The sequence below is a fragment of the Bradyrhizobium sp. Cp5.3 genome, from assembly GCF_000426265.1.
Lineage (GTDB): Bacteria > Pseudomonadota > Alphaproteobacteria > Rhizobiales > Xanthobacteraceae > Bradyrhizobium > Bradyrhizobium neotropicale.
Genome location: NZ_AUFA01000018.1, coordinates 52,837 through 148,118, shown reverse-complemented (window position 1 = coordinate 148,118; position 95,282 = coordinate 52,837). Strand labels below are relative to the sequence as shown.

Here is a 95,282-nt window from a genome sequence, read left to right as displayed (position 1 = left end):
GAGACGGTCGAGCATCCCTTTGGCACGATCAAGGCCCGTATGGGTGCAACCCACTTCTTGATGAAGCGCCTACGGAACGTCGCCGCCGAGATGGCTTTGCACGTCCTGGCCTATAACCTCACTCGGGTGATGAACATCGTCGGCAAACCGAGCCTGATTGCAGCAATCCGCGCCACCTGAACGCGCGGAAGTGCGTCCAAAAGCGCCACCGCGCGTCGCTATAACCACCTCAGCCGGCTATTGGACGATCCGACGCGAAAACATCGGCGGCCTGCAACGATTGTCGACTACGGCCGCTTCCGAGCTATCCATTTCCACACAACCAAGACCCTTCCGCGACATCCAGCGATGTCCGCTATTGCGCCGCTATTGGCAGAGAAACGGACATCGACGCGCCGGAGCCGGGCACCCCGATCCAAGTAGGATGCGGTCTTGCCTATTCGTCGTCTTCGTCCTCGTCGTCATCCTCGTCTTCGTCGTCCTCTTCCTCGTCGGGGTCTTCTTCCACCTGCACGAGCGTGGCCAGCGGCAATGTCTCGCGGAACAGATCGCCTTCCATGCCCATCCAGAGGCAGAGCACTTCGTCCTCCTTGATCTCCGCAACGGTCAGCGGCTGGCCGCCGGATTTCAGCATCACGACATCGCCGGCTTTCAATTCCATGGATTGTCCTTTCGAGTTGAACCGGACGCGAGGCTAGCAATTTGTCATGACACCCGGAAAACGGGCGAGCGGCAGCGCCATCACATGAGACATGTGGGACTGCCGATCGTGCTCGGCCTGCATGGTTCGAGACGCCCGCTGTGCGGGCTCCTCACCATGAGGTTATTGCCGCAAAACGCAAAACCTCATCCTGAGGGCCCGCCAAAGGCGGGTGTCTCGAAGGATGGGCCGCAGGTGAGCTGACTACTAAGGCCTTCCATCGCAGCCACCGCGAGGATGCCATCATCTTCCTGTTTTGCCCGACGTGTCAAAGCCGTTTCGTAAAATCCGCAGCCCCTTGAATTTGCAGCAGCCACCTACTGTGCATGGGGTTGTTTTCGCTATTTTGTCTTCGCCCCGGGCTACGCCGGGTCCGGCAACAGCTCGCTCAGCGAGCGGATGATGCGGTCGGGCTTGACGGTCGAGCCTTCCGGCAGGCCGTCGCCGTGCACGTCCATCCAGATCCCGTAGATGCCGAGGCGCTGCGGCGTCACGACTTCCCATTCCAGGTTGTCGCCGATCATCCATGTATCCTTGGCGGTGACGCCGAGCGCGTCCATTGCGTGCAGATAGGCGCGCTCCTCGGGCTTGCCGAAACCGTGCTCGCCCTCGATCTGGATGTGATGGAAACGGTGCGCCAGCTCGAAGCGTTCGACCTTGGCGCGCTGCATGTCGGCGGCGCCGTTGGTCACCAGCGCGAGCTTGATGCCGAATGCCTTCAGCCGGTCGATGGCCTCATGCGCGCCGGGGAAGACGAACATCTCCTCCTCGCGATAGGCGGTGAAACGGTCGGCAATGCGAATTGCTAGATCGTCGGGCAGGGCGCGGTGACCGGCGGCCGCCAGCGCGGCAAAGCCGCCCTTGACCGTCAGATGTCGGGCCTCGGCGAGCTTGAGCCGCCAGGCGGCTTCCGCATTGGCCCAGAAGTTTCGCGCGAAGGACAAGACGGCGGCCGCGACCTCTTGCGGCGGAAGCGGCGCAAGCTCCGCGGCGAACTCGGCGGCGATCGTGTTCCAGGCGATCTCGGGCCGGCCATAGGCCGACAGGATGGTGTCATCCATGTCGATCAGCATGGCGCGGGGCAGCGGCTTCATCGCGGTCATGGCCACTTCACCTCCGGCGGCAGCGACGACAGGATCGAATCCACGTTGCCGCCGGTCTTGAGCCCGAAGATGGTGCCGCGGTCGTAGAGCAGATTGAACTCGACATAGCGCCCGCGGCGGATCAGCTGCTCCTCGCGATCTGCAGCGGTCCAGCTGGTCGCGAAATTGCGCCGCACGATGTCAGGATAGATTTTCAGGAAAGCGCGACCGACGTCCTGGGTGAAGGCGAGGTCGGCGTCCCAGTCGCCGCTGTCGTGCCAGTCGTAGAAGATGCCGCCGATGCCGCGCGCTTCCTTCCGGTGCGGCAGATAGAAATACTCGTCGCACCACTTCTTGTACTTGTCGTAGTCGGCGACGCCGTTCGGTCCGCTGCAGGCGTCCTTCATCGCGGCGTGGAAGGCGATGGTGTCCGCATCGTCCTGCGTGCGCCGGCGGTCGAGCACGGGCGTGAGGTCGGCGCCGCCGCCGAACCAGGCCTTGGTGGTGACGACGAAGCGCGTGTTCATGTGTACCGCCGGCACGTGCGGATTGCGCATGTGCGCGATCAGGGAGATGCCGGAGGCCCAGAAGCGCGGATCCTCGGCCGCGCCCGGGATCTGCGCGCGGAGTTCGGGGGCGAACTCGCCGTGGACGGTCGAGCAGTGCACGCCGACCTTCTCGAACAGACGGCCGTACATCATCGACATCACGCCGCCGCCGCCGGGCGCGCCGCTGTGGTCGGTGCGCTGCCACGGCGTGCGTTCGAAGTGGCCGGCGTTGCCGGGATAGAGCGCCTTGGGCGCATCGTCTTCCAATCGCTCGAAGCTTTCGCAGATGTCGTCGCGCAAGCGTTCGAACCAGTTGCGCGCGCGGGCCTTGCGATCCTCAATCGAGTTCGGGTCAATCGCAGATGTCATGTCGTCAGCCTTGCGGACCGTAATAGGTGCAGCTCTCGTTGCAGCTGTCACGGTGAATGCTGACGCGGGTCAGCCCCTCGATGTGCTGGAGGCGCTCCCAGACGAAGCGCGAGAGGTTTTCCAGCGTCGGCACGCCAATCGCATCGATCTTGTTGAGGAACTTGTGGTCCAGCGTCAGCCGCACGTCCTCGATCGCGCGCTGGACGAGGCCGAGATCGACTACCATGCCGGTCACCGGATCGGGCGTGCCGCGCAGGCTCACCTCGGCACGGAAGGAGTGGCCGTGGATTTCTTCGCTTGCCGCACCGAAGGTCGTTCCCGACAGCGAATGCGCTGCCTCGAAGCGGAAGGATTTCGTCAATTCCCACATCTGTTCGCAGACCAATCCTATCTGATGCCGAGTGACTTGTGCGTCTGTACGCTGAGGCGCCATTGCGGATGACGCAGGCAATAGTCGATGGCGCGTGCCGTGTTCTCGGCGACCTCGGGCCCATCCATCGGCTGCAGCGAGAAGCGCTCGAAGGCGAGGCCTTCGAAGGCTTCCGGCGCTGCGAGCGGCTGGGGATAGACCAGCTTCAATTCGTGACCCTGCCGCAGCACCAGCTCGCTGCCGCCCTTGGGGCTGACGCAGATCCAGTCGAGCCCCTCGGGCGGTGCGATCGTGCCGTTGGTCTCCACGCCGATCTCGAAGCCGCGGGCATGGAGCGCCTCGATCAGGGCGTCATCCAGCTGCAGCAGCGGCTCGCCTCCGGTCAGCACCACGTAGCGGTTGTGGCCTGCGCCGGTCCACTGCGCGGCGATGGTGTCGGCGAGTTCCGCTGATGTCGCGTAGCGTCCGCCGAGCGTGCCGTCGGTGCCGACGAAATCCGTGTCGCAGAATTTACACACGGCGTCCGCGCGATCGGCCTCGCGGCCGCTCCAGAGGTTGCAGCCGGCAAAGCGGCAGAACACGGAGGCGCGTCCCGCATGGGCGCCTTCGCCTTGCAGGGTCAGGAAGATCTCCTTGACCGCGTAACTCAACTTAACTCTCCTCAAAATATCAAACCTGCGGGTTCCGCACCTGCCGCAGCGCTTCGCCTGCGGCCATCGCCGCGGTCATCGCCACATTGAGCGACCGCAGCCCGGGCGTGATCGGGATCACCAGCCGCGCATCCGCGGCCTCGACCACTGCGTCGGTGACGCCGGCGCTCTCGCGCCCGAATAGCAGGATGTCCGACGTCTGGTAACGGAAATCGAGATAGTTCGTGGCGCCCTTGGTGGTGAAGAGCAAGAGGCGGTAGCCCTGTGCCGCGCGCCAGGCCGAGAATTTCGACCAGGAGTCGTGCCGGGTCACGCTGACATGATCGAGATAGTCCATTCCCGCCCGGCGGAACAAGCGGTCCGAGACAGGAAAACCGGCGGGCTCGATGATGTGGGCCGCCATCCCCAGGCAGGCGCAGAGCCTGAGAATCGTACCCGTGTTCTGGGCGATGTCGGGTTGGAAAAGCGCTATCTGCATGGGGTCCAGCGGGTCGGTTGCGGGCCGGAAATGTCTCAATAAAACATCGCTCGCCCGGGAATTCGTGCATTGCACGCTTCCGCGCCGATAGCGGGCTTGCGCTCGCCCGGCAAGGGTGCCAATAGAACGATTCTGGACTGCTGTTTCACCCGTTTCGGCGTGGGCAAGCAATGTTCTGCCGCCGCGGGGGGCCGCGGGCGCCGGCAGCCTGTTCTGGGGACCTTTGGGCGCCCCCTGGAGCGGTTCCACCGGTCGCATAAGAAGAAAGGGTTGGAATCGTGACGACAGCGTCTTCGGCGGACCATCCGACACGCCGTGATTTCTTATTCGTTGCAACGGGGGCATTCGCAGCGGTAGGGGGCGCGGCAGCGCTTTGGCCGTTCATTTCCCAGATGAATCCGGACGCCTCGACGATCGCCGCCGGCGCGCCGATCGAGGTCGATCTCAGCCCGATCGCCGAGGGCCAGGACATCAAGGTGTTCTGGCGCGGCAAGCCGATCTACATCAGCCACCGCACCAAGAAGCAGATTGAGGAAGCGCGCGCCGTACCCGTGGCGAGCCTGCCCGATCCGCAGAGCGACGAGGCCCGGGTCAAGGCCGGCCACGACCAGTGGCTGGTCGTGATCGGCATCTGCACTCATCTCGGCTGTATCCCGATCGCCCATGAGGGCAATTACGACGGCTTCTTCTGCCCGTGCCACGGTTCGCAGTACGACACGTCCGGCCGTATCCGCCAAGGGCCCGCGCCCGCCAACCTTGCGGTGCCGCCCTACCAGTTCGTCTCCGACACCAAAATTCAGATCGGCTGAGCTTTGGGCCATCGCCCGAAGCTTCGCGCCGTCACGTCGTTTTATTTCCTCAGGATCGCATCATGAGCGGACCATCCGACTACCAGCCGAGCAATCCGGCACTGCAGTGGATCGAGCGGCGCCTGCCGATCTTTGGTCTCATGCACTCGTCATTCGTCGCCTATCCCACCCCGCGTAACCTGAACTACTGGTGGACCTTCGGCGCCATCCTCTCCTTCATGCTCGGGATGCAGATCCTCACCGGCGTGATCCTGGCGATGCACTACACGCCGTACGCCGATCTGGCCTTCAAGTCGGTCGAGCTGATCGTGCGCGACGTCAATTACGGCTGGCTGCTGCGCAACATGCATGCCGTCGGCGCGTCGATGTTCTTCTTTGCCGTCTATGTCCACATGTTCCGCGGCCTTTACTACGGGTCGTACAAGGAGCCGCGTGAGGTGCTGTGGATCCTCGGCGTCATCATCTACCTCCTGATGATGGCGACCGGCTTCATGGGCTACGTGCTGCCGTGGGGCCAGATGAGCTTCTGGGGCGCCACCGTCATCACCAACCTGTTCTCGGCCATTCCCTATGTCGGCGAGAGCATCGTGACGTTGCTGTGGGGCGGCTACTCGGTCGGCAACCCGACGCTGAACCGCTTCTTCTCGCTGCACTATCTGCTGCCGTTCCTGATCGCGGGCGTCGTCGTGCTCCACGTCTGGGCACTGCATGTCGCCGGTCAGAACAATCCTGACGGCGTCGAGCCGAAGTCGGAAAAGGACACGGTGCCGTTCACGCCGCATGCGACCATCAAGGACATGTTCGGCGTGTCCTGCTTCCTGATCCTCTATGCCTGGTTCATCTTCTACATGCCGAACTATCTCGGCGACGCCGACAACTACATCCCGGCGAACCCGGGCGTGACGCCGCCGCACATCGTGCCGGAATGGTATTACCTGCCGTTCTACGCGATCCTGCGCTCGATCCCGAACAAGCTGGCGGGCGTGATCGCGATGTTCTCGGCGATCCTCATCCTGTGCTTCCTGCCCTGGCTCGACAGCGCCAGGACCAGGTCCTCGAAGTACCGTCCGCTCGCCAAGCAGTTCTTCTGGATCTTCGTCGTGGTCTGCGTGCTGCTCGGCTATCTCGGTGCGCAGCCGCCGGAGGGCATCTACGTGATCGCCGGCCGGGTCCTGACGGTCTGCTACTTCGCCTACTTCCTGATCGTGCTGCCGCTGCTCTCGCGCATCGAGACGCCGCGGCCGGTGCCGAACTCGATCTCGGAGTCGGTGCTTGCGAGGGGCGGCAAGGTCGCGGCCTCCGTCGCGGTCGCGCTCGTCGCCGCCGGCGCGCTGTTCCTCGGCACCCTGCAGGACGCCCGGGCCAACGAAGGCAGCAACAAGCCGCCGGGTAACAAGTGGTCGTTCGCCGGTCCCTTCGGCACGTTCGACCGCGGCGCGCTGCAGCGCGGGCTGAAGGTCTACAAGGAGGTCTGCGCCAACTGCCACGGCCTGTCCTACATCGCCTTCCGCAACCTCTCGGAAGCCGGTGGTCCAGGGTACTCGGTCGCCCAGGCGGCGGCGTTTGCCTCGGAGTACAAGATCAAGGACGGTCCGAACGATGCCGGCGACATGTTCGAGCGCCCCGGTCGTCCCGCCGACTACTTCCCCTCGCCATTCCCGAACGAGCAGGCCGCTCGTGTGGCGAACGGCGGTGCGGCGCCGCCGGATCTGTCGCTGATCACCAAGGCGCGCTCCTATGAGCGCGGCTTCCCCTGGTTCATCTTCGACTTCTTCACCCAGTACCAGGAGCAGGGTCCGGACTACGTCGCCGCGGTGCTTCAGGGCTTCGAGGAGAAGGTCCCGGAGGGTGTGACCATCCCGGAGGGGTCCTACTACAACAAGTACTTCCCCGGCCACGCCATCAAGATGCCGAAGCCGCTCAGCGACGGGCAGGTGACCTATGACGACGGCTCGCCGACCACGGTCGCGCAGTACGCCAAGGACGTCACCACCTTCCTGATGTGGGCTGCCGAGCCGCACATGGAGGCGCGCAAGCGCCTCGGCCTCCAGGTGTTCGTGTTCCTGATCCTGTTCGCGGGCCTGATGTACTTCACCAAGAAGAAGGTCTGGGCCGACTCGCACTGAGCGGCGGAGACGAGAAATGAAAAGGCCCCCGCGAGGGGGCTTTTTTTTGGCTCAGTTCACCATCATTCCGGGGCGATGCGTCAGCATCGAGCCCGGAATCCATTCGTCCGCCAACGCAGCGGCCCGATGGATTCTCCGATGCGCAATTTCGCATCATAGCTCGCGCGATCGCGCGCCCCGGAATGACGGGAGTGTGGATTGCGTCGCGCCCGCCCACCAGCCAAAATACCGCCAACCGCCCCCAGAACATCGTCGGAGGACAACATGGGAACCGTCATCACCTTCAAGCGCCCGGACGGCAAGGACGCATCGGGGTATCTCGCCAACGCGGCGCGCGGCAATGCGCCGGGCGTGGTCGTGATCCAGGAGTGGTGGGGGCTGTCGGACCAGATCAAGGGCCTGTGCGACCGCTTCGCGCTGGCCGGCTTCGACGCGCTGGCGCCCGATCTCTACAAGGGCAAGGTCGTGCCGTATCACGATACGGAGAGCGCCAACAAGGAGATGAACTCGCTCGACTTCATGGACGCCACCACGCAGACCGTGCGCGGCGCCACGCAATATCTGTCCCGCAACGGCGCCAAGGTCGGCCTGACCGGCTTCTGCCTCGGCGGCGCGGTGACCATCATCGGTGCCACCAAGATCCCGGAGCTTGCGGCCGGCGTCGTGTTCTACGGCATTCCGCCGGAGCAGGCGGCCAAGCCCGCCGACGTCAAGATCCCGCTCCAGGCCCACTTCGCCAACAAGGACGACTGGTGCACGCCGCAGGTGGTGGATGCCTTCGAAAAGGGCATGAAGTCCGCCGGCAAGTCGCTGGAGCTGTTTCGCTATGACGCCGAGCACGCCTTCGTCAACGAGCAGCGCCAGGCCGTGCACGACCGCGAAGCCGCCGAGCTCGCCTGGGGCCGCGCCACGGAGTTTTTCCGCAAGCATCTGGGGTGAGCGCAGCTGCGATCGGACCAGGCACCGAGAGGGCATGTCGATCTCGTCTTTCACGCACCGCGTGCTCGGCCTGCTCGTTCGGTCGATGGCCGCTGCCGGCGGGGCCCTTGTGCTGACGACGGCTCAGGCGCCGGCAGAGCAAGCGTTTGTGACGCTGGACGGCGATCTCAAGAAAGAGGCCTGGTGGGCCATCGCCGATTTTCACCCGTTCACGACCGAGGTTCGCGGCATACCCGCGAACCAGATTCGAAAGAGTTGGTGCAAGGCCACTGAATTTCGCAAGGACCTGATCCCGAAGGAACTGCGGCTCGAGGGCAGTGCCGATGTGATGAAGGCGGCCAGGATGTCGTTTGCGATCGAAGGCCGTTTCGACGGCACGGCCAAGCAAGTTGCCGTGGTCGGCGTCTTTCAGGAATGCGCCGGTCCAAAAGGCAGGTTCTTCCTGATCCTCGATCAACCCGCCGGTGGGACGCCCAGGATCCGCTTTGTCGATACCGTGCGGACAAACCGTCAGTTCGGCGCGCTTCAGAAAGGGCAGGGCGGCAGCATCGTCGCCTGGGAGTGCATGGATTGTGACGGGAGTTCTGTCCTGAAATGGGATCGGAAGAAGCGCAAATTCGGCTGGGTGCCTCAGCCCGAAGAACAGTAGCAACGGGCGGCTTTTGGGCGCTTCAGTCCGAAATGGTCCGGCCCTCCGGCCCTTGACGCCGCTCCCGCACCATGATGTTAGTTCCCCCATGAGCACCGCCGTCCGCCCATCCCGTCGTTGGTGGCGCACCTCCTAAGAGGTGGCCGGTGCGATTTCTTTTCCCAAAATCGTCGAAGGTCGCCAACGCAGTGCGGCGGCCTGATCGTTTGTCCTGTGTGGCGTTCCCCCGGCAAGTCTCGTAAGAGGAGCCCAAGAGGATCACATGAACAGGACAGTCTTTGCCCTCCCGGCCAGAAGCGAATACGCGACCCGCGCCGGTCTCGCGGTCACGCGCGTGGTGGAGCAGTTCACCGGCGGCGCGAGCAAGCTCGACGATCTCATCAACCTGCTCGACCGCCGCCGTGGCGTCGTGCTGTCCTCGGGCACGACCGTGCCGGGCCGCTACGAGAGCTTTGACCTCGGCTTCTCCGACCCGCCGCTCAAGCTCGAGACGGTCGGCTTCAACTTCACGCTGGAGGCGCTGAATGCGCGCGGGCAGGTGCTGATCGCCTTCCTCGGCGACGTCCTGCGCGAACCCTGCGTGGTGATCTCCGAGAAAAGCGCTTCGCGCCTGTCCGGCCACATCATCCGCGGCGATGCGCCGGTCGAGGAAGACCAGCGCACGCGGCGTGCCAGCGTGATGTCGCTGGTGCGGGATCTCATCGCTGCCTTCTCCGCCAATGAAGATGGCCTGCTCGGCCTGTTCGGCGCCTTCGCCTACGACCTCGTCTTCCAGATCGAGGACCTCGTGCAGAAGCGCGCGCGCGAGCAGGACCAGCGCGACATCGTGCTCTATGTTCCGGATCGCCTGCTCGCCTATGACCGCGCCACTGGCCGCGGCGTCGTCCTGACCTATGATTTCGCGTGGAAGGGCAAGTCCACCGAAGGCCTGCCGCGGGAGACCGCCGAGAGCCCTTACCTGAAGACGCCGCGCCAGGGCTTCGCCGATCATGCGCCCGGCGAATATCAGGCGACGGTCGAGACCGCGCGCGCGGCCTTTGCGCGCGGCGATCTGTTCGAGGCGGTGCCGGGACAGCTCTTCGCCGAGCCCTGCGAGCGTTCGCCGGCCGAAGTCTTCCAGCGCCTCTGCGTCATCAACCCGTCGCCCTACGGCGCGCTGATGAATCTCGGCGACGGCGAATTCCTGGTGTCGGCCTCGCCGGAAATGTTCGTGCGCTCCGACGGGCGCCGCGTCGAGACCTGCCCGATCTCGGGCACGATCGCGCGCGGCACCGATGCGATCGGCGACGCCGAGCAGATCCGCCAGCTCCTGAACTCGGAAAAGGACGAGTTCGAGCTCAACATGTGCACCGACGTCGACCGCAACGACAAGGCGCGCGTCTGCGTCCCCGGCACGATCAAGGTGTTGGCGCGCCGCCAGATCGAGACCTATTCAAAGCTGTTCCACACCGTCGATCATGTCGAGGGCATGCTGCGCCCCGGCTTCGATGCGCTGGATGCGTTCCTCACCCACGCCTGGGCCGTGACGGTGACCGGCGCGCCAAAGCTCTGGGCTATGCAGTTCGTCGAGGATCACGAGCGCTCGCCGCGGCGCTGGTATGCCGGCGCGATCGGCGCGGTGAATTTCGACGGCAGCATCAACACCGGCCTCACCATCCGCACCATCCGCATGAAGGATGGTCTCGCCGAGGTGCGCGTCGGCGCCACCTGCCTGTTCGACTCCGATCCGGCCGCGGAAGATCGCGAATGCCAGGTCAAGGCGGCGGCGCTGTTCCAGGCGCTGCGCGGTGATCCGCCAAAGCCGCTGTCGAGCTTCGCGCCCGACGCGACCGGCTCGGGCAAGCAGGTGCTGCTGATCGACCATGACGACAGTTTCGTGCACATGCTCGCCGACTATTTCCGCCAGGTCGGCGCCAGCGTCACCGTCGTGCGCTATGTGCACGCGCTCGACATGCTCAAGCAGAAGAAATGGGATCTGCTGGTGCTGTCGCCGGGACCGGGACGGCCCGAGGATTTCGGGATCAAGAAGACGATCGACGCGGCGCTGGAGAAGAAGCTGCCGGTGTTCGGCGTCTGCCTCGGCGTGCAGGCAATTGGCGAATATTTTGGCGGGGAGCTTGGGCAACTGGCGCATCCCGCCCATGGCCGGCCCTCGCGGGTGCAGGTGCGCGGCGGCAGGTTGATGCGCAATCTGCCGAACGAAATCGTCATCGGCCGCTATCATTCGCTCTTTGTCGAGCGCGACAGCATGCCGGACGTCCTGAACGTGACCGCGAGCACCGAGGACGGCGTCGCCATGGCGCTGGAGCACAAGACGCTGCCGGTCGCCGGCGTGCAATTCCACCCGGAATCGCTGATGTCGCTGGGCGGCGAGGTGGGCTTGCGCATCGTCGAGAACGCATTCCGGCTGGATGCGGGGACGAATTGAGTGCAGTCATTGCGAGGAGCGGAGCAACGAAGCAATCCAGCCTGTCTCAGCGGGGAAGGTCTGGATTGCTTCGCTTCGCTCGCAATGACAGAATAAAGCCTAAAGCGAGACATCAATGACTTTTGACCACGATCTGAAGGCCAGCGTCCGCACGATCCCCGACTATCCCAAGCCCGGGATCATGTTCCGCGACATCACCACGCTGCTCGCCGACGCGCGCGCCTTCCGCCGCGCAGTCGACCAGCTCGTGCACCCCTGGGCCGGCAACAAGATCGACAAGGTCGCCGGCATGGAGGCGCGCGGCTTCATCCTCGGCGGCGCGGTAGCGCACCAGCTTTCCGCCGGCTTCGTGCCGATCCGGAAAAAAGGCAAGCTGCCGCACACCACCGTGCGCATCGCCTATTCGCTGGAGTACGGCATCGACGAGATGGAGATGCATGTCGATGCGGTCGCGCCCGGCGAGCGCGTGATCCTGGTCGACGATCTCATTGCCACCGGCGGCACCGCAGAGGGCGCGGTGAAGCTGCTGCGGCAGATCGGCGCCAACGTGATCGCCGCCTGCTTCATCATCGACCTGCCCGAGCTCGGCGGCGCCGCCAAGCTGCGCGCCATGGACGTCCCGGTCCGCACCCTGATGACGTTCGAGGGGCACTAAGCGACCTCGGTTCGGTTGGCTAGTATTGCCCGGGTAAAATAATCCTAGGACTGCTGCAGGATCAGGCTGAGCTCGAGCTCGCGGAAGGCGAGGTAGTTCCGCCGGATCCACTGGTGCAGCTCGGTCGATGTGTCCTTCTCCTGGCGCAAATAGCCGGTGAAGGAGAAGTTCAGCCGGTCGATATAGGTCTTCAGGAAGCCGGGCAGGGCGGCCAGGCGGAACAGCCGGCCGCCTTCCATCGCAGGCGGCAGCTCGCCGCGCACGACGTATTCGTTGTCCACCGTGATCAGGTTTATCCGCGGGATCTGTCCGCGCAGCATGTCGTGCGCGCGGGCCGAGACGCGGTCGGTGTCGGCGACGAACAGGATCATGGGCGCGACGTGCCGGCGCGCGGCCTCCTTCAACAGGCCGATCTCGTCGGTCATCTTGAAGAACTCGTCGAAGGCGTGGAAGCCGAGGTCGATCACCTTGGCGAGGCCGTCATCGACGATGACGCGGTCCATGAGCTGCATCTTGCCGTAGGTGTCGACCACGTCGGCGGTCTCGGTGACCCGCGGCAGATAGTCGAGCAGCGACGGTTCCTTCAGATTGACGTCGAAGGCTGCGACGTCGCCGTTCTTGAGCAGCAGGAATTCGGTCAGCAGACGTGCCAACAGCGTCTTGCCGACCTGCGGGCGGGGCGAGCAGATGATGTAGACGGGCGTGGCGGACATCGACAGCTATATCAGGCTAGACTGGCGCCCAATCCAGCCGCATCCGCAGCTCGCCCGCAACTATTTTTCGCTGCTGCGGGCCGCGGGCTTGGAGCCGACGATGTCGGTCAGCCGGATGCGGTCGAACTCGCTCCAGACGTTCGCCAGCCAGTGCCGGACATAGCCGCGCAGCACGAAGGAATAGTTCGCGGCCTCGTCGTTCATCCCCTTGTTGGCAACGAATTTCAGGAACGGAACGGACGAAACTTCGACCTGCTCATAGGCCATTTCGTTGAGCTTGGGGATGGTCAGCTCGGTCGCGTCCTTGATGCGGTGGAAGTAGGAATTGTAGGTCGACTGGTCCCACTGGAAGAACTGGGTGTCGTTGATGAAGTTCTTGACCAGGAAATATTTTGCGCCGGTCATGAAGCCCGCGGTCTCGGCGATTTCGTCCAGCGAGGCGATCGAGGGGCCGAGGATGTGGAACACGGCGAAGGTGATCTGGCCGGCCTTGGCGGCGTCCAGGAAACCGATGTCGCGCAGCGAGGCCAGTGCCGGCGAAAGCAGGCCGGCGCGGACGTCGATCACGGTCACCGACGGGCTCGCCGCATTGAGCGTGTCGAAGATCTTCATCTGATCGGCCGTCGTCATCATGTCGACGATCTCGGTAATCTCCGGGTGGAAGCGCTTCAGCGTTCCGCGCGGCGACTCCGTGTCGAACGCGCGCGTCGGCACGTTGTTGGCGGAAAAATAATCGAGCAAGGTGCGCGATACCGTGGTCTTGCCGACCCCGCCCTTGTCCGCGCCCACCACAACCACTGCCGGCTTTGCCATTGCTGTCCCCTAACGCGCGCCCGCCGATCGCTGGTTGCGATCGGCCGGGTCCCAAATCGACTTTCCAAAGTCTGCTGTTGGGCGCGAACATGGCAGAAACAAGGGAGAATTCAATTCCTTGCCGCTCCAATGCGGCAATTCCCGGGGGTTTTTCCCAATTGCCATGAAACCCGCGGCGCTCCCGCAGCAAGTCACGCGCTCAATGACGGCCCCAGGGACCCATGGGAGTCCCCACCGGATTGCCGAGCACGGTTCCGAAGGGGCTCCGCGCGGGGCCGGGAGGATCGGCCGGCTGGCCGGGTTCGTTCCATGGGCCTGTGGGGACGGGCGGCGGGGTGCCCTGCTGGTCGGCTTGGGTCTCGGGGTCTTGGGTCTCGGGGTTTTGGGCCTCGGGCTCTTCGGCCTCGCCGGCGGGCGTCGGCAGCGGGCCGGGATCATGGCCGCCGGCAAACTTGACCAGGGCGTCGACCCGGGACTTGACCGAGGGGTGGGTCGCGAACAGGTCGGCAAACCCCTCGCGGGGATTGTCGACGCAGAGCTCCATCACGGCCGAGGTCGCGCCCGGCAATTCGCCGCGGCCCTCGATCTTCCGCAGCGCCGAGATCATGGCGTCGGGATTTTTCGTCAGCTCCACCGAGCCGGCGTCGGCAAGAAACTCGCGCGAGCGCGACAGCGCGAGCTTGACCACCTGCGACATCAGCCACGCCACCACGATCAGCACCACCGCGATGACGATGACGATCACCGCGCCGCCGCCGGAGCTCTTGCTGTCGCTGCTCGAGGAGGATGAGCGCGACGAGGAGGACGACGAGCCCGACGACCACGAGCCGCCCGAGCCGGAACTCCAGTTGAAGCTCGTGAACAGGCGGAAGAACAACTCGCCGAAGAAGCCGACCACGCCGGCGATGATGACAGCGACGACCATGAGCTGCACGTCGCCGTTCTTGATGTGGGTCAGCTCGTGCCCCAGCACGGCCTCGATCTCCTGATCGTCCAGCGCTTTCAAGAGGCCCGTGGTGACGGTGACCGCATATTGCCGCGGGTTGAGGCCGGTCGCGAATGCGTTCAATGCCGGGCTCTCCATGATCTTCAGCTTCGGCATGGTGATGCCGCGCGAGATGCAGAGATTTTCGAGGAGATTGTAGAGCCGCGGTTCCTCCTGCCGGGTGACGTCGTGGCCGCCAGTCACCGCATCGATCATCGACTGGTGGAAGAAATAGGCGATCACGATCCAGACGATCACCGCGATGGTTGCGACGGGCGAGGCGACGATCAGATCGTGGAAGGCGCGGCTCAGATAGTAAGCGACGGTTTCGTTACTGTCGATGACGACTTCAGCGACCAGCGCGCCGGCATAGACCAGCACGTAGACCAGCATGAACAGGCCGGCGAGCAGCACCATCGAACGAAACTTGTTCGAGGCGATATGCGTGTAGAGACCATACGCGGCCATGGCTGTTTCCGTTAGCTCCTGTCATTCCAGGGTACGCGAACGACGCGAACCCGGAACCTGGAGCTTAGTGTCTCGGTCGTCATTCCGGGTTCGCGTCTTCGACGCGCCCACATTGCGCACTTGCGCAATGTGGAATGATGAAGGTGAGAAAACTCCAGTCGCGCGCGCCAATCAGAACTTCACCTGCGGCGTCGCCTCGACCTCGGTGCGGCTCGCGCCGAGATCGAAGAAATCCTTGCGCGTGAAGCCGAACATGCCGGCGAACAGCGCGGCGGGCATCTGCTGGATGCCGGTGTTGTATTCCTGGACCGCATTGTTGAAGAAGCGGCGGCTCGCCGCGATCTTGTTCTCGAGGTCGGAGAGCTCGCTGGCGAGCTGCTGGAAATTGGCATTGGCCTTGAGGTCGGGATAGGCCTCCGACAGCGCGATCAGCCGGCCGAGCGCGCCGGAGAGCTGGTTCTCGGCCGCGGAGACTTGCGCCGGGCCCTGCGCCGACATCGCCGAGTTGCGCGCCTTGATGACGTCGTCGAGCGTGCCGCGCTCATGCGCGGCGTAGCCCTTCACCGTCTCGACCAGATTCGGGATCAAATCGTGGCGCTGCTTGAGCTGCACGTCGATGTCGGCAAAGGCCTGGCTGACGCGCTGGCTCAGCGCCACCAGCCGGTTGTAGGCGCCGAAGGCGAACAGCACGAGGACGACGATAACGCCGAGAACGATCCAGCCGGTCGACATGGAGAACTCCTGAAGGGGATTGAAGGCGGGCAGGGTAAACCAAAATGGCGCCGGACGGCAGGCCGGCGCGCAAGGGAGGCAAAGGGAGGTAAGACTTGGTCGGATGTGGACCCATCCGAGTTCAAGGCAAAAGCGCCGAACGGGGTTAACTTTCGGACATGACGGCGTCGCCCCAGCGCCAACGCCGGGCGTCCGCATAGGCGGCCTTGTCGCGCCGCGGGACCTTTGTCAGTGCGACACCGCCCTCGGTGCAGAGCTTTGCCGTGATCTCGGCCTTGCCGACATCAGGCGGCGCCAGTATGCGCGAGGCGCGCGCCACGGGCGGTGTGCGGGTCAGGGCGACGTAGATGAACCGCTCGTCCTCGAACGGCACCTCGGCGCCCTTGATCTGCCGGTGTGCCTGGGAGCGCGGCAGGCGCTGGGAGAAATGGCACCAGTCGGGCGCTGTCAGTGGACACGGCTTCTCGTGCGGGCAGGGAGCCGCGACAGAGCCGCCGGCCGCGATCAGCTGCTGGCGCAACGCGAGGATGCGCGCATAGCCCGCCGGCGTGCCGGGCTCGATCACGATCAGCGCATGGCGCGCTTTCGCCCACATCGCCTCGGTGAGCGCGCGCTGGTCGCTCTCACCGAGCTCGCCCACGATGTAGCTCGCAATCACGATGTCGGCGGATGAGACCTCGGCGAGGTTGGTGCCGGCATCGCCGGGCAGATAGCGGCAATCCGCCAGTCGTACGCTGTCGCGGGCGAGCTCGAGCGCGAGCCGGCTCAGCGTCGCGTTGGCATCGAGCAGGGTGAAGGCTTGCAGTGATGGAAAGGCCTCCGCGGCGGCCCAGCTCGCGGTGCCCGGGCCTGCGCCAACGTCGAGCAGGGTTTCCGGAGCCAAGTCCGGCGCGATCTCGGTCAGCGCGTTCAGGCTCGCAGCTACGGCAGCATAGGTGGCCGGCATCCGCGCCAGGGCATAGGCGAGCGCATCGGCTTCGGACTTGATCGTGCCCGAGCCGCCGCCGGCGCGATAGGTGCTGGAGATCTGCGACGACCGCCGCGCCGCATCGGTGCGGGAAAAGCCCTGGAGCTTGCCGTCGAGCGCGGCCTTGAGTTCGGGGGGAAGCGTCGGTGAAATCATCTTCCATCGTCACGCCCCGCGCAGGCGGGGCATCCAGTACTCCGAGAGAGCGGACGTCGATCGAGGAGCCGCGGCGTACTGGATCATCCGCCTTCGCGGATGATGACGTCAATCCGTGTGGCGCGAGATTCTCAGGTGCGCAATTGCGCACCATAGTTCTCGCGGAGCCTGTCATCGGGCCGCGCTTCGCGCGGGCCCGGTGGCGAGCCCGGAATGACCGTCAATATCCTCACGCCACGTTCTGGTCAAGGATCTCCACCGCCTCTTGCAGGCTCACAGACACGAGCTGCGAGACGCCGCGCTCGGCCATGGTGACGCCGAACAGCCGGTTCATCCGCGCCATCGTGATCGGATTGTGCGTGATGATGATGAAGCGCGTATCGGTCGAGCCGGTCATCTCGTGCAGGAGGTTGCAGTAGCGCTCGACGTTGTGGTCGTCGAGCGGTGCGTCGACTTCGTCCAGCACGCAGATCGGCGAGGGGTTGGTGAGGAACACGGCGAAGATCAGCGCCATGGCGGTCAGCGCCTGCTCGCCGCCCGAGAGCAGCGACAGCGTCTGCGGCTTCTTGCCCGGCGGCTTTGCGATGATCTCGAGGCCGGCCTCCAGCGGGTCGTCGCTCTCGATCAGGTGCAGCGCCGCCTCGCCGCCGCCGAACAGCTCGACGAAGAGGCGCTTGAAGTGGTTGTTGACGACCTCGAACGAGGTCAGCAGCCGCTCGCGCGCTTCCTTGTTGAGGCTCTGGATGCCCTGGCGGAGACGTTTGATGGCTTCGACGAGGTCGTCGCGCTCGGTGACGAGGCCGGTGTGCTGGCCCTCGACTTCGCGCAGCTCTTCCTCGGCGCGCAGGTTCACCGCACCCAGGCGCTCGCGGTCGCGGCGCATCTTTTCGAGATCCTCCTCGATCTCGTGCAGCGGCGGCAGTTCGGCGCCGGGCTCGATCTCGGCAAGGCCCGCGACCGCCTGCGGCTCGACCTCGAGCATGTCGCGGATTTCGCGCTCGATGTCCTCAAGCCGGCGCCGCGCGCCTTCCATGCGCTCCTCGGCGCGCGCGGTCGCCTCGCGTGAGCTCGACAGCGCCTCGAGCGTCAATTTCGCGACACGATCGGTCTCCGCCATCGCGGTTTCCGCGCTGGCGAGCGCGTCGGCGGCGATGCGACGATCGCTCTCGGCGTATTCGATCTCGGTGATCAGCGCGCTGCGCTTCTCCGCGAACACGGCCGGCGCGTTTTCGAGCTCGCTGCGCTCGATCGAGACCTCGGTGATGCGGGCCTGGATGGTGTCGATGTGGGAGGCCGCGCCCTCCTTGCGGTTCTGCCACTCGGTGCGCTCGGCGAGGATCGCCTGCACGCGGCGGTCGGCGAGCTCGGCCTCGCGCGCCAGCGCCTGCGCCTCGGCGCGGACCTGGGCCGCCATGCGGCGATGGCCTTCGATGTCGCTGCGGACCGCGGCGAGCTGGGTCTCGGTGTCCTCGCTCGACGGCAGCTCGGTGATCGCGGCCGCGGCATATTCATGCGCGGCCTCGGCCTCGGCGCGGTCGGCGGCGAGACGGCTGTGTGCTTCCGACAGCGTCGCCTTGCGCGCGGCGTGACGGCTGATCTCGCGCTCGGCCGTGGCATGGCGCTCGCGTGCGGCGTTCAGCTCGCGCTGCGCGGCGCGCCAGGCTTCGCGCGAAGCACCTTCGGTGCTGGCGGCCATCTGCAGTTCGGCCTCGGCATTCTCGAGCGCCTGACGCTTGATCTGGGCGTCGATGCGGGCTTGCTCGAGCTCGTTCTCGATGTCGACGAGACGCGCGCGCTCGGCGAGACGCCGCGCGGCCCCGGTCGGCGCGTGAGCTGCTGCGACAAAGCCGTCCCAACGCCAGACGTCGCCTTCGGGCGAGACCAGCCGCTGGCCGGTCTTGAGCTGCGAGACCAGCTCGGCGCCGCGCTCGCGCGGCACCACGCCGATCTGCGCCAGACGGCGCGCCAGCTCGGCCGGCGCCTGCACGTGGTCGGCGAGCGGAACGACGCCGTCGGGCAGCGCCGGATCGCCTTCGGTGACGCCGGCATTGGTCCAGCGCATCGGCGCCGACGGATCGACCGGCGCGTCGAGATCATCGCCGAGCGCGGCGCCGATCGCCTTTTCAAAACCCTTGTCGACGGTGATGCCGTCGATGATCGGCGGCCACAGATTCTTGGTCTCGCCGTTGACGATCTTGGAGATCGTGCGCGCCTCGGTCTCGAGCCGTTGCACGCGCTTGTCGGCCTCATTCAGCGGCGAGCGCGAGGATTCCAGCGTCTGGCGCGCCGCGACGTGTGAAGCTTCGCTCGCCTGCGCCGCGGCTTCCGAAGCCGCAAGCGTCTGTTCCGCGTTCTCGACCGCTGCGGTCAGCTCGTCGAGATCGCCGAACCCGCCGGTCTCCGCCGCGAGCTTCTGCTCTTCCGCCGCGACATTCGCGATCTCCTGGTCGAGCCGGGCGAGCTTGTCGCGGTGGGTGCGGACGTTGGCCTCGAGCTGGTTGCGCTTGGCAGTGAGGTCGGCGAGCGAGGTGGTGAGCTCGGAGAAGCGCTGCTCGACTTCGGCGAGCGTCGCCTCGGCTTCGGAGACGCGCTCATCGACGCCGGAGCGCTTCTCGACGCGCGATTTGATCTCTTCCTTCAGCTCGGCATCTTCGGTGTCGAGCCGCTGCAGCGCGACGTCGGCGTCCATGGTCTGCTGCTGGGCGCGGGAGATGTCGCCTTCGAATTGCGCGAGGCGCCGCTCGAGCTCGGCGACGCGCTCCTTGGCGCGCTCTTCCTCGCGGTCGAGCAGTTCGCGGGCATTGGTCAGCCGCTGCAGCCCGGCTGCGGCGCGCGCTTCCGCGTCGCGCAGCGCCGGCATCTCGGCGGCGCGGATCGCCTGGATGCGGGCGGCTTCCGCCTGATGCTGGGTGCGCTCCGCCATCTCGCGGACCGCGAGATCATGGGTATGGCCGGAATCGTTGACCTCGGCATGGGCGCCGATCCAGCGCAGATGGAACAGCGTGGCCTCGGACTTGCGGACCTTCGCGGCGACCTCGCGATAGCGCACGGCCTGGCGGGCCTGCTTCTTCAGGCCTTCCATCTGGCCGGAGAGCTGGCCGATCACGTCCTCGACGCGGGTGAGGTTGGTTTCGGCCGCCTTCAGCCGCAGCTCGGCCTCGTGGCGGCGGGCGTGCAGGCCGGCGACGCCGGCGGCGTCTTCCAGCACGCGGCGGCGCTGCTCGGGCTTGGCCTGGATGATCTCGCCGATCTTGCCCTGGTGGACGAGGGCGGGCGAGCGCGCGCCGGTGGCGGCGTCTGCAAACAGGATCTGCACGTCGCGGGCGCGCACGTCGCGGCCGTTGATGCGATAGACCGAACCCGCCTCGCGCTCGATGCGGCGGGAGATTTCCAGAAGCTGGCTGTCGTTCATCGCCGCCGGTGCGGTGCGATCGGCATTGTCGATCGTCATCGTCACTTCGGCGTGGTTGCGCGCCGGGCGGTTGCCGGAGCCTGCGAAGATCACCGCGTCCATGTCGGCGGCGCGCAGCGATTTGTGCGAGGTCTCGCCCATCGCCCAGCGCAGCGCTTCGACGAGGTTCGACTTGCCGCAGCCGTTGGGTCCGACCACGCCGGTCAGGCCGGCCTCGATCACGAAGTCGGTGGGCTCAACGAAGGACTTGAAGCCATGAAGGCGCAGGCGGGTGATCTTCATAAACACGCATCTCTGTTGACAGGGTGCGAATCTCCCTGCCGGGACAATACCATAGAAGGCAATGTCGCTGTCTGAACGAGTCGCTCAAGGCGGCTCATGCGGCTGGACAATGGCCGTGCCGCGTCGCGAGGGCAACCTGCGAAACCCGCTTTTCCCAAGGGATTTGTGACGGGAATGATAGGGCTAGCGGCGCGCGAATCAGGCTTCGCGCGCGCGAATCAGCTTTCAAATCAGCTCTTGAGCAGCGAGTTGATCTTCTTCGCGAATTCCTCGAACGAGGCTTCGCCCTTGATCTTCTCACCGTTGATGAAGAACGTCGGCGTGGAATCGACCTTCAGCACATCGCTCGCATATTTCTGGTCGGCGGCGATCTTGTCGAGCAACGCCTGGTCCTTCAGGCAGGCCTCGACCTGCTGCTGGGTGAGGCCGGCCTGCTTGCCGATCCGGGCCAAGGTCTCCGTGGTGTTCTTCATCACCCAGTCGCTCTGCTGGCGGAACAGCATGTCGGTCACCGCGAAATATTTCGACGCGTCGCCGTTGGCGATGCAGCGCGACAGCATCGAGCCGGCGGCGGCTTTGATGTCGAGCGGGAACTCGCGGAAGATGTAACGAACCTTGCCGGTGTCGATGTATTCCTTCTTGATCTTCGGAAACACCTGCTCGTTGAAGGCGGCGCAGTGCGGGCAGGTCATCGAGGCGAATTCGGTGATGGTGACGGCGGCGTCCGCCGGGCCCAGCGCCATGTCGGGCAGCGACACCGGCTTGGCCACATCGGCGGCGGTCTGCGCCATTGCTTCAGGGATCATGGCCTCTGAGATGAACCGCAGCGGCGAGAGCCCGGCGAGCGCGGCAAGCCCGGTCAGCGACAGCATCGTGGTGAAGGCGCGGCGGGTGATGATCAAGGTCGGCTCCCGGATTGGCGTGGTCTCGCCCGAGGTTCCTTATCTCAGGCGGCCTGTCGCTAGCTTGAAACGTCGTTTGAGGCAATGGCGAGCCGCAAGGACGGGTCCAGATTGCACGCGCAATAAGGCTCAATTTCGCTTGATTGCGGCCCCCAGGCGCGCCAGCGCTGTCTTCAATTGTTCATCTTCGATGTCGGCGAGGCTTTCCGCCACCTTGGCCACGGCTTTCGGGTCCGGCGGGCCGGGCCGCACCGGGCGCCGGGCCCGCGACAGGGGAGCCTGGCGGAAGGCGAGCTTGCCGACCGCGCTCCAGCCGAAGAAGCGGTTGACCCGTTCCAGGATGACGTCGGCGGAGTGTTGGATTTCCAGCGCCATCGGTCCCTCGACCCGCAGCACCAGCGTCGCCGGCTCCTGCGGCTGGCCCTCAACGGGCCGCGGCCATTGCATCTTGAGCGGCTCGGCATGGGCCGCGATCTCCGCCCCGGCAATCTGCGCCCAGCGCGTCACCAGCTCGCGCGCGGCAAAGCCCTGCTTGGCATAGGCCTCGGCAAAGACGTCGTTGAGGAGGATCGAGAGCGGCTTTGCGCTGATGGGGCCGGGCTTGGACATGAGGGCCTTATAGCACTCCGGAGCGCAGGCCACAGGCTTCGCGAAGAAAGACGTGGATGCCCGCGACAAGCGCGGGCATGACGTGGAGAGATCGGCGCGAGCCGGTTACAGTGACAGCATGAGCCCCAAAGTTGCCCTGAAGGCGAAGTCGGAACCGGTTGAACCGGAACGTTTGGCGCGCCCGCTGGCGCTGCTCGCCTGGTACGACCGCCACCGCCGCAGGCTCCCTTGGCGCGCGGCGCCCGGCGAGACGGCGGATCCCTATCGCGTCTGGCTGTCGGAGATCATGCTGCAGCAGACCACGGTGAAGGCCGTCGGGCCCTATTTCGAAAAATTCGTCGTGCGCTGGCCGGACGTCACGGCGCTCGGGCGGGCTTCGCTCGACGACGTGCTGCGGATGTGGGCGGGGCTCGGCTATTATTCACGCGCACGCAATCTCTACGCCTGCGCGGTCGAGGTGACGCGCGAGCATGGCGGCGTGTTTCCCGACACCGAGGACGGCCTGCGCGCGCTGCCGGGGATCGGGCCCTACACGGCGGCCGCGATTGCCGCGATCGCCTTCGATCGCCGCACCATGCCGGTCGACGGCAATATCGAGCGGGTGGTGTCGCGGCTCTTTGCAGTTGAAGAAGAGCTCCCGCAGGCAAAGCCAAAGATCCAGCAATTGGCGGCGATGTTGCTCGCCGACTCACGCGCCGGCGACGAGAAGTCTCGCGCCGGCGACAGCGCGCAGGCGCTGATGGATCTCGGCGCTTCGATCTGCACGCCGAAGAAGCCGGCCTGCTCGTTATGTCCGTTCACCGACGGCTGCGTGGCGCGCACGCAAGGCACGCAGGACACATTCCCGCGCAAGGCGCCGAAGAAAAGCGGGACGCTGCGGCGGGGCGCCGCCTTCGTCGTCAGGCGCGGCGACGAGCTCCTCGTCCGCACCCGGCCTGAGAAGGGATTGCTCGGCGGGATGACCGAGGTGCCGGGTTCGGATTGGCGCGCCGGCCAGGACGACAAGCTGGCGAAAGAGCAGGCGCCGGAGCTGAAGGGGCTTTCGCGCTGGCAGCGCAGGCTGGGCGTCGTCACCCACGTCTTCACGCATTTTCCGCTGGAGCTCGTGGTCTACACCGCCCGGGTCGACGCCCGCACGCGCGCGCCAGACGGCATGCGCTGGGTGCCGGTCGCCACCCTCGCCGACGAAGCGCTGCCCAACGTCATGCGCAAGGTGATCGCGCACGCATTGGACGGCTAGCTATCCTGCTGACACCAGGCTGTCAGCAGGCCTGCGTTATTAGCGAGCGGCACCGGAGGCTTCGCATGGTCAAGACCGCGCTCGATAATTTTCCCAGACCGCCCTGCGCCGACCTGTTGGGTTGGCGTCTGCTCGATGCTCGTCCGCAAGACGGCTGGATCAGGCTTGCCTTCGAGGGCAGACCTGAGTTCTGCAATCCTGCCGGCTTCATCCAGGGCGGCATGCTCTCGGCCATGCTCGACGACACCATGGGCCCGGCGGTGCTCGTGATGAGCGAGGGCCGGCTCTACACCGCCACCGTCAGCATGACCGTGAACTTCCTCAGCCCGGCCAAGCCCGGGACGATCATCGGCGAGGCGACCGTGACGCAGCTCGGCAAGACCATCGCCTTCGTCGAGGCCAAGCTGATGGCCGAGGACGGCACCGTGCTCGCGACGGCAACCGCAAGCGAGCGGCTGCTCGAGGCGGCAAGGGTGGTGCTGTAGGTCTCGCCCTACACTCCACCTTCCTTTGAGGGGGACGAGACGAATGACCGAGCAGCAATTCAGAGAGCACGAAGTGCGGCTCGCGCGCTATCGGCTCTTGGAGCGAGAAGTTACTGATCCGCTGGCGCTTGGTCGCGAGTATCGGTCGGTCGCGGGCCTTGCGGACTGGAGATCCTGGCACGCCATCGCGCTTCAAAGGTGTCAAAGTCCCTCAGTGCCAGCGCTTGTGCATCCAATGGATTGCCGGGTTTGCTAGGCGCTATGACCGCGCCTGCAGCGTCTCCACGAGATTCGGTTTCGGGGGACTCTGAAGGCCACTCCAGCAATGATTTCGAAAGCATGGGCTTGCCCACGTACCAGCATTTTCGTCCGTCGATGAGACGATAGGACCACCACTCCCCTTGCGGATTTTGCGGCATTGCAGCGCGGCATTGTTGCTTGGCATGCACGCTCGTCATTTCGAGCAACGAGAGCGCAGCAGTGCAAATGATCAAAGCAAACGATGGAAGCGGTTTGCTCATGGGCGCGCTCAACTGCCGTGTTGCTGCAATCGACTTACAGCAACGATCAAGGCGGGGCGTTCGAGAACTTCCACCAACTTCTCAAGGATATGCGCATTATCCTTGGGCCAGGGCTGAAGGTATTCTTCCAATATGAGTTGCGCTTCGCTTATCGCTTGCAGGGCCAATTGCTGATCAGTCATCGCTGCTTACTCATCAATCAAATGTGGCGAAGAGATTAGAAGAAAGTAATCAAGTCAGCTTTTAGGAATATCCCCGCTGTTCTCTTTCACTTTTTGTTTCAAGTTCGGGGCCGCGGTGGCACGCTGCCTCGATCAGTGTGTGCAGACAGCCAAGCGCAGGCCGCCGCCTCGATCTTCCTTATCCTGGCCAAGCATTACGATCTTGAGCACGTCATCCGGCAATGGCCGTTGCAGCGCTTTCGCGTCATCCCGTGGTGCGCGCATCCGGCGTCAGTGCCTCTCCAGAAGCCTCAGACACCCGCGCGCTTCGCGTCTGCGCTGACGATCGGCGGCTTGGCGTTCAGCGCCTCGACCTGGAAGCCGGCAACGCGCTTGTAGTTCGCGGCGATGTCCTCCAGCTCCTGCTGCGACAGCACATCAGTGACGACGCTGTAGCCCTCCGGCGCGCGCTCCTCGACGAGCTGCATCACCTGCTCGGGGCCGTTCTTGCGGTTGAGCAGGACGAGGTCGGTGGTCGCCGGCCGGCGCTCGGCTTCATAGGCAAGCAGCGCAGCCTGCGTCGGCCCATGCGCCAAAATCTCGCGGGTGATGACGCGGGCATCGAGGATCGCCTGCGAGGCGCCGTTCGATCCGATCGGATACATCGGATGGGCGGCATCGCCCATCAGCGTGACGCGGCCAAATGTCCATTGCGACACCGGATCGCGATCGACCAGCGGATATTCGTAGGCGTGCGGGCAGTTTCGGATCAGGCCGGGCACGTCGAGCCAGTCGAACTGCCAGCTCTCGAACCAGGGCAAGAACTCTTCCAGTCGCGCGGTGCGGTTATAGTCCTCGCGCCGCCACTGATAGGTCGGCGGCATGTGGCGCTCGGCGACCCAGTTGATCTGATGGTTGCCGGACGCGTCCGGCTGCTTGCTGATGGGGTAGCAGACGAATTTCAGGATCTCATGGCCCGCCATGATCATGGTGCGGCCGGTGAGGAAGGCCTTGGCCGGTGTCACGCCGCGCCAGAGGATGCGGCCGTTCCAGATCGGCGGTCCTTCCTGTGGGTAGAGCTTTTCTCGCACGGCGGAATGGATGCCGTCGGCGGCGATCAGGATCGCGCCTTCGTAAGTGCCTGCGGCCTTGCCGGTCGCCTTGTCGATGAAGTCGGCACGCACGCCAGCGGCGGTCTCGCTCCAGCCGGTCAGATGATGGCTGGTGAGGATGTTGTCGCGGCCGAGCCGTTCGACTGCGGTGTCGAGCAGGAGTTGCTGCAGGATGCCGCGATGGATCGAGAATTGCGGCCATCTGTAGCCGGCCTCCAATCCGCGCGGCTCGCTCCAGATCGGCTTGCCGTGCTTGGAGAAGTAGGCGAGCTCGCGGGTGCGCACGCCGCTGGCATCGAGCTTGTCCATAAGCCCGAGCTCGATCAGCTCGCGCACGGCATGCGGCAGCACGTTGATGCCGACGCCGAGCGGGCGCAGCTCGGCCACGCTCTCGAACACTTTTGCGGGAACGCCGATCTGGTGCAGGCTGAGCGCAAGCGTCAGCCCGCCGATGCCGCCACCGGCGATGAGTACGGTCATGACAAAACCCCTCCGATTGGCGGCGTCTTCGCACGGTGAGGCGGCCGTGGGCAACTGCGAAGAGAGCCCTATGGACGGCGCTGCATGCGGCCGTTAACGTCCGGCTTTCCCCCACGAGGTCCGACATGTTCAAGCTCTACTACGCCCCCGGCACCTGCGCGCTCGCCACCTATATCGCCCTGGAAGAGGCCGGGGCCGACTACACGGCCGAACGGCTGAACTTCAAGGCCAACCAGCAGAACAGCCCGGACTATCTCGCGATCAACCCGAAGGCCCGCGTGCCGGCGCTGGTGACCGATCGCGGCGTGCTGACCGAGACGCCGGCGATGCTCGCCTACATCGCGCAAAGCTTTCCTAAGGCCAGGCTCGCACCGTTCGACGATCCCTTCGCATTCGCGCAGGCGCAGTCGTTCAACTCCTATCTCTGCTCCACCGTGCACGTGGCCCACGCCCACAAGATGCGCGGCGCGCGCTGGGCGACGGAAGAGAGCTCGTTCGTCGATATGAAGCAGATGATCCCGAAGACCATGGGCGCCTGCTTCTCGCTGATTGAGCAGAAGATGTTCAAAGGGCCGTGGGTGATGGGCGAGCAGTACACGATCTGCGATCCCTATCTCTACACGCTCTCGCTCTGGCTCGAAGGCGACAGCGTCGACATCAACGCGACGCCGAAGGTCGCGGATCATTTCAAGCGCATGTCCGACCGCCCCGCGGTACGCAAGGTGATGGACGCGCAGAAGGCGTGAAGTGCTGGATCGTAGGGTGGGTTAGCGAAGCGTAACCCACCAGCTTTCGTTTCCGCAGCGATAGACAGTGGACTTGTAGGGTGGGCAAAGGCGCGGAGCGCCGTGCCCACCACCTTTTCCTTGTCGCTTCGGCGTAGGAGCACGGTGGGCACGCTTCGCTTTGCCCACCCTACGAGCTCTTTCGATCCAACTCCCGTCCCGTCTCCAGCATCAGCCGTCTCAGCCAGATCGAGCCGGGGTCCATCTGCGCGCGGGTCGGATAGAACATGAACTGCTCGTCGATGCCGGGATCGAGCGGCGGCGTCACGCTGACGAGGCCGAGCTGCTTCGACAGCGCCGCGATCAGCCGGCGCGGGACGAAGGCGACGAGATCGGTGCGGGCGGCGACGTGCAGCGCCTCGAGATAGCCCGAGACGACGAGCGCGATGTGCCGCTCGATGCCCTTGGCGCGCAGCCAGGTGTCGATCAGGTCCTCAGCCTGGCCGCGGATGATCACGCCGACATGGCGCGCGGCGAGGAAGGCCTCCCGCCGTTTCAGCTTCGCAGCCATGGGATGGCCGCGCCGCACCGCCAGCGCATCGCTGTCGGTGTAGAGCAATTGCCGGTGGAAGCCCTTGAAGGCGTTGCCGATCGAGATCACGAGATCGATGGTGCGGGCGAATTCGGCGTGGAAGATCGCCGGGCCCCGCCACGGCACGACGTCGATGCGGACGTTGGGCGCAAGCCGCGTGACCTTCTCCATCAGAGGCGGCATCAGCAGCTCGACTGCGAGATCCGGCATCATCAGGCGGAACTGCCGCTCGCTGCGGGCGGCGTCGAAGTCGTCGGGCACAAAGAGCCCGCGCACCTGGTCGAGCGCCTGCGCCAGCGGCGCGCGCAGCGCCTGGGCTCGCGGTGTCAGCTCCATGCGCGCACCGGTGCGCACCAGCAGCGGATCGCCAAAAATGTCGCGCAGCCGCTGCAGCGCGTGGCTGGTCGCCGGCTGCGACAGGCCAATCCGTAACGCGGCGCGGCTGACATTGGCCTCGCGCAGCAGCGCGTCGAGCGCGATCAGGAGATTGAGGTCAAGCGAATTAAAATTCATAATGTGAATAGATATCATATTCGCTATCGATTTGAAGAATTTCGATATCGCGCCGATGATCTCCGTGTTCTTACCAACGGAGATGCCGCCATGAGCGCCGCAACCAACAAGAAACTGATGCAGGACATTTTCGCCGCCGCCGCGAACCCCGATCCGGCCGCGCGCGACCGTGCGCTGTTCACCGCCAGCCTCGCCGACGACGCCCGATGGGTCGTGACCGGACAATATTCCTGGTCGCGCGCCTTCGCAGGGAAAGAGTCGATCCTGAACGACCTGCACGGCCACGTCCGCTCGCGCCTCGCCGACCGGACGCGCACGATCGCCCATCGCTTCATCGCCGAGGGCGATGTCGTGGTGGTGGAGGCCAAGGGCGACAACGTCACCCGCGAGGGTGCGCGCTACGACAACGACTACTGCCTCGTGTTCCGGCTGGAGGACGGTAAGATCAAGGAGATCCGAGAGTATTGCGACTCGGTCCTGACCGAGAAGGCGCTGGGCCCGTTTCCGCAAGCCGCCGTGAGGACGCCGAACTGAGCCGCTTGAGGCGCTTGCCGAACAGACTGCGAAAGCCACCGGCGAGATCGCCCAGCAGGTCTCGGGCATCCAGGCGGCGACGGAAGAATCGGTCGGCTCGATCAGGGAGATCAGCGGCACCATCGAGCGGCTGTCGGAGATCTCGTCGACGGTTGCCGCCGCGGTGGAAGAGCAGGGCGCCGCCACGCAGGAAATCTCCCGCAACGTCCAGCAGGCCGCTCACGGCACGCAGCGGGTCTCGACCAACATCGGTGACGTGCAGCGCGGCGCCTCCGAGACCGGCTCGGCCTCCTCGCAAGTGCTGTCGGCGGCGCGCTCGCTGTCGGCCGACAGCAGTCGTTTGAAGCTCGAGGTCAGCAAGTTCCTGAACTCGGTGCACGCGGCCTGATCGGCCTGACATCTCGAAAGCGGACACCTCAAAAGCAAAGGTCCACGCGCGTGCGCGTGGACCTGAAACGATCGGCGTGGCGTAATCAGGCCACCTTGGTCGTCATGTGCTTGAACATGTTGCGGCGGGCTTCGTCGTCCATCTCGGCCTTGAAGGTGAACTTGTCCTTCAGCGCGATCGCGCGCGCAGCAGCGGGGCGCGCCGAAATCTCGTCGACCAGCCGTTTGACGTTCGGATACTTCGTCGGCGCGTCCTCGCCGAGCACGAAGGCGGCCATGCGCGCCCAGCCCCAGAGCGCCATGTCGACGACGGAGTAGGCATCGCCGACCATGTACCGGTTCCTGGCGAGATGATCGTCCAGGATCTGGTAGTGGCGGTGACCTTCGAACTGGTAGCGGTTATGCGCGTAGTCCTGGCCCTTGGGCGAGAAGTGCTTGAAGTGCACCGCCTGACCCGAATAAGGCCCGAGGCCGGTGGCAACGAACATCAGCCATGACAGCGTCTGGCCGCGGACGGCGGGGGCCGGCAGGAACTTGCCGGTCTTCTCGGCGAGATAGAGCAGGATGGCGTTGCTATCGAACACGATCGTGCCGTTGTCGTCGATCGCCGGCACCTTGGCGTTCGGGTTGATCTTCAGATAGTCCGGCGTGAACTGCTCGCCCTTGCGGGTGTCGACGGCGACCGGCTCGAACGGCAGCCCGGACTCCTCCAGAAACAGCGCGACCTTGGTCGGGTTCGGTGATCCGTTGAAATAGAACTTGAGCATCAGCATCTCCCTGTCTCTGTTGCCGAGAGCGAACGCAGCGTCATTGCCGCTAGGCGGCCCTCTCTTGCCCGAACCCTGAGCGGAAGCACAACCGGCGAGTTTGCCGGGCGGCGTCTGCGCCGTGCGCAGATCAGCCGGCGTAGAGGAAGCCGATCACCGCCGCGATGATGAGGATGAGCCCCATGGCCTCCACCTGCAGCGCCAGCCGCGTCGCCTCATGCATGCTGGAGGCTTGCGCGGCGCGCTCCGGTCCCCGCGCATAGCCGTGTACGACGACGTCGTGTTGAAAAGTGTCATGGGCCTCATTGCCGCAGGCGAGCCCGGCGCAGATCAGCAGCACGCCGAACAAAGCGAGCCCGAAAAATCCCAACAGCCCGATCAGCAGCATCGGAAACATGCCGGCGAGGAAGATCGGCAGCAATGGCAGAAGCAGCAAACTCTCGGACTGACGTCGCATGGGGATCGACCGATCGAGACGAGAACTGATCGGGTGATCCTAGTCCTGTGCGCGTCGACCTTCAACGGCTTCGTCATTCCGGGGCGCGCCTCTTGGCGCGAGCCCGGAATGACGAACGAGAGGGAATCTATTCCGCCGCCATGCCGGCGCGGATCTCGGCGCGCAGTTCGTCGATCAGCTTGAGGCCCTTCTTGGTCTCGACGTGCCAATAGGTCCAGCCATTGCAGGCGGCCGAGCCCTGCGCCACGGCGCCGATGCGGTGGATCGAGCCGACCTTGTCCCCGAGCATGATGGCGCCGTCGGCGCGCACGAGTGCGCCGAGCTTCTTCTTGGCGTCGAACAGTTTCGTGCCGGGCATGATCATGCCGCGCTCGATCAGCTCGGAGAACGCGACCCGCGGCGCCTCGCGCGCGGTCATGAACGGAGCGAGGCTCTCTTCGGGGAGCGGTTCGACCGCAGCGATGCGGGCTTCCGCAGCCTTGGCGTAGACCTTGTCGCGCTCGAAGCCGATATAGGAGCGGCCAAGGCGCTTGGCGACCGCCCCCGTGGTGCCGGTGCCGTTGAAGGGATCGATCACGAGATCGCCGGGTTTTGACGACGACAGCAGCACGCGCGCGAGCAGGCCTTCCGGCTTCTGCGTCGGGTGCACCTTCTTGCCGTCGGCGCCCTTGAGGCGCTCCTCGCCGGTGCAGAGCGGGATCAGCCAGTCGGAACGCGCCTGCACGTCCTCGTTCGCCGCCTTCAGCGCTTCGTAGTTGAACGTGTAGCCCTTGGCCTTCTCGTCGCGCGCGGCCCAGATCATGGTCTCATGCGCGTTGGTGAAACGGCGGCCGCGGAAATTCGGCATCGGGTTCGACTTGCGCCAGACGATGTCGTTCAGGAGCCAGAAGCCGAGGTCCTGCATGATAGCGCCGACGCGGAAGATGTTGTGATAGGAGCCGATCACCCAGATCGTCGCCGACGGCTTCATCGCGCGGCGGGCGGCAAGCAGCCATGCGCGAGTGAAATCGTCGTAGGCGGAAAACGAATCGAACTTGTCCCAGTCGTCGTTGACGGCGTCGACGTGGGACTCGTCGGGACGCTTGAGATCGCCCTTGAGCTGGAGATTGTAGGGCGGATCGGCGAACACGAGGTCGACCGAACCAGCCTGAAGCTTCGACATCTCGGCGACGCAATCACCGACGATGATGCTGTGCGAAGCGGACTCAAAATTTGTGCGGGGCGCCCTTGCAGACGCCCCGCGACGCGACTCTACCATGACTCAAGAACTCTGACTCAGGCGACGCTGTCGGCGACGCGGGACCAAACAACCGACTGGCCGTTACATTGACGGCGCAAAGTAAAAATCGACTTAATCCGCTACTTTTCTGAGCAGGTGCCGCATCGCAGCTCGCGCGCTGCGTGTTGTGCGCAATCGCTGTGTTTTACGGTATATTTCGCATATGCCGCCGCGCGGCGGCCGCGGCACCTGCAAATTTCTCTCGGAAAAAATTGCGCGCGGGCAGGAAAAAATTGCTGGCGCCGGCACGCTGTCGCACTAGGCAATTTTTGCCGACCGGGATATTGATTAACGCAACGGAAATTTTACCTGTGTGGCGCGTTGAGCTTTCGCACCTTTGCGTGCACACGAAATGCCATCAGGGACCCTCAAGGGAAGGCCGCCATGCGTTACGATGACTTCCGCCGCAGCGACGACATCGAGGATCGTCGCGACGAGGGTGGTGGTGGATTTGGCGGCGGCGGAGGCGGCGGGTTCGGCCTGCCCATGGGCGGCGGCGGGCTCGGCATCGGCACCATCATCGTGCTTGGCCTGATCGGCTATGCCTTCGGCATCGATCCCCGCATCCTGATCGGCGGCGCCGAGATACTCACCGGCGGCAATCAGGCGCCGACCTACCAGACCGATCGCCAGTCGACCTCCGCCAAGCGCGGCGCGCCGACCGACGAGATGGGCAGCATGATCTCCGGCATCCTCGGCGAGATCGACGACCGCTGGAGCGAGATCTTCCAGGCCAGCGGCCAGTCCTACACCGGTCCGAAGATCGTGCTGTTCCGCAACGCCACCAATGGCGGGCGCTGCGGCATGGCGCAGTCGGCGATGGGCCCGTTCTATTGCCCGCCGGATCGCACCATTTTTCTCGACACCGGCTTCTTCCGCGAGGTCGAGACACGCTTCCGCGGCTGCTCGGGCAAGTCGGCGTGCAATTTCACCACCGCCTACATCATCGCTCATGAGGCCGGCCATCACATCCAGAACCTGCTCGGCATCATTCCGCGCGTGACGCGGCTGCAGCAGCAGGCCGGCTCCAAGGCCGAGGCCAACGCGCTCCAGGTCAAGGTGGAGCTGCAGGCCGACTGTCTGTCTGGCGTCTGGGTCAACCGCGAGGCCAAGAAGCGTCCGAACTTCCTGGAACCCGGCGACATCGACGCCGCGCTGACCACGGCGAGCGCGATCGGCGACGACACGCTGCAACGCCAGGCGACGGGCCGCGTCGTGCCCGATTCCTTCACCCACGGCTCGGCCGAGCAGCGCAAGCGCTGGTTCATGACCGGCTATCAGCGCGGCACGGTGGACGCCTGCAACACGTTCGGCAGCGGGTCGCTGTAACCGGTTGTGGCGTCATCCTGAGGCGCTCGCCCCTTCGGCGAGCCGTAGAGGATGACGAAACCCCGGCCCATCCTTCGAGGCGCGCTTGCGCGCGCACCTCAGGATGACGTCGGAGGATGGGCAAGGAGGTATGAAGTCGTGGCTTCCATCGACGAGTCAAAGCAATTCATCGCGCTCAACATCGCGGTGCTCACCGTCTCCGACACGCGCTCGCTCGCCGACGACAAATCCGGCCAGACGCTCGCTGACCGGATCCTTGGGGCCGGCCATCATCTCGCCGCGCGCGAGATCGTCACCGACGACGTCGAGTCGATCCGAGCCGTGATCCGGCGCTGGATCGCGGATGCCGGCGTCGACGTCGTCATTACCACCGGCGGCACCGGTTTCACGGGACGCGACGTGACGCCGGAGGCGGTCGAGCCCTTGTTCGAGAAGCGCATGGACGGCTTCTCGATCGCGTTCCACATGATGAGCCACGCCAAGATCGGCACGTCGACGATCCAGAGCCGCGCCACCGCGGGCGTTGCAGGCGCGACCTACATCTTCTGCCTGCCCGGCTCGCCCGGCGCCTGCCGCGACGGCTGGGACGGCATCCTCGCCGCCCAGCTCGACTACCGCACGCGCCCCTGCAACTTCGTCGAGATCATGCCACGGCTGGATGAGCACTTGCGAAGGCCGAAGGCGCAAGGCGCGACGGTTTAATCGCGATCACAGCTGCGACTTTACCCTCTCCCCTTCTTGTGGGAGAGGGTGGCTCGCCGCGTAGCGGCGAGACGGGTGAGGGGTCTCTCTCCATACGGAGCAATGTGGAGAGAGACCCCTCACCCCATTGAATTCGTGTCTTCCAGCGTCGCTGCCCTCTCCCACAAGAGAGGGCACAATAATGCGCAGCGTACGCTGTTGCGCGTCGTGGATTATCTGTCGTCGCTCCGTGCGAAGCGACACCACATCGCGCGCCAGAGGTCGCGCCACGCATCGCGCTGCAGCCGGCAGCCGCGGCGCTTGTAGAGGTCGACCAACTCGGCGGTGACGCGGCGCGAGGCTTCGTGCCGCCCGTGCATCAGAGGTCGCGCTCCCAGGTCTCGCCGATCAAATTCTGGCCGAAGCTGCGATGCGGCTCGGTTCCGACCAGCTTGAAGCCGGCGTCCTGATAGATTTTGCGCGCGGCAACCAGAATGCTCTGCGTCCACAGCGTCATCCGCCGATAGCCGCAGGCGCGTGCGAAGGAGATGCATTCGGCCACCAGCCGCTGGCCGAGGCCCTGTCCGCGCGCGGCGGGATCGAGCAGCAGCAGGCGCAGCTTGGCGACGTCGTCGCTTGCCTTCACCAGAAACACCGAGCCCACGGGACGGCCCTCGATGTCGGCGATCCAGCAGCGCTCGCGCGAGGCGTCGTAGGTGGTCATGTACTTGGCGACGATCTCGGCCACCAACGCCTCGAAGCCGGAATCGAAGCCGTATTCGCCGGCATAGAACGCGCCATGGCTCTGCACCACCCAGCCCATGTCGCCGGGGCGTGGTTCGCGCAGGGTGGCGCGCGGCGCCGGCGTGCGGGGCATCGCGAGCAGCTGCTCGATCATCTCCATCGAGCCGGTCAGCCGTCGGCGGTCCTCGCCGGAGAGGGGCCGCAGCATCGCGGCAACATCCTCCTGCGACATGCGCTCGAGTCTGGCGAAGGCCTGTCGGCCCTTCGCGGTCAGGCTCAGCTGGTACTGCCGGCGGTCGGTGGGAAGCGGCTTGCGCGCGATCAGGCCGCTCTCGTCAAAATTCTGTACGATGCGGCTGAGATAGCCGGCATCGAGCCCGAGCGCGGTGCCGATCTCCTTGGCCGGTTGCTCGCCGCCATGGGCGAGCTCGTAGAGCACACGCGCTTCGCTCAGCGAGAACGGGCTCTTCAGGAGCTGCTGGTCGAGCACGCCGAGCTTGTGGGTGTAGAAGCGGTTGAACGCGCGAACCGCCTGAACCTGGTTGTCGGAGACCTCGATGGTCGAATGCGTCGGGCTTGCGGTCATGGGGCACCTCGATACTTGCCATTGTCAATTAATTATTTGACTTTAGCAAGTATCTTCGTGGCTCACCCCACCATGACGATCCGGCTGCGTAGCAGCGTCCGGGAGGAGCGGCCAAGCCGCCGCAACAGGCGCGCCTCGGAACGGCGGGCCTCGGGCGGATAGCCGCCGAGCCGGTCGTAATGATCGCGCGCGATCAAAAGCCCCTGGTCGCCGAACGGGCCGATGAACTTTCGCGCCACCGCGCGAAGCATGTCGCGCGGTCTGGTATCGGAGTAGGGCGAGCGGGAATGGCGGAACACGGCGGCCCGGTCGCGGCCGCTGGCTGAAACGGTCTGGATGAACTGGGTGGTCTCCTCGATCCAGCCGGTTTCCAGCACGGCGCCCGCGTGCAGGAACATCAGCCAGGGCGAGCGGGCCTGGCGCGCGCCGGCGGCAAGCGCCGCCCCTTGCGAGGATCCCTCGAAACCGATGAAGCGGCAGCCTGCGACGTCAGCCACGCGCTCGATGACACCATTACGGGTGCCGTCGACCAGCAGAACTTCGCGGATGATGCCGGCGGCGGCACCGGGCACCAGCGCGGCCAGCGTAGCGACCGCCGTCTGTTCGACACCTTCGGTCGGAATGATGACGCTCAGCATGATTGAGGCTTCGTTGGCTCAAATTTCGGAAGAAACTTGCCTTGTTATGATGGTGTCATAAACATGCTGCGCTGCCGAGCGCAACTTTTTGAAGGGGCGTCGGCGTTCGATGGTAAACTCGAATGGCCCATCGCATCCCAATGTTTCGCATCCAGGCCGACAGCTTTGCCGAATGTTTCGGCAAATGCGCGCCATGACGGGAGGAAACCGGACATCGCTGCAGTGATTGTCGAGCGTGGGCCGATCGGAGGCGCCGATGCCGGATCGGCCGTTCAGCCGGGAAAGCGTGCAACCATGGAAAAAGGTGACATCATCTGTCCGAAATGTGGAGCCGGTTTTCGCCGGATTACGCTATCATCCCTGACCGGAGAAGCCGGTGAATTCCGCTGCTCCATCTGCGATCATCTGCTCGAGGTTTTCGATGGATCCCGGGCCGTCGTGTATCGCCTCACCGTGGCCCCAAGCAGGACACTTGCGTGAACGCTGATCAACTCACTGTTGGCCCGACGGCGGTATCGCCGAAGCAGGACGCCGCGCCCGCGCCGAACTTGCGGATCCGCGCGGTGATGCTGGGTGACCGCATCAATGCCGCGGGCCTCGAGCTTGGGCCGCTGGTCTCCTCGATGCCCGCCGCCTTCCGCGTCCATGCGGGTCTTGCCGTGATCTTCCGCTACGGTGTCGTCGTGCTGATCGGATTGCTCCCGTCGGAGGAGAAGGTTCTCATCGACAATCTGAAGCCGCGCGTGATCGGCGAGCTCAGCCCCTATGAGGAAGAGACCGCGCAGGCGCAGCTCTGCCACGACGAAGAGGCGATCCAGCCCGGCGGGCCGATCTGTCTCGCAAAATTCTCCGACGACCGCCTGCTCCTGATTGCGGACGCGCTCGCCAAGAGCACGTCGCTGGCCCGCGACGAGCGGCGCGTCGCTGCGGTCTTCGACGTGATCGAGCCCCTCGCGCGGAAGCTCGCCGAGCAGGGCCGCACGCCGCCCGAGCGCAAGGGTATCCTGCAGCTGATCGGCAATGCGCTCCTGGTCCAGCAGCGCGTCGCCGGCCGTGTTGCCGTTGCCGAGAAGCCCGACGTGCTCTGGGAGAAGCCGGAGCTCGACCGGCTCTATTCCCGTCTCGAAGACGAGTACGAGCTGAAGGAGCGCCTCGATACGCTCGAGCGCAAGCTCACGGCGGTGTCGGCGACGGCCAACGCGCTGACCGACATCATCGACACGCAGCGTTCGCTGCGCCTCGAGGTGGCGGTGGTGGTGCTGATCGTGATCGAGGTCGTGATCGGCTGCATCCAGATCCTGTCCGGAACTCACTGAGTCTTGGCGACGCGCGGGCGCCGGTCGTGTCGGCCGGCCTGCGATTGCCACCTGGCGATCTCGGCAAGCTGGGCTTCGGGCCGTGTCTCGACCGTCTCACAGCGCCCGAGATAAAGCTGTCCGGTGTCGCCTTCGATCGTGACCCATTCGCCTTCGGAGAGCACAGCGTCGGCGAGCTGCGCGCGCCTCGCGATCGGATCGATACTCAACTCACGGCAACCCACCAGGCAGGGCTTGCCCATCTGCCGGGCCACCAGCGCGGCATGGGAGGTGCGTGCGCCGACCGCCGTGACGATGCCGGCCGCCAGGGCGAAGCCCGCGACGTCGGCGGTGCTGGTATCGGGACGCAGCAGGATGACAGGCTCCCCCGCTGCCGACAGGCGCTGGGCGCTTTCGGAATCGAAGGCCGCGCGTCCGATACCTATGCCGCCGGAGGCTCCGATGGCGGTTGCCGCAGGTTTGCCGGCGGACACGAGCCTGGTTTCGGCGAGCGCAGCCAGATCGATCTCCGCGATCCGTTCCGCGGCATCGCCCTCGCTGATCAGGCCTTCATGCACGAGGTCGATCGCGATCCTGACCGCGGCGCGCGGCGTGCGCTTGGCCGTCCGCGTCTGGAGGATCCAGAGCCTGCCGTCCTCGACCGTGAATTCGACATCCTGGACGTCGGTGAACTCGCGCTCGAGCCGTTTCAGAACATCGCCAAGCTCGACTTCGATCGTCGGCAGCTCGCGCGCAATCGCATCGGCCGTGTCGGGCACGCGGCGCCCGGAGACGACATCTTCGCCCTGCGCATCGAGCACGAGGTCGATCATCGGACGTTGCGCTCCCGTCGAGGGATCGCGTGAGAAGGCCACGCCGGCACCGGACGCAAGCCCGCCATTGCCGAAGACCATCGTCTGCACGGTCACGGCGGTGCCTTCGAGTGCTTCGAGATTCTGCAGGCTTCGATAGGTCTGCGCGCGCTCGCTCATCCAGGACCGATAGACGGCCTCGGCCGCGGCCTCGAGCTGCGCGAAGGCGTCATCGAGCCAGCCGTCGGCGCGGTCCTCGACCAGCGTCTGTTCGTCGGTGGCAAGCCGCTCCAGCGCTTCACTGTCGAGCTCGCGATCGTTGCCGGCGCATTCGGCTGCAACGAGTTCGGAGATGCGTGCAGCAAATGCAGCCTGATCGAGCTCGAGCACGGTCTCGCCAAAGCTTTCCAGGAAACGGCGCCGGCAATCCCACGCAAGCCGCGGCCGGCCGGTCGCACGGATCAGGCCGTGCACGGCGTTCGAAGTACAGCCGACATTGAGAACGGTGTCGAGCATGCCGGGCATCGACCGCGCCGCACCCGAACGCACGGACACCAGGAGCGGCTGCCTGCGGTCGCCGAAGCGCTTTCCGGTGGCACCCTCCAGGAATGCGATTCCTTCCTTGAGGCCGTCGCGCAGATGCTGCTTGGCCTGGGCACGGCCGGCGATGATGTCGGCGCAGAGCTTGACCGGCAACACGAAGGCGGGCGGTACGGGCAGGCCCAGCGCCGCCATCCGGGCGAGGTTCGCGGCCTTGGCGCCGATCTCGTCGGCGGGCCGCAATTCGGTGGCCTCAGCGCCGATACGCACGATATGCATGGTGGCCCCCTAAGCAGCGAGATCGATCATGATGTGACGGCGCAACAGATGGCCGAAGGCGGCGAAGCGGTCGGTGGCGCGCTCGACGGCGCGCGCGAGCTCGATCACCGAAAGGGACGTCGCGACGTCGAAGCCGCCGCAAAAGACCAGCGCGGTCGTCGCACGCTCGCGGCTGTCGGCGGCGTGTTCGGCATCGATCAGGCGGGTCACGGCGGAGAGCGCATCCTCGGAATCGACCCGGCGTCCCTCCGGCACGTCTATTGCGGCGGCGACGCCTCTGGCGGCCATCTCGGTCGCGGTCCTGGCCACCGCGCAAAGCCCGGCCAACGACGCCAGCAGGGACGGATCCGTCCGGTCCGGCATCAGCGAGGCAATGAAGGCGGCCTGCTCGAGCTCGTCGATCGCCTCCTCGGCACGGTCGATCAATTGTCCGATCAAGGGGCGGGCATTGAGGCGGTCGACCTCCTTGCGGCTCTCGAGCGCGATACGGTCGGCCTTCTGCTCGATCGTGCTACAGCGTTGCGCCAGCAGCTTGCTGTCGGCAGGCTGGCCGGCCCGGAGGGCGGCGATATGGCGCGCGATTGCCGCGACGAGATCATGGGCGAGGCCAATCTGTCGCAGCACCGCCGCAAGGAGGGCTCCGTCCACGCGGTCCAGGTGCCGCACCAGGTCGGCTTCGATCTGGTCGCGTACCGTCCGGACCGAGCGGCCGGCAAGCAGCGCCTCGGTGGAGACGCGAAGCGCCACCTTGAGGAAATCGATCGCGGCGGCGCGACCCAGCGCCTGGTCGAGGCGCTCGCCGAAGCCGATCCTGGAAGGGGCGGCATTGCGGACCGCAGAGCCCAGAAGCTCGTTGCCGCCGAGTTCGAGGAAGCCGCGATGGCCGATGCGGTGACGCGCAGCCCATTCCAGGATCCGCGTCGCATCGTCTTTGGCGACCCAGGTCCGCAACAGTTTGCGTGCCTTGTTCCAATCGATCAGGAAAACCAGCGCGGCGCCGACGGCCGCGAGGAATTCGTTGCGTTCGGTAACGTGCGCGGCGCGGTACTGGCCGGTGACGAGATAGAAGGAATTGTCTTCGCCCAGACCCGCGGCGCTGTGACGATCGAGCCCGCTCCATGTCGCGTCGAACTTGTCGAAGAGCGAGATGAAGAACTTCGCCCGCGCCAGATGCACGTCGGTGTAGGTAACCGTCACGGCGTCCCTCTTCACCGTGATCACGACCACATGCGCGTCCGTGGTCCCGATGTCGTTCTGGATCAGCAGCCGGCCGCCGGCGCGCGTCGCCATGGTGTCGAGGCCGGGATGATTGAATTTGAGACCGCGTGTTGCGTTCAGGCCTTTCATGAAGGCCGCAACCGCGCCACGGTCTTCGCTGTGCAGGCCGAAGGCATGGGCGCCGTCGAGTACTTCCTCCGAGCAGCTCGCCGCAAGTCTGTTGAGCTGCTTGTGCAGATCCATGACCAGCCGGTGCAGGCTGTCGCCGGTTTCGGCCACCCCGGTCAGACGCGCGATGCGGGAGATCTCGATCTCGCTGGCGGCCTCGAGCAGGCCCGCGGTCCGGATCGCGTCGAGCCGTGCATTCGCCTTTTCGCCTTCACCGCTTGCGCCGGCCTCGACGGCACGGATCATTGTGACCGCGTCGTCCTGAATTTCCTTCATCAGCTTCGAAAGGTTCGGGGCCGCGAGCCGGCCCTGTCCGATCAGATGGGCGCCGCCGATCAGCGTCGCGATGGCGGCAGGCGCAACGCCTGCATTCTGGCTTTCGAGAGCCAGGTCGCCGGCGGGCTGTCCGGGCTCCTGCGCATGACGGGTTGCCGCTTGTAGCGCGCTCATCCGCACCTTGATGCGGTCGTTGGCGGCCAGCCCTTCCGCCACCAGCGACGGCAGCAGAATGGCGCCCTGTCCGAGCTCTTCAATGATATGGGTTTTCATGGTCGGTCCGCACAGCGTTCGATGCGCTCTTATGCGCCGAACCGGCGCTGGCATTGTTGCGCTAGATCATTCATGAAATCGTCACATGATCGCGAGCTCGTGCAGCACCGCCGCGCAATGCCGCGCGATGGTCAGTTCTTCGCTGGTCGGGATGACGAAGATGTCGACGATGCTGTCGCGGCTGTTGATGCGCTCATGGGCCTCGCCATTCGCACGCGGGTCGATGCGTGCGCCGAGCCAGGCGAGCCGCGCAGAGATCTCGCTGCGTATCTCGCTGCTGTGCTCGCCGATGCCGCCGGTGAAGACCAGGCGATCCAGCCCCTGGAGCGTGCTCGCCATCATCGCAACCTGCTGCGCAACGCGGAAGGTGAAGAGATCGATCGCCTCACTTGCGGCGGCCTCGCCGCTTGCGAGCAGCGTGCGCATGTCCGCGGAGATCCCGGAGACGCCGAGCAGGCCGGACTCCTGGTAGAGCAGGCGCTGCGCGGCATCGCTCGGCATCTTCTCGTGATCGAGCAGATAGAGCAGGACACCGGGATCGATCGTGCCGCAGCGCGTGCCCATCATCAGCCCGTCGAGCGGCGTCAATCCCATCGTGGTGTCGACGCTACGGCCATCACGGAGCGCGCAAAGGCTCGCGCCGTTGCCGAGATGCGCGATGACGGTGCGCCCTGCCGCGGGCTGTGGTGCGATCTCGGCAAGGCGGCCTGCGACGTATTCGAACGAGAGGCCGTGAAAGCCGTAGCGCCGCAGGCCGCGCTCTTCATAGCGTCTCGGAATGGCGAAGCGGCTCGCCGGTGGTGCGAGGCCGTGGTGAAAGGCGGTATCGAAGCAGGCGATCTGCGTCAGGTCGGGTCGTATCGTCCTGACGATACGGACCGGCGCGAGGCAGCGCGGCTGATGCAGTGGCGCAAGGGGCGTCAGCGCCTCCAGCCTCGCGTAGACGTCTTCCGTCAGTTCGACGGGGCCGGAGTAATCCGGCCCGCCATGAACGATGCGGTGCCCTATCGCGCGCACGTGGCGTTCGCCGAAATGGTCGTCGATGAAGGCGAGCACGTCTGCGAGCAAACGATCGCCATCGGTATCCGATGTCGCCCTCTGCTGTTCCAATAGGTTCTGGCCCGATGGGCTCTTCACCACGAGCCGCGGCTTGGCTTCGTGCTCATCGAGCAAGCCCTTGCAGAGCAGGGCAGGTTCGGCCGCCGAGATGTCGAACAGGCCGAACTTGATGCTCGACGAGCCGGCGTTGAGAACGAGGACGGCGTCGAACGACGACATGATGTCAGTCCGTCTTGCCCGGCCAGACCCAGTCGCAGATCTCCGGCATGTCCTCGCCATGCTCGCGCACATAACGCGAATGCCTGATCAGCGCGTCGCGGAATTGCTGTTTTACCTGCGCGGCTTTGGTCGCAAAGCCCGGCGCGCGCTCGATCGCCTCGATCGCGAGGTGATAGCGATCGAGCTGGTTGAGCACGACCATGTCGAACGGCGTCGTCGTGGTGCCTTCCTCGGCGAAGCCGCGCACATGCATTCCGGCATGATTGGTGCGGTTATAGGTCAGGCGATGGATCAGATAGGGATAGCCGTGATAGGCGAAGATCACCGGCTTGTCGCGGGTGAACAGGCTGTCGAAGTCGCGGTCGGACAGGCCGTGCGGATGCTGCCCCTTCGGTTGCAGCGTCATCAGGTCGACGACGTTGACGACGCGGATTTTCAAGTCCGGCAGCGCCTTGCGCAGCAGGTCCACGGCGGCGAGCGTCTCCAGCGTCGGCACGTCGCCGGCGCAGGCCATCACCACGTCGGGCTCCTCGCCCGCGTCTTCCGTCCCCGCCCATGTCCAGATGCCGATGCCGGCGTCGCAGTGAGTGGCGGCTTCCTGCATCGAGAGCCATTGCGGCGCTGGCTGCTTGCCGGCGACGATCACGTTGATGCGATCATAAGTGCGCAGGCAGTGATCGGCGATCCACAGAAGCGTGTTGGCGTCCGGCGGGAAATAGACGCGGACGATGTCGGCCTTCTTGTTGGTGACGAGATCGACGAAGCCGGGATCCTGGTGGCTGAAGCCGTTATGGTCCTGCCGCCAGACATGCGAGGTCAGGAGGTAGTTGAGGGAGGCGATCGGGCGCCGCCACGGCAGCTCGCGCGAGACCTTCAGCCATTTGGCGTGCTGGTTGAACATGGAATCCACGATGTGGATGAAGGCCTCATAGCAGGAGAAGAAGCCGTGGCGTCCGGTGAGCAAATAGCCTTCGAGCCAGCCCTGACAGAGATGCTCGCTCAGGACCTCCATGACGCGGCCGTCCTGCGCGAGATTGACGTCGTAGGGCTCGATTGTTTCCATCCACACCCGTTCCGTGGCCTCGAACACCGCATCGAGCCGGTTTGACGCGGTCTCGTCCGGTCCCATGATGCGGAAGTTGCGCGCGTCCGCATTGAGGCGGATGACGTCGCGCAGGAATTTTCCGAGCTCGCGCGTCGCTTCCGCGGTGATGCCGCCGGGTTGCGTCACCTCGACCGCGAAGCCGCGATAGTCCGGCAGCTTCAGCTCTTTCTTCAGCAGCCCGCCATTGGCGTGCGGATTGGCGCCCATGCGGCGGTCGCTTTCAGGCGCAAGCGCCTGAAGCTCGCCGATCAGCTTGCCGTTCGCATCGAACAGTTTTTCGGGCTCGTAGCTGCGCATCCAGTCTTCGAGCACCTTCAGATGCGCGGGATTTTCCCGGCAACTCGCGACCGGCACCTGATGCGCGCGCCAAAAGCCTTCGACCTTCTTGCCATCGACCTCCTTGGGGCCGGTCCAGCCCTTCGGGCTGCGCAGCACGATCATCGGCCAGCGCGGCCGCTCAATCGCCTTCCGCCCGTCGCGGGCGTGCTGCTGGATCGAGCGGATGCTGGCGAGCGCGACGTCGAGCGCATCCGCCATGATCCGGTGCATGAGCTTGGGATCGTCGCCCTCGACGAACAGGGGCTCGTGGCCAAACCCGCGGAACAGCTCGCGGATTTCCTCGTCGCGCATCCGCCCGAGCACAGTCGGGTTGGCGATCTTGTAGCCGTTGAGATGGAGGATCGGCAGCACCGCGCCGTCATGGACCGGGTTCAGGAACTTGTTCGAATGCCAGGACGCCGCGAGCGGGCCGGTCTCGGCTTCGCCGTCACCGACGACGCAGGCAACGATCAGGTCGGGATTGTCGAGCGCGGCGCCATAGGCGTGCACCAGCGCGTAGCCCAGTTCGCCGCCCTCATGGATCGAGCCCGGCGTTTCCGGCGCCGCGTGGCTCGGGATGCCGCCGGGAAAGGAGAACTGCCGGAAAAGCCTGCGCAATCCGTCCGCGTTGCGCCCGATGTTTGGATAGATTTCGCTGTATGTGCCTTCGAGATAGGTGTTGGCCACCATGCCCGGCCCGCCATGGCCGGGACCGCAGACATAGAGGACGTTGAGGTCCAGCGCGCGGATGACGCGATTGAGATGGGCGTAGATGAAGTTCAGCCCTGGCGTCGTGCCCCAATGGCCGAGCAGGCGCGGCTTGATGTGCTCGGGCCGCAAGGGCTCGCGCAGCAGCGGATTGTCCAGAAGGTAGATTTGCCCGACGGATAAATAGTTTGCGGCGCGCCAGTAACGGTCGAGGAGGTCGAGGTCGCCGGTGGCGGCGCCTCTTTGTTGTCTGTCTGTCATGTTTGCCGACCCTTCACGCAGCGATCGTCACCAACCTCGTTGGCGCGTGATCGATCCCTGGTTGTTATCAAACGGGATCGCACCGGCAGCCCCTTGCGCGATGTCAAAATCCGGCGCGCAAAGTTTGGGCGGCTACTTTGCATGGGGTTGTTTTGCGGATTTTTGCTCTTGTTCTTGATTTGTTCCTTTTGCGTGCTATCTTGGCTCCATGAGTCGAGCATCCCTTCATGCCCTCAGGCACCCGCCGGTCACGGCGCCCTCCGAGCCGGCGGGTGCGCCTTCCGATTTCCCCGAGCTTTCGGTCGCCATCGACCGCGAGCGGAGGCGAGGGCGGGGCGCGCAATCCAACGCCAGTGGCCGCTACGAGGCCGAGGCGCGCGTCGCCTTTGACGACGGCTGGCAGAGCCTGGACGACCTGCCGCCGTTCAAGACCACGGTTGCGGTCGACACCTCACGCAAGGTGATTACCCGCAACGACTCCCCCGATATCGGTTTCGACCGTTCGATCAATCCCTATCGCGGCTGTGAGCATGGCTGCGTCTACTGCTTCGCGCGGCCGACGCACGCCTATCTCGGCCTGTCGCCGGGGCTCGACTTCGAGTCCAAGTTGTTCGCCAAGCCCGAGGCGCCGGCGCTGCTGGAGAAGGAGCTCGCCGCACCCGGTTACGAGCCGCGGATGATCGCGATCGGCACCAACACCGATCCCTATCAGCCGATCGAGCGCGAGCGCAAAATCATGCGTGGCATTTTGGAGGTGCTGGAGCGCGCCGGGCATCCCGTCGGCATCGTCACCAAGTCGGCGCTGGTCGCCCGCGACATCGACATTCTCGCGCGGATGGCAAAGCGCAACCTCGCCAAGGTCGCGATCTCGGTCACGACGCTCGATCCCAAGCTCGCGCGCACCATGGAGCCGCGGGCGTCCACGCCGCCGAAGCGGCTGGAGGCGCTGAAGCAGCTCTCGGATGCCGGCATTCCGACCACCGTCATGGTCGCGCCCGTGATCCCCGCGCTGAACGATTCGGAGATCGAGCGCATTCTGGATGCCGCCGCGCATGCCGGCGTCAAGGAAGCATCCTACGTGCTGCTCCGGCTGCCGCTCGAGGTGCGCGATCTCTTCCGCGAATGGCTGATGGCGAACTATCCGGACCGCTATCGCCATGTCTTCACCCTGATCCGCGACATGCGCGGCGGTCGCGACTACGACGCGAAATGGGGCGAGCGGATGAAGGGCACCGGCCCGATGGCCTGGACCATCGGCCGCCGCTTCGAGATCGCCTGCGACAAGCTCGGGCTCAACAAGCGGCGCTCGAAGCTGACGACGGATCACTTTGCGAGGCCGAAGCAGAACGGCGAGCAGCTGAGCTTGTTCTGAGTGGCGAAAGCCAACGAGGCGTGTCATGAGTAAGGAATTACCTGCCCCGGTGTCGCGGCTCACCGTCATCACGCTCGGCGTGAGCGACATCCGCGCCAGCATCGCGTTCTACGAAGCGCTCGGCTTTGCTCGCCGGCTGAAGGCGACCGGCGAGGCAGTCGCCTTCTTCGACACCGGCGGCCCGGTGCTTGGCCTGTTTCCCTGGGATCAGCTCGCGGCGGACGCCACATTGCCGGACAGGCCGAGGCCACTTGCCTTTCGCGGCATGACGCTCGCCTGGAACTGCCGGACGCGCGAGGAGGTCGATGCCGTGCTGGCATTTGCCGCCAGCAAGGGAGCGGCTCTGCTGAAGGCCGCGCATGAGACCGACTATGGCGGCTATTCCGGCTACTTCGCCGATCCCGACGGCCATCCCTGGGAAGTGGTGGTCGCGCCCGGGATTGAGGTCGGCGACGATCGGCGGGTGCATCTGGCCGAGTGAACCGGCGCACCTGAATAACGGGAATTGTCTGGGGTTCCCTGTTGCGCAGGCCGGACCGCTTGCGCACGATCCCGGCCATGATTCGGGACAAATCCGCCAAGCCGGCCAAGGACGCGCCAAAGAAGGACGCCGCCAGGAAGGCTGCGGCGAAGACGACAAAAGCTTCGGCCGGCAAGGCCGAGCCCGCCAAGAGCGCAGGAAAGAAGGGCATCATCGCGATCGCGCCGCCGAGCTTTCGCCGCGAGCGGGCGCTGATCAAGCGCGGTGTCTGGCCGGTGGCGGGCTGCGACGAGGCCGGCCGCGGGCCGCTTGCTGGCCCGGTGGTGGCGGCGGCCGTGATCCTCGATCCCGACCGCATCCCGCGCGGCATCGACGATTCCAAGCGGCTGACCGCGGAAGAGCGCGAAAGACTGTTCGACAAGATCTGCGCGACCGCGCAGGTCTCGGTCGCCGTCGCTTCGCCCTCGCGGATCGACCGCGACAACATCCTGCGCGCCTCGCTGTGGGCGCTGAAGCGCGCGGTGGTGGCGTTGCCTGAGGCGCCCCGCCATGTCTTCGTCGACGGCCGCGATCGGCTCGATACGACTTGCGACTGCGAGGCTGTGATCGGCGGCGACGGCAGTGTCCTGTCGATCGCCGCGGCCTCGATCGTCGCCAAGGTGACGCGGGACCGGCTGATGTGCGCGCTGGCGCAGGACTGCCCGGGCTACGGTTTCGAGCAGCACAAGGGCTACGCCGTGCCGGAGCATCTCGAGGCGCTCGACCGCCTCGGCCCCTCCGTCCACCATCGCACCTTCTTCGCCCCCGTCGTCGCCGCCCGCGCCAAGCACATGCCCTGGACGGTCGAGCCGGTGCCGGACCTGTTCTCTGTGACGGAGGTTGAGGTGCAGGTGGAAACTCAAATCGACATCGAGGCGTCAGCGAACCTCTAGAACGCCGGGGCGCACTTTCTTCGCCTCTTCCCGCTTGCGGGGAGAGGCCGGAAATCAAGCGCAACTTGAATTCCGGGTGAGGGGGAGCATCCGCGAGTCTCTTTGTCACCGTCCTTGCGGACGCAGCCCCTCACCCCAGCCCTCTCCCCGTAAGAACGGGGAGAGGGAGAAGAGACTCAGTTGCCACGACGCACAGCGCGCTTTATCAAATCAGGTGAGAGCGAATAGGGCCGGCTTGGACGGGTTGGCTGCACCTTCGGACGTTGCATGCGGTTTACCTCCCTCGTCATCGAGCTCATTCGCGCCCGGCCGCGGCTGATCGTGTGGATCGTGGTGCTGTTGCAGGCCGCGATGTGGCTGGTCGTGGCGCTCGTGTTCTACCGCAGCCCGCCCGGCAGCCTCGCAACCCTGCTGGCCTTCGGCCGCGAGTACCAGGTCGGTACTGATCTCGGCCCGCCCTTGCCGATCTGGCTCGCCGACATCGCCTATCGCATGGCCGGCAACCACATGTTCGGCGTCTACGTCCTGGGCGAGCTCTGCGAGATCGCGACCTTCATCGCGCTTTATCACCTCGCACGAGCCGTGGTCGGCAGTCAGCAGGCGGTGCTCGCCGTGCTGCTGACCATGACGGTGCTGGCCTTCTCCTCGCCCGCGCTCGATTTCGGTCCGCTGGTGCTGGCGCGGCCGCTCTGGACGCTGCTGCTGCTGCATTCCTGGCAGATCATCGGCCAGCGCCGCGGCAATGCCTGGTTCGCCTGGTCGATCGAGGCTGGGCTGTTGCTGCTGACGACGCCCGCAGCGATCTTTCTGCTCGCGCTGCTCGTCGTCTTCGCGGTCGCGACCGTCGGCGGCCGCAGGACGCTGCGCGCGCTCGACCCTCTGTTTGCGATCGTGGTCGTCGCCGTGCTGGCGCTGCCCTATGCCGTCTGGCTGATGCGCGCCGAGACCCTGGCCCTGCCGCCTATGCCGCAAGCCTCGGAGCTGAACGCCCGCGCGCTCAATGCAGCCTGGCTGCTCGGTGGGCTCGTGCTCGGAGCGGCCGCGATTCCGGCGCTGGCCTTCCTGAACACCGGCTGGTTCGCGGGAAAGACCGAAGAGCCGCCGATCATCTACCGGCCGCCGGTCCCGCCGCTGGCGCGCAACTTCGTCTACTTCTTCGCGCTCGCGCCCGCGCTCGGCGCGGTGCTGATCGCCGGCCTGTTCGGCCTCGACGGTGTCGTCGGCGGCGCCGGTGTCGTGCTGGTAATGGCGGGACTTGCCGTGGTCGTGGCGGCCGGCGACCTGATTGCGATGCGGCGCGCGCGGATGCTGCGTAGGGTTTGGGCCGCGGCCGTCGTGGCGCCGGCGGCGGGCGTCGTGCTCGCCGTGCTGGCCATGCCCTGGACCGGCACCGGTGAGATCGCGACCTCGATGCCGGCGCGCGCGATCTCCGACTTCTTCGACGACAGCTTTGCCCGGCGCACCAATCATCGCCTGCGTGCGGTCGCCGGCGAGACGCAGCTTGCGAGCCTGATCGCGCTGCATTCCGGCCGGCCGCATCTCTTCATCGATGCCGATCCTGCGCGCACGCCGTGGATGAATTCAGCGAAATTCAGCGAGACCGGCGGCGTCGTGGTCTGGCGCGCTTCCGACACCGCCGGCACGCCGCCGCCCGACATCCTCAAGCGCTTTCCCGGCATCGTGCCCGAGGTGCCGCGCGCCTTCGAGTGGCTCGTGACCGGACGCCAGCAGCTCCTGCGCATCGGCTGGGCCATCGTGCGGCCGAAGGGAATGTAAGTCATTCCGGGGCTCGCGAAGCGAAAGCCCGGAATCCATCGAGCGGCAGAGTTGGTGATGAATGGATTCCGGGTTCGCGGCTTCGCCGCGCCCCGGAATGACGACGTATGTGGTTACGCCGAACCGTTCCCCAGCACCTTCGCGATCGCGCGCAGATCCTGCCAGGCCAGCCGCTTGTAAGACGGCGAGCGGAGCAGATAGGCCGGGTGGAAGGTCGGCAGCGCGCGGATGGTGCGCGCGCCCGTGTCGTAGTCGAACCAGCGCCCGCGGGTGCGCATGATGCCCTCGCGCGTTGACAGCAGCGTCTGTGTCGAAGGATTGCCGAGCGTCACCAGCACGTCGGGATTCACCAGCTCGATCTGGCGCTGGATGAAGGGCAGGCAGATCTGCGTCTCCTGCGGCGTCGGCGTGCGGTTGCCGGGCGGCCGCCATGGAATCACGTTGGCGATATAGGCCTTGCTGCGGTCGAGCCCGATCGCGCCGATCATGCGGTCGAGCAGTTTTCCGCTTCGGCCGACGAAGGGCAGGCCTTCGATGTCCTCGTCGCGCCCCGGCGCTTCGCCGACGAACATGATACGCGCCTGCGGATTGCCGTCGGCGAACACCAGCCGCGTCGCGGTGTGTTTGAGCGCGCAGCCCTCGAAGCTCTGCATCAGCTCGCGCAGCGCTTCCAGCGTCGGCGCTGTGCGCGCGGCCTCGCGCGCCGAGGCAATTGCAACGTCGGGGGCAGGCGCCACCTCGCCGCGCATGACGGCCGGCGCCGCGACCGGCCGCGGCGCCTCTGCCAGCGGGGCCACGCGCGGGGCCGGCGGCGGGGCGTCCACTTCCGCCAGACGGTCAATTGGCTCCTCCGCGAGCGCACAGTCGACACCGGCCTCCAGATAGAAGGCTAGTAGCTCGCGGACGGTGGGGGTAGGTTCGGGGATCATCTGGAAGGTCTGACTTTTATATCAGTTTGGAGCGCCTTGCATCCCAGCGGAACGCATTTCCGCTGTTGTCCTACCCGGAAAAATCGGAAACAAGGGGGCGCAAATGACAAGGAACCGTCTCAAGGGCTGAGATCAGATGAGCACCGAAGAACTTCCCCCGCGCGAATCCATGGAATTCGACGTCGTCATCGTCGGCGCCGGCCCCTCGGGCCTGGCGGCCGCGATCCGGCTGAAGCAGCTCAACGCCGATCTCAACGTCGTCGTGGTGGAGAAGGGCTCCGAGGTCGGCGCGCACATCCTCTCCGGCGCCGTGATCGATCCCGAGGGCCTCGACAAGCTAATTCCCGACTGGCGGAATGATCCCGATTGCCCGCTGAAGACGCAGGTCAAGGACGACCGCTTCTACTGGATGACCGGCGGCGGCGCGATCAAGCTGCCGAACTTCATCATGCCGCCGCTGATGGACAACCATCATTGCTATATCGGCTCGCTCGGCAATGTCTGCCGCTGGCTGGCGCGGAAAGCGGAAGCGCTCGGCGTCGAGATCTATCCGGGCTTTGCGGCTGCCGAAGTGCTCTATGACGACGAGGGCAAGGTGCGCGGCATCGCCACCGGCGACATGGGCATCGGCCGGGACGGAAAGCCGAAGGACTCCTTTACCCGTGGCATGGAATTGCTCGGCAAATACACGCTGTTCGCGGAAGGCGCGCGCGGCAGCCTGACCAAGCAGCTGATCGCGAAGTTCGCGCTCGATGCCAAGAGCGAGCCGCCGAAATTCGGCATTGGTCTGAAAGAAGTCTGGCAGATCGACCCTGCCAAGCACCAGAAGGGGATGATCCAGCATTCCTTCGGCTGGCCGCTCGACATGAAGACCGGCGGCGGCTCGTTCCTCTATCACTACGACGACAACCTCGTCGCCGTCGGCTTCGTCGTGCACCTGAACTACGACGATCCGTATCTGTCGCCGTTCGACGAGTTCCAACGCTTCAAGACTCATCCCGCGATCCGCGGCACCTTCGAAGGCGCCAAGCGGCTCGCCTATGGCGCGCGCGCCATCACCGAGGGCGGTTACCAGTCGGTACCGAAGCTCAGCTTCCCCGGCGGCGCGCTGATCGGCTGCGCGGCCGGCTTCGTCAACGTTCCCCGCATCAAGGGCGTGCACAATGCGATGGGCACCGGCATGCTCGCCGCCGAGCATGTCGCGGCCGCGCTCGCTGCGGACCGCGCCAATGACGAACTCGTCGAATACGAGAACGCCTGGCGTTCCTCGTCGGTCGGCAAGGACCTGTTCCTGGTCCGCAACGTCAAGCCGCTGTGGTCGAAGTTCGGCACCGTGCTCGGCGTCGCGCTCGGCGGCTTCGACATGTGGTGCAACACGCTGTTCGGCGGCTCGCTGTTCGGCACGCAGTCTCATTCGAAGCCCGATCGTTCGACGCTCGATCCGGCCAAGCAGCATGTGCCCAAGAACTACCCGAAGCCGGACGGCAAGATCTCCTTCGACAAGCTGTCCTCGGTGTTCCTGTCCAACACCAACCATGAGGAGGACCAGCCGGTCCATCTGAAGGTCGCCGACATGAACCTCCAGAAGACGTCCGAGCACGACGTCTTCGCAGGGCCCTCAAATCGCTATTGCCCGGCCGGCGTCTATGAGTGGGTGGAGGAGGGCGCGAGCCCGCGCTTCGTCATCAACGCCCAGAACTGCGTCCACTGCAAAACCTGCGACGTGAAGGACCCCAACGGCAACATCACCTGGGTTCCCCCGGAGGGCGGCGGCGGCCCGAACTACGAGGCCATGTAAGACAAGGCCGAAACGTCAATCTGACGCACGTTCGCGTGAGAACGGGCTGCGGACCATCGTCCGCGGCCACGATAAGGCCATACTAGGAGCGTCTTGGGGCGCACTTGGCCGATTTGGGGCGTGCGGAGGGGATCGCCGGTCCGAATCCTTGCGGTGAGACGCCAAAAGCGGCATTGTCCGGCCTGACGGTTCCGGATCTCGATGCCGCCGGTCGCGTTCGCATGCGAGACGGCTTTCTGCTGCAAATCCAGGCACTACCAACTCAAGGCGAGCCCTGATGCTTTCAAATCGTTTCAACCGCTGGACTGTTGCTGCCATCGCCCTTGCGGGCTCTGCACTTGTGGCGGTCCCGGGCGCGGTCCTGGCGCAGACGCCGGATCATCCGTCCGACACGGCGGCACAGTTTCCGACCCGGAACGATCTGAAGGCGCTGACCACCTCCGGCAGCTATCTCGCCGCCCGCCACGCCAGCGTCGAGCGCGATGCGGCCTCCGCCGCCGCCTTCTACCGTTCGGCGCTACGCACCGATCCCAAGAACAACGAGCTGCTCGACCGCGCCTTCATCTCCTCGGTCGCCGACGGCGACATCGATGAAGCGGTCAAGCTCGCCGAGCGCATCCTCACCATCGACAAGACCAACCGCGTCGCGCGTCTCGTCGTCGGCGTGCACGATCTCAAGGTGAAGAAATATGCGACCGCGCAGAGCAACATCAACCAGTCGATCCGCGGACCGATCACCGATCTAGTCGCCACGCTGCTGTCGGGCTGGGCCGCCTACGGCGCCGGCGATGCCAAGGGCGCCGTCGCCACGATCGACAAGCTGGCCGGTCCGGAATGGTATCCGCTGTTCAAGGATCTCCACACCGGCATGATCCTCGAACTCGCCGGCAAGGAGAAGGATGCCGGCACGCGGTTCGAGCGCGCCTATAAGCTCGACGATTCCATGCTGCGCGTGAGTGAGGCCTACGCTCGCTGGCTGTCGCGCAACAAGGATGCTGCAGCGGCGACCGCCGTCTACGAGGCCTTCGACAAGAAGCTCGCCCGTCACCCGCTGATCCAGGAGGGTCTGCGCGAGACTCGCGCCGGCAAGAAGTTGCCGCCGCTGGTCGATTCCGCGCAGGCCGGTGCGGCCGAGGCGCTCTACGGCATCGGCGCCACGCTGACCCGCCGCGGCGGCGAGGATCTGGCGCTGGTCTATCTCCAGCTCTCGCTCTATCTGCAGCCCACCCATCCGCTGGCGCTGCTCTCGCTCGCCGATCTCTACGAGTCGGTGAAGCGGCCGCAGATGGCGATCAAGGTCTACGAGCGCGTGCCGTCGTCCTCGCCCTTGAAGCGCAATGCACAGATTCAGCTTGCCGTCGATCTCGATTCCGCCGACCGCACCGACGAGGCGATCAAGATTCTCAAGACCGTGGTGAGCGAGGATCCCAAGGATCTCGAAGCGATCATGGCGCTCGGCAACATCGAGCGTGGCCGCAAGAAGTTCGGCGACTGCGGCGCGACCTATTCGCAAGGCGTCGACGTGCTGCCGGCCGGCAACGACAAGGCCAACAGCGTCTGGTACTATTATCGCGGCATCTGCGAGGAGCGCTCCAAGGAGTGGGCGAAGGCCGAAGCCGACATGAAGAAGGCGCTCGAGCTGCAGCCTGACCAGCCGCATGTGCTCAATTATCTCGGTTATTCCTGGATCGACCAGGGCGTCAATCTCGACGAAGGCATGAAGATGATCAAGCGTGCCGTCGAGCAGCGTCCCGATGACGGCTACATCGTCGATTCGCTCGGCTGGGCCTATTACCGCATCGGCAATTACGAGGAGGCGGTGAAGAACCTCGAGCGCGCGATCGACCTGAAGCCCGAGGATCCCACCATCAACGATCACCTCGGTGACGCTTATTGGCGCGTCGGGCGCACGTTGGAGGCCAAATTCCAGTGGTCGCACGCCCGCGATCTCAAGCCCGAGCCGGACGACCTGCCGAAGATCGAGGCCAAGATCGCCAACGGTCTCACCGAAGACAATTCGAACTCCTCGGCCGCGCAGGCCGAAAAGAAGAAGGACGACGGCAAGGGCGGTTGAGGTTAAGTGCTTTTGGGGGCGTGTCGCCGATGCCGGCGTTGATTGAAGAGGGACGGGCGAAGGTCAATTTGAGCCTTCGCGTCGTCGGCCGTCGCGCCGACGGCTATCATGATCTCGAAAGCGTGGTCGCGTTCGCCGACTGCGCGGACCAGCTCACGCTCGAGCCGGGCGGCGAGCTCAAGCTCACCACCACGGGGCCACTCGCCGCGGCCTGCGGCGACACATCCGACAATCTGGTGTTCAAGGCGTCGAAGCTTCTGGCCGAGGCGGTGCCGAACCTGAAGCTGGGGGCCTTCGCGCTCGACAAGGTGTTGCCGGTCGCAGCCGGTATCGGCGGCGGCTCGGCCGACGCTGCGGCCGCGCTGCGGCTGCTCGCCCGTCTCAACGATCTCGCACTCGATGATCCCCGTTTGCGGCGGGTCGCGCTTGCGACCGGCGCCGACGTGCCGGTGTGCCTGCTCTCGCGCGCCTGTGACATGACCGGCGTCGGCGAGCAGCTGTTGCCCTTGATGCTGCCGAGCATGCCCTGCGTCATGGTCAATCCGCGCGTGCCGGTCGCCACCAAGGACGTGTTCCAGGCGCTGGGCTTGCGCAACGGCGAGCTCCTGGTCGGCGTCACCGACGTGATCGAAGCTCCGGCCTGGCCGGAGGAGGGCGCCTCCATCGCCGACTGGGTCGAGGTTCTCGAGACAGTGGCCAACGATCTCGAAGCGCCCGCGATGCGCATCGAGCCCGTCATCGGCGACGTGCTGGAGGCGCTGCGCGCCTCCGCCGGCGTCAAGCTCGCCCGCATGTCGGGCTCGGGCGCGACGTGCTTTGCGATCTTCGGCGCGCCGACCGAGGCGCATGCCGCCGCCGAAAGAATCCGCAGTGATCACCCTGGCTGGTGGGTGCATGCGGGGACGTTGAGCTAGGCGCTGCCGTCGTAGGGTGGGCAAAGCGACTTGTCCGCCGTAGCCCGAAGAGCGAAGGCGGAAGCGTGCCCACCACTTCTATTGGGCGACTTGGATGCATGGTGGGCACGGCGCTGTTGCGCCTTTGCCCACTCTACGATGGCTGAGCTAGCCGCCGCCGTTCTCAGCCAGCCCCAAAAACCGCCGGATCGCGCTGATCACCTCGGCTGGCCGATCGTGCTGCAGCCAGTGTCCGGCGCCGGCGATGGCTTCGATTCGCGCCCGTTGTAAGTAGCGCTCCAGGCCAGCCGCCTTGGTGCCGGCGAGGAAGCTTTCGCCAGCATTCAAGAGCAGCGTCGGGCAGGCGATGCGCGCCCACAGCGCGACATGATCATCCGACCAGAGCCGGTGCGGCGCGCTGGTGCGCTGGTAGGGATCGAACTTCCAGCTATAGGTGCCATCCTCGTTCTGCCGCGTCCCGTGCGTTGCGAGGTGCAGTGCCAGTTCGCGCGACAGCCGCTTGTTGTAGGTGATCATCTGCGCCGCCGCGTCCTCGATCGAACGGTAGCGGCGCGGTGCGCGGTCATGGAGCTTGTCGAGCTGGCCGATCCATTTGGTGATGCGCTCGTGCGTCGGCGCCTTTGGCGCATCCGGCAGCACGGTCACGCCGTCGAGGACGACCAGCGAAGAGACCTGCTCGGGAAATGATCCCGAATAGATCAGGCTCACCATGCCACCCATCGAATGGCCGATGAGGATCACCTGCGGCGCCGCAATCGTGCGGACGAGCTGGGCGAGATCGTAGACATATTCCGTCAGCGCGTAGCTGCCGCCCCGGGTCCAGTCGGAATCGCCGTGCCCGCGCAGGTCGGGCGCGAGCACGTGAAAATGCGGTTGTAGCGATCGGGCGATGACGTCCCAGCTCCGGCAATGATCGCGGCCGCCGTGAACCAGGATGACGATCGGCGCGCCCTCATTGCCCCAGTCTGCATAATGCAGGCGCAGGCCGTGAGATTCGTAGTAGCGACTTTGCGGAACGAGCATCGTGCTGCGATCCTCCTTGACTGGCGGCGCCCTAGCTATGCACGGGCCGCCGCGCCAGCGCGAGCGAGAGGCCGAGGCCTGCGATGAAGACGCCGGAGCCTTGCGTGAGGCGTCGCATCAGATGCGGCCGGCCGATCAGGTGCCTGCGTGTCGCGGATGCCATCAGCACGACGACAACATCGGCGAGCGTGTTCAGCGCCACCGAGATCGCGCCGAGCATGATGAATCGCAGGGTGGGGTTTGAGGCTGCCGGATCGAGGAACTGCGGAATGAAGGCGAGGAAGAATGCCGCGGTCTTCGGGTTCAGTGCCTCGACCAGCACGCCGTCGCGGAAGGCGCGCTTGTCGCCGACGGCCTCGCTCTTGAGCGGTAGCGCGCGGCCGGCGCTGCGAAACGTACGGATGCCGAGCCACACCAGATACAGCGCGCCGACGAATTTTACGATGGCGAACAGCTCGGCGCTCGCCAGGAGGATCGCCGATATGCCGAGGCTGCCCGCCACCACGTGCACCAGTCCGCCCAGCGCCGTGCCCGCGGTCGATGCGAAGCCGCTTGCACGTCCTTCCGACAAGGTCCGCGCCGCGACGTAGAAGATGCCGGGGCCGGGCACGGCGGCAATGACCACAGCCGCGGCCAGGAACAGCCAGATATTCGTTTCGCTCATCACGTGCACCGATCCATGCTTGGAGGTGGGCTCACAGCTCACCTGCTTGCCAACAAGTCCGACCGTGCGCAAGCGGAGGATCGTCGCAATCTTACGGTCTTGACGAGATCGTTGAGTCGATCCGGCGGAAGATCACGCTGGCATTGACGCCACCGAAGCCGAATCCGTTGGAGATGGCATGTGTCAGCGGCATCGGTCGCGCCGCGCCGGAAACGATGTCGATGCCCTCGGCACCTGGATCGGGACTTTCGAAGTTCAGCGTCGGCGGAGCGATCTGGTCGCGCAAAGCGAGGATGGTGAAGATCGCCTCCAGACCTCCGGCAGCGCCGAGGAGATGACCGGTGGCCGATTTTGTCGCGCTCACCGCGATGCTGGCGTTGCGGCCGAACAGCGCGCCGATCGCGGCAAGCTCGCTCTCGTCGCCGGCCGGCGTCGACGTCGCATGCGCATTCAGGTGCTGCAGGTCGGCTGGCGCAAGGCGCGCCTGCCGCAGCGCGATCTCCATGGCGCGCCGGGCGCCGTCGCCATCCGGCGGACCCGACGTCATGTGATAGGCGTCGGCCGTCGTACCGTATCCGACGACTTCGGCGATCGGCGCAGCGCCGCGCGCGAGCGCGTGCTCCAGCTCCTCGATCACCAGAATGCCCGCGCCTTCACCCATGACAAAGCCGTCGCGGTCGCGGTCGAACGGGCGCGAGGCACGCGCCGGCTCGTCGTTGAACCCGCTCGACAGCGCGCGAGCCGCGGCAAAGCCACCGAGGCTGACGAGATCGATGCAGGCTTCAGCACCGCCGCAGATCGCGACGTCGACCTCGCCGGCGCGGATCATGCGCGCGGCATCGCCGACCGCCTGTACTCCGGCGGCGCAGGCTGTGACCGGCGTTCCCAGCGGCCCCTTGTAGCCATGTTTGATCGAGACGTGGCCCGCGGCAAGATTGGCGAGGAACGACGGTATGGTGAACGGCGCGAGCCGGCGCACGCCGCGCTGGTCGGTGGTGCGCACGGCCTCGACCATCGCCGGAAATCCGCCGACGCCGGAGGCGATGATCGTCGCGGTCCGCTCCTGCGCGGCCGCATCCTGCGGCGCCCATCTGGCCTGCGCGACCGCTTCCGCGGTGGCAAGCAGTGCAAACAGGATGAAGCGGTCCATCTTGCGCTGATCTTTTGGCGCGGCTGCCTGTGCCGGATCGAAGCCGCCTTCGAGGTCGACGGTCTTGTCGGGTACGAGCCCGGCAATGCGCGCCGGCAGTGTCTGCGACCACTCGGGCAGCGCGCGAAGCCCGCTGCGCCCGGCGAGCCACGACAGTTCGACACCGCAGCCGAGCGGAGACACCGCCCCCATTCCCGTCACGACGATACGACGCATGTCAGTCTCCAGCCGGCGCGACGGCCGGGTTCATGGCTTTGAGCGAGGCGAGCCGCTGCCGCATCCCGCGGCTCGCGCGCGGCCCGGCGATGACCACCGCATTGGCGAGCGTGATCGGATGCATGTTGGCGGCGTCGACGACGACCGGATCGAGCGGACGAATGTCGTCCCGGTTCGCCAGCAGGATGGCCTCGCCTTTCGGCGCGAGATGCTTGTTGCCCCAGGCGAGCAGCGCCACGATCACCGGGAAGAAGTCGCGCGCCTTGGATGTCAGAACATATTCGTAGCGCGGCGGGCGCTCATGATAGCGGCGGCGGACGAACATGCCGGTCTCGGTGAGATGGGCGAGGCGCCGCGACAGGATGTTCGGCGCGATTCCGAGACTTTGCGAAAACTCGTCGAAGCGCGTGGCGCCCTGAAACGCATCGCGCAGAATCAGGATGCTCCACCATTCGCCGACCGTTTCCACGGCGCGGCCTACCGGGCATTCCAGGATGGAGGGGGATTTGGGCTGCATGGCGTGAAGCTAGGGCAGTGACTTGCAAAATGCAAGTGACTAGGATGGCAGACTCAAGGCGAGAGCGGGATGTGCCGCGGGAATGCGAAGCTTTGTCCTGATTTGAATGCGAGTTGGAGAACGACGTCCGCGCACCTTACGCCGTCATTTGCGAGCCAACGGGTCCGCGCGAAGCGCGGCCCGATGACAGGCTCCGCGAAGCAATCCAAAGTCTTGCCGTGGTGACAGACTGGATTGCTTCGGTGCGCTCGCAATGACCAGGTGGGAGCAACGCGCACATCTGCATCACCGTCACCCTAAGGTGCCGGAGCGTTAGCGGAGGCCTCGAAGGGCGGCGGCCCCGCTGCATCCGGGCGTTCATCCTTCGAGGCTTCCGGCGCGGCGCTATGCACAGCGCCGCTCGTGCCTCAGGATGACGGAGCTAATTGCAGCGCAAGAGGCGTTGAGCCGTCTCGCCTAGTGCGACCGCGCCAGACAGAACGCCACCACCTGCTCCAGCGCGCTCTTCATCGGCGAGGGCGGGAACAGCGCGAGCGCATCCACCGCCATCGCGCCGTAGTGCTGGGCGCGGCTGAGGGTGTCCTCGAGCGCGCGGTGCTTGTTCATGAGGCCGATGGCGTGGTCGAGGTCGGCATCGCCGATCTCGCCGCGCTCGAGCGCCCGGATCCAGAAGGCGCGCTCGGTGTCGTTGCCGCGGCGGAAGGCGAGCACCACGGGCAGCGTGATCTTGCCTTCGCGGAAATCGTCACCGGTGTTCTTGCCGAGCTTGGCGCTCTTGCCGCCATAGTCGAGCACGTCGTCGACGAGCTGGAAGGCGATGCCGAGATTCATGCCGACCGAGCGGCAGGCGGTCTGCTCCGCCTTCGGGCGGTTGGCGATCACGGGGCCGACCTCGCAGGCGGCCGCGAACAGCTCGGCTGTCTTGCCGCGGATCACGGCGAGATATTCGTCCTCGGTGGTTGCGGTGTTCTTGGCGGCGGCAAGCTGCATCACCTCGCCCTCGGCGATGGTCGCGGCGGCCGCGGAGAGGATGTCGAGCGCGCGCAGCGAGCCGACCTCCACCATCATGCGGAAGGCCTGACCGAGCAGGAAGTCGCCGACGAGCACGCTCGCCTCGTTGCCCCAGAGCATGCGCGCGGACAGTTTGCCGCGGCGCATCTCGCTCTCGTCGACGACGTCGTCGTGGAGCAGGGTCGCGGTATGCATGAACTCGACGGAGGCGGCGAGCTTGATGTGGCCGTCGCCGGTGTAGCCGGCGAGGTTGGCCATGGCGAGCGTCAGCATCGGCCGCAGGCGTTTCCCGCCGGAGGAGATCAGGTGGTTGGCGACCTCCGGGATCATGGTCACCTCGGAGCCGGTCCGCGACAGGATGGTCGCGTTGACGCGCTCCATGTCGGGGGCGACAAGGGCAACCAGCTCTTCGATCGACGCGCCGGGGGATTCGAAAGGTACGATGACGGCCACGCCGGTCTCCAATATTTGCCCCGGAGGGGCTATTCTGATGGAAAGACAATAGAAACTGCGGGCGGATGCGGCAAGGGCTGTGGAACCATTGACATTTGCCGCTTACCCCCCTTCAGGCAGGAGGCTCGTTTTGCGCGAACTGGTTCGGACCAACGATATGGTGCTGGTGTCGGCGATCGGCGCGCTGCTCGACGGCGCGAACATCCATCATCTGGTGCTGGACCAGAACATGAGCATCATCGAGGGCTCGCTCGGCATCCTGCCGCGGCGCATCCTGGTCCACGAGGAGGATGCCCGTGAGGCGCGGCAGCTCCTGACCGAGGCCGGGCTCAGTCACGAATTGCGCGGCGATGATTGAAGCCCAGGCAGATATCACCGAAGGCGCCTTTCTCGGCGGACAGTTGCGGCTGAGGCAGAAGCGGTCCGGCCACCGGGCCGGGCACGACGCCATTCTGCTCGCGGCAGCGACGCGGGCTGAGGCAGGCGAGCGGGTGGTCGATCTCGGCGCCGGTGTTGGCGCGGCCGGGCTGGCGCTCGCCCGGCGCGTCGCCGGGATCCGGCTCAGCCTGGTCGAGATCGATCCGGAGCTGGCAGAGCTCGCGCGCGCCAATGCGGCGGCGAACGCGATCCCCGCCGATGTGATCGTGCTCGACGTCGCGACTGATGCGTCGGCCTTTGCGGCGAACGGGCTTCCGCCCGACAGCGCCGACGTGGTGCTGATGAACCCGCCCTTCAACGACCCGGCACGGCATCGCGGCTCGCCGGATCAGGCGCGCCACACCGCGCATGTGGCGACCGACCAGACGCTGCATGCGTGGGTGCATGCAGCGCGGCGTATCCTGAAGTCGGGCGGCGCGCTGACCTTGATCTGGCGCGCGGATGGGATAGCGGAGGTGTTGGCAGCGCTGTCACGCGGTTTCGGCAGCTTGTCCATCCTGGCCGTTCATGGCGAGGCGGGACGTCCCGCGATCCGCGTGCTGGTGCATGCGGTCAAAGGCGGCCGTGCACCGACGCGGCTGCTGCCGGGGCTGATGCTTAACGAAGCGTCAAGCGTGCCCAAAAATGAGGTGAAGGAGATTCTGGAAGGGAGGGCGGTTCTGCCGCTGGCGGAGCCGTGAGGACCTACTGCGGAACTGATTCCGATTGCTGTTCCTGCGGGGACGTGAAGCGAAGCGCCGTGAAAAGCGCGCCGATCAACAGCAGCAGCAGGTAGATCTTCATGGTGTTTTCTCCGCTGCCCCATTGCAGCTTCCCAATGGCTGCTTTGCAAAACACGTTCCAGGCATCTTCAATGACAGTCGCGTGATAAGAAATGGTTAAAGTGAGGTAACGGCATGGCCGAGCATTTGAACGATCGCGGAGGCTCCGGCCTGGCCGACAAATTCATGCAATATCTGCCGGCGCGGTTTCGCCCGGGCGCGGCAATCGTGCCGGTGGTGCGGCTGTCGGGTGTGATCGGTGCGGTGACGCCGTTGCGTCCAGGCATGACGCTCACGGGCGTCGCCCGGGTGCTGGAGCGGGCCTTCGCCTTCCGTAATGCCAAGGCGGTGGCGCTGGTGATCAATTCGCCCGGCGGCTCGCCGGTGCAGTCACGCCAGATCTATCTGCGCATCAAGCAGCTCGCGGCGGAGAAGAAGCTGCCGGTGCTGGTGTTCGTCGAGGACGTTGCGGCCTCCGGCGGCTACATGATCGCCTGCGCAGGCGACGAGATCTTCTGCGATCCCTCCTCGATCCTTGGCTCGATCGGCGTGGTCGGCGGCAGTTTCGGTTTCCAGGAGGCGATCAAACGGCTCGGCATCGAGCGGCGGCTCTACACGGCCGGCGCACACAAGGCGATGCTCGATCCGTTCCTTCCCGAAAATCCCGATGACGTGGCAAGGCTCAAGTCGATCCAGCGCGAAATCCACGACATCTTCATTGCACTGGTGAAGGAGAGCCGCGGCGCGCGGCTGAAGGGGGCCGACGATACCCTGTTCACCGGCGAATATTGGGCCGGCGAGAGCGCGATCTCGCTGGGGCTGGCCGACGGCATCGGCGATATCCGCTCAACTCTTCGTGCCCGCTATGGCGAGAAGGTTCTCACCCCCGTGATCGCGCAGCCGACGGGGTTGCTCTCCGGCCTGTTCGGGCGGAAAGCACCCGGCGCGGGCCAGCTTTCGGCCCTGGAATCGGTGGCCGGCTTGCCGGACGAGCTGATCTCGGCGCTGGAAACCAGGGCGATTTGGGCGAAATTCGGGTTCTAGGGGCGGCCGCCCCCGCGCCATTTGGTCCAAACCGAGCCAATTGCAGCGAAGGCGCGTCTGCGCGAGAATGCGTGTGGGGCTGAGCTTTGAACAAGGATCGACCGATGCCGCCGTTCGTCGCTTTCGCGGGCGTCCTGGGCGGGCTTGCCGTGGTCCGCTGGGCCTACAAGACCGCCATTCGGATCAACCAGGAGCTGGAGGAGATGCGCCTGTCGCGCGTCGCCGAAACCGCCCGCATGGGGGAAATCCAGACGCTGAAGCGTGACCCCGTGACCGGAGCCTATCGCCCGGGTTAGCTCTCTCCATGAGCTGCTGCCGTAGGGTGGGCAAAGCGAAGCGTGCCCACCGCGAGGATCGCTGTCTTGGAAAGATGGTGGGCACGGCGCAAGAGCGCCTTTGCCCACCCTACCGCATCGTCTCGGGATGATGGGCTGTTTGGCCCGAATCCACCCCCTTCGCCTTGATTCCCATCCCCGCCGTCGATACGGTCCCGCACGATTCAAAACCCCCCGCGAGAGCCTGATCTGACGATGGACGCCTCATTGCCCGCCCATATGCGCCCGGACCGCTCGTTCCAGGGCCTGCTCCTGGCGTTACAACGCTACTGGGCGGATTACGGCTGCGTGATTCTGCAGCCCTATGACATGGAAGTCGGCGCCGGCACCTTCCATCCCGGGACCACCCTGCGCGCGCTCGGGCCGAGGCCGTGGAATGCCGCCTATGTGCAGCCCTCGCGGCGGCCGAAGGACGGGCGCTACGGCGAGAACCCGAACCGGCTCCAGCACTATTACCAGTTCCAGGTGATCCTCAAGCCGTCGCCGCCGAACCTCCAGGAGCTGTACCTGAAGTCGCTCGCCGCGATCGGCATCGACTCGGCCCTCCATGACATCCGCTTTGTCGAGGACGATTGGGAGAGCCCGACGCTGGGAGCGTGGGGTCTCGGGTGGGAATGCTGGTGCGACGGCATGGAAGTGTCGCAGTTCACCTACTTCCAGCAGGTCGCTGGCGTCGAATGCGCGCCGGTCGCGGGCGAGCTCACCTACGGGCTCGAACGGCTCGCCTGCTATCTGCAAGGCGTCGACCGCATCATGGATTTGAACTTCAACGGCCGCGAGGGCGCCGAGAAGGTCAGCTACCGGGAAGTATTCTTCCAGGCCGAGCAGGAATATTCGCGGCACAATTTCGAATATGCCGACACCACGATGCTGTTCGAACAGTTCAAGATGGCCGAAGAGGCCTGCAAGAAATATCTCGCGGCGGGTTGGCGTGAAGCCGACAACCAGAGGCGGCACCTGATGGCGCTGCCGGCCTATGACCAGTGCATCAAGGCAAGCCATGTCTTCAACCTGCTCGATGCGCGCGGCGTGATTTCGGTGACGGAGCGGCAGAGCTACATCTTCCGGGTGCGCGAGCTGGCAAAGGCCTGCGGCGAAGCCTGGGTGCACACCGAAGCCGGTGGAGCGGCCTGATGCCCGATCTGTTGCTTGAACTGTTCTCCGAAGAGATTCCCGCGCGCATGCAGGCCAAGGCGGCCGACGACCTGCGGCGTATGGTCACCGACAAGCTTGTCGCCGAAGGCCTCGTCTATGACGGCGCGAAAGCTTTCGCGACGCCGCGCCGCCTCGCGCTGACCGTCCACGGCATCCCCGTGCGTCAGCCCGATCTGAAGGAAGAGCGCCGCGGCCCGCGCGTCGGCGGGCCGGAGCCTGCAATTCAGGGCTTCCTGAAAGCCACGGGCCTATCTTCGCTCAGCGAAGCGAAAATCCAGAACGACAAGAAGGGCGATTTCTACATCGCGCTGATCGAAAAGCCCGGCCGCGCAGCGATCGACGTGCTCGCCGAGATTTTGCCGGTGATCATCCGCACCTTCCCCTGGCCCAAATCGATGCGCTGGGGCGTGCGCTCGGCCAAGCCCGGCTCGCTGAACTGGGTGCGTCCGCTGCACGCGATCACCGCGACGTTCGGGCTCGAGACCGAAGAGCCTGATATCGTGAACTTCTCGGTCGATGGCATCGAGGCCGGCAATACGACCTACGGCCATCGCTTCCTCGCGCCCGCTGCGTTTAAGGTGCGCCGCTTCGAGGACTATGAGGCGAAGCTCCTGAACGCGAAGGTCGTGCTCGATGCCGAGCGGCGCAAGGATGCGATCCTGACCGACGCCAAGCAGCTTGCCTTCGCGCAAGGGTTTGATCTCGTCGAGGACCAGAACCTGCTCGACGAGGTCGCGGGCCTCGTGGAATGGCCGGTCGTGCTGATGGGCTCGTTCGACCAGGAATTTCTGGCCACGCCCGCGGAAGTGATCCGCGCCACCATCCGCAACAACCAGAAATGCTTTGTGGTCAGTGATCCCAAGAGCACTGAGAAGACGGGTAAGCTCGCCAACAAGTTCATTCTGGTCGCCAATATCGAGGCGACCGACGGCGGCAAGACCATCATCGGCGGCAACGAGCGCGTGATCCGCGCGCGCCTGTCGGACGCGAAATTCTTCTACGAGACGGACCTGAAGACCAGGCTCGAGGATCGTCTGCCGAAGTTCGAGCAGATCGTGTTCCACGAGAAGCTCGGCACGCAGGCCGAGCGCATCAAGCGCATCGAGCGTCTCGCTGCCGAGATCGCGCCGCTGGTCGGCGCCGATGTCGTCAAGGCCACGCGCGCCGCGCATCTGGCGAAGGCGGATCTGCTGACCGAAGTCGTCGGTGAATTCCCGGAAGTGCAGGGCCTGATGGGCAGGTATTACGCGCTGGCCCAGGGCGAGGACGCCTCCGTCGCCGCGGCCTGCGAGGAACACTACAAGCCGCAAGGGCCGGCCGATCGCGTGCCGACCGATCCGGTGAGCGTGGCGGTGGCGCTCGCCGACAAGCTCGATACGCTCGCCGGTTTCTGGGCGATCGATGAGAAGCCGACGGGATCGAAGGATCCATATGCGCTGCGCCGTGCGGCGCTGGGCGTGATCCGGCTGATCGCAGAGAACGCGCTTCGGCTCTCGCTGTCGAACGTGGCGGCGTCCGCGCTCGCTGGTTTGTCGGTCAAGCCGGCCGATGCACAGAAGATCCCGAGCGATCTGCTCGCCTTCTTCGCCGACCGCCTGAAGGTGCAGCTCCGTGAGCAGGGCGCGCGTCATGATCTCGTTGATGCCGTCTTCTCGCTCGGCGGCCAGGACGACCTTCTTATGATCGTCCGCCGCGTCGAGGCGCTCGGAAAATTCCTCGATACTGACGACGGCAAGAACCTGCTCGCCGGCACCAAGCGCGCCAGCAACATCCTCAGCATCGAGGAGAAGAAGGACAAGCGCACGTTCGACGGCGCGCCGGATGCAGGCCTCTACAGCCTGCCTGAAGAGAAGGCGCTGGCGAAGGCGATTGGCGAGGTGAAGGCGGAAGCAAGCGCCGCCGTCGCCAAGGAAGACTTTGCCGCCGCGATGAGCGCGATGGCAAAACTGCGTCCGCCGGTCGATGCGTTCTTCGACAAGGTCCGCGTCAACGACGAGGATGCGAAGGTGCGCGAGAACCGCCTGAAGCTGCTCAACGAGATCCGCAGCGCCACGCGGGCGGTCGCGGATTTCTCGAAGATCCAGGATTGAGCGCGCCACAATTGAGGCTGTCATTCCGGGGCGCGCGAAGCGCGAGCCCGGAATCCATTCATCGTCACGCGCTGCGGCCCGATGGATTCCGGGCCCACGCCTTCGGCGTGTCCCGGAATGACGGCGGTCATTGGGAAAAAAGCCCCGCCCGGTGGGGGGAGACCGGGCAGGGCCTGATGTCCGATTTTTACATTGCTCGCGCCTCTCGATCGGCGCGCCGGACATCGAGTCGAGTGGTGCTAGTCGAGCACCTCGACGATGCGCCGCGAGCGCGGTTCGACCAGCACGGTCTCGCCATTCACGACGGTGTAGCGGTACGTCGTCGCGCCGAAGCGCTGCGGCACGTCATAATAGGTCACACCGCTTTCGGGTAAGGTGGCACCGACCACGATGCGATCGGGTACATTGAAGGTCGGCACGCGTTGCTCGACGACATATGCGCGGAAGGCCGGCCGCTGCTCGACCGCAATGGTCGGGCCGCTATCGACCACAACGGGAGCACGTCCCACCGTGCTGGTTTGCGCCTGCGCTGCGACGGGCGAGCCGATCGCGGCCGCGAGCGCTGCAAGAGCAAGAATCCTGTTCCGCATGGGCAACTCCTTCGACGTGATAGTTTCGGAAGCGCAAGTTGCGCGACCGATTGCCAATGCATGCGTCATTGCAATGTTCCGAGAAATGCATCGCCGCATTCGCGGCAATTTCGGGCAGTTCTTGCGAGGGCGGGAACTCGCAAGGCGCCCAAGGCGTCTCTACTCGCGGAACTCGTCCGGCTATGATCCGCCCGCGATTCGCCTCCCGTCTCACGCCACAGAAAGATAGTTCATGCACATCACCGTCGCCCACATTTCGCCGATCCTGTCGTTGATTGCGGGCGTGCTCATCCTGATCATGCCGCGGCTCCTCAACCTGATTGTCGCGATCTTTCTGATCGTGAACGGCGCGATCGGGCTCGGGCTCCTGAAGTGGCTGCACCTCTAGGCGTTCATTTTCCGGAACTGTTCGACTTGCGCGGGCCCGCCCAAAATGGTGTAAGGCCCGCGATTTCCCGTCCCTCTCGCAGGTTGTTGCAAGCCATGGCCAAAGCCGCCTCGAAGCCTAAGAAAATGCCAGCGAAATCAAAGTCCTCTGCCAAGGCGAAAGCCGCCCCGCCGGCCCGCAAGGCGCTTCCGAAGAGCGCCGCGAAGCCGGTCGCAAAGCCGGCTGCCAAGGTGGCTGCCAAGTCGGTGGCAAAGCCGGCCGCGAAGCCCGCGACCAAGGCCGTTGCGCCCAAGGTGGCCGCAAAAGCGGCACCGAGCGCGGCCAAGGCCGGGAAGTGGGTCTTCACCTTCGGCGACGGCAAGGCCGAGGGAAGGTCAGAGATGCGCGACCTGCTCGGCGGCAAGGGCGCCAACCTCGCCGAAATGGCCAATCTGGGCCTGCCGGTGCCTCCCGGCTTCACCATCCCGACCTCGGTCTGCACCTATTTCTACGCACACGACAAAAACTATCCGAAGGAATTGAAGGCGCAGGTTGAGAAGGCGCTCGACTATGTCGGCAAGTTGACGGGCAAGGTCTTCGGCGATGCCAGGAACCCGCTGCTCGTCTCCGTGCGCTCCGGCGCGCGCGCCTCGATGCCGGGCATGATGGACACCGTGCTCAATCTCGGCCTCAACGACGAGACCGTGGAAGCACTGGCCGAGCTGTCCGGCGATCGCCGCTTCGCCTACGACAGCTATCGCCGCTTCATCACCATGTATTCGGACGTGGTGCTCGGCTTCGAGCATCATCACTTCGAGGAGATCCTCGACACCTTCAAGGACAGCCAGGGCTACACGCTCGATACCGACCTGTCCGCCGACGACTGGGTCGAGCTGGTCGGCAAGTACAAGGACGCGGTCGCGCGCGAGACCGGTAAGGACTTCCCGCAGGATCCGCACGATCAGCTCTGGGGCGCGATCGGCGCGGTGTTTTCCTCCTGGATGAACGCGCGCGCGGTGACCTACCGCAAGCTGCACGACATTCCGGAATCCTGGGGCACCGCCGTCAACGTGCAGGCCATGGTGTTCGGCAACATGGGCGAGACGTCGGCGACCGGCGTTGCCTTCACGCGCAATCCTTCGACCGGCGAGAGCAAGCTCTACGGCGAGTTCCTGATCAATGCACAGGGTGAGGACGTGGTGGCGGGCATCCGCACGCCGCAGGACATCACCGAGGAGGCGAGGAAGGAATCGGGCTCCGACAAGGCGTCGATGGAATCGGCGATGCCGGACGCCTTCAAGGAGCTGACGCGCATCTACACGCTGCTCGAGAAGCACTACCGTGACATGCAGGACATGGAGTTCACGGTCGAGCAGGGAAAGCTCTGGATGCTCCAGACCCGCGGCGGCAAGCGTACCGCCAAGGCGGCGCTGCGCATTGCGGTGGAGCTCGCCAATGAGGGCCTGATCTCCAAGAAGGAAGCGGTGACGCGGATCGATCCGGCTTCGCTCGACCAGCTTCTGCATCCGACCATCGATCCCAACGCCAAGCGCGATGTGATCGCGACCGGCCTGCCGGCTTCGCCGGGCGCCGCCTCCGGCGAGATCGTGTTCTCCTCGGATGAAGCGGCCAAGCTCCAGGCCGACGGACGCAAGGTCATCCTGGTCCGTATCGAGACCAGCCCCGAAGACATCCACGGCATGCATGCCGCCGAAGGCATCTTGACCACCCGCGGCGGCATGACGTCGCACGCCGCAGTGGTTGCGCGCGGCATGGGCAAGCCCTGCGTCTCCGGTTGCGGCACGATCCGCGTCGATTACGGCCGCGGCACGATGAGCATCGGATCGCGCACCTTCAAGAGCGGCGACGTCATCACCATCGACGGCTCGCTCGGCCAGGTGCTGGCCGGCCGCATGCCGATGATCGAGCCGGAGCTCTCCGGCGAGTTCGGCACGCTGATGAACTGGGCCGACCAGGTCCGCAAGATCGGCGTGCGCGTCAACGCCGATACGCCGGAAGACGCGCGCACCGCGCTCAAGTTCGGCGCGCAGGGCATCGGCCTCTGCCGTACCGAGCACATGTTCTTCGAGGAGACGCGCATCCGCACGGTGCGTGAGATGATCCTCTCCGAGGACGAGCAGTCGCGCCGTGCCGCACTGGCAAAGCTCCTGCCGATGCAGCGCGCCGACTTCGTCGAGCTGTTCGAGATCATGAAGGGCCTGCCCGTCACGATCCGGCTCTTGGATCCCCCACTCCACGAATTCCTGCCACACACCCACGCCGAGATCGAGGAAGTGGCCCGCGCCATGAACACCGATCCGCGGCGCCTGGCTGACCGCGCGCGCGAGCTCTCGGAGTTCAATCCGATGCTCGGCTTCCGCGGCTGCCGCATCGCGATTGCTTACCCTGAGATCGCCGAGATGCAGGCCCGCGCGATCTTCGAGGCCGCGGTCGAGGCGCAGAAGCGCACCGGCAAGGCCGTCGGCCTCGAGGTGATGGTGCCGCTGATCGCGACCAAGGCCGAGCTCGACCTCGTCAAGGCGCGGATCGATTCGACCGCGCAGGCGGTGATGCGCGACACCAACACCAAGCTCGCCTATCAGGTCGGCACCATGATCGAGCTGCCGCGCGCCTGCCTGGTCGCGGGCGAGATCGCGGAGAGCGCCGAGTTCTTCTCCTTCGGCACCAACGATCTCACCCAGACCACCTACGGCATCAGCCGCGACGATGCCGCGAGCTTCCTCGGTCCCTACGTGACGAAGGGCATCCTGCAGATCGATCCCTTCGTCTCGCTCGACCAGGAAGGCGTCGGCGAGCTCGTCAAGATCGGCGTCGCGCGCGGCCGCAAGACGCGCGCTTCGCTCAAGATGGGCATCTGCGGCGAGCACGGCGGCGATCCCGCCTCCGTCGCGTTCTGCCACGCGGTCGGTCTCGACTACGTCTCGTGCTCGCCCTATCGCGTGCCGATCGCCCGCCTCGCCGCCGCGCAGGCCGCGCTCGGCAAGGCGATTGCCAGCCAGGCGTGAGCCGAAGGGTCAGATTTTGAGTTGAGAGAGGCGGGGCCAAGGCTCCGCCTCTTTCATTTTGATCTCCGCTCTCCGCCACGCCGTCATTGCTTCGCTGCGCTCGCAATGACGAGCTTGGGGCACTACGCGCCACACTCTCACTGTCATCGCCCGCCTTGTGCGCAATTGCGCACTGGGGCGGGCGGTCCAGTATTCCAGAGGCGGTGACGTAATTCGGAGAAGCCGCGGCGTGCTGGATGCCCCGCCTTCGCCAGGCATGACGGCGCTGATATGACGAGACTCCTGTAACGACGGAACCGCACGCGTTCCATAATGACACGCGTCATCAAGAATTCCTTCACCATGCGCGTTGACCGAATGTTTACCGTTTCACGTGAGGGCGCATTTACCAACGCCATCGATCGCTTCGTGAAAACGCCTGCGATTGCTTGAGTGTGCCATGCGGGCAACGTCGATTAACGCCCCGGCAACCTAAATTAGATACTGACAATAAAGATCGAATTGCACGGATGTACTGACTTCGATCAGACGAGCGTAAGTGTTGCGTGAGCGTATCGATGTTTATGTTGCGTAACCATCCGAAGGGCGCGCGGTTCGCGTCCTTCGGCATCGGGCTCTGCATCTTCGCATTGATGCCGAGAGAGACCGGTTATCAGGACATTGCTTCGCTGTTGGCGCGCCAGCCCGGCGTTGCCGAGCGCTGGCAGAAGCAGGTGTTTTCGGCGGCGTCCTCGATCCAGCTCGCCACCTACAGCTTCGCCCGCCCGATCGGAACATCGGTGCCGCAGAGCGCGATGGTTCGCCTCGCAAGCCTCGATGGCCGCGACATCACCGGCACGATCACCCGCAATCCGGCGCTGCAGACGCCGCCGCGCTATCAGGCTTCCGATTTTCCCAAGGTCGATCGCTCGCTGAAGGGCGATCGTCTCGCCACCGTCACGCACGCCCCTGAGACAGCGACGCCGCCGGCAGCACCGGCGCAGGAAGATCCCGCGACGTCGAACAGCTCTGTGTTTGGCGCCAAGACCGCGGCGCTGCCGCAGCCGATGTCGCCGGAGTCCGCAGCCGCGCTCGATCCCGAGCTCCAGGAAGCGATGCGCGCGCCGCCGCTGCCGCAATATTCCAACCCGCCGAAGGCCGGCGACATCGCTTTGTCGCTTGCGGCCCAGCCGCTCGACGCGCTGAAGCAGGCGCCGGTGGCGACCGCGCCATCGCGCGAGCCTTTCAGCGTGAAGACGTCGAACCTGTTCTTCGGCAGCTCCTCGCTCGGCGGCAGCCTCGAGAGCATCGAGAGCTGGCAGCCCGGTGCCGAGCCGCTGATCGTGCTGCCCGACCCTGATATGAAGGTGATGGCCTCGCTGCCGCCGCCGTCGGAAGACGCTGCGAAGGCGACCGAGAGCGGCGAGAGCGTCGCGCCGAAGGGCGAGGTCAATGCCGACAACCAGCGTGCCAAGTCTCCGGCCGAGCGGCTCGCCCTCGACGAAAAGTCGCGCGCGAAATCCGAGAAGTGTCTGGCGGAAGCCGTCTACTTCGAGTCCCGCGGCGAAGCCGTGCGCGGCCAGATCGCGGTGGCGCAAGTGGTGATGAACCGCGTGTTCTCCGGCAAATATCCGGACACGGTGTGCGGCGTGGTCTACCAGAACAAGTACCGCCACTTCGCCTGCCAGTTCACCTTCGCCTGCGACAACAATCCCGACGTGATCCGCGAGCCCGAGATGTGGGAGCGCGCCAAGAAGATCGCGAAGGCGATGCTCGACGGCCAGGTCTGGCTGCCCGAGGTCGGCAAGTCCACGCACTACCACGCCTATTGGGTGCGCCCGTCCTGGGTCGCCGAGATGAAGAAGATGTACAAGTTCGGCGTGCACACCTTCTACCGGCCGCGCGCCTGGGGCGATGGCAGCGAGGAGCCGAGCTGGGGCACGCCGGCGCAGACGGCCGCACTCTCCGCCGAGCTCGCCCAGGAAGCGAAGAGCTCCGCCGAGATGGGCGTGAGCGAGCGGCGGTAATCTGCTTTACCTCGCCCCGCTTGCGGGGAGAGGTCGGAATGCGCGCGGAGCGCGGATTCCGGGTGAGGGGACCCTCCACGAGTCCGGTTTTCACCGCCCTTGCGGAGACTCCCCCTCACCCCAACCCTCTCCCCGCAAGCGGGGAGAGGGAGTGAGCCACCTCACGCCTCGATATCCAGCGCGCAGTCGAAATTCGGCGCCGAGTGTGTCAGCGCGCCGGACGAGGCGTAGTCGACGCCGGTTGCTGCGATCGCGACAATCGATTCCAGTGTGACGCCGCCGGAGACCTCCAGCGCGACGCGACCGGCTGCAAGCTTCACCGCCTCGCGCAGCGTGGCGAGGTCCATGTTGTCGAGCAGCACGGCATCGGCAAGCCCGCTGTCGAGGACCTCGCGAAGTTGCGCGAGCCTGTCGACCTCGATCTCGATCTTGACGAGATGGCCGGCATGGGCACGGGCGCGCTCCAGCACCGGGCGGATGCCGCCGGCGACCGCGATATGGTTGTCCTTGATCAGGATCGCATCGTCGAGGCCGAAGCGGTGGTTGAAGCCGCCACCGCAGCGCACCGCGTATTTCTCCAGCGCCCGCAATCCCGGTGTGGTTTTTCGGGTGCAGCAGATGCGCATTTTCGTGCCTTCCGTCTGACGGACGTAGTCGGCCGTCAGCGTCGCGACGCCCGACAGCCGGCCGACGAAGTTCAGCGCTGTGCGCTCCGCCGTGAGAATGGCGCGTGCGGGACCGGTGATCGTCAACACGTGCTGCCCACGGGCAACGCGTGCCGCATCGCGGACCTGCGTCCGCACCTCGATGTTCGGCGACAACTTGTGCAGCGTCGTGAGCGCAAGCGGCAGTCCGGCGATCACGCCGGCCTGACGCGCGACCAGGATGGCCTGCGCCGTCGTGGCCTCGGGAATCGTCGCCAGCGAGGTGATGTCGCCGGCGCGGCCGAGGTCCTCGTCGAGCGCGCGGTGCACGGCTTCGTCGATCGCAAGCGGCGAGAGGAAGGCGTCGGGATAAAGCAGAGAAGCGGGCGTGATCATGCAAGGCTCCGTCAGGCGATCATGGGTTGCGCGGCTCGCGGCCGTGAGTGCTCGGTGAGGTTTTCGGCCACCTCGCGCGCCGCTGCGAGCGTGGTCATGGTTCTCTGCGCGCGCGAGGCAACCTCCACCGGATGATCGGAGCGGAAGTGCGCGCCGCGGCTCTCGCGCCGGGCCCAGGCTGCGGCCGCCACGAGGAGGGCTGCTGTCGCCATGTTGCGCAGCGCACCGCTCGTGGCCTCGCGTTCGAGGGCGCCAAGGTGGCGCACCGCTTCCGCAAGGCCCTCGCCGTCGCGGGCTACGCCGACCCGTGAGCTCATGATCGCACGCAGCCGCTTCACGGCCGCAGCATCCGCCGTGCCGCCGGGCGGCGTCACCAGTCCATCGGAGAGCCGGGCAGGCGAGGGGATCGCGCAGCCGGCAATGTCGTCGGCAATGCGCGTGGCGTAGACCACAGCCTCCAGCAGCGAATTGGAGGCGAGCCGGTTGGCGCCATGCGCCCCGGTCGACGACACTTCGCCGCCGGCCCAGAGTCCGTCGATCGAGCTGCGGCCGCGCGCGTCCACCGCGATCCCGCCCATGTGGTAGTGCGCGGCCGGTGCAATCGGAATGGCTTGCGTCGAGGGATCGATGCCGGCGGCGATGCAGCTCGCATGCACGGTCGGAAACTTTTCCGCGAAGCGCGCGCCGAGCGCCTGCCGCGCGTCGAGGAAGGCGCCGTGCCCTGCCGCGACCTCGGCGAACACGCCGCGGGCCACAATGTCGCGCGGCGCGAGTTCGGCGAGCGGATGGCGCGCCAGCATGAAGCGTTCGCCGTTGCCATTGATCAGCGTCGCGCCTTCGCCGCGCAGCGCCTCCGTCGCCAGCGGCGCCGGATCGCGGCCGACCATGATCGCGGTCGGGTGGAACTGGACGAATTCGGGATCAGCGATCACGGCACCGGCGCGCGCGGCGATTGCGAGGCCAGATCCGCCGGCCTCGACCGGGTTGGTGGTGGCGGCATAGAGATGCCCGATGCCGCCGGTTGCGAGCACAATCGCGCGTGAGGCGAGAAATGTCGGCCGTGCCGCCGCGTTCGCAACCTCACGCAGTTGGAGGCCGGTGACCGCGCCGTCCTCGGTCAGCAGGGCTTCGGCAGCAAGACCCTCGATGACGCGGATCGAAGGCGTGCGGCGCACGGCTTCGCTCAAGGCCGCGATGATCGCTGCACCCGCCCCGTCGCCGCGCACATGCACGATGCGCCGCGCCGAATGCGCGGCCTCGCGGCCGACCGCGAGCTTGCCTTCGAGGTCGCGATCGAATGGCACGCCATAAGCGAGCAGATCGTGGATTCGCAGGCCCGCCTCGCGCGCGATCCCAAGTGCGACCGCTTCATCGACGAGGCCGCCGCCGACCGCGACGGTATCGGCGGCATGTGATTCGGGGCTGTCGCCTTCGGCCACCGCCGCGGCGATGCCGCCTTGCGCCCAAGCCGACGATGCGCCCTGTCCGAGCGGCGCCGCCGAAATCAGCGTCACCGGCCGCGGCGCCAGCTTCAGCGCACAGAACAGCCCGGCAAGCCCGCCGCCGACGATGACGACGTCGTCGGTAGTGCGGGTGAGATTGTGGATGTTGGTCATGGTTTTTCTCCAAGCTCTCCACCGTCGTTCCGGCCTAGTGCGCAATTGCGCACTAGGCCGGAACGACGGCGCGTGTGTCGCTAATTCTTCAAATTGATCATCCGCTCGACCGAGCGCCGTGCGCGCATCGCGAGTGCGGGATCGATCGTCACCTCCTCGCGAAGCGTCAGCAGGCTGTCCAAAATGTTGGATAGTGTGATGCGCTTCATGTGCGGGCAGAGATTGCAGGGGCGCAGCATCTCGACGTCGGGAAGCTCGGCGCGCACATTGTCGGCCATCGAGCATTCCGTGATCATGACGAGCCGCTTCGGCCGCTTCTCGCGCACCCAATTGATCATGTGCGCGGTCGAGCCCGTGAAGTCGGCTTCCGCCAATACGTCCGGCGGGCACTCGGGATGCGCGATGATCTGCACGGACGGGTCCGCGTCGCGATAGCTACGCAGCTCTTCGCCGGTAAAGCGCTCGTGCACCTCGCAGGCGCCCTTCCAGGCGATGATCTTCACATCGGTTTTTGAGGCCACATAAGTCGCGAGATAGCGGTCGGGCAGGAAGATCACGCTGGGCGCGTTCAGGCTTTCGACCACCTGCACAGCATTCGATGAAGTGCAGCAGATGTCGACCTCGGCCTTCACTTCCGCCGACGTGTTGACATAGGCGACGACGGGCACGCCGGGAAACTTTTCACGGAGCAGCCGCACATCGGCGCCCGTGATGCTGGCGGCAAGCGAGCAGCCGGCGCGCGTGTCGGGGATCAGCACCGTCTTGTCCGGGTTGAGCAGCTTCGAGGTCTCGGCCATGAAGTGCACGCCGCACTGGACGATGATGTCGGCCTTCACCTTGGTCGCTTCGACCGCGAGCTGGAGCGAGTCGCCGCCGATGTCGGCGATGCAGTGGAAGATCTCGGGCGCCTGGTAGTTGTGCGCGAGGATCACTGCGCCCCGCGCCTGCTTCAATTCGTTGATCGCCTTGATGGTCGGCGCCATCAGCGGCCACTCGATCGGCGGGATCACGTGCTTGACCCGCTCGTAGAGATGAGCGGTCGCCGCTTCGACCTCGGCCGTCCATGCCAGCGACGGCATCGGCAGCGCCGGCGCCGTGCGGACAGGCGCGGGGCGGGCAGAGGTGGCGGATTGGCCTTGAGGCCGGCTGGTGAAATCGTCGGGGCCGTAAATTCCAGTGATCGGCATCGAAGCCTCCCGTGCATGTTAGTTATGCTCGATGTGAGTATATATGGGGCCTGAGAAATCCGGCCGAGGGGCCGGGGGGACTTCGTTGAGCTCACGATATACTCAAATTGAGTAAATCAAAAATAGCACGTCGGTGTGAGGGCCGCTAGGTCCTGCCGCACACATTCTCGTCAAATCGCGCCTCGCGCGTCAGGCGAGGCCTCGTTGAAACGCAATGCTCCCGCGACAGCTCTTCGTGGAACGCAATCACTTTTGACTTGGGATTTTCATGCAACTGCATTAAATCGCTGTTCGGCGTTGCCTATCCCGGACCCGCCAGCGACACATGAGGAATTGCATGTCGACACAAGCGAGCGAGCTCGGTCCGGTTTCGCGTTCCTCCACCTGGCGCACGCCGGCCATCATCATTCTCTGTGGCTGCGCGATCGGCATGCTCGGCTTCGGCCCGCGGTCTGCGCTCGGCTTCTTCGTGCAGCCGATGAGCCATGAGTTCGCGTGGGGCCGCGATGTGTTCGGTCTCGCGATTGCCGTGCAGAATCTGTTGTGGGGACTGGGCCAACCGTTTGCCGGCGCGGTCGCCGACCGCTTCGGCCTGTTCCGGGTGATGTGCGTCGGTGCCGTGCTCTATGCCGGCGGCCTGTTGTTGATGCGCTACTCGTCGACTCCGATGTCGCTGAACCTCGGTGCGGGCGTCATGATCGGCTTTGGTCTCGCAGGCTGCTCGTTCAATCTGGTGCTGTCGGCGTTCACCAAGCTGCTGCCGGCCGAGAAGCGTGGCCTTGCGCTTGGCGCCGGCACCGCGGCGGGCTCATTCGGCCAGTTCCTGTTCGCGCCGGTCGGTGTGGCGCTGATCGACAATTTCGGCTGGCAGCAGGCGCTCACCGTGTTCGGCTTACTGATGCTGCTGATCATCCCGCTATCGCTGGCGCTCTCCACGCCGCCGGTCGAAAGCTCCGCCAGCGCGACGGCCGCGGATGAGCAGTCCTTCACCAAGGCGCTCGCCGAAGCCTTCGGTCATCGCTCCTATGTGCTGCTGGTGCTCGGCTTCTTCACCTGCGGCTTCCAACTCGCTTTCATCACGGTTCATCTGCCGGCGTTCCTCGTCGACCGCGGCATCTCGACGCAAACCGGCGGTTGGGTGATCGCGGCGATCGGCCTGTTCAACATCATGGGCTCGCTGAGCGTCGGCTATCTCCAGAACTATTTGCCCAAGCGCTACATCCTCTCGACGATCTACTTTACGCGTGCGCTCGCGACGCTGGCTTTCATCTCGTTCCCGATCACGCCGTTCTCGGCGATCGCGTTCGGCGCGGTCTCCGGCCTGACCTGGTTGTCGACGGTGCCGCCGACCTCTGCGCTGGTGGCGCTGATGTTCGGCACGCGCTGGCTCGCAACGCTTTACGGCTTTGCCTTCGTCAGCCATCAGGTCGGCGGCTTCCTCGGCGTCTGGCTCGGCGGCATCGTGTTCGAGCGGTTCGGTTCCTATACGCCGATCTGGTGGCTCTCGATCCTGTTCGGCGTGCTCTCGGCGCTGATCAATCTGCCGATCGTGGAGAAACCGGTCCAGCGGGCGGTTGCGCAGCCTGCCTGATCGGCTAAACATCCCCTGAAACAAAGTCAGGGAGTTCAGCCGTGGCCACATTCAAGGCGATCCGGATCGACAAGGCGGACAAGGGCACCACCGCCGCGCTCACGCAGTTCGACGAAGCCGAACTGATGGACGGCGACGTCACTGTGCGCGTGGAATGGTCGACGTTGAACTACAAGGACGGCCTCGCGCTCACCGGCAAGGCGCCGGTGGTCCGACGCTTCCCGATGATCGCCGGCATCGACTTTGCCGGCACGGTCGAGCAATCCTCGCATCCGCAATGGAAAGCGGGCGACAAGGTCGTCTGCACCGGCTGGGGCATGGGCGAGACCCATCTCGGCGCCTATGCCGAGAAGGCGCGGGTGAAGGGCGATTGGCTGGTCGCATTGCCACAGGGGCTATCGACGCGCGACGCCATGGCGATCGGCACCGCAGGCTTCACCGCGATGCTCTCGGTGCTGGCGCTGGAAAAGCATGGGCTGTCGCCGAAGAGCGGCCCCGTGGTGGTGACGGGCGCGGCCGGCGGCGTCGGCTCAGTCGCAACAGCCGTGCTGTCGAAGCTCGGCTATCACGTCATCGCCTCCACCGGCCGCGCCTCTGAAGCCGACTATCTGAAGCACCTGGGAGCAGCCGAAGTCATCGACCGCAGCGAATTGTCGGCGCCGGCGAAGCCCCTCGCCAAGGAGCGCTGGGCGGGTGGCGTCGACAGCGTCGGCTCGACCACGCTCGCCAACCTCCTGTCGATGACCAAGTATGACGGGGCGATCGCGGCCTGCGGCCTTGCCGCCGGCATGGACCTGCCGTCCTCGGTCGCGCCGTTCATTTTGCGCGGAGTGTGCCTTCTCGGCATCGATTCGGTGATGTGCCCGCTTCCGCCGCGGAAGGCCGCCTGGCTGCGCCTGGCGTCCGACTTGGATCGGACGAAACTATCTGAAATCACTCATGAAATTTCGCTCGGCGAGGCCATCGAATGGGGCCCGAAAATTCTTGCCGGCGAGGTCCGCGGCCGGATCGTGGTAAAGATTCTCTAACGGCGTTCAGACTTTACCAACCAAGCTGCTCCATTGTTGCCATGGTTAGTATGGTAATCAGCGGGTAAAGAGAGATCAGGCATCGCCCGCTGCGGGGGTTGTTCGGAGTTTGAGCATGCTTGCGCGTATTGTGTTGGGGGCTGTCACGGCGGCAGCGACGTTCACGCCGGCCATTGCTGGGAGCATGAACGCCGATGAGGCGCGCCGCTTCGTTGCCGGCAAGGTCTTCGCCTTCACCTGCTTCGACGGTACCCGCGGCGCAGGCCGTATTCTCGACGATCTCGGCGCTGCCGGCGCGGTGCAGTTCTCCGGCGCAGGTCCGGTGCGCCACATCCGCCTGCCCGGCAACACGCTCCAGATTCGTGGCCAGAACGTCTGCGCCTCGATCAAGGGCATTCCATTCGAGCCGTGTTTCAACCTCGAAAAGACCGATGAGCGCAGCTTCCGCGGCTCGGTATCGGGCATGGGCTTCGCCTATTGCGACTTCCATCACCAGGGTGGCAACCAGATGCTGATGGCGCGCGCTGCTGCGCGGCCGCGCTCGCTGCGCGCGTCGGAGCGCACCGGTTCGGTCGCCTCGTCGAGCACCGAAGTCGCCGCACGGGTCGAGACGCCGCGCGTCGAGCGCGGCCGGCTCGAGCCGGTCAAATCGGAGCCCGCCAGGAGCGAAGGTCCGCTCGAGCTGCGCCGCTCGACCGATTGAGTTTCTGGGCCGCGCGCGGGATCGCGCGCACGCCTTGTCGACGATATTCAGCAGCCCTCGGGCCGCCGCGCCGTAGTCATACGGGCGGTTTCTTTCATGCCTTGGTAGCGACTCGCACCCAGTTTGGGTGACGGCCGGGGGGCAGCCCTATGAAGGGTTCGACGATGTCGCTTTATTTTTTTCGCATCAGTACCGGTCGGTATTCCGGCGCCGCCGACCAGCCTTATGAATTCGACGATCGCGCAGCGGCCTGGACGGAGATGACCGAGGTCTGCGCCAACCTGCTCGGCGGCATCGCGCGCAGCCTGAAGCCGAATGCCAAATGGAGCATGGAGCTGCTCGACGAAGAGAAGAGGCCGGTGTTTCGCATCAGCCTGGTCGGCGAGACCTATCCGCTTCCCAACAACATCGATTGAGCACGCAGCGTCGCGCTGGATGGTGCGACACAGATAGCGCGCCATCGCTTCGCTCTTCCTCACCCGCTTCTTTCGAGATCCCTCGGCGATTGCACAACCGTCGCGCGTAGCCGCGTAGCGCTCGCGCGCGTTCATGTTGCGACGCCGCGACGAATGATGCGCAAGGTTAACTTTCCAGAAAAGCGAAGCAGTCATCATCGCCGCGATTTTCCGGGCCGTTGCCGAGCCCTCCCAGTATTGCGTCTCGATCGTACTGGAGCACATTCATGAGCGGCCTTTCCATCCGCCTCACCCACAAGGTCATGGCGATCGGCTTCTTCGGCCTCGTCGGGCTGGTCGCTTTCGGCGCGATCTATCAGATCGGCAGCCTGTCCCAGGACGGCTCCCGCGCCACCGCCAATCGCGCCCGCGCGATCGTCGATCTGAACAAGCAGATATCGATCGAGATGCTCGAGGCGCGCCGCAACGAGAAGAATTTTCAACAGCGCCGCAGCGAGAGCTACGCCAAGGCTCATGCCGAGCTGATCGGGCCGATCAACCGGGATCTTGACGAGGTGGAGCGGCTGATGTCGGCCGGCGGCATGAGCGCGCTGTCGGACAAGATGAGGCAGGCCCAGGACGGCTTCAAGCGCTACGCCGCGGATTTCGCCGCGCTGGTCGGCGCCGAAATCAAGCTCGGCCTCAACGAGACGGTCGGCCTGTCCGGCTCGCTCCGTGGCGCCGTGCATGACATCGAGGCAAAGCTCAAGGAGCTCGACAATCCGCGGCTGACGAGCTGGATGCTGATGATGCGCCGGCACGAGAAGGACTTCATGCTTCGGCGCGATCCGAAATACATTGCCGAGCTGAAGAAGGCTGCGGGCGAGTTCGCCAAGGCCATGGAAGCCGCGGCGGTGCCCGCTTCGGTCATGACGGACATCACGGCGAAGCTGCAGAAATACCAGTCGGAGTTCCTCGCATGGGCAGAGACCGCGCAGCAAAGCGCGGCCTATGACGCGAGCATGATGAAGACGTTTCGCGAGCTCGAGCCGCTGATGGCGGAGGTGCGGACCGCCGTCGAAGCGATGTATAGACAGGCCTACGCCGCCGAGGCCGCGACGCAAGAGGCCGTTCGCCTGTGGATGATGGTCGCCTTCGGTGTCACCGTCGTCGTGCTCGCCGCGGTGGGCTTCTTGCTGGGACGTTCGATCTCGAAGGCGCTCTCCGCGATGGTCGGTGCGATGACGCGGCTTGCGCGCGGCGAACTGTCGATCACTGTCCCCGGCATCGGTCGCAAGGACGAGATCGGCGAGATGGCGGGCGCGGTCGAAGTGTTCAGGACCAACATGACGGAAGCCGAGCGGCTGCGCGCCGAGCAGGCGGAAGCGGACGCGCATCGGCGCGCGCAGCGCAAGGCGGATATGCAGCGCCTCGCCGATACGTTCGAAGGCGCGATCGGCGAGATCATCGAGACCGTCTCGTCGGCAGCAACCGAGCTCGAGGCCTCTTCCAACACGCTGACGCAGGCCGCCGGGCGCGGCAACGGGCTTGCCACGGCCGTGGCTGCGGCCTCGGAGCAGGCGTCCGCGAACGTGCAGTCGGTCTCCTCCGCGAGCGAGGAGATGACGTCGTCGATCTCAGAGATCAGCCGTCAGGTGCAGGAATCGGCGCGCGTGGCCGACGTCGCGGTGGAGCAGGCGCAGCGCACCAATGCGCGCGTCGCCGAGCTGACGAAGGCCGCGGGCCGCATCGGCGACGTGGTCGAGCTGATCAACACCATCGCCGGCCAGACCAACCTCCTGGCCCTGAACGCGACAATCGAGGCGGCGCGGGCGGGCGAGGCCGGCAAGGGCTTTGCCGTGGTGGCGACCGAGGTGAAGGCGCTCGCCGAGCAGACCGCGAAGGCGACGGGCGAGATCAGCCAGCACATCGGCGCGATCCAGACGGCGACGGAGGACTCCGTCGGCGCGATCAAGGAGATCGGCGACACGATCGCGCGGATGTCGGAGATCTCGTCGACCATCGCCGCCGCGGTCGAGGAGCAGGGCGCCGCGACGCAGGAGATCTCCCGCAACATCCAGCACGCCGCGCGCGGCACCTTCGAGGTCTCGGCCAACATCGGCGACGTCCAGCGCGGCGCCGGCGAGACTGGGGCTGCGTCCGCACAGGTGCATTCGGCCGCGCAATCGCTGTCGCGCGAGAGCAACCGGCTCAAGAGCGAGGTCGCGCGCTTTCTGGACTCGGTGCGGGCGGCCTGAGGCGAGCAATCCGTAATTCTACGGAGGCTCCCGTTAACGGCTGTTTGCAACTATGAGCGCAATCCTACCGGACAAGAACCAGCCAGCATTGTTGAACTGACCTCCGTCCCCTCGTCGACGCGACGATGGCGGCGCGAGTTTGCTGCGCGTGGCCAAGTATCATCACCGTCCGGGACCTCGTCTGATGTCGAAGTTGTCGATCGTTTTCAAGATTCTGACCGTTCTGTCGGTCCTCGTGCTCTCGCTCGCCGGCGTCGGCGTGATGGCGATCGGCACCATGCAGAACATCAATGCCCACACCGTCGAGATCGCGCAAAGCTGGCTGCCGAGCGTGCGCGCGCTCGGCTCGCTGCGAGCCGACATCAACGAGCTGCGCGTCGCGCTCCGCCTGCACCTCATGCAGGACACCGCTGACGGCAAGGATGCCGCCGAGAAGCGGCTGGCCTCGCTGCGCGAGCGCGTCGAGCAGACGCGCAAGGTCTATGAACCCCTGATCACGTCGACCGAAGAGCGATCCCTCTACGAGCAGTGGACGAAGGCGTGGGCCGAGTATCTGAACGGCGTGCAGGAGGTGACGGCGCTGTCGCGCAAGGGCGTCGGCCGCTTCCCGACCGATGCCAACGAGCTGCTGCAGACCAAGGTCGCAAAGATGGCCCAGGCGGCCGATCCGCTGCTCCAGAAGGACATCGAGCTCAACAACCAAGGCGCTGAGATGGAGACGAAGCAGGCGGCCGACAGCTATGCCACCATCTTCCGCTTGCTGGTTGGCGTCATCGTTGTTGCCGTCGTGGTCGCGATCGGCGCCGCCTATTACCTCGTGCGCGACGTCTCGCGCGGCATCGCCTCGATCATCCGCCCGATGCAGGCGCTCGGTGAGGGCGACCTCTCGGCCGAGGTGCCGCATCGCGGTGAGAGGACCGAAATCGGCTCGATGGCGGATGCGCTCCAGATCTTCAAGGAAGCGCTGATCGCCAAGAACGCCGCTGACGAGACGGCGGCGCGCGATGCCGAAGCCAAGATCGAACGCGGCCGCCGCGTCGACGCCATCACCCGCAAGTTCGAGGCCATGATCGGCGAGGTTGTCGGAACCGTGTCGTCGGCCTCGACCGAACTCGAGGCATCCGCGACGACACTGAGCAGCACCGCGCAGCGCGGCCAGGAGCTCGCGACCGTCGTTGCCGCCGCGTCCGAGGAGGCGTCCACCAACGTGCAGGCGGTGGCGTCGGCCTCGGAAGAGCTGTCGTCCTCCATCACCGAGATCAGCCGCCGGGTACAGGATTCGGCGCGGATGGCGGCCGAGGCCGTCGAGCAGGCAACGCGCACCAATGAGCGAGTCAACGCGCTGTCGCAGGCCGCGTCGCGCATCGGCGACGTCGTCGAGCTCATCAACACGATCGCGGGTCAGACCAACCTCCTGGCGCTGAACGCGACCATCGAGGCGGCGCGCGCGGGCGAAGCCGGCCGCGGCTTCGCCGTGGTCGCCTCCGAGGTCAAGGCCCTGGCCGAGCAGACCGCGAAGGCGACGGGCGAGATCGGCCAGCAGGTCGCGGGCATCCAGGCGGCGACGCAGGAGTCCGTCAGCGCCATCCAGGAGATCGGCGGCACCATCGAACGGCTGTCCGAGGTGGCTTCCGCCATCGCAGCGGCCGTCGAGGAGCAGGGCGCAGCCACGCAGGAGATTTCGCGCAACGTGCAGCAGGCCTCGGTCGGCACGCAGGAGGTCTCCTCGAACATCACCGACGTGCAGCGCGGCGCGATCGAGACCGGCTCGGCCTCGACGGAGGTGCTGTCGGCCGCCAAGTCGCTCGCGAGCGACAGCACGCGTCTCAAGGTCGAAGTCGCGCAGTTCCTGGATTCGGTCCGCGCGGCTTGATCCTTATGCGTTCGTTGGTGCCGGCGGCGCCGATGCCTGCCGCCGGAACAGGATGCGCTGGTACAGCCAGCCGATCGCGACCAGCACGACACCGAGGCACATGAACGACAGCGCGCGATAGACGCCCGTCAGCGTCGACATGTCCACGACGAAAGCTTTCAGGATCGTGAGCGCGATCACGACGGCTGAGGCGAGCCGCGCACGCTCCGAATTGACGAGGATGCCGACGCCGAGCAGCACCACGCCGAAAGCGAGCCATCCGATCGAATAGGTGTATTGCTCGGCGCCCGTCGTTGCGCCGTAGAGCAGGACCGGCCCGTGATAGAAGCGGCGGATCTCCAGCGTCACGTAAGCGAGCGCGAATACCAGCGCGCCGCCCGCAATAGTGTTGGCGTAAGGCGCGGGGCGATGTCCTGCCACCGCATAGGACAGCAGCAGCATGAGCACCGCCGGCAGCGCGTAGCCGAGCAGCAGCAGGTTGAACACGAGGCCGCCGACATCGACGCTGCTGAGCAGCCACGGATTCTCCAGGATCAGGAGGCCAAACACGCTGATCAGCCCGGCGATCACCGTGAGGGCGACGGCGCCGACATTGTGCACGATGCTGTGGGTCCTCAACCGCAGCCGTTCCAGCCCGATTGCCATCGCGAGGGTGACGCAGAGCTGGAGCGCGAATTCGAGTAGCGAGGGCGGCGACGTCATGCGGCCACCGGTCGCGAGGTGACGGATCTCCATGAAGGCGAGCAGCGCCGTGAACAGGATCGCGGCGGCCTCCACCATCCGCAGCGGCGGATCGTCGCCGCGGCGGCGCAGAAAGAGGCTCGCCGCCCAGAACGACAGCGCGGGCAGGCCGTAGCCCCACAGCAGCCAATTGAAGATCGGTGTGGTGCCCACGGCGTCACCGACGATGCGCGGATCGTAGGCGATCCGCGCGGTGACGATGCCTGCGAAGATGGCGGCGAGCCAGCGCAGGAACGGGATCGGCCGCTGCATCGAGATCCAGGCGGTGCCGAGCGACATCAGCGCCAGCGCGATCGTCAGCCAGCCCTTCTCCAGCGCGAAGGTCAGCGCCAGCGCGAGCGCGCCGAGCGTGCCGGTGGCGAACAGGGCGATGGAGATCGCAATACCCGGCCGGGTCCCGCGGCGCGTGAGCGCTTCAGTCGCTGCGCCGAACGAAGCGGCAAGCAGCACCGCAAGGATCGCAAACGGGATCGAGCGGTCGAGATGGGCGATGCGTGCGTAAAGCGCGACGAGAAGCGCGATCGGGGTTGCGACCGCGGTCGCCGACCACACGATCGGGACGATCGCCGAGCTCGAACGGCCCTGTGCGAGAAAGCCGGCAACGCCGAAGCCGGCCGCGAAGATCGCTGCCATCACAAGGTGCAAGGTCATTGCGCTGTCGGTCGCGGTCGGGCCGATGCCGGGCAGGGGGCCGCCCGGCAGCACCAGCATGTCCGGATTGGCGCGCACCGCCCATTCGGCGAACACGATGAAGACGGTGGCGCTGGCCGCGCCCAGCGCGCCGGTCGCCGCCGGTGCGCGCCAGGCAACGGCGAGCGTTGCCGCGACAAGGAGCGTGAAGGCGATCAGCGCAAGATCGGCATGCGCGCTCGACAGCACGATCAGCATCGCGCCGAACAGATACGCGGCGAGCGCGCTCGACGAGACCGGCTCGATCTGGCCGTCGTCGATCGTGGGGCCGAACATGAAGCCGCAGACGACGAGGAGCGCGGCGAGCCCGAAGCCCGCGATCACGTGGAAGGCATGCGGCGCGACCTGCAACTCGGCGACATCGAGGCCGGGGAAGGTCCAGAGCACGGCGAAGGCGATGGTGGTCACCGCGAGCCAGCGCCACAGCCGGATGCGGGCAAGACCGAAGCTCGCGGCGCTGACGACGGCGAGATAGACGTAGAGCGCCCAATAGTCCGGCTTGCCGCTGGAGACGAGGACGGGCGTGACGAAGGCGCCGACCACGCCGAGGCCGGCGAGCGCGGGTCCATGCAGCAACGCAGCGGCGAGCGTGGCGAGCGCGACGAGGCCGAGCATCACGAAGGCTGTCGCGGGAACGAGGAAGCCGTAGAGCGCGTAGGCGGCGTAGATGGTCGCAAACGCCACCGCCGTTCCGGCCGCGGTGAGGATCGCCGGAATGTTGGCGATCGGCAGCGCCTGGATGTTGGAGATGCTCTCCTTGCGCCGCGTCCATTCACCGGCGCCGAGCAGCGCCAGCGCGAACAGCCCGCCGAGGAAGACGCGCACGCCGGGGCCGACGAGGCCGGCCTCGATCGAATAGCGCACCATGAAGAAGCCGCCGAGCGCGAGCGCAAGGCCGCCGATCCACACCACCCAGCGCGTGCCGAGGCGCTCCTCGAAGCCGGGCCCGGCAGTCGGTGCCGGCGGCGGCACATCGGGGCTCGGCTCGAGCGGCGGCGGTGCGGCGGCATCAGCGACGAGAGGCGGCGCCGGTTCGGCCTCGGGCGCGATGGGCGGCGGCTCTGGCGCGGCTTCGGCGGGCGCCGACCCCTGCTCCTGGAAGGGCACCAGCGGCGGCGGCTGGATCGGCCGCTGGCCTTGCAGCGCTGCCTCCAGCGAGCTCAGCCGCCTGCGCAGCTCGGCTGCCTGATTGGAGGCCTTCATCGCGATCAGGAAGGCGGCGACCGCGAGCATCACCGCAAAGACGTCGAACGGGGCGTCGAACATAAGGCCTCCAGGCAATCGGCGCACAACGGCCGATCACGCAAATGGTCTAGCGCCGGGAGCGCACGCGCAAGCCGGGTGCCGGCCGCTCCTGGAGCACTTCGCGCCGGAAGCGATAGAGCGCTGCCGGCCGTCCGCCAGTCTGTGTCGACATCACCCCGGTCGGTTCGACCAAGGCTTCCGTCTCGACCAGTCGGCGGAAATTCTGCTTGTGCAGGTGCCGGCCGGAGATCGCCTCCACCGTGTACTGCAATTCGGTGAGTGTGAACTCGGCAGGCAAAAGTTCAAAGACGACAGGACGATACTTCAGTTTTGCACGCAGCCGGGCGATCGCGGTGGCGAGGATTCGGCGATGGTCGTACCGCATCGAAGTGCCGAGCGCGGGCAGCGTCTTGCGCGCTAATGCCGCAGGGCGGCCGTCGCGTCGCGCCTCCTCGATCAGGCCGGCCTCATAGAGCAGCTCGTAGCGGTCGAGCACACGCTCCTCGTCCCAGGCCGCGCCATCGACGCCGAAATAGAGCCGCACGCGATCCTTGCGCGGCAGCGCACGGGTCGTCTCCGGCGTTTCCTCCTCGGCCCATTTCGTCAGCGGCGGGACGATGTCGCGGGCGATGATCGCGGGCGGCTCCTCGCGCCAGTCCTCCCAGGGAAAGAACCGGTACCAGGGCTCGAAGCTCGCCGCCGTCGCGGCGACCGCTCCGTCGACCGCACGCGTCAGCGCGAGATAGCCGATCGACACGGTGTGCGCGCCGGTGTCGGCGACCTCGGCATGGCGGCCGCGATCGCCGAAGGTGTAGAGCTGCTCGACATAGCCGAGCCTTAAGGCCGCCTGCTCCTCGACCCAGGCGCGCAAACCGATTTCGAAAGTGCGATGGCTCAGCGCATCGAACGGACCGAACGGCAGGCCGATGAGCCCGTCGTCGCCGCGCGCGGTGAGGACCAGCGGCTCATGGTGCTCGATCGCGACAATCGCGGCAGTCAGGCCGATCTCGATCGGCGTCAGCAGCTTGTCGCTCATCCGGCAACCGACAGCGTTACGGAAACGGAGGTCATGCTGATCGGCTCGATGTGTCCGCGAACTCGCCGCACCTCTCCCGCTTGCGGGGGAGGTCGGATCGCATCGTAAGATGCGATCCGGGTAGGGGCTGTCTCCGCTCGGGGAGTGTTCATTGAGGAAGCACCCCCACCCCAACCCTCCCCCGCAAGCGGGAGAGGGAGCGCACCTGCGATGTGGCGCGCCGGGGTCATTCGAGCTCGATCGCGAAAGGGCGGCCTTCGACCAGCATCGCACCCGGCCCCATCGCGTCGAGCGCGCGCAGCATGCGGCCGTTGCGCCCCAATGCGCGGTCGGCGAGGCTGACGATGCGCCGGTTCGGCGAGGCGATTGGTGAGGCCGTGCGGATCTTTCGGGCGATCTCGCTCTCGTCGCGCTGCGGGTTGAGCGCGCAGGCGGCGGCAAAGGCGCTCGCGGTGGAGCGGCTGATGCCGGCATAGCAATGCACGACCATCGGCGCGATGCGGTCCCAGCCGCGCACGAAGTTCAGCACCTGCTCGATATGCGCTTCCGACGGCGCGACAAAGCCGTCCATCTCCTCGGTGATGTCGTCCATCGACACCTTGAGATGATTGGCCGGCAGCACCGAGACAGGGCGCGCCACCTGCTCGACATTGGCCATCACCGTCAGCACGTGGCTGGCTCCGGTGAGGCGGACAGTTTCGGGAAGCGCGGCGAGGGAGCAGACGTGGATCATGGCGGACCTTTTTGCCGGCGATTATAGCGAGCGACTGTAGGGTGGGCAAAGCGAAGCGTGCCCACCACTTTCGTTGCACTCGCGAAAAGATGGTGGGCATGGCGCAAGTGCGCCTTTGCCCACCCTACGAAAGCGACGCAAACACCGCGTTGAACCGTTCGAGGAACTGCTTCTCGGCCCGCGCCGCGGTCCAGGGCGTGAGATAATCGCGCCGGACGCTCTCGGAGAGGCCGGGATCGCGGCCGAACAGGCGTTTTGCCTCGGCCTCGCCAAAGCCGGCAAGCTCGGTCGCCTCCAGGTAGGCCGCGCCACGATCGGCGGCCTTGATCGCCAGTGTGATCTCCTCGGGCAGCACCGGCGGCAGGCCGAAGCGGATATGGATGGCGCCGAGCAGGCGCTTCTCGACCGCCTTGTAGTGGCCGTCGAGCACGGCCTTGAACGGCGAGATCATGTCGCCGATCACATATTCGGGCGCATCATGCAGCAGGGCCGCGAGCCGCATGCGCTGATCGACGCGCGGCGCTTCGTGCCGCATCACGGTCTCCACCAGCAGCGTGTGCTGCGCGACCGAGAAGATGTGAGCGCCGGTGGTCTGCCCGTTCCAGCGCGCAACGCGCGCGAGGCCGTGCGCGATGTCGGCGATCTCGACATCGAGCGGTGAGGGATCGAGCAGGTCGAGCCGCCGGCCCGACAGCATCCGCTGCCAGGCGCGGGACTGCGCATCGTGCGCCGTCTTTTTCGCCGTCATTTGACCTTGAGGCGCGGCTTGCGCTGCGTCTTGCCGCAGGTCGCGTGGCAGTGGCAGTCGACGAGATGGTCGTTGACCATGCCGGTCGCCTGCATGAAGGCATAGACGATGGTCGGGCCGACGAACTTGAAGCCGCGCGAGGACAGTTCCTTGGAGATCTGCACCGACAGCGGCGTCGAGGCCGGCACGCTCGCCGTGGTCTTGAACTGGTTGACCTTGGGCCGGCCGTCGAGGAAGTCCCACAACAGCTTCGAGAAGCCCGGGCCTTTCTCCATGATCTCCAGATAGGACTTTGCGCTCAGGATCGTGCCGTCGATCTTGGCGCGGTTGCGCACGATGCCGACATCGTTCATCAGCGCATGGACTTTCTTCGCATTGTAGCGCGCGATCTTCTCCGGCTGGAAATCGTCGAAGGCTTTGCGGAAATTGTCGCGCTTGCGCAGGATGGTGATCCAGGAGAGACCGGCCTGGAAGCCGTCGAGGATCAGCTTCTCATAGAGCGCGCGGTCGTCATACTCCGGCACGCCCCATTCGGTGTCGTGATAGGCGACATAGAGCGGATCTTCACCGGGCCACGGGCAGCGTGTCAGGCCGTCGGGATGCAGGCGAGGAGCGCGGCTCATGCGACGGGCTGCTTGGCTGGGATACGAACGGCCTCGGGCTCCGCAAGCTTCAATGCGAGTCCACCGGCAGTGAGCGCCTGGCCCGCATCGAGCGCGTCGGCCACGCGGTCGATGCGCACCAGCGCGATGCCTTTGCCGTCGGCGGTCGAGCCGATCGTGCCGACCTGTTTGTCGCCGGCAAGGATCGCCGCGCCGGCCTCGGGCGAGGGGCCCTCGAGCACCACCTTCACGCTGCGGGTGCGCGCGGTGCCGCGATGCTGCATGCGCGAGACGACTTCCTGACCGACATAGCAGCCCTTGTCGAAATCGACGCCGGCAAGACGATCCATGTTGGTCTCGTGCGGGAACGCATCGCTGTACATGAAATCGAGCCCGCCGCGCGGCACGCCGAGCGCGATCCGCTGCGCCTCATATTCGGACGCATCGACGAGCTCGGCGCCGATGAGGTCGGCGAGCTTCTGCTTGAGCTGTTCCGGGATCAGGATGCGGTGGCCGAGCCGCTCGTCGCGCGGATCGGCAAAGGTGAGATCCGGCTGGGCCGCAAGCTGGCCGTCCCAGGTCGCGAGCACGCCAAGGTCGGCGGAGAGGTCTTCCACGGTAACCTTGGCGCGCAGCTTGTAGAATTTCAGCTTGGTGGCGAGGGTGTCCGCCAAGGCCTTCGGACAGTCGATCAGGAACCCGCCGCCATGGCCGGACGGCACCTCCGTGATCAGGAAATCGACGACGATCTTGCCTTGCGGCGTCAGCAACGCCCCGAATCGGCCAAGGCCCGGCTTGAGCCTGTCGACGTCGGTGGTGACGAGGCCGTTGAGGAAGTTGCGCGCATCCTCGCCCGCGACCTTGATCACGCTCCGGTCGGGAAGAAACGCTGCTTTCATGCGAAAATCTCTTGCGACATGTTGCTCCGGAACGTAAGCCCGCAACGCGTAAACGACAAGACCTCGAGCCCTGCGCTTGGGGATGAGAGAGGCCTTCAGCCATGACCCAGCGTTTCGACGTGATCCTCAAAGGCGGCACCGTCGTCAACCAGGACGGCGAGTGCCCGCGCGACGTCGGCATCGCGGGTGGCCGTATCGCCGAGATCGGCGCGCTGTCGCAGGCCTCAGCTGCGGAAGTGATCGATTGCAAGGGGCTGCACATCCTGCCCGGCGTGATGGACACGCAGGTGCATTTCCGCGAGCCCGGCTTGACACACAAGGAAGACCTCGAGACCGGCTCGCGCAGCGCCGTGATGGGCGGCGTTACCGCCGTGTTCGAGATGCCGAACACCTCGCCGCTGACGGTGACGGAAGCCGATTTCACCGACAAGGTAAGGCGGGCCCATCACCGGATGCATTGCGATTTCGCCTTCTTCATCGGCGGCACGCGCGAGAACGTGCAGGACCTCCCCGTGCTCGAACGCGCACCGGGTTGCGCGGGCGTCAAGGTGTTCATCGGCTCCTCGACCGGTGCGCTGCTGGTGGAAGACGATGAGAGCCTGCGCCGCATCTTCCAGGTGATCCGCCGCCGCGCCGCCTTCCATGCCGAGGACGAGTACCGCCTCAACGATCGCAAGTCGCTGCGCATCGAGGGCGATGCACGCTCGCACCCGGTCTGGCGCGACGAGACCGCGGCGCTGATGGCGACGCAGCGCCTCGTGAAGCTCGCGCATGAGACGGGCAAGCGCATCCACGTGCTGCACATCTCCACCAAGGAAGAGATCGAGTTTTTGCGCGACCACAAGGATGTCGCTTCCTGCGAAGCAACGCCGCATCATCTGACGCTCGCCGCGCCCGAATGCTACGAGCAGCTCGGCACGCTCGCGCAGATGAACCCGCCGGTGCGCTCGGCCGATCATCGCGCCGGGATCTGGCGTGGCATCGAGCAGGGCATCGTGGACGTGCTCGGCTCCGATCACGCTCCGCATACGCTGGAGGAGAAGGCGAAGACCTATCCGGCCTCGCCCTCCGGCATGACCGGCGTGCAGACGCTGGTGCCCGTGATGCTCGATCACGTCAATGCGGGCCGTCTTTCGCTGGCGCGCTTCGTCGATCTCACCAGCGCCGGCCCGGCGCGCCTCTACAACATGGCCTGCAAGGGCCGGATCGCCGCGGGCTATGACGCCGACTTCACCATCGTGGATCTCAAGCGCAGCGAAACCATCACCAACAAATGGGTCGCCTCCAAGGCCGGCTGGACCCCCTATGACGGCATGCGCGTTACGGGTTGGCCTGTCGGTACCTTCATCCGCGGCCGCCGCGTGATGTGGCAGGGCGAGCTCGTCACGCCATCGCAAGGCGAGGCGGTGAGGTTTCTGGAGACGCTGAAGGCGTAGGGCTTCTCGCTCCGCTGTCATGCCCGGCTTGACCGGGGCATCCAGTACTCCGCGGCGATAGTTGGTGATACGACTGCGGCCTCTGGAATACTGCATTGCCCGCCTACGCGGGCAATGCAGAGCGCGTAGCCCGGATGAGCGCAGCGACATGCGGGATTTTGCTTTTGGCCGGTCCCGGGTTTCGCTACGCTCACCCGGGCTAAGGCTCCGCAATGTGAGGCGAGAATGACCCAACCGGCATCCCTCATCACCACCGAACAACTCGCCGCCATGCTCGGCGCGCCCGACTTGCGCATCTACGATTGCACGACCTACAACGAGCCGGTGCCGCAGGGTAGCGACGTGCCGTATATCGCCGTGTCCGGCGACAAGACCTTTGCAGCCGGCCACATCCCGGGCGCCGATTTCCTCGATCTGCAAGGCGAGTTCTCCGACACTTCCGTGCGTCCGTTCTTCATGATGCCGATGACCGCCCAGCTCGAGGCTGCCTTCGGCCGCCACGGTCTGGATGCATCCAAGACCATCGTACTCTACAGCATCGGCACCATGATGTGGGCGACGCGGTTCTGGTGGATGCTGCGTTCGCTCGGCGTCGATGCGCACGTGCTCGACGGCGGGTTCGACAAATGGAAGGCCGAGGGACGTGTGATCGAGACGGGCGCGCCGAAGGGATATCCGGCTTCCAGCTTCAAGGCCGCGCCGCGTGCCGGCTTTTTCGTCGACAAATCCGCGGTGATGGCAGGGATCGGCGATCCCGCGACTGTCATCGTCAACGCGCTCGGCCCGCAATTCCATCGCGGGCTGGAACCGAGCCGCTATGGCCGGCCCGGTCGCGTTCCCGGCAGCGTCAACGTTCCTGCGGCCACGCTGGTCAATTCTGCCGACAAGACACTGACCACACTGGCCGATGCCGAGGCGAAGTTTGCTGCGCAAGGCGTCACGCGCGACAAGACAGTGGTCTGCTATTGCGGGGGTGGCATCTCCGCCACGATCGATCTCTTCCTGCTGACGCAGCTCGGCTATGACAAGCTCACCCTCTATGACGGCTCGATGGGAGAGTGGGCGAGGGATCCGGCGCTCCCGATCGAGACGGATTGAAGAGGGTTTGGTCGCGGCACTGCAGTGATATGCTGCGGCAATAAAGCCGGGAACCTTTTCGGCGGGCGTGCATCCAATGGCTAAATTGGAGACGAGTCCATGAAGCCCCAACGGACCGCAACTGGCCTACCCACTGAGGCCGGGACATCGGCAAAGACGTCCGAAGCCGAGCTGATCGACCGCGCACGGGCTCGCGACGAGGCGGCGCTGCGCCTGATCATGCAGGCCAACAACCGCAGGCTCTATCGCCTCGCGCGCGGCATTCTGCGCAGCGACAGCGAGGCCGAGGACGTGGTGCAGGAGACCTATGTCAGGGCCTTCACCCATCTCGATGGCTTTCGCGGCGAGTCCGGTCTTTCGACCTGGCTGTCGCGCATTGTCATCAACGAGGCGCTCGGCCGGACGAGGGGCCGGAGACCGCATGTGGAACTTGATGCGCTGCCAGAGGCGACCCTCAATGCCGAGATCATCCAGTTTCCCCTTTCCTCCGCTTCAGCCGATCCGGAAAAGTCCATGGCCCAACGTGAGATCCAGCGCGTCGTCGAGCACGCCGTCGATGAATTGCCGGAAGCCTTCCGCATGGTCTTCATCGCACGCGTGATGGAGGGGATGAATGTGGAAGAGACGGCCGAGCTGCTGGGCGTCAGGCCGGAGACGGTGAAGACGCGGCTGCACCGCGCGCGCACGATGCTGCGCGAGAACGTCGAGAAGAAGATCGGTCCGGTGATGATGGATGCGTTCCCGTTCGCCGGTCAGCGCTGCGAGCGCCTGACCGAAGCGGTGCTGAGACGGCTCGGCCTCGGCCTCTAGATCGGACCTCGCTTTTTTCGGGAACCTCGGCTGCGAATGACCATCCAATCCCTGTGAAGAAACACGCCGGGAAAGCCGGCGCCACAGGAGTGTTAGACATGTTCATCCGATGGAGCGCGGCGGTCGCCACGATCGCCCTACTGATCAGCCCTGCGCTGGCGCAAGGCGCAAAGCCGACCGATCCGCAGATCGCGCATATCGCCTACACGGCAGGCGTGATCGACATCAACGCTGCCAAGCAGGCGCTGAAGAAGGCCAAGAGCAAGGACGTGAAGGCGTTCGCGGAAGACATGGTGCGCGACCACGAAGCGGTCAACAAGCAGGCGCTCGCGCTGGTCAAGAAGCTCAACGTGAAGCCTGAAGACAACGACACCAGCCGCACGCTGTCGAAGCAGGCGAGCGACAAGCTTGCCGAACGCGGCAAGCTGAACGGCGCGGCCTTCGACAAGGCCTATGTCGAGAACGAGGTCGCCTACCACAAGACCGTCAACAGCGCGCTGGAGACCCAGCTCATTCCCGCCGCCAACAATGCGGAGCTCAAGGGCCTGTTGCAGACGGGCTTGAAGATATTCCAGGGGCACGAGCAGCACGCCGAGCACGTCGCGGCGGAGCTGAAATAGGGAGCGCGCGATGAAGCCGGGGCGATTTCCTTCGATTGCGCTTGCGGTCGCGTTCCTGTCGATGGTCGTCCCGGCGCATGCCGCGACCGTTCAGATCGTGATGGAAAATCTCGTGATATCGCCGGCTGAGGTGTCCGCGAAGGTCGGCGATACCATATCGTGGATCAACAACGACGTCTTTGCCCACACTGCCACTGCGAAGAAAGGGGACTTTGACGTGACTCTGCCGCCGAAGAAATCGGCGACATTCGTCGTGAAGAAGGCGGGAACTGTCGATTATTACTGCCGCTATCATCCCAACATGAAAGCGACTCTCAAGGTCGAGCCGTGACGAACAGGCGATTCGCGTTCCCGGTCGTATCGGGAAAACCTACCGGCCGGCTCCAGACTAATGCTTATCTGCGGAAGGCCGCTTCCGTGCGATAAAGGCAGCGGACTTCGCGACCTCCCGCAAAGTCATTCATCCGATGACTGGCCCCGTCCGTGTGGCGGGGTCATTTTTGAGCGGGCTTACTGCCGGGCTATTCCGACTGAGAATTCGCCGTTGCGCACGCGGCCGGGCAGGCCCTCGACGAACTTCGCCACGGCGTCCTCGCCATAGGTGCCGACGAGTTCCGCGAACGCCGCGAACAGGCTCGCCTGCGCCAGGCAATCGCCGTCGACGCCGTCATGGCGTGCCTCGGCCCAGGCCTCATTGAGATAGCTGAGTGCAGCCTGTTTCTGCTCGTGATCGGGCAGCGGCGCGCGGTCGGGGGCATAGGAAATCGGCTGGCTCATGAAACTCGACAAGGCTTGAGGCGCGATCCACGGCGATGCGCTGTACGAGAGGTGTAGCACGCGTATTAACGCCGCCTAGGCCACATCTTTAGGAAAGGTTAATGGCGGTGGACAAAGACGGCCTCGTTGTTCCCCGGCGGCTTCGTCCCAACGCTCGAGGCTCGTGGTGAGGACGCGGGTCAACCACTCTCGTCATTCCGGGACGTGCCGTCAGGCGCGGGCCCGGAATCCATCGCACGGCGGTTTCTATGGCCCGATGGATTCCGGGCTCGCGACTTTCGTCGCGCCCCGGAATGACGGCGGACCTCAGTTCGCGTAACGCGCGGTGAGGTCGCGCGAGATCTTCGAGCCTTCCTCGATGTAGCGGCGGATGGCGACGGTGGCCGCCGGGGTGCAGCTCCGGTAGGTCTGCTGAAAGCCGTTATAGCCGCGGTTGAAGCCGGCGATCATGCGGGTGCGGCGCTCGCCAGAGGGGGTTTCGGCGTCGATCAGCGCCTGCATCTCGTTGCGCCATTTGTTGCCCTCATTGGCCCCGCAGATGCCGCGCAGGTAATGCAGCCCGCCGAGGATCTCGGCCAGCCGCTGCAAATCGGCGTCGAACGGCGCTGCCACGTCCTGGGCCCGGGCAGGCGCCCCGGCGCAGGCGAGAATCAGGGCAAAAACGGCCAGAAATCGCGTGGACATCGGCCGGTGTATGCCCCCTCCCGACGGTGGACGCAAGGCGCGGTGAGGGGCGCAGTGAACGCGCCCTCCCTCCCCCGCAAGCTGGAGAGGTGCAGCGGAGCTCGCGGACGGGTTTATGAGCCGACCAGCCGCGCCGCCGCCTGGATGACCTCCTCCAGGCCCCCCGTCAGCTTGAGGTCGCCGAGGCCGGCAAGCGCGTCGGGACCGATCCAGCGGTAATCGTCGAGTTCCTCGTTCAGACGCGGTTCCCTGGCGATCCAGCGGGCGGCAAAAGACAGGATGAGGTAATGGCCGGCCCCGCCTGTGGACGGAAGTACCTCGCGCCAGCCGGCAAGGCCGATGATCTCGATCTCGAGCCCGGTCTCTTCGTCGACCTCGCGCTTAAGCGCCTGGTGCAGCGATTCGCCGAACTCGACCCGGCCGCCCGGTAGCGAATAGAACCCCTTGGCGGGCGATCGAGCACGGCGGGTCAGAAGCACCTTGCCGTCGCGGAAGATTGCGGCGCTGACCGCGAGCTGGGGATGGGTGGGCTGCACGGTGCCGGTCACGACTTCAGTTCGCCATGATGGTGTCGACGTCGGCTTCCGCGCCGCCATTGATGATGCCGCCGCAGGCGGCGATCAGCGGCTTGACCCAGAGGGAGGCCTGCTCGGCGAGGCGGACGCGGGTGGTGTCCTTCTCGACCTCGCGCATGGCCGAACCGACCGCGGTCAGGATCGAGGTCATGGTGTCGGTGATGTGGTCGA

General features: G+C 65.6%; 90 protein-coding genes and 1 pseudogene (1 of these 91 running past the window's edge). 43 read left to right on the top strand and 48 right to left on the bottom strand.

Going from position 1 to position 95,282, the window contains the following annotated elements:
- A partial coding sequence (locus K289_RS0123815; RefSeq protein ID WP_027553839.1) for a transposase occupies positions 1 to 180 on the top strand: 180 nt, incomplete at its 5' end.
- Positions 181 to 436: 256 nt separating this feature from the next.
- Here the strand turns inward: K289_RS0123815 and K289_RS0123810 are convergent.
- From K289_RS0123810 to K289_RS0123785, 6 genes are all read right to left on the bottom strand, one after another.
- Positions 437 to 661: a YodC family protein gene (locus K289_RS0123810; protein ID WP_027553838.1), complete on the bottom strand. Its 225-nt coding sequence runs from the start codon at positions 659 to 661 to the stop codon at positions 437 to 439.
- Positions 662 to 1,062: 401 nt separating this feature from the next.
- Positions 1,063 to 1,803 (bottom strand): HAD family hydrolase, encoded by a 741-nt coding sequence (locus K289_RS0123805; protein WP_035685568.1) that lies wholly within the window; start codon positions 1,801 to 1,803, stop codon positions 1,063 to 1,065.
- Positions 1,800 to 2,699, bottom strand: a complete 900-nt coding sequence (hemF, locus tag K289_RS0123800; protein WP_035685553.1) for an oxygen-dependent coproporphyrinogen oxidase — start codon at positions 2,697 to 2,699, stop codon at positions 1,800 to 1,802. The genes K289_RS0123805 and hemF overlap by 4 nt, the downstream gene beginning before the upstream one ends.
- A 4-nt stretch (positions 2,700 to 2,703) precedes the next feature.
- On the bottom strand, positions 2,704 to 3,069 hold the full coding sequence (locus K289_RS0123795; protein ID WP_027553835.1) for a 6-carboxytetrahydropterin synthase: 366 nt from the start codon (positions 3,067 to 3,069) through the stop codon (positions 2,704 to 2,706).
- 17 nt (positions 3,070 to 3,086) lie between these two features.
- Positions 3,087 to 3,719, bottom strand: a complete 633-nt coding sequence (gene queE / locus K289_RS0123790; RefSeq protein WP_027553834.1) for a 7-carboxy-7-deazaguanine synthase — start codon at positions 3,717 to 3,719, stop codon at positions 3,087 to 3,089.
- Positions 3,720 to 3,738: 19 nt separating this feature from the next.
- Positions 3,739 to 4,197 carry a tRNA (cytidine(34)-2'-O)-methyltransferase gene (locus K289_RS0123785; RefSeq protein ID WP_027553833.1) on the bottom strand — a complete coding sequence of 153 codons (459 nt, stop codon included), beginning with the start codon at positions 4,195 to 4,197 and terminating at the stop codon, positions 3,739 to 3,741.
- Positions 4,198 to 4,475: 278 nt separating this feature from the next.
- Between K289_RS0123785 and petA the strand changes: the two genes are divergently transcribed.
- From petA to K289_RS0123755, 6 genes are all read left to right on the top strand, one after another.
- Positions 4,476 to 5,006, top strand: a complete 531-nt coding sequence (gene petA / locus K289_RS0123780; RefSeq protein ID WP_027553832.1) for a ubiquinol-cytochrome c reductase iron-sulfur subunit — start codon at positions 4,476 to 4,478, stop codon at positions 5,004 to 5,006.
- 62 nt (positions 5,007 to 5,068) lie between these two features.
- Positions 5,069 to 7,132 (top strand): cytochrome b/c1, encoded by a 2,064-nt coding sequence (gene fbcH, locus K289_RS0123775; RefSeq protein WP_027553831.1) that lies wholly within the window; start codon positions 5,069 to 5,071, stop codon positions 7,130 to 7,132.
- 264 nt (positions 7,133 to 7,396) lie between these two features.
- Complete coding sequence (locus K289_RS0123770) at positions 7,397 to 8,071, top strand: dienelactone hydrolase family protein (RefSeq protein ID WP_027553830.1); 675 nt, start codon at positions 7,397 to 7,399, stop codon at positions 8,069 to 8,071.
- Positions 8,072 to 8,105: 34 nt separating this feature from the next.
- Positions 8,106 to 8,720, top strand: a complete 615-nt coding sequence (locus tag K289_RS0123765) for a hypothetical protein (RefSeq protein WP_245283984.1) — start codon at positions 8,106 to 8,108, stop codon at positions 8,718 to 8,720.
- Between the two features lie 262 nt (positions 8,721 to 8,982).
- Positions 8,983 to 11,148, top strand: coding sequence for an anthranilate synthase component I (locus K289_RS0123760; protein ID WP_027553828.1), 2,166 nt, complete (start codon positions 8,983 to 8,985; stop codon positions 11,146 to 11,148).
- Between the two features lie 115 nt (positions 11,149 to 11,263).
- The gene (locus K289_RS0123755) at positions 11,264 to 11,803 is read left to right on the top strand and encodes an adenine phosphoribosyltransferase (protein ID WP_027553827.1); all 540 of its coding nucleotides are present in this window, start codon (positions 11,264 to 11,266) and stop codon (positions 11,801 to 11,803) included.
- A 44-nt stretch (positions 11,804 to 11,847) separates the two neighbouring features.
- Here K289_RS0123755 and K289_RS0123750 read toward each other — a convergent pair whose 3' ends face one another.
- The 8 genes from K289_RS0123750 to K289_RS0123715 form a co-directional block, all read right to left on the bottom strand.
- On the bottom strand, positions 11,848 to 12,516 hold the full coding sequence (locus tag K289_RS0123750; protein ID WP_027553826.1) for a hypothetical protein: 669 nt from the start codon (positions 12,514 to 12,516) through the stop codon (positions 11,848 to 11,850).
- Positions 12,517 to 12,576: 60 nt separating this feature from the next.
- Positions 12,577 to 13,329 carry a hypothetical protein gene (locus tag K289_RS0123745; RefSeq protein ID WP_027553825.1) on the bottom strand — a complete coding sequence of 251 codons (753 nt, stop codon included), beginning with the start codon at positions 13,327 to 13,329 and terminating at the stop codon, positions 12,577 to 12,579.
- 199 nt (positions 13,330 to 13,528) lie between these two features.
- Positions 13,529 to 14,782, bottom strand: coding sequence for a M48 family metallopeptidase (locus K289_RS0123740; protein WP_027553824.1), 1,254 nt, complete (start codon positions 14,780 to 14,782; stop codon positions 13,529 to 13,531).
- 171 nt (positions 14,783 to 14,953) lie between these two features.
- Complete coding sequence (locus tag K289_RS0123735; RefSeq protein ID WP_027553823.1) at positions 14,954 to 15,514, bottom strand: LemA family protein; 561 nt, start codon at positions 15,512 to 15,514, stop codon at positions 14,954 to 14,956.
- 145 nt (positions 15,515 to 15,659) lie between these two features.
- Complete coding sequence (locus tag K289_RS0123730) at positions 15,660 to 16,637, bottom strand: small ribosomal subunit Rsm22 family protein (RefSeq protein WP_027553822.1); 978 nt, start codon at positions 16,635 to 16,637, stop codon at positions 15,660 to 15,662.
- Positions 16,638 to 16,866: 229 nt separating this feature from the next.
- Complete coding sequence (gene smc, locus K289_RS0123725; protein ID WP_027553821.1) at positions 16,867 to 20,331, bottom strand: chromosome segregation protein SMC; 3,465 nt, start codon at positions 20,329 to 20,331, stop codon at positions 16,867 to 16,869.
- 230 nt (positions 20,332 to 20,561) lie between these two features.
- Positions 20,562 to 21,233 carry a DsbA family protein gene (locus tag K289_RS0123720; RefSeq protein ID WP_027553820.1) on the bottom strand — a complete coding sequence of 224 codons (672 nt, stop codon included), beginning with the start codon at positions 21,231 to 21,233 and terminating at the stop codon, positions 20,562 to 20,564.
- Positions 21,234 to 21,362: 129 nt separating this feature from the next.
- Complete coding sequence (locus tag K289_RS0123715; RefSeq protein WP_027553819.1) at positions 21,363 to 21,842, bottom strand: DUF721 domain-containing protein; 480 nt, start codon at positions 21,840 to 21,842, stop codon at positions 21,363 to 21,365.
- 118 nt (positions 21,843 to 21,960) lie between these two features.
- Between K289_RS0123715 and mutY the strand changes: the two genes are divergently transcribed.
- Both mutY and K289_RS0123705 read left to right on the top strand, forming a co-directional pair.
- Positions 21,961 to 23,082, top strand: a complete 1,122-nt coding sequence (gene mutY / locus K289_RS0123710) for an A/G-specific adenine glycosylase (RefSeq protein WP_027553818.1) — start codon at positions 21,961 to 21,963, stop codon at positions 23,080 to 23,082.
- 65 nt (positions 23,083 to 23,147) lie between these two features.
- A complete protein-coding gene (locus tag K289_RS0123705) occupies positions 23,148 to 23,567 on the top strand; it encodes a PaaI family thioesterase (RefSeq protein WP_027553817.1) in 420 nt (139 codons plus the stop codon).
- Between the two features lie 110 nt (positions 23,568 to 23,677).
- Here K289_RS0123705 and K289_RS48890 read toward each other — a convergent pair whose 3' ends face one another.
- From K289_RS48890 to K289_RS0123695, 3 genes are all read right to left on the bottom strand, one after another.
- Positions 23,678 to 24,088, bottom strand: a complete 411-nt coding sequence (locus K289_RS48890; protein ID WP_245283983.1) for a hypothetical protein — start codon at positions 24,086 to 24,088, stop codon at positions 23,678 to 23,680.
- 8 nt (positions 24,089 to 24,096) lie between these two features.
- On the bottom strand, positions 24,097 to 24,270 hold the full coding sequence (locus tag K289_RS51700) for a hypothetical protein (protein WP_198024753.1): 174 nt from the start codon (positions 24,268 to 24,270) through the stop codon (positions 24,097 to 24,099).
- A 290-nt stretch (positions 24,271 to 24,560) separates the two neighbouring features.
- Positions 24,561 to 25,841: a flavin-dependent oxidoreductase gene (locus K289_RS0123695; RefSeq protein WP_027553816.1), complete on the bottom strand. Its 1,281-nt coding sequence runs from the start codon at positions 25,839 to 25,841 to the stop codon at positions 24,561 to 24,563.
- A 125-nt stretch (positions 25,842 to 25,966) separates the two neighbouring features.
- Between K289_RS0123695 and K289_RS0123690 the strand changes: the two genes are divergently transcribed.
- The gene (locus K289_RS0123690) at positions 25,967 to 26,587 is read left to right on the top strand and encodes a glutathione S-transferase family protein (RefSeq protein WP_027553815.1); all 621 of its coding nucleotides are present in this window, start codon (positions 25,967 to 25,969) and stop codon (positions 26,585 to 26,587) included.
- Between the two features lie 169 nt (positions 26,588 to 26,756).
- Here the strand turns inward: K289_RS0123690 and K289_RS0123685 are convergent, their stop codons facing one another.
- Entirely contained in the window at positions 26,757 to 27,671 is a 915-nt protein-coding gene (locus tag K289_RS0123685) for a LysR family transcriptional regulator (protein WP_027553814.1), read from the bottom strand.
- Between the two features lie 90 nt (positions 27,672 to 27,761).
- Between K289_RS0123685 and K289_RS0123680 the strand changes: the two genes are divergently transcribed.
- The gene (locus tag K289_RS0123680) at positions 27,762 to 28,205 is read left to right on the top strand and encodes a nuclear transport factor 2 family protein (protein ID WP_027553813.1); all 444 of its coding nucleotides are present in this window, start codon (positions 27,762 to 27,764) and stop codon (positions 28,203 to 28,205) included.
- Positions 28,206 to 28,209: 4 nt separating this feature from the next.
- Positions 28,210 to 28,593 (top strand): annotated as a pseudogene (locus K289_RS48885) (methyl-accepting chemotaxis protein); the annotation flags it as partial.
- 85 nt (positions 28,594 to 28,678) lie between these two features.
- Here K289_RS48885 and K289_RS0123670 read toward each other — a convergent pair.
- The 3 genes from K289_RS0123670 to K289_RS0123660 form a co-directional block, all read right to left on the bottom strand.
- Positions 28,679 to 29,359 (bottom strand): glutathione S-transferase family protein, encoded by a 681-nt coding sequence (locus tag K289_RS0123670; protein WP_027553811.1) that lies wholly within the window; start codon positions 29,357 to 29,359, stop codon positions 28,679 to 28,681.
- A gap of 130 nt (positions 29,360 to 29,489) precedes the next feature.
- Complete coding sequence (locus tag K289_RS0123665) at positions 29,490 to 29,816, bottom strand: hypothetical protein (RefSeq protein WP_027553810.1); 327 nt, start codon at positions 29,814 to 29,816, stop codon at positions 29,490 to 29,492.
- Positions 29,817 to 29,943: 127 nt separating this feature from the next.
- Positions 29,944 to 31,074, bottom strand: coding sequence for a site-specific DNA-methyltransferase (locus K289_RS0123660; RefSeq protein ID WP_027553809.1), 1,131 nt, complete (start codon positions 31,072 to 31,074; stop codon positions 29,944 to 29,946).
- Between the two features lie 405 nt (positions 31,075 to 31,479).
- On the opposite strand from K289_RS0123660, the gene K289_RS0123650 reads away from it, so the two are divergent.
- Both K289_RS0123650 and moaB read left to right on the top strand, forming a co-directional pair.
- Entirely contained in the window at positions 31,480 to 32,424 is a 945-nt protein-coding gene (locus K289_RS0123650) for a neutral zinc metallopeptidase (protein WP_027553808.1), read from the top strand.
- 138 nt (positions 32,425 to 32,562) lie between these two features.
- Entirely contained in the window at positions 32,563 to 33,126 is a 564-nt protein-coding gene (moaB, locus tag K289_RS0123645) for a molybdenum cofactor biosynthesis protein B (protein WP_027553807.1), read from the top strand.
- A 212-nt stretch (positions 33,127 to 33,338) separates the two neighbouring features.
- On the opposite strand, the gene K289_RS50650 is transcribed toward moaB, so the two are convergent.
- From K289_RS50650 to K289_RS0123630, 3 genes are all read right to left on the bottom strand, one after another.
- On the bottom strand, positions 33,339 to 33,485 hold the full coding sequence (locus K289_RS50650; protein WP_156918146.1) for a hypothetical protein: 147 nt from the start codon (positions 33,483 to 33,485) through the stop codon (positions 33,339 to 33,341).
- Positions 33,485 to 34,435, bottom strand: coding sequence for a helix-turn-helix domain-containing GNAT family N-acetyltransferase (locus tag K289_RS0123635; protein WP_027553806.1), 951 nt, complete (start codon positions 34,433 to 34,435; stop codon positions 33,485 to 33,487). Before K289_RS0123635 ends, K289_RS50650 begins: the two co-directional genes overlap by 1 nt.
- 62 nt (positions 34,436 to 34,497) lie before the next feature.
- On the bottom strand, positions 34,498 to 35,073 hold the full coding sequence (locus tag K289_RS0123630; protein ID WP_027553805.1) for a glycosyltransferase: 576 nt from the start codon (positions 35,071 to 35,073) through the stop codon (positions 34,498 to 34,500).
- Between the two features lie 63 nt (positions 35,074 to 35,136).
- Here K289_RS0123630 and K289_RS52405 point away from each other — a divergent pair, with 63 nt between their 5' ends.
- A complete protein-coding gene (locus K289_RS52405; RefSeq protein ID WP_245283981.1) occupies positions 35,137 to 35,553 on the top strand; it encodes an MJ0042-type zinc finger domain-containing protein in 417 nt (138 codons plus the stop codon).
- Positions 35,550 to 36,389, top strand: a complete 840-nt coding sequence (locus tag K289_RS0123625; RefSeq protein ID WP_027553804.1) for an RMD1 family protein — start codon at positions 35,550 to 35,552, stop codon at positions 36,387 to 36,389. Before K289_RS52405 ends, K289_RS0123625 begins: the two co-directional genes overlap by 4 nt.
- Here the strand turns inward: K289_RS0123625 and K289_RS0123620 are convergent.
- The 4 genes from K289_RS0123620 to K289_RS0123605 all read right to left on the bottom strand — a co-directional run bounded on the left by K289_RS0123620 (position 36,383) and on the right by K289_RS0123605 (position 43,604).
- Positions 36,383 to 37,999: a PEP/pyruvate-binding domain-containing protein gene (locus K289_RS0123620; RefSeq protein WP_027553803.1), complete on the bottom strand. Its 1,617-nt coding sequence runs from the start codon at positions 37,997 to 37,999 to the stop codon at positions 36,383 to 36,385. The two genes, K289_RS0123625 and K289_RS0123620, sit on opposite strands and share 7 nt — an antisense overlap.
- A 9-nt stretch (positions 38,000 to 38,008) precedes the next feature.
- On the bottom strand, positions 38,009 to 39,934 hold the full coding sequence (locus K289_RS0123615; RefSeq protein WP_027553802.1) for a hypothetical protein: 1,926 nt from the start codon (positions 39,932 to 39,934) through the stop codon (positions 38,009 to 38,011).
- An 81-nt stretch (positions 39,935 to 40,015) separates the two neighbouring features.
- Positions 40,016 to 41,212 carry an acetate/propionate family kinase gene (locus K289_RS0123610; protein ID WP_027553801.1) on the bottom strand — a complete coding sequence of 399 codons (1,197 nt, stop codon included), beginning with the start codon at positions 41,210 to 41,212 and terminating at the stop codon, positions 40,016 to 40,018.
- Positions 41,213 to 41,216: 4 nt separating this feature from the next.
- Positions 41,217 to 43,604 carry a phosphoketolase gene (locus tag K289_RS0123605; RefSeq protein WP_027553800.1) on the bottom strand — a complete coding sequence of 796 codons (2,388 nt, stop codon included), beginning with the start codon at positions 43,602 to 43,604 and terminating at the stop codon, positions 41,217 to 41,219.
- A gap of 208 nt (positions 43,605 to 43,812) precedes the next feature.
- Between K289_RS0123605 and K289_RS0123600 the strand changes: the two genes are divergently transcribed.
- From K289_RS0123600 to K289_RS0123585, 4 genes are all read left to right on the top strand, one after another.
- Entirely contained in the window at positions 43,813 to 44,976 is a 1,164-nt protein-coding gene (locus tag K289_RS0123600) for a PA0069 family radical SAM protein (protein WP_027553799.1), read from the top strand.
- Between the two features lie 25 nt (positions 44,977 to 45,001).
- Complete coding sequence (locus tag K289_RS0123595) at positions 45,002 to 45,457, top strand: VOC family protein (protein ID WP_027553798.1); 456 nt, start codon at positions 45,002 to 45,004, stop codon at positions 45,455 to 45,457.
- A gap of 77 nt (positions 45,458 to 45,534) precedes the next feature.
- Positions 45,535 to 46,389 (top strand): ribonuclease HII, encoded by an 855-nt coding sequence (locus K289_RS0123590; RefSeq protein ID WP_027553797.1) that lies wholly within the window; start codon positions 45,535 to 45,537, stop codon positions 46,387 to 46,389.
- A 267-nt stretch (positions 46,390 to 46,656) separates the two neighbouring features.
- Positions 46,657 to 48,165 (top strand): glycosyltransferase family 39 protein, encoded by a 1,509-nt coding sequence (locus K289_RS0123585; RefSeq protein WP_027553796.1) that lies wholly within the window; start codon positions 46,657 to 46,659, stop codon positions 48,163 to 48,165.
- Positions 48,166 to 48,278: 113 nt separating this feature from the next.
- On the opposite strand, the gene K289_RS0123580 is transcribed toward K289_RS0123585, so the two are convergent.
- Positions 48,279 to 49,094 carry a uracil-DNA glycosylase family protein gene (locus K289_RS0123580; RefSeq protein ID WP_027553795.1) on the bottom strand — a complete coding sequence of 272 codons (816 nt, stop codon included), beginning with the start codon at positions 49,092 to 49,094 and terminating at the stop codon, positions 48,279 to 48,281.
- Positions 49,095 to 49,230: 136 nt separating this feature from the next.
- Between K289_RS0123580 and K289_RS0123575 the strand changes: the two genes are divergently transcribed.
- The 3 genes from K289_RS0123575 (at position 49,231) to K289_RS0123565 (ending at position 53,880) form a co-directional block, all read left to right on the top strand.
- Complete coding sequence (locus K289_RS0123575; protein WP_027553794.1) at positions 49,231 to 50,892, top strand: electron transfer flavoprotein-ubiquinone oxidoreductase; 1,662 nt, start codon at positions 49,231 to 49,233, stop codon at positions 50,890 to 50,892.
- Positions 50,893 to 51,169: 277 nt separating this feature from the next.
- Positions 51,170 to 52,966 (top strand): tetratricopeptide repeat protein, encoded by a 1,797-nt coding sequence (locus K289_RS0123570; RefSeq protein ID WP_027553793.1) that lies wholly within the window; start codon positions 51,170 to 51,172, stop codon positions 52,964 to 52,966.
- 29 nt (positions 52,967 to 52,995) lie between these two features.
- Positions 52,996 to 53,880, top strand: coding sequence for a 4-(cytidine 5'-diphospho)-2-C-methyl-D-erythritol kinase (locus tag K289_RS0123565; RefSeq protein ID WP_027553792.1), 885 nt, complete (start codon positions 52,996 to 52,998; stop codon positions 53,878 to 53,880).
- Between the two features lie 147 nt (positions 53,881 to 54,027).
- Here the strand turns inward: K289_RS0123565 and K289_RS0123560 are convergent, their stop codons facing one another.
- The 5 genes from K289_RS0123560 to K289_RS0123540 form a co-directional block, all read right to left on the bottom strand.
- On the bottom strand, positions 54,028 to 54,903 hold the full coding sequence (locus K289_RS0123560; protein WP_027553791.1) for an alpha/beta fold hydrolase: 876 nt from the start codon (positions 54,901 to 54,903) through the stop codon (positions 54,028 to 54,030).
- Between the two features lie 31 nt (positions 54,904 to 54,934).
- Positions 54,935 to 55,567 carry a LysE family translocator gene (locus K289_RS0123555; RefSeq protein WP_027553790.1) on the bottom strand — a complete coding sequence of 211 codons (633 nt, stop codon included), beginning with the start codon at positions 55,565 to 55,567 and terminating at the stop codon, positions 54,935 to 54,937.
- 91 nt (positions 55,568 to 55,658) lie between these two features.
- Positions 55,659 to 56,933, bottom strand: coding sequence for a beta-ketoacyl-ACP synthase II (gene fabF / locus K289_RS0123550; RefSeq protein ID WP_027553789.1), 1,275 nt, complete (start codon positions 56,931 to 56,933; stop codon positions 55,659 to 55,661).
- A gap of 1 nt (position 56,934) precedes the next feature.
- Complete coding sequence (locus tag K289_RS0123545) at positions 56,935 to 57,450, bottom strand: helix-turn-helix domain-containing protein (RefSeq protein WP_027553788.1); 516 nt, start codon at positions 57,448 to 57,450, stop codon at positions 56,935 to 56,937.
- Positions 57,451 to 57,906: 456 nt separating this feature from the next.
- Complete coding sequence (locus tag K289_RS0123540) at positions 57,907 to 58,914, bottom strand: polyprenyl synthetase family protein (protein ID WP_027553787.1); 1,008 nt, start codon at positions 58,912 to 58,914, stop codon at positions 57,907 to 57,909.
- Positions 58,915 to 59,044: 130 nt separating this feature from the next.
- Between K289_RS0123540 and K289_RS0123535 the strand changes: the two genes are divergently transcribed.
- From K289_RS0123535 to glyS, 6 genes are all read left to right on the top strand, one after another.
- On the top strand, positions 59,045 to 59,272 hold the full coding sequence (locus K289_RS0123535) for a DUF2007 domain-containing protein (protein WP_027553786.1): 228 nt from the start codon (positions 59,045 to 59,047) through the stop codon (positions 59,270 to 59,272).
- Positions 59,265 to 60,032, top strand: a complete 768-nt coding sequence (locus K289_RS0123530) for a tRNA1(Val) (adenine(37)-N6)-methyltransferase (protein WP_027553785.1) — start codon at positions 59,265 to 59,267, stop codon at positions 60,030 to 60,032. The genes K289_RS0123535 and K289_RS0123530 overlap by 8 nt, the downstream gene beginning before the upstream one ends.
- A gap of 216 nt (positions 60,033 to 60,248) precedes the next feature.
- Positions 60,249 to 61,157, top strand: a complete 909-nt coding sequence (locus K289_RS0123520; protein WP_027553784.1) for a S49 family peptidase — start codon at positions 60,249 to 60,251, stop codon at positions 61,155 to 61,157.
- A 104-nt stretch (positions 61,158 to 61,261) separates the two neighbouring features.
- Positions 61,262 to 61,453: a hypothetical protein gene (locus K289_RS0123515; protein ID WP_027553783.1), complete on the top strand. Its 192-nt coding sequence runs from the start codon at positions 61,262 to 61,264 to the stop codon at positions 61,451 to 61,453.
- Between the two features lie 234 nt (positions 61,454 to 61,687).
- A complete protein-coding gene (locus K289_RS0123510) occupies positions 61,688 to 62,626 on the top strand; it encodes a glycine--tRNA ligase subunit alpha (protein WP_027553782.1) in 939 nt (312 codons plus the stop codon).
- Positions 62,626 to 64,737 carry a glycine--tRNA ligase subunit beta gene (gene glyS, locus K289_RS0123505; protein ID WP_027553781.1) on the top strand — a complete coding sequence of 704 codons (2,112 nt, stop codon included), beginning with the start codon at positions 62,626 to 62,628 and terminating at the stop codon, positions 64,735 to 64,737. Before K289_RS0123510 ends, glyS begins: the two co-directional genes overlap by 1 nt.
- A 239-nt stretch (positions 64,738 to 64,976) precedes the next feature.
- Here glyS and K289_RS0123500 read toward each other — a convergent pair whose 3' ends face one another.
- Positions 64,977 to 65,327, bottom strand: coding sequence for a DUF1236 domain-containing protein (locus K289_RS0123500; RefSeq protein ID WP_027553780.1), 351 nt, complete (start codon positions 65,325 to 65,327; stop codon positions 64,977 to 64,979).
- A gap of 232 nt (positions 65,328 to 65,559) precedes the next feature.
- Between K289_RS0123500 and K289_RS48875 the strand changes: the two genes are divergently transcribed.
- The 3 genes from K289_RS48875 to K289_RS0123485 all read left to right on the top strand — a co-directional run bounded on the left by K289_RS48875 (position 65,560) and on the right by K289_RS0123485 (position 70,726).
- A complete protein-coding gene (locus K289_RS48875; RefSeq protein ID WP_018648785.1) occupies positions 65,560 to 65,715 on the top strand; it encodes a DUF3096 domain-containing protein in 156 nt (51 codons plus the stop codon).
- Positions 65,716 to 65,810: 95 nt separating this feature from the next.
- The gene (ppdK, locus tag K289_RS0123490; protein WP_027553779.1) at positions 65,811 to 68,720 is read left to right on the top strand and encodes a pyruvate, phosphate dikinase; all 2,910 of its coding nucleotides are present in this window, start codon (positions 65,811 to 65,813) and stop codon (positions 68,718 to 68,720) included.
- Between the two features lie 557 nt (positions 68,721 to 69,277).
- Positions 69,278 to 70,726: a cell wall hydrolase gene (locus tag K289_RS0123485; RefSeq protein ID WP_027553778.1), complete on the top strand. Its 1,449-nt coding sequence runs from the start codon at positions 69,278 to 69,280 to the stop codon at positions 70,724 to 70,726.
- 161 nt (positions 70,727 to 70,887) lie between these two features.
- Here K289_RS0123485 and nadC read toward each other — a convergent pair whose 3' ends face one another.
- The 3 genes from nadC to nadA form a co-directional block, all read right to left on the bottom strand.
- Positions 70,888 to 71,766 (bottom strand): carboxylating nicotinate-nucleotide diphosphorylase, encoded by an 879-nt coding sequence (gene nadC / locus K289_RS0123480; protein WP_027553777.1) that lies wholly within the window; start codon positions 71,764 to 71,766, stop codon positions 70,888 to 70,890.
- Between the two features lie 11 nt (positions 71,767 to 71,777).
- Positions 71,778 to 73,382 (bottom strand): L-aspartate oxidase, encoded by a 1,605-nt coding sequence (locus K289_RS0123475; protein ID WP_027553776.1) that lies wholly within the window; start codon positions 73,380 to 73,382, stop codon positions 71,778 to 71,780.
- A gap of 80 nt (positions 73,383 to 73,462) precedes the next feature.
- The gene (gene nadA / locus K289_RS0123470) at positions 73,463 to 74,569 is read right to left on the bottom strand and encodes a quinolinate synthase NadA (protein WP_027553775.1); all 1,107 of its coding nucleotides are present in this window, start codon (positions 74,567 to 74,569) and stop codon (positions 73,463 to 73,465) included.
- A 337-nt stretch (positions 74,570 to 74,906) separates the two neighbouring features.
- On the opposite strand from nadA, the gene K289_RS0123465 reads away from it, so the two are divergent.
- From K289_RS0123465 to K289_RS0123440, 6 genes are all read left to right on the top strand, one after another.
- A complete protein-coding gene (locus K289_RS0123465) occupies positions 74,907 to 76,160 on the top strand; it encodes an MFS transporter (protein WP_027553774.1) in 1,254 nt (417 codons plus the stop codon).
- Positions 76,161 to 76,201: 41 nt separating this feature from the next.
- Positions 76,202 to 77,188 (top strand): MDR family oxidoreductase, encoded by a 987-nt coding sequence (locus tag K289_RS0123460; protein WP_027553773.1) that lies wholly within the window; start codon positions 76,202 to 76,204, stop codon positions 77,186 to 77,188.
- A gap of 115 nt (positions 77,189 to 77,303) precedes the next feature.
- The gene (locus K289_RS0123455; RefSeq protein WP_027553772.1) at positions 77,304 to 77,891 is read left to right on the top strand and encodes a hypothetical protein; all 588 of its coding nucleotides are present in this window, start codon (positions 77,304 to 77,306) and stop codon (positions 77,889 to 77,891) included.
- 164 nt (positions 77,892 to 78,055) lie between these two features.
- Entirely contained in the window at positions 78,056 to 78,307 is a 252-nt protein-coding gene (locus tag K289_RS0123450) for a hypothetical protein (RefSeq protein WP_027553771.1), read from the top strand.
- Positions 78,308 to 78,573: 266 nt separating this feature from the next.
- Positions 78,574 to 80,544: a methyl-accepting chemotaxis protein gene (locus K289_RS0123445; protein WP_027553770.1), complete on the top strand. Its 1,971-nt coding sequence runs from the start codon at positions 78,574 to 78,576 to the stop codon at positions 80,542 to 80,544.
- 184 nt (positions 80,545 to 80,728) lie between these two features.
- Complete coding sequence (locus K289_RS0123440; protein WP_027553769.1) at positions 80,729 to 82,417, top strand: methyl-accepting chemotaxis protein; 1,689 nt, start codon at positions 80,729 to 80,731, stop codon at positions 82,415 to 82,417.
- A gap of 3 nt (positions 82,418 to 82,420) precedes the next feature.
- Here the strand turns inward: K289_RS0123440 and K289_RS0123435 are convergent, their stop codons facing one another.
- From K289_RS0123435 to K289_RS0123410, 6 genes are all read right to left on the bottom strand, one after another.
- Entirely contained in the window at positions 82,421 to 85,114 is a 2,694-nt protein-coding gene (locus K289_RS0123435) for a DUF2339 domain-containing protein (protein ID WP_027553768.1), read from the bottom strand.
- A gap of 46 nt (positions 85,115 to 85,160) precedes the next feature.
- Positions 85,161 to 86,129 carry an NAD regulator gene (locus K289_RS0123430; RefSeq protein ID WP_027553767.1) on the bottom strand — a complete coding sequence of 323 codons (969 nt, stop codon included), beginning with the start codon at positions 86,127 to 86,129 and terminating at the stop codon, positions 85,161 to 85,163.
- Positions 86,130 to 86,355: 226 nt separating this feature from the next.
- Positions 86,356 to 86,862, bottom strand: a complete 507-nt coding sequence (locus tag K289_RS0123425; RefSeq protein WP_027553766.1) for a tyrosine phosphatase family protein — start codon at positions 86,860 to 86,862, stop codon at positions 86,356 to 86,358.
- Between the two features lie 124 nt (positions 86,863 to 86,986).
- The gene (locus K289_RS0123420; protein ID WP_027553765.1) at positions 86,987 to 87,610 is read right to left on the bottom strand and encodes a YfbR-like 5'-deoxynucleotidase; all 624 of its coding nucleotides are present in this window, start codon (positions 87,608 to 87,610) and stop codon (positions 86,987 to 86,989) included.
- Positions 87,607 to 88,233, bottom strand: coding sequence for a DNA-3-methyladenine glycosylase I (locus K289_RS0123415; protein ID WP_027553764.1), 627 nt, complete (start codon positions 88,231 to 88,233; stop codon positions 87,607 to 87,609). Before K289_RS0123415 ends, K289_RS0123420 begins: the two co-directional genes overlap by 4 nt.
- Positions 88,230 to 89,111, bottom strand: a complete 882-nt coding sequence (locus K289_RS0123410) for a folate-binding protein YgfZ (RefSeq protein ID WP_027553763.1) — start codon at positions 89,109 to 89,111, stop codon at positions 88,230 to 88,232. The genes K289_RS0123415 and K289_RS0123410 overlap by 4 nt, the downstream gene beginning before the upstream one ends.
- A 101-nt stretch (positions 89,112 to 89,212) precedes the next feature.
- On the opposite strand from K289_RS0123410, the gene K289_RS0123405 reads away from it, so the two are divergent.
- The 5 genes from K289_RS0123405 (at position 89,213) to K289_RS0123385 (ending at position 93,406) form a co-directional block, all read left to right on the top strand.
- Positions 89,213 to 90,547 (top strand): dihydroorotase, encoded by a 1,335-nt coding sequence (locus K289_RS0123405; protein ID WP_027553762.1) that lies wholly within the window; start codon positions 89,213 to 89,215, stop codon positions 90,545 to 90,547.
- A gap of 225 nt (positions 90,548 to 90,772) precedes the next feature.
- Entirely contained in the window at positions 90,773 to 91,645 is an 873-nt protein-coding gene (locus tag K289_RS0123400) for a sulfurtransferase (protein ID WP_027553761.1), read from the top strand.
- A gap of 99 nt (positions 91,646 to 91,744) precedes the next feature.
- Positions 91,745 to 92,455: an RNA polymerase sigma factor gene (locus K289_RS0123395; protein WP_027553760.1), complete on the top strand. Its 711-nt coding sequence runs from the start codon at positions 91,745 to 91,747 to the stop codon at positions 92,453 to 92,455.
- 98 nt (positions 92,456 to 92,553) lie between these two features.
- Positions 92,554 to 93,075 (top strand): DUF4142 domain-containing protein, encoded by a 522-nt coding sequence (locus tag K289_RS0123390; RefSeq protein WP_027553759.1) that lies wholly within the window; start codon positions 92,554 to 92,556, stop codon positions 93,073 to 93,075.
- A gap of 10 nt (positions 93,076 to 93,085) precedes the next feature.
- Positions 93,086 to 93,406: a cupredoxin family copper-binding protein gene (locus K289_RS0123385; RefSeq protein ID WP_027553758.1), complete on the top strand. Its 321-nt coding sequence runs from the start codon at positions 93,086 to 93,088 to the stop codon at positions 93,404 to 93,406.
- Positions 93,407 to 93,585: 179 nt separating this feature from the next.
- On the opposite strand, the gene K289_RS0123380 is transcribed toward K289_RS0123385, so the two are convergent.
- From K289_RS0123380 to K289_RS0123365, 4 genes are all read right to left on the bottom strand, one after another.
- Entirely contained in the window at positions 93,586 to 93,852 is a 267-nt protein-coding gene (locus K289_RS0123380; protein WP_027553757.1) for a hypothetical protein, read from the bottom strand.
- A gap of 306 nt (positions 93,853 to 94,158) precedes the next feature.
- Positions 94,159 to 94,536 (bottom strand): TIGR02301 family protein, encoded by a 378-nt coding sequence (locus K289_RS0123375; protein WP_027553756.1) that lies wholly within the window; start codon positions 94,534 to 94,536, stop codon positions 94,159 to 94,161.
- A gap of 113 nt (positions 94,537 to 94,649) precedes the next feature.
- Positions 94,650 to 95,084 carry an NUDIX hydrolase gene (locus K289_RS0123370; protein WP_027553755.1) on the bottom strand — a complete coding sequence of 145 codons (435 nt, stop codon included), beginning with the start codon at positions 95,082 to 95,084 and terminating at the stop codon, positions 94,650 to 94,652.
- Positions 95,085 to 95,088: 4 nt separating this feature from the next.
- Positions 95,089 to 95,282 carry the 3' end of a hypothetical protein gene (locus tag K289_RS0123365; protein ID WP_027553754.1) on the bottom strand. The gene runs 307 nt beyond the window's last position, so 194 of the gene's 501 nt are visible here — the last part of the coding sequence; its start codon lies off the right edge, out of view; the stop codon is at positions 95,089 to 95,091.

What these genes read in the sequence shown, in the direction of transcription:
- K289_RS0123635 (WP_027553806.1), bottom strand. Translation starts at nt 34,435, where the DNA reads ATGACCGCAAGCCCGACGCATTCGACCATCGAGGTCTCCGACAACCAG.
- K289_RS48875 (WP_018648785.1), top strand. Translation starts at nt 65,560, where the DNA reads ATGCACATCACCGTCGCCCACATTTCGCCGATCCTGTCGTTGATTGCG.
- K289_RS0123435 (WP_027553768.1), bottom strand. Translation starts at nt 85,114, where the DNA reads ATGTTCGACGCCCCGTTCGACGTCTTTGCGGTGATGCTCGCGGTCGCC.
- K289_RS0123515 (WP_027553783.1), top strand. Translation starts at nt 61,262, where the DNA reads ATGCCGCCGTTCGTCGCTTTCGCGGGCGTCCTGGGCGGGCTTGCCGTG.
- K289_RS0123690 (WP_027553815.1), top strand. Translation starts at nt 25,967, where the DNA reads ATGTTCAAGCTCTACTACGCCCCCGGCACCTGCGCGCTCGCCACCTAT.
- K289_RS0123590 (WP_027553797.1), top strand. Translation starts at nt 45,535, where the DNA reads ATGATTCGGGACAAATCCGCCAAGCCGGCCAAGGACGCGCCAAAGAAG.
- K289_RS0123670 (WP_027553811.1), bottom strand. Translation starts at nt 29,359, where the DNA reads ATGCTCAAGTTCTATTTCAACGGATCACCGAACCCGACCAAGGTCGCG.
- K289_RS0123605 (WP_027553800.1), bottom strand. Translation starts at nt 43,604, where the DNA reads ATGACAGACAGACAACAAAGAGGCGCCGCCACCGGCGACCTCGACCTC.
- nadA (WP_027553775.1), bottom strand. Translation starts at nt 74,569, where the DNA reads ATGCCGATCACTGGAATTTACGGCCCCGACGATTTCACCAGCCGGCCT.
- K289_RS0123395 (WP_027553760.1), top strand. Translation starts at nt 91,745, where the DNA reads ATGAAGCCCCAACGGACCGCAACTGGCCTACCCACTGAGGCCGGGACA.
- K289_RS0123380 (WP_027553757.1), bottom strand. Translation starts at nt 93,852, where the DNA reads ATGAGCCAGCCGATTTCCTATGCCCCCGACCGCGCGCCGCTGCCCGAT.
- K289_RS0123410 (WP_027553763.1), bottom strand. Translation starts at nt 89,111, where the DNA reads ATGAAAGCAGCGTTTCTTCCCGACCGGAGCGTGATCAAGGTCGCGGGC.
- K289_RS0123385 (WP_027553758.1), top strand. Translation starts at nt 93,086, where the DNA reads ATGAAGCCGGGGCGATTTCCTTCGATTGCGCTTGCGGTCGCGTTCCTG.
- K289_RS0123665 (WP_027553810.1), bottom strand. Translation starts at nt 29,816, where the DNA reads ATGCGACGTCAGTCCGAGAGTTTGCTGCTTCTGCCATTGCTGCCGATC.
- K289_RS0123440 (WP_027553769.1), top strand. Translation starts at nt 80,729, where the DNA reads ATGTCGAAGTTGTCGATCGTTTTCAAGATTCTGACCGTTCTGTCGGTC.
- hemF (WP_035685553.1), bottom strand. Translation starts at nt 2,699, where the DNA reads ATGACATCTGCGATTGACCCGAACTCGATTGAGGATCGCAAGGCCCGC.
- K289_RS0123425 (WP_027553766.1), bottom strand. Translation starts at nt 86,862, where the DNA reads ATGATCCACGTCTGCTCCCTCGCCGCGCTTCCCGAAACTGTCCGCCTC.
- K289_RS0123445 (WP_027553770.1), top strand. Translation starts at nt 78,574, where the DNA reads ATGAGCGGCCTTTCCATCCGCCTCACCCACAAGGTCATGGCGATCGGC.
- nadC (WP_027553777.1), bottom strand. Translation starts at nt 71,766, where the DNA reads ATGATCACGCCCGCTTCTCTGCTTTATCCCGACGCCTTCCTCTCGCCG.
- K289_RS0123615 (WP_027553802.1), bottom strand. Translation starts at nt 39,934, where the DNA reads ATGAAAACCCATATCATTGAAGAGCTCGGACAGGGCGCCATTCTGCTG.
- K289_RS0123430 (WP_027553767.1), bottom strand. Translation starts at nt 86,129, where the DNA reads ATGAGCGACAAGCTGCTGACGCCGATCGAGATCGGCCTGACTGCCGCG.
- K289_RS0123755 (WP_027553827.1), top strand. Translation starts at nt 11,264, where the DNA reads ATGACTTTTGACCACGATCTGAAGGCCAGCGTCCGCACGATCCCCGAC.
- K289_RS0123510 (WP_027553782.1), top strand. Translation starts at nt 61,688, where the DNA reads ATGGACGCCTCATTGCCCGCCCATATGCGCCCGGACCGCTCGTTCCAG.
- K289_RS0123785 (WP_027553833.1), bottom strand. Translation starts at nt 4,197, where the DNA reads ATGCAGATAGCGCTTTTCCAACCCGACATCGCCCAGAACACGGGTACG.
- K289_RS0123530 (WP_027553785.1), top strand. Translation starts at nt 59,265, where the DNA reads ATGATTGAAGCCCAGGCAGATATCACCGAAGGCGCCTTTCTCGGCGGA.
- K289_RS0123580 (WP_027553795.1), bottom strand. Translation starts at nt 49,094, where the DNA reads ATGATCCCCGAACCTACCCCCACCGTCCGCGAGCTACTAGCCTTCTAT.
- K289_RS0123455 (WP_027553772.1), top strand. Translation starts at nt 77,304, where the DNA reads ATGCTTGCGCGTATTGTGTTGGGGGCTGTCACGGCGGCAGCGACGTTC.
- K289_RS0123545 (WP_027553788.1), bottom strand. Translation starts at nt 57,450, where the DNA reads ATGCAGCCCAAATCCCCCTCCATCCTGGAATGCCCGGTAGGCCGCGCC.
- K289_RS0123500 (WP_027553780.1), bottom strand. Translation starts at nt 65,327, where the DNA reads ATGCGGAACAGGATTCTTGCTCTTGCAGCGCTCGCGGCCGCGATCGGC.
- K289_RS0123735 (WP_027553823.1), bottom strand. Translation starts at nt 15,514, where the DNA reads ATGTCGACCGGCTGGATCGTTCTCGGCGTTATCGTCGTCCTCGTGCTG.
- K289_RS0123745 (WP_027553825.1), bottom strand. Translation starts at nt 13,329, where the DNA reads ATGGCAAAGCCGGCAGTGGTTGTGGTGGGCGCGGACAAGGGCGGGGTC.
- mutY (WP_027553818.1), top strand. Translation starts at nt 21,961, where the DNA reads ATGAGCCCCAAAGTTGCCCTGAAGGCGAAGTCGGAACCGGTTGAACCG.
- K289_RS0123750 (WP_027553826.1), bottom strand. Translation starts at nt 12,516, where the DNA reads ATGTCCGCCACGCCCGTCTACATCATCTGCTCGCCCCGCCCGCAGGTC.
- K289_RS0123650 (WP_027553808.1), top strand. Translation starts at nt 31,480, where the DNA reads ATGCGTTACGATGACTTCCGCCGCAGCGACGACATCGAGGATCGTCGC.
- K289_RS0123575 (WP_027553794.1), top strand. Translation starts at nt 49,231, where the DNA reads ATGAGCACCGAAGAACTTCCCCCGCGCGAATCCATGGAATTCGACGTC.
- K289_RS0123570 (WP_027553793.1), top strand. Translation starts at nt 51,170, where the DNA reads ATGCTTTCAAATCGTTTCAACCGCTGGACTGTTGCTGCCATCGCCCTT.
- K289_RS0123705 (WP_027553817.1), top strand. Translation starts at nt 23,148, where the DNA reads ATGGTCAAGACCGCGCTCGATAATTTTCCCAGACCGCCCTGCGCCGAC.
- K289_RS0123730 (WP_027553822.1), bottom strand. Translation starts at nt 16,637, where the DNA reads ATGATTTCACCGACGCTTCCCCCCGAACTCAAGGCCGCGCTCGACGGC.
- K289_RS0123560 (WP_027553791.1), bottom strand. Translation starts at nt 54,903, where the DNA reads ATGCTCGTTCCGCAAAGTCGCTACTACGAATCTCACGGCCTGCGCCTG.
- K289_RS51700 (WP_198024753.1), bottom strand. Translation starts at nt 24,270, where the DNA reads ATGACTGATCAGCAATTGGCCCTGCAAGCGATAAGCGAAGCGCAACTC.
- K289_RS0123595 (WP_027553798.1), top strand. Translation starts at nt 45,002, where the DNA reads ATGAGTAAGGAATTACCTGCCCCGGTGTCGCGGCTCACCGTCATCACG.
- K289_RS0123685 (WP_027553814.1), bottom strand. Translation starts at nt 27,671, where the DNA reads ATGAATTTTAATTCGCTTGACCTCAATCTCCTGATCGCGCTCGACGCG.
- fabF (WP_027553789.1), bottom strand. Translation starts at nt 56,933, where the DNA reads ATGCGTCGTATCGTCGTGACGGGAATGGGGGCGGTGTCTCCGCTCGGC.
- K289_RS0123740 (WP_027553824.1), bottom strand. Translation starts at nt 14,782, where the DNA reads ATGGCCGCGTATGGTCTCTACACGCATATCGCCTCGAACAAGTTTCGT.
- K289_RS0123520 (WP_027553784.1), top strand. Translation starts at nt 60,249, where the DNA reads ATGGCCGAGCATTTGAACGATCGCGGAGGCTCCGGCCTGGCCGACAAA.
- K289_RS0123805 (WP_035685568.1), bottom strand. Translation starts at nt 1,803, where the DNA reads ATGACCGCGATGAAGCCGCTGCCCCGCGCCATGCTGATCGACATGGAT.
- K289_RS0123600 (WP_027553799.1), top strand. Translation starts at nt 43,813, where the DNA reads ATGAGTCGAGCATCCCTTCATGCCCTCAGGCACCCGCCGGTCACGGCG.
- K289_RS0123475 (WP_027553776.1), bottom strand. Translation starts at nt 73,382, where the DNA reads ATGACCAACATCCACAATCTCACCCGCACTACCGACGACGTCGTCATC.
- K289_RS52405 (WP_245283981.1), top strand. Translation starts at nt 35,137, where the DNA reads ATGCTGCGCTGCCGAGCGCAACTTTTTGAAGGGGCGTCGGCGTTCGAT.
- K289_RS0123585 (WP_027553796.1), top strand. Translation starts at nt 46,657, where the DNA reads ATGCGGTTTACCTCCCTCGTCATCGAGCTCATTCGCGCCCGGCCGCGG.
- K289_RS0123450 (WP_027553771.1), top strand. Translation starts at nt 78,056, where the DNA reads ATGTCGCTTTATTTTTTTCGCATCAGTACCGGTCGGTATTCCGGCGCC.
- K289_RS48890 (WP_245283983.1), bottom strand. Translation starts at nt 24,088, where the DNA reads ATGAGCAAACCGCTTCCATCGTTTGCTTTGATCATTTGCACTGCTGCG.
- K289_RS0123610 (WP_027553801.1), bottom strand. Translation starts at nt 41,212, where the DNA reads ATGTCGTCGTTCGACGCCGTCCTCGTTCTCAACGCCGGCTCGTCGAGC.
- K289_RS0123715 (WP_027553819.1), bottom strand. Translation starts at nt 21,842, where the DNA reads ATGTCCAAGCCCGGCCCCATCAGCGCAAAGCCGCTCTCGATCCTCCTC.
- K289_RS0123555 (WP_027553790.1), bottom strand. Translation starts at nt 55,567, where the DNA reads ATGAGCGAAACGAATATCTGGCTGTTCCTGGCCGCGGCTGTGGTCATT.
- K289_RS0123760 (WP_027553828.1), top strand. Translation starts at nt 8,983, where the DNA reads ATGAACAGGACAGTCTTTGCCCTCCCGGCCAGAAGCGAATACGCGACC.
- K289_RS0123620 (WP_027553803.1), bottom strand. Translation starts at nt 37,999, where the DNA reads ATGCATATCGTGCGTATCGGCGCTGAGGCCACCGAATTGCGGCCCGCC.
- K289_RS0123375 (WP_027553756.1), bottom strand. Translation starts at nt 94,536, where the DNA reads ATGTCCACGCGATTTCTGGCCGTTTTTGCCCTGATTCTCGCCTGCGCC.
- K289_RS50650 (WP_156918146.1), bottom strand. Translation starts at nt 33,485, where the DNA reads ATGCACGGGCGGCACGAAGCCTCGCGCCGCGTCACCGCCGAGTTGGTC.
- K289_RS0123415 (WP_027553764.1), bottom strand. Translation starts at nt 88,233, where the DNA reads ATGAGCCGCGCTCCTCGCCTGCATCCCGACGGCCTGACACGCTGCCCG.
- glyS (WP_027553781.1), top strand. Translation starts at nt 62,626, where the DNA reads ATGCCCGATCTGTTGCTTGAACTGTTCTCCGAAGAGATTCCCGCGCGC.
- smc (WP_027553821.1), bottom strand. Translation starts at nt 20,331, where the DNA reads ATGAAGATCACCCGCCTGCGCCTTCATGGCTTCAAGTCCTTCGTTGAG.
- K289_RS0123795 (WP_027553835.1), bottom strand. Translation starts at nt 3,069, where the DNA reads ATGTGGGAATTGACGAAATCCTTCCGCTTCGAGGCAGCGCATTCGCTG.
- ppdK (WP_027553779.1), top strand. Translation starts at nt 65,811, where the DNA reads ATGGCCAAAGCCGCCTCGAAGCCTAAGAAAATGCCAGCGAAATCAAAG.
- K289_RS0123465 (WP_027553774.1), top strand. Translation starts at nt 74,907, where the DNA reads ATGTCGACACAAGCGAGCGAGCTCGGTCCGGTTTCGCGTTCCTCCACC.
- K289_RS0123420 (WP_027553765.1), bottom strand. Translation starts at nt 87,610, where the DNA reads ATGACGGCGAAAAAGACGGCGCACGATGCGCAGTCCCGCGCCTGGCAG.
- K289_RS0123485 (WP_027553778.1), top strand. Translation starts at nt 69,278, where the DNA reads ATGTTTATGTTGCGTAACCATCCGAAGGGCGCGCGGTTCGCGTCCTTC.
- K289_RS0123630 (WP_027553805.1), bottom strand. Translation starts at nt 35,073, where the DNA reads ATGCTGAGCGTCATCATTCCGACCGAAGGTGTCGAACAGACGGCGGTC.
- K289_RS0123660 (WP_027553809.1), bottom strand. Translation starts at nt 31,074, where the DNA reads ATGGTAGAGTCGCGTCGCGGGGCGTCTGCAAGGGCGCCCCGCACAAAT.
- K289_RS0123810 (WP_027553838.1), bottom strand. Translation starts at nt 661, where the DNA reads ATGGAATTGAAAGCCGGCGATGTCGTGATGCTGAAATCCGGCGGCCAG.
- K289_RS0123405 (WP_027553762.1), top strand. Translation starts at nt 89,213, where the DNA reads ATGACCCAGCGTTTCGACGTGATCCTCAAAGGCGGCACCGTCGTCAAC.
- K289_RS0123695 (WP_027553816.1), bottom strand. Translation starts at nt 25,841, where the DNA reads ATGACCGTACTCATCGCCGGTGGCGGCATCGGCGGGCTGACGCTTGCG.
- K289_RS0123680 (WP_027553813.1), top strand. Translation starts at nt 27,762, where the DNA reads ATGAGCGCCGCAACCAACAAGAAACTGATGCAGGACATTTTCGCCGCC.
- K289_RS0123565 (WP_027553792.1), top strand. Translation starts at nt 52,996, where the DNA reads ATGCCGGCGTTGATTGAAGAGGGACGGGCGAAGGTCAATTTGAGCCTT.
- K289_RS0123770 (WP_027553830.1), top strand. Translation starts at nt 7,397, where the DNA reads ATGGGAACCGTCATCACCTTCAAGCGCCCGGACGGCAAGGACGCATCG.
- K289_RS0123400 (WP_027553761.1), top strand. Translation starts at nt 90,773, where the DNA reads ATGACCCAACCGGCATCCCTCATCACCACCGAACAACTCGCCGCCATG.
- K289_RS0123390 (WP_027553759.1), top strand. Translation starts at nt 92,554, where the DNA reads ATGTTCATCCGATGGAGCGCGGCGGTCGCCACGATCGCCCTACTGATC.
- fbcH (WP_027553831.1), top strand. Translation starts at nt 5,069, where the DNA reads ATGAGCGGACCATCCGACTACCAGCCGAGCAATCCGGCACTGCAGTGG.
- K289_RS0123765 (WP_245283984.1), top strand. Translation starts at nt 8,106, where the DNA reads ATGTCGATCTCGTCTTTCACGCACCGCGTGCTCGGCCTGCTCGTTCGG.